The 114730-nt window shown below is 61.4% G+C and carries 107 protein-coding genes and 2 pseudogenes (2 of these 109 only partly in view); 52 read left to right on the top strand and 57 right to left on the bottom strand.

The genetic code is table 11. From position 1 onward, the window contains the following. On the top strand, nucleotides 1-163 hold the final stretch of the coding sequence (locus tag VW35_RS07385; protein WP_046142293.1) for a substrate-binding domain-containing protein. The gene continues 857 nt to the left of window position 1, outside the view; 163 of the gene's 1020 nt are visible here — the last part of the coding sequence; its start codon lies off the left edge, out of view; the stop codon is at nucleotides 161-163. A 237-nt stretch (nucleotides 164-400) separates the two neighbouring features. Here VW35_RS07385 and VW35_RS07390 read toward each other — a convergent pair whose 3' ends face one another. After that, nucleotides 401-1132: a sulfotransferase-like domain-containing protein gene (locus VW35_RS07390; RefSeq protein WP_200896869.1), complete on the bottom strand. Its 732-nt coding sequence runs from the start codon at nucleotides 1130-1132 to the stop codon at nucleotides 401-403. After that, nucleotides 1129-2058 carry an aminotransferase class IV gene (locus VW35_RS07395; RefSeq protein WP_046142294.1) on the bottom strand — a complete coding sequence of 310 codons (930 nt, stop codon included), beginning with the start codon at nucleotides 2056-2058 and terminating at the stop codon, nucleotides 1129-1131. Before VW35_RS07395 ends, VW35_RS07390 begins: the two co-directional genes overlap by 4 nt. A 477-nt stretch (nucleotides 2059-2535) precedes the next feature. Between VW35_RS07395 and VW35_RS07400 the strand changes: the two genes are divergently transcribed. The 5 genes from VW35_RS07400 (at nucleotide 2536) to sseA (ending at nucleotide 7661) form a co-directional block, all read left to right on the top strand. Then, nucleotides 2536-3645, top strand: coding sequence for an ABC transporter substrate-binding protein (locus VW35_RS07400; RefSeq protein ID WP_046142295.1), 1110 nt, complete (start codon nucleotides 2536-2538; stop codon nucleotides 3643-3645). A 246-nt stretch (nucleotides 3646-3891) separates the two neighbouring features. After that, complete coding sequence (locus tag VW35_RS07405; RefSeq protein WP_046142296.1) at nucleotides 3892-4761, top strand: ABC transporter permease; 870 nt, start codon at nucleotides 3892-3894, stop codon at nucleotides 4759-4761. Continuing rightward, nucleotides 4758-5549, top strand: coding sequence for an ABC transporter permease (locus VW35_RS07410; RefSeq protein WP_046142297.1), 792 nt, complete (start codon nucleotides 4758-4760; stop codon nucleotides 5547-5549). Before VW35_RS07405 ends, VW35_RS07410 begins: the two co-directional genes overlap by 4 nt. A 1-nt stretch (nucleotide 5550) precedes the next feature. Continuing rightward, nucleotides 5551-6540, top strand: coding sequence for an ABC transporter ATP-binding protein (locus VW35_RS07415; protein ID WP_046142298.1), 990 nt, complete (start codon nucleotides 5551-5553; stop codon nucleotides 6538-6540). A 287-nt stretch (nucleotides 6541-6827) separates the two neighbouring features. Then, nucleotides 6828-7661, top strand: a complete 834-nt coding sequence (gene sseA / locus VW35_RS07420; RefSeq protein WP_046142299.1) for a 3-mercaptopyruvate sulfurtransferase — start codon at nucleotides 6828-6830, stop codon at nucleotides 7659-7661. 36 nt (nucleotides 7662-7697) lie between these two features. Here sseA and VW35_RS07425 read toward each other — a convergent pair whose 3' ends face one another. Beyond that, the gene (locus VW35_RS07425; protein ID WP_052951564.1) at nucleotides 7698-8024 is read right to left on the bottom strand and encodes a hypothetical protein; all 327 of its coding nucleotides are present in this window, start codon (nucleotides 8022-8024) and stop codon (nucleotides 7698-7700) included. Nucleotides 8025-8252: 228 nt separating this feature from the next. Here VW35_RS07425 and VW35_RS07430 point away from each other — a divergent pair, with 228 nt between their 5' ends. Both VW35_RS07430 and VW35_RS07435 read left to right on the top strand, forming a co-directional pair. After that, nucleotides 8253-9542: an efflux RND transporter periplasmic adaptor subunit gene (locus VW35_RS07430; protein WP_052954053.1), complete on the top strand. Its 1290-nt coding sequence runs from the start codon at nucleotides 8253-8255 to the stop codon at nucleotides 9540-9542. 94 nt (nucleotides 9543-9636) lie between these two features. Next, the gene (locus VW35_RS07435) at nucleotides 9637-12750 is read left to right on the top strand and encodes an efflux RND transporter permease subunit (RefSeq protein ID WP_152662514.1); all 3114 of its coding nucleotides are present in this window, start codon (nucleotides 9637-9639) and stop codon (nucleotides 12748-12750) included. On the opposite strand, the gene VW35_RS07440 is transcribed toward VW35_RS07435, so the two are convergent. Then, on the bottom strand, nucleotides 12751-13440 hold the full coding sequence (locus VW35_RS07440) for a helix-turn-helix transcriptional regulator (RefSeq protein WP_046142301.1): 690 nt from the start codon (nucleotides 13438-13440) through the stop codon (nucleotides 12751-12753). A gap of 69 nt (nucleotides 13441-13509) precedes the next feature. Here VW35_RS07440 and VW35_RS07445 point away from each other — a divergent pair, with 69 nt between their 5' ends. Next, nucleotides 13510-13932: a VOC family protein gene (locus VW35_RS07445; RefSeq protein WP_046142302.1), complete on the top strand. Its 423-nt coding sequence runs from the start codon at nucleotides 13510-13512 to the stop codon at nucleotides 13930-13932. Between the two features lie 69 nt (nucleotides 13933-14001). Here VW35_RS07445 and mmsB read toward each other — a convergent pair whose 3' ends face one another. From mmsB to chvE, 3 genes are all read right to left on the bottom strand, one after another. Beyond that, entirely contained in the window at nucleotides 14002-15279 is a 1278-nt protein-coding gene (mmsB, locus tag VW35_RS07450; protein ID WP_046142303.1) for a multiple monosaccharide ABC transporter permease, read from the bottom strand. Further along, entirely contained in the window at nucleotides 15276-16808 is a 1533-nt protein-coding gene (gene mmsA, locus VW35_RS07455; RefSeq protein ID WP_046142304.1) for a multiple monosaccharide ABC transporter ATP-binding protein, read from the bottom strand. The genes mmsB and mmsA overlap by 4 nt, the downstream gene beginning before the upstream one ends. 112 nt (nucleotides 16809-16920) lie before the next feature. Beyond that, nucleotides 16921-17988, bottom strand: a complete 1068-nt coding sequence (chvE, locus tag VW35_RS07460; protein ID WP_046142597.1) for a multiple monosaccharide ABC transporter substrate-binding protein — start codon at nucleotides 17986-17988, stop codon at nucleotides 16921-16923. 457 nt (nucleotides 17989-18445) lie between these two features. Between chvE and VW35_RS07465 the strand changes: the two genes are divergently transcribed. The 8 genes from VW35_RS07465 (at nucleotide 18446) to VW35_RS20510 (ending at nucleotide 27464) form a co-directional block, all read left to right on the top strand. Next, entirely contained in the window at nucleotides 18446-19216 is a 771-nt protein-coding gene (locus VW35_RS07465) for a FadR/GntR family transcriptional regulator (RefSeq protein WP_052951566.1), read from the top strand. 103 nt (nucleotides 19217-19319) lie between these two features. Continuing rightward, on the top strand, nucleotides 19320-22646 hold the full coding sequence (locus VW35_RS07470; RefSeq protein WP_046142305.1) for a transglutaminase family protein: 3327 nt from the start codon (nucleotides 19320-19322) through the stop codon (nucleotides 22644-22646). A 5-nt stretch (nucleotides 22647-22651) separates the two neighbouring features. Beyond that, nucleotides 22652-25063 (top strand): circularly permuted type 2 ATP-grasp protein, encoded by a 2412-nt coding sequence (locus VW35_RS07475; protein WP_046142306.1) that lies wholly within the window; start codon nucleotides 22652-22654, stop codon nucleotides 25061-25063. Further along, nucleotides 25063-25941 (top strand): transglutaminase family protein, encoded by an 879-nt coding sequence (locus tag VW35_RS07480; RefSeq protein ID WP_046142307.1) that lies wholly within the window; start codon nucleotides 25063-25065, stop codon nucleotides 25939-25941. The genes VW35_RS07475 and VW35_RS07480 overlap by 1 nt, the downstream gene beginning before the upstream one ends. Before the next feature lie 101 nt (nucleotides 25942-26042). After that, nucleotides 26043-26210, top strand: a complete 168-nt coding sequence (locus VW35_RS21530; protein WP_161796872.1) for a hypothetical protein — start codon at nucleotides 26043-26045, stop codon at nucleotides 26208-26210. A 95-nt stretch (nucleotides 26211-26305) separates the two neighbouring features. Then, nucleotides 26306-26464, top strand: a complete 159-nt coding sequence (locus tag VW35_RS20930; protein WP_083982503.1) for a DUF3309 family protein — start codon at nucleotides 26306-26308, stop codon at nucleotides 26462-26464. Nucleotides 26465-26661: 197 nt separating this feature from the next. Next, complete coding sequence (locus tag VW35_RS07485; protein ID WP_046142308.1) at nucleotides 26662-27027, top strand: ElaB/YgaM/YqjD family protein; 366 nt, start codon at nucleotides 26662-26664, stop codon at nucleotides 27025-27027. Continuing rightward, entirely contained in the window at nucleotides 27027-27464 is a 438-nt protein-coding gene (locus VW35_RS20510; protein ID WP_052951567.1) for a hypothetical protein, read from the top strand. Before VW35_RS07485 ends, VW35_RS20510 begins: the two co-directional genes overlap by 1 nt. On the opposite strand, the gene VW35_RS07495 is transcribed toward VW35_RS20510, so the two are convergent. The 3 genes from VW35_RS07495 to VW35_RS07505 form a co-directional block, all read right to left on the bottom strand. After that, nucleotides 27461-28366 (bottom strand): diacylglycerol/lipid kinase family protein, encoded by a 906-nt coding sequence (locus VW35_RS07495; protein ID WP_046142309.1) that lies wholly within the window; start codon nucleotides 28364-28366, stop codon nucleotides 27461-27463. The two genes, VW35_RS20510 and VW35_RS07495, sit on opposite strands and share 4 nt — an antisense overlap. A 5-nt stretch (nucleotides 28367-28371) precedes the next feature. Further along, nucleotides 28372-29784 carry a sensor histidine kinase gene (locus VW35_RS07500; RefSeq protein WP_161796873.1) on the bottom strand — a complete coding sequence of 471 codons (1413 nt, stop codon included), beginning with the start codon at nucleotides 29782-29784 and terminating at the stop codon, nucleotides 28372-28374. 105 nt (nucleotides 29785-29889) lie between these two features. Further along, the gene (locus VW35_RS07505) at nucleotides 29890-30645 is read right to left on the bottom strand and encodes a Crp/Fnr family transcriptional regulator (RefSeq protein ID WP_046142310.1); all 756 of its coding nucleotides are present in this window, start codon (nucleotides 30643-30645) and stop codon (nucleotides 29890-29892) included. A 149-nt stretch (nucleotides 30646-30794) separates the two neighbouring features. On the opposite strand from VW35_RS07505, the gene VW35_RS07510 reads away from it, so the two are divergent. After that, entirely contained in the window at nucleotides 30795-31157 is a 363-nt protein-coding gene (locus VW35_RS07510; protein ID WP_046142311.1) for a response regulator, read from the top strand. A gap of 4 nt (nucleotides 31158-31161) precedes the next feature. Here VW35_RS07510 and VW35_RS07515 read toward each other — a convergent pair whose 3' ends face one another. Then, a complete protein-coding gene (locus VW35_RS07515; protein ID WP_046142312.1) occupies nucleotides 31162-31716 on the bottom strand; it encodes an RNA polymerase sigma factor in 555 nt (184 codons plus the stop codon). A gap of 4 nt (nucleotides 31717-31720) precedes the next feature. Then, nucleotides 31721-31933: a NepR family anti-sigma factor gene (locus VW35_RS07520; RefSeq protein ID WP_046142313.1), complete on the bottom strand. Its 213-nt coding sequence runs from the start codon at nucleotides 31931-31933 to the stop codon at nucleotides 31721-31723. Between the two features lie 154 nt (nucleotides 31934-32087). Between VW35_RS07520 and VW35_RS07525 the strand changes: the two genes are divergently transcribed. Both VW35_RS07525 and VW35_RS20935 read left to right on the top strand, forming a co-directional pair. Further along, nucleotides 32088-32882, top strand: coding sequence for a response regulator (locus tag VW35_RS07525; RefSeq protein WP_046142314.1), 795 nt, complete (start codon nucleotides 32088-32090; stop codon nucleotides 32880-32882). A gap of 115 nt (nucleotides 32883-32997) precedes the next feature. Beyond that, entirely contained in the window at nucleotides 32998-33162 is a 165-nt protein-coding gene (locus VW35_RS20935) for a DUF1328 domain-containing protein (protein WP_046142315.1), read from the top strand. A gap of 48 nt (nucleotides 33163-33210) precedes the next feature. Here the strand turns inward: VW35_RS20935 and VW35_RS07535 are convergent, their stop codons facing one another. Then, the gene (locus tag VW35_RS07535) at nucleotides 33211-34002 is read right to left on the bottom strand and encodes a YdcF family protein (protein ID WP_046142316.1); all 792 of its coding nucleotides are present in this window, start codon (nucleotides 34000-34002) and stop codon (nucleotides 33211-33213) included. A 189-nt stretch (nucleotides 34003-34191) separates the two neighbouring features. Here VW35_RS07535 and VW35_RS07540 point away from each other — a divergent pair, with 189 nt between their 5' ends. From VW35_RS07540 to VW35_RS07560, 5 genes are all read left to right on the top strand, one after another. Further along, the gene (locus tag VW35_RS07540; RefSeq protein WP_046142317.1) at nucleotides 34192-34989 is read left to right on the top strand and encodes an ABC transporter ATP-binding protein; all 798 of its coding nucleotides are present in this window, start codon (nucleotides 34192-34194) and stop codon (nucleotides 34987-34989) included. 62 nt (nucleotides 34990-35051) lie between these two features. Continuing rightward, nucleotides 35052-35804: a transporter substrate-binding domain-containing protein gene (locus VW35_RS07545; protein WP_046142318.1), complete on the top strand. Its 753-nt coding sequence runs from the start codon at nucleotides 35052-35054 to the stop codon at nucleotides 35802-35804. 58 nt (nucleotides 35805-35862) lie between these two features. Then, nucleotides 35863-36675 carry an ABC transporter permease subunit gene (locus tag VW35_RS07550; RefSeq protein ID WP_046142319.1) on the top strand — a complete coding sequence of 271 codons (813 nt, stop codon included), beginning with the start codon at nucleotides 35863-35865 and terminating at the stop codon, nucleotides 36673-36675. Then, complete coding sequence (locus VW35_RS07555; RefSeq protein WP_046142320.1) at nucleotides 36675-37409, top strand: ABC transporter permease subunit; 735 nt, start codon at nucleotides 36675-36677, stop codon at nucleotides 37407-37409. The genes VW35_RS07550 and VW35_RS07555 overlap by 1 nt, the downstream gene beginning before the upstream one ends. Before the next feature lie 4 nt (nucleotides 37410-37413). Continuing rightward, nucleotides 37414-38556 carry a succinylglutamate desuccinylase/aspartoacylase family protein gene (locus VW35_RS07560; RefSeq protein ID WP_046142321.1) on the top strand — a complete coding sequence of 381 codons (1143 nt, stop codon included), beginning with the start codon at nucleotides 37414-37416 and terminating at the stop codon, nucleotides 38554-38556. Here the strand turns inward: VW35_RS07560 and uxuA are convergent. The 3 genes from uxuA to VW35_RS07575 are packed head-to-tail and all read right to left on the bottom strand — an operon-like array spanning nucleotide 38553 to nucleotide 40779. Then, nucleotides 38553-39773 (bottom strand): mannonate dehydratase, encoded by a 1221-nt coding sequence (uxuA, locus tag VW35_RS07565; RefSeq protein ID WP_046142322.1) that lies wholly within the window; start codon nucleotides 39771-39773, stop codon nucleotides 38553-38555. The two genes, VW35_RS07560 and uxuA, sit on opposite strands and share 4 nt — an antisense overlap. Before the next feature lie 44 nt (nucleotides 39774-39817). Further along, complete coding sequence (locus VW35_RS07570; protein ID WP_046142323.1) at nucleotides 39818-40165, bottom strand: DUF4326 domain-containing protein; 348 nt, start codon at nucleotides 40163-40165, stop codon at nucleotides 39818-39820. After that, nucleotides 40162-40779 (bottom strand): trimeric intracellular cation channel family protein, encoded by a 618-nt coding sequence (locus tag VW35_RS07575; RefSeq protein ID WP_046142324.1) that lies wholly within the window; start codon nucleotides 40777-40779, stop codon nucleotides 40162-40164. Before VW35_RS07575 ends, VW35_RS07570 begins: the two co-directional genes overlap by 4 nt. A gap of 86 nt (nucleotides 40780-40865) precedes the next feature. On the opposite strand from VW35_RS07575, the gene VW35_RS07580 reads away from it, so the two are divergent. Beyond that, on the top strand, nucleotides 40866-41486 hold the full coding sequence (locus VW35_RS07580) for a hypothetical protein (protein WP_046142325.1): 621 nt from the start codon (nucleotides 40866-40868) through the stop codon (nucleotides 41484-41486). 86 nt (nucleotides 41487-41572) lie between these two features. Here the strand turns inward: VW35_RS07580 and VW35_RS07585 are convergent, their stop codons facing one another. The 19 genes from VW35_RS07585 to VW35_RS07675 form a co-directional block, all read right to left on the bottom strand. Beyond that, nucleotides 41573-41908, bottom strand: a complete 336-nt coding sequence (locus VW35_RS07585; RefSeq protein ID WP_046142601.1) for a cupin domain-containing protein — start codon at nucleotides 41906-41908, stop codon at nucleotides 41573-41575. Between the two features lie 4 nt (nucleotides 41909-41912). Beyond that, a complete protein-coding gene (gene kduD / locus VW35_RS07590; RefSeq protein ID WP_046142326.1) occupies nucleotides 41913-42674 on the bottom strand; it encodes a 2-dehydro-3-deoxy-D-gluconate 5-dehydrogenase KduD in 762 nt (253 codons plus the stop codon). Continuing rightward, entirely contained in the window at nucleotides 42674-43498 is an 825-nt protein-coding gene (gene kduI / locus VW35_RS07595; protein ID WP_046142327.1) for a 5-dehydro-4-deoxy-D-glucuronate isomerase, read from the bottom strand. The genes kduD and kduI overlap by 1 nt, the downstream gene beginning before the upstream one ends. Before the next feature lie 22 nt (nucleotides 43499-43520). Then, nucleotides 43521-44261: a FadR/GntR family transcriptional regulator gene (locus VW35_RS07600; RefSeq protein WP_046142328.1), complete on the bottom strand. Its 741-nt coding sequence runs from the start codon at nucleotides 44259-44261 to the stop codon at nucleotides 43521-43523. A gap of 4 nt (nucleotides 44262-44265) precedes the next feature. Beyond that, a complete protein-coding gene (locus tag VW35_RS07605; protein WP_046142329.1) occupies nucleotides 44266-45546 on the bottom strand; it encodes a TRAP transporter large permease in 1281 nt (426 codons plus the stop codon). Between the two features lie 7 nt (nucleotides 45547-45553). Next, nucleotides 45554-46081 carry a TRAP transporter small permease gene (locus VW35_RS07610; RefSeq protein WP_046142330.1) on the bottom strand — a complete coding sequence of 176 codons (528 nt, stop codon included), beginning with the start codon at nucleotides 46079-46081 and terminating at the stop codon, nucleotides 45554-45556. 54 nt (nucleotides 46082-46135) lie between these two features. Beyond that, nucleotides 46136-47116, bottom strand: a complete 981-nt coding sequence (locus tag VW35_RS07615; protein WP_046142331.1) for a TRAP transporter substrate-binding protein — start codon at nucleotides 47114-47116, stop codon at nucleotides 46136-46138. A 337-nt stretch (nucleotides 47117-47453) separates the two neighbouring features. Beyond that, nucleotides 47454-48863 (bottom strand): dihydrolipoyl dehydrogenase, encoded by a 1410-nt coding sequence (lpdA, locus tag VW35_RS07620; RefSeq protein WP_046142332.1) that lies wholly within the window; start codon nucleotides 48861-48863, stop codon nucleotides 47454-47456. A gap of 20 nt (nucleotides 48864-48883) precedes the next feature. Then, complete coding sequence (locus VW35_RS07625) at nucleotides 48884-49516, bottom strand: LysE family transporter (protein WP_046142333.1); 633 nt, start codon at nucleotides 49514-49516, stop codon at nucleotides 48884-48886. A gap of 80 nt (nucleotides 49517-49596) precedes the next feature. Continuing rightward, complete coding sequence (locus tag VW35_RS07630) at nucleotides 49597-49986, bottom strand: MAPEG family protein (protein ID WP_046142602.1); 390 nt, start codon at nucleotides 49984-49986, stop codon at nucleotides 49597-49599. Nucleotides 49987-50033: 47 nt separating this feature from the next. Continuing rightward, nucleotides 50034-50489 carry a hypothetical protein gene (locus VW35_RS07635; RefSeq protein ID WP_046142334.1) on the bottom strand — a complete coding sequence of 152 codons (456 nt, stop codon included), beginning with the start codon at nucleotides 50487-50489 and terminating at the stop codon, nucleotides 50034-50036. A 172-nt stretch (nucleotides 50490-50661) separates the two neighbouring features. Next, a complete protein-coding gene (gene odhB / locus VW35_RS07640) occupies nucleotides 50662-51936 on the bottom strand; it encodes a 2-oxoglutarate dehydrogenase complex dihydrolipoyllysine-residue succinyltransferase (RefSeq protein ID WP_046142335.1) in 1275 nt (424 codons plus the stop codon). 23 nt (nucleotides 51937-51959) lie between these two features. After that, entirely contained in the window at nucleotides 51960-54965 is a 3006-nt protein-coding gene (locus tag VW35_RS07645; protein WP_046142336.1) for a 2-oxoglutarate dehydrogenase E1 component, read from the bottom strand. Nucleotides 54966-55338: 373 nt separating this feature from the next. Further along, nucleotides 55339-56247, bottom strand: coding sequence for a succinate--CoA ligase subunit alpha (gene sucD / locus VW35_RS07650; protein WP_046142337.1), 909 nt, complete (start codon nucleotides 56245-56247; stop codon nucleotides 55339-55341). Between the two features lie 24 nt (nucleotides 56248-56271). Further along, on the bottom strand, nucleotides 56272-57471 hold the full coding sequence (gene sucC, locus VW35_RS07655) for an ADP-forming succinate--CoA ligase subunit beta (RefSeq protein ID WP_046142338.1): 1200 nt from the start codon (nucleotides 57469-57471) through the stop codon (nucleotides 56272-56274). Between the two features lie 91 nt (nucleotides 57472-57562). Further along, entirely contained in the window at nucleotides 57563-58525 is a 963-nt protein-coding gene (gene mdh, locus VW35_RS07660; protein WP_046142339.1) for a malate dehydrogenase, read from the bottom strand. A gap of 137 nt (nucleotides 58526-58662) precedes the next feature. After that, nucleotides 58663-59799 carry a cell division protein ZapE gene (gene zapE, locus VW35_RS07665; RefSeq protein WP_046142340.1) on the bottom strand — a complete coding sequence of 379 codons (1137 nt, stop codon included), beginning with the start codon at nucleotides 59797-59799 and terminating at the stop codon, nucleotides 58663-58665. Nucleotides 59800-59956: 157 nt separating this feature from the next. Continuing rightward, nucleotides 59957-60562 (bottom strand): AprI/Inh family metalloprotease inhibitor, encoded by a 606-nt coding sequence (locus VW35_RS20515; protein WP_052951570.1) that lies wholly within the window; start codon nucleotides 60560-60562, stop codon nucleotides 59957-59959. 120 nt (nucleotides 60563-60682) lie between these two features. Continuing rightward, nucleotides 60683-60916 (bottom strand): hypothetical protein, encoded by a 234-nt coding sequence (locus VW35_RS07675; RefSeq protein WP_152662517.1) that lies wholly within the window; start codon nucleotides 60914-60916, stop codon nucleotides 60683-60685. A 196-nt stretch (nucleotides 60917-61112) separates the two neighbouring features. Between VW35_RS07675 and VW35_RS07680 the strand changes: the two genes are divergently transcribed. The 5 genes and pseudogenes from VW35_RS07680 (at nucleotide 61113) to VW35_RS07695 (ending at nucleotide 66804) form a co-directional block, all read left to right on the top strand. Next, nucleotides 61113-62213 (top strand): microcin C ABC transporter permease YejB, encoded by a 1101-nt coding sequence (locus tag VW35_RS07680; RefSeq protein ID WP_046142342.1) that lies wholly within the window; start codon nucleotides 61113-61115, stop codon nucleotides 62211-62213. Further along, nucleotides 62210-63304, top strand: a complete 1095-nt coding sequence (locus VW35_RS07685) for an ABC transporter permease (protein ID WP_046142343.1) — start codon at nucleotides 62210-62212, stop codon at nucleotides 63302-63304. The genes VW35_RS07680 and VW35_RS07685 overlap by 4 nt, the downstream gene beginning before the upstream one ends. 44 nt (nucleotides 63305-63348) lie before the next feature. After that, nucleotides 63349-64065: pseudogene (locus VW35_RS22345) on the top strand (ATP-binding cassette domain-containing protein); the annotation flags it as partial. A gap of 12 nt (nucleotides 64066-64077) precedes the next feature. Next, entirely contained in the window at nucleotides 64078-64923 is an 846-nt protein-coding gene (locus VW35_RS22350) for an ATP-binding cassette domain-containing protein (RefSeq protein ID WP_483088781.1), read from the top strand. 30 nt (nucleotides 64924-64953) lie between these two features. Continuing rightward, entirely contained in the window at nucleotides 64954-66804 is a 1851-nt protein-coding gene (locus VW35_RS07695) for an extracellular solute-binding protein (protein WP_046142345.1), read from the top strand. A gap of 132 nt (nucleotides 66805-66936) precedes the next feature. On the opposite strand, the gene VW35_RS07700 is transcribed toward VW35_RS07695, so the two are convergent. From VW35_RS07700 to VW35_RS07710, 3 genes are read right to left on the bottom strand one after another with little or no spacing between them, the layout of a single operon-like run. Continuing rightward, nucleotides 66937-67539 carry an SAM-dependent methyltransferase gene (locus tag VW35_RS07700; RefSeq protein ID WP_046142346.1) on the bottom strand — a complete coding sequence of 201 codons (603 nt, stop codon included), beginning with the start codon at nucleotides 67537-67539 and terminating at the stop codon, nucleotides 66937-66939. After that, nucleotides 67539-71864 carry a translocation/assembly module TamB domain-containing protein gene (locus VW35_RS07705; protein WP_052951571.1) on the bottom strand — a complete coding sequence of 1442 codons (4326 nt, stop codon included), beginning with the start codon at nucleotides 71862-71864 and terminating at the stop codon, nucleotides 67539-67541. Before VW35_RS07705 ends, VW35_RS07700 begins: the two co-directional genes overlap by 1 nt. After that, nucleotides 71864-73714, bottom strand: coding sequence for an autotransporter assembly complex protein TamA (locus VW35_RS07710; protein ID WP_052951601.1), 1851 nt, complete (start codon nucleotides 73712-73714; stop codon nucleotides 71864-71866). The genes VW35_RS07705 and VW35_RS07710 overlap by 1 nt, the downstream gene beginning before the upstream one ends. 369 nt (nucleotides 73715-74083) lie before the next feature. Here VW35_RS07710 and VW35_RS07715 point away from each other — a divergent pair, with 369 nt between their 5' ends. Then, nucleotides 74084-74860: an SDR family NAD(P)-dependent oxidoreductase gene (locus VW35_RS07715; RefSeq protein WP_046142347.1), complete on the top strand. Its 777-nt coding sequence runs from the start codon at nucleotides 74084-74086 to the stop codon at nucleotides 74858-74860. 164 nt (nucleotides 74861-75024) lie between these two features. Here the strand turns inward: VW35_RS07715 and VW35_RS07720 are convergent, their stop codons facing one another. Next, nucleotides 75025-76062 carry an Ldh family oxidoreductase gene (locus VW35_RS07720; RefSeq protein ID WP_046142348.1) on the bottom strand — a complete coding sequence of 346 codons (1038 nt, stop codon included), beginning with the start codon at nucleotides 76060-76062 and terminating at the stop codon, nucleotides 75025-75027. Between the two features lie 266 nt (nucleotides 76063-76328). On the opposite strand from VW35_RS07720, the gene VW35_RS07725 reads away from it, so the two are divergent. The 12 genes from VW35_RS07725 to fabV all read left to right on the top strand — a co-directional run bounded on the left by VW35_RS07725 (nucleotide 76329) and on the right by fabV (nucleotide 87220). Continuing rightward, nucleotides 76329-77225 (top strand): aromatic ring-hydroxylating oxygenase subunit alpha, encoded by an 897-nt coding sequence (locus tag VW35_RS07725; RefSeq protein ID WP_046142349.1) that lies wholly within the window; start codon nucleotides 76329-76331, stop codon nucleotides 77223-77225. A gap of 110 nt (nucleotides 77226-77335) precedes the next feature. Next, nucleotides 77336-79045, top strand: coding sequence for a Rieske 2Fe-2S domain-containing protein (locus tag VW35_RS07730; protein ID WP_046142350.1), 1710 nt, complete (start codon nucleotides 77336-77338; stop codon nucleotides 79043-79045). 2 nt (nucleotides 79046-79047) lie between these two features. Further along, nucleotides 79048-79692 (top strand): glutathione S-transferase family protein, encoded by a 645-nt coding sequence (locus VW35_RS07735; RefSeq protein WP_046142351.1) that lies wholly within the window; start codon nucleotides 79048-79050, stop codon nucleotides 79690-79692. Between the two features lie 86 nt (nucleotides 79693-79778). After that, a complete protein-coding gene (locus VW35_RS07740; RefSeq protein WP_046142352.1) occupies nucleotides 79779-81683 on the top strand; it encodes an AfsR/SARP family transcriptional regulator in 1905 nt (634 codons plus the stop codon). A gap of 85 nt (nucleotides 81684-81768) precedes the next feature. Then, nucleotides 81769-81945, top strand: a complete 177-nt coding sequence (locus VW35_RS21535) for a hypothetical protein (RefSeq protein WP_161796874.1) — start codon at nucleotides 81769-81771, stop codon at nucleotides 81943-81945. A 20-nt stretch (nucleotides 81946-81965) separates the two neighbouring features. After that, nucleotides 81966-83129 (top strand): YcaO-like family protein, encoded by a 1164-nt coding sequence (locus VW35_RS07745; protein WP_052951572.1) that lies wholly within the window; start codon nucleotides 81966-81968, stop codon nucleotides 83127-83129. Beyond that, the gene (locus VW35_RS07750) at nucleotides 83080-83832 is read left to right on the top strand and encodes a TfuA-like protein (protein WP_244465843.1); all 753 of its coding nucleotides are present in this window, start codon (nucleotides 83080-83082) and stop codon (nucleotides 83830-83832) included. The genes VW35_RS07745 and VW35_RS07750 overlap by 50 nt, the downstream gene beginning before the upstream one ends. Before the next feature lie 61 nt (nucleotides 83833-83893). Continuing rightward, on the top strand, nucleotides 83894-84244 hold the full coding sequence (locus VW35_RS07755) for a LuxR C-terminal-related transcriptional regulator (protein WP_046142354.1): 351 nt from the start codon (nucleotides 83894-83896) through the stop codon (nucleotides 84242-84244). Then, nucleotides 84241-84495, top strand: a complete 255-nt coding sequence (locus VW35_RS20520; protein WP_083982511.1) for a MoaD/ThiS family protein — start codon at nucleotides 84241-84243, stop codon at nucleotides 84493-84495. Before VW35_RS07755 ends, VW35_RS20520 begins: the two co-directional genes overlap by 4 nt. 2 nt (nucleotides 84496-84497) lie before the next feature. Further along, complete coding sequence (locus tag VW35_RS07765; protein WP_046142608.1) at nucleotides 84498-85232, top strand: HesA/MoeB/ThiF family protein; 735 nt, start codon at nucleotides 84498-84500, stop codon at nucleotides 85230-85232. A gap of 125 nt (nucleotides 85233-85357) precedes the next feature. Continuing rightward, a complete protein-coding gene (locus VW35_RS07770) occupies nucleotides 85358-85951 on the top strand; it encodes a LuxR family transcriptional regulator (RefSeq protein WP_046142355.1) in 594 nt (197 codons plus the stop codon). 99 nt (nucleotides 85952-86050) lie between these two features. Further along, nucleotides 86051-87220, top strand: a complete 1170-nt coding sequence (fabV, locus tag VW35_RS07775) for an enoyl-ACP reductase FabV (RefSeq protein ID WP_046142356.1) — start codon at nucleotides 86051-86053, stop codon at nucleotides 87218-87220. A gap of 99 nt (nucleotides 87221-87319) precedes the next feature. On the opposite strand, the gene VW35_RS07780 is transcribed toward fabV, so the two are convergent. Next, nucleotides 87320-88351, bottom strand: a complete 1032-nt coding sequence (locus tag VW35_RS07780; RefSeq protein ID WP_046142357.1) for a lysine-2,3-aminomutase-like protein — start codon at nucleotides 88349-88351, stop codon at nucleotides 87320-87322. Further along, the gene (gene epmA, locus VW35_RS07785; protein WP_046142358.1) at nucleotides 88348-89406 is read right to left on the bottom strand and encodes an EF-P lysine aminoacylase EpmA; all 1059 of its coding nucleotides are present in this window, start codon (nucleotides 89404-89406) and stop codon (nucleotides 88348-88350) included. Before epmA ends, VW35_RS07780 begins: the two co-directional genes overlap by 4 nt. A gap of 126 nt (nucleotides 89407-89532) precedes the next feature. Here epmA and efp point away from each other — a divergent pair, with 126 nt between their 5' ends. Next, nucleotides 89533-90102: an elongation factor P gene (gene efp / locus VW35_RS07790; protein ID WP_046142359.1), complete on the top strand. Its 570-nt coding sequence runs from the start codon at nucleotides 89533-89535 to the stop codon at nucleotides 90100-90102. Nucleotides 90103-90242: 140 nt separating this feature from the next. Here efp and VW35_RS07795 read toward each other — a convergent pair whose 3' ends face one another. Together VW35_RS07795 and VW35_RS07800 are read right to left on the bottom strand one after the other, a co-directional pair. Further along, nucleotides 90243-90464 carry a DUF2934 domain-containing protein gene (locus VW35_RS07795; protein WP_046142360.1) on the bottom strand — a complete coding sequence of 74 codons (222 nt, stop codon included), beginning with the start codon at nucleotides 90462-90464 and terminating at the stop codon, nucleotides 90243-90245. Nucleotides 90465-90481: 17 nt separating this feature from the next. Then, nucleotides 90482-90970: a YciE/YciF ferroxidase family protein gene (locus tag VW35_RS07800; RefSeq protein WP_046142361.1), complete on the bottom strand. Its 489-nt coding sequence runs from the start codon at nucleotides 90968-90970 to the stop codon at nucleotides 90482-90484. Between the two features lie 138 nt (nucleotides 90971-91108). On the opposite strand from VW35_RS07800, the gene VW35_RS07805 reads away from it, so the two are divergent. Continuing rightward, nucleotides 91109-91819 carry a class I SAM-dependent methyltransferase gene (locus tag VW35_RS07805; protein ID WP_052951575.1) on the top strand — a complete coding sequence of 237 codons (711 nt, stop codon included), beginning with the start codon at nucleotides 91109-91111 and terminating at the stop codon, nucleotides 91817-91819. A 141-nt stretch (nucleotides 91820-91960) separates the two neighbouring features. On the opposite strand, the gene VW35_RS07810 is transcribed toward VW35_RS07805, so the two are convergent. The 13 genes from VW35_RS07810 to VW35_RS07870 all read right to left on the bottom strand — a co-directional run bounded on the left by VW35_RS07810 (nucleotide 91961) and on the right by VW35_RS07870 (nucleotide 108365). After that, nucleotides 91961-92605, bottom strand: coding sequence for a ThuA domain-containing protein (locus VW35_RS07810; RefSeq protein WP_046142362.1), 645 nt, complete (start codon nucleotides 92603-92605; stop codon nucleotides 91961-91963). Then, the gene (locus VW35_RS07815; protein ID WP_046142363.1) at nucleotides 92602-94215 is read right to left on the bottom strand and encodes an acyltransferase; all 1614 of its coding nucleotides are present in this window, start codon (nucleotides 94213-94215) and stop codon (nucleotides 92602-92604) included. The genes VW35_RS07810 and VW35_RS07815 overlap by 4 nt, the downstream gene beginning before the upstream one ends. Continuing rightward, nucleotides 94215-95225 carry a hydroxyacid dehydrogenase gene (locus tag VW35_RS07820; RefSeq protein WP_152662518.1) on the bottom strand — a complete coding sequence of 337 codons (1011 nt, stop codon included), beginning with the start codon at nucleotides 95223-95225 and terminating at the stop codon, nucleotides 94215-94217. The genes VW35_RS07815 and VW35_RS07820 overlap by 1 nt, the downstream gene beginning before the upstream one ends. Next, a complete protein-coding gene (locus VW35_RS07825; protein WP_046142365.1) occupies nucleotides 95222-97075 on the bottom strand; it encodes a DUF2264 domain-containing protein in 1854 nt (617 codons plus the stop codon). Before VW35_RS07825 ends, VW35_RS07820 begins: the two co-directional genes overlap by 4 nt. A gap of 115 nt (nucleotides 97076-97190) precedes the next feature. Then, nucleotides 97191-98285 carry an ABC transporter ATP-binding protein gene (locus VW35_RS07830; RefSeq protein WP_083982515.1) on the bottom strand — a complete coding sequence of 365 codons (1095 nt, stop codon included), beginning with the start codon at nucleotides 98283-98285 and terminating at the stop codon, nucleotides 97191-97193. Further along, nucleotides 98282-99319 carry an ABC transporter ATP-binding protein gene (locus VW35_RS07835; RefSeq protein WP_244465844.1) on the bottom strand — a complete coding sequence of 346 codons (1038 nt, stop codon included), beginning with the start codon at nucleotides 99317-99319 and terminating at the stop codon, nucleotides 98282-98284. Before VW35_RS07835 ends, VW35_RS07830 begins: the two co-directional genes overlap by 4 nt. Continuing rightward, nucleotides 99291-100433 (bottom strand): ABC transporter permease, encoded by a 1143-nt coding sequence (locus tag VW35_RS07840; RefSeq protein WP_083982570.1) that lies wholly within the window; start codon nucleotides 100431-100433, stop codon nucleotides 99291-99293. The genes VW35_RS07835 and VW35_RS07840 overlap by 29 nt, the downstream gene beginning before the upstream one ends. Then, a complete protein-coding gene (locus VW35_RS07845) occupies nucleotides 100433-101422 on the bottom strand; it encodes an ABC transporter permease (protein ID WP_046142368.1) in 990 nt (329 codons plus the stop codon). The genes VW35_RS07840 and VW35_RS07845 overlap by 1 nt, the downstream gene beginning before the upstream one ends. A 110-nt stretch (nucleotides 101423-101532) precedes the next feature. Then, on the bottom strand, nucleotides 101533-103434 hold the full coding sequence (locus VW35_RS07850) for an ABC transporter substrate-binding protein (protein ID WP_046142369.1): 1902 nt from the start codon (nucleotides 103432-103434) through the stop codon (nucleotides 101533-101535). A gap of 83 nt (nucleotides 103435-103517) precedes the next feature. Next, the gene (locus VW35_RS07855; protein ID WP_152662519.1) at nucleotides 103518-105341 is read right to left on the bottom strand and encodes a heparinase II/III domain-containing protein; all 1824 of its coding nucleotides are present in this window, start codon (nucleotides 105339-105341) and stop codon (nucleotides 103518-103520) included. 429 nt (nucleotides 105342-105770) lie between these two features. Beyond that, nucleotides 105771-106775 (bottom strand): LacI family DNA-binding transcriptional regulator, encoded by a 1005-nt coding sequence (locus VW35_RS07860; RefSeq protein ID WP_052951576.1) that lies wholly within the window; start codon nucleotides 106773-106775, stop codon nucleotides 105771-105773. A 66-nt stretch (nucleotides 106776-106841) separates the two neighbouring features. Then, on the bottom strand, nucleotides 106842-107816 hold the full coding sequence (locus VW35_RS07865; protein WP_046142372.1) for an acetylxylan esterase: 975 nt from the start codon (nucleotides 107814-107816) through the stop codon (nucleotides 106842-106844). A gap of 96 nt (nucleotides 107817-107912) precedes the next feature. Further along, nucleotides 107913-108365: a hypothetical protein gene (locus VW35_RS07870; RefSeq protein ID WP_046142373.1), complete on the bottom strand. Its 453-nt coding sequence runs from the start codon at nucleotides 108363-108365 to the stop codon at nucleotides 107913-107915. Between the two features lie 225 nt (nucleotides 108366-108590). On the opposite strand from VW35_RS07870, the gene VW35_RS07875 reads away from it, so the two are divergent. From VW35_RS07875 to VW35_RS07900, 6 genes and pseudogenes are all read left to right on the top strand, one after another. Next, a complete protein-coding gene (locus tag VW35_RS07875; RefSeq protein ID WP_046142374.1) occupies nucleotides 108591-110075 on the top strand; it encodes an ABC transporter substrate-binding protein in 1485 nt (494 codons plus the stop codon). 298 nt (nucleotides 110076-110373) lie between these two features. Further along, nucleotides 110374-111305 (top strand): annotated as a pseudogene (locus VW35_RS07880) (ABC transporter permease). After that, the gene (locus VW35_RS07885) at nucleotides 111302-112147 is read left to right on the top strand and encodes an ABC transporter permease (RefSeq protein ID WP_046142375.1); all 846 of its coding nucleotides are present in this window, start codon (nucleotides 111302-111304) and stop codon (nucleotides 112145-112147) included. Before VW35_RS07880 ends, VW35_RS07885 begins: the two are co-directional and overlap by 4 nt. Continuing rightward, nucleotides 112144-112953, top strand: coding sequence for an ATP-binding cassette domain-containing protein (locus VW35_RS07890; protein ID WP_046142376.1), 810 nt, complete (start codon nucleotides 112144-112146; stop codon nucleotides 112951-112953). The genes VW35_RS07885 and VW35_RS07890 overlap by 4 nt, the downstream gene beginning before the upstream one ends. After that, complete coding sequence (locus VW35_RS07895) at nucleotides 112950-113711, top strand: ABC transporter ATP-binding protein (protein WP_046142377.1); 762 nt, start codon at nucleotides 112950-112952, stop codon at nucleotides 113709-113711. Before VW35_RS07890 ends, VW35_RS07895 begins: the two co-directional genes overlap by 4 nt. Next, nucleotides 113708-114490 (top strand): DUF1684 domain-containing protein, encoded by a 783-nt coding sequence (locus VW35_RS07900; RefSeq protein WP_046142378.1) that lies wholly within the window; start codon nucleotides 113708-113710, stop codon nucleotides 114488-114490. The genes VW35_RS07895 and VW35_RS07900 overlap by 4 nt, the downstream gene beginning before the upstream one ends. Before the next feature lie 172 nt (nucleotides 114491-114662). Here VW35_RS07900 and VW35_RS07905 read toward each other — a convergent pair whose 3' ends face one another. After that, a protein-coding gene (locus VW35_RS07905; RefSeq protein WP_046142379.1) for a GlsB/YeaQ/YmgE family stress response membrane protein crosses the window boundary here: on the bottom strand, nucleotides 114663-114730 show its 3' end. The gene runs 184 nt beyond the window's last position; 68 of the gene's 252 nt are visible here — the last part of the coding sequence; its start codon lies off the right edge, out of view; its stop codon occupies nucleotides 114663-114665.

Genomic DNA, 114730 nt, shown 5'->3' on the forward strand with positions numbered 1-114730 from the left:
CCCCACCATGTCGACAACCCGCTCCTCTATCCGCCAGGCCGGCGCCAGGATCGCGGAACTCTTGCTCCAGCTCCTCGGCGGCAAACCCGTCAGCGAAATCCACGAACTCTGGCCCGTCGAACTCGTCCTCCGCGAGAGCTCCGGCCCCGCGCCACTGTTTTAACTTTTCTTCCCTAGAGCTGATCCGCTCGCATCAAGACCACGGCGTCATTCCCCCCGAACGCGGGAATCTCTCTTCCTCAAAGATGGATTCCCGCGTTCGCGGGAATGACGCCCTAGGCGGGAAACTATGGCTGTAGACCGCCGCGCCGCTCGCGAGCCACCAGCCGGTCCCTCCCGCTACCAGGGGGAGGCTAGGTGGGGGTCTCGACGCCACCACTGCTAACCCTGAATCAAAACCTCACGCCCCAAGCCTAAACCCCCGCATTCGCTCATAAAACGGCCGCGCCTCATCCGCGATCTTTGCCAGTTCCCCTGGTAGCACCCCGATCTCGTCCGGCGGCGAAAACCCGGTGCTGTTGTAAACCGCGTTATACCAATGTGGCCCCCAAACCCCGTCTTCCGGATGCGCACCCTTTGGCCAGCTCAGCATTGCGGGGTCCCATGAAAGCCCGATCGCCGCACAAAGCGCCTGCAGCGTCTCCTCGGGATCGCGCCTGATATCATCGCTATCGACCACGACCGGTGCCCTGCCCGTCCGCTGCGCCACGCGATCAAACAGCATCGCTTGCCCCTCGAACCCGATATCGGCAAGCGTCACGCTTTCCCGCTTCTGCGCGTAGGACGCCAGCACCCGCTCCGGCGCCCGCAGCAGGAAAATACTGGTCACCTCATCCATCCAATCGAGCGGAAACCCCTCGATCATGTGATGGCTCATATGCTTCTGATACCAAACTGATTTACCGCCCGGCACCGGCCCCAGGATATAATCGACCACCGCCTGGGGGTCCTGCGGCTGCGACGCCAGCACCTCTTCCTGCATCGGATGCACGATCCCCGTTGCCTTCAGATAGGCCGCATAAAACGGCTCATCGCTGACAAAGCTGTCCGCCCGCGAAGAAAAACTCCGCATCATCGCGGTGGAGAGATTTCGCGGCCCAGACCACATGGCAATTCGCATGACCTCGCTCATGGCCTAAAAGTCTCTGCTTCGATCAGTTCCCGATAAAGCCCGGCCAACCGCGCCGTCATTTCTCCCGGAATCGGCCCCGGCCCCTTGAGCGGATGTCCCATCTTGCGCCCATCCACCTCGCGTACCGAGGTCAGCCCCGCAAAGGTCCCGGTCACGAACGCCTCGTCTGCCCCATAGACATCGGTCAGCGAAAAATTCTTCTGCCGCACCGTGATCCCGGCGGCCTCGGCCACGCGGATAATGTTCCCGCGCGTAATCCCACCGAGGCAATAATCCCCCGTGGACGTCCACACCTCGCCCCGCCGCACGATGAAAAAGTGCGTCGAATTACACGTTGCCACAAACCCCTGCGGATCGAGCATCAGCGCCTCATCCGCCCCTGCCTTCGCCGCCTGGATGCAGGCCTGGATGCAATTGAGCTTGGAATGCGAATTGAGCTTCTGGTCCTGCATATCCGGCGCCGTGCGCCGGATCGTCGAGGTAAAGAGCGAAATACCGTCAGGCTTTGGCGACGGCGCCTTGTATTCGGGAATGATGACGATGGTCGCGTCCCCGATCGTCACCCGCGGATCCTGATAGGGCGTCGCCTTTATCCCCCGCGTCACCATCAGCCTTATATGCACGCCATCGGTCATGCCATTGGCCGCAAGACAATCGAAAATCCGCTTCACCAGTGCGTCCGGCGTCAAACCGACCGAAAAGTCGAGCGTCTTCGCCCCTTCATAAAGCCGCTCCAGATGCGCCCACAAAAACGGAATCCCGCCCTTATGGAGCCGCAACCCCTCCCAAACCCCGTCACCCAGCACGAACCCGGAATCGAACACGGACACCACCGCCTTGTCGCGCGGCATCAACTGGTCATTGACGGCAATCAGAATGGAAGCATTGCGCGGATCATCCGCGTAGGCATGAACGCCATAGGCCATAGGTTGGGCACTCTCGTTAGTCGACGCGGCGGGAAACATCGTCTGTTGCGAGACGGGAGTCGAGAGCGCTCTTGCGCCAACGGCAACCACCGGCCCGGCACCTCCCCCTCGACGGGGGAGGATGGCAGGGGGTGCGGGAGCCGCAATGCCAGAGATCGGGAGCACCCCTCCCCAACCCTCCCCGTCAAGGGAGGGTGCCGCCCAGCGTATGCCAAAGCGCCTTCCCCCCCGAAATTTTTTGACCATCTGGACGAGACTGTCACAATTGGGCAATCTCACCCTGCGGCTGGGAGGACGCGAGCAGATGGGCAGATGAGCGCAATCGATTGAACTTGCGGCCATTATCGCCCGTCAATGGCGAATCCGCACCGTCACAGACCTGTCATTGCACTGTCATCTGACCTCTCTACTCCCTCGCCCGTTCGCATCCGCTCTCCTTGTGGAGGGCCAGCGACTGCTCATTCAGGGAGACAAAGAATGACGTTCAAGTCTGCGCTGACCGCATCGGTTTCGCTTCTCACCGTGCTCAGCTTCGCGGCTCCGACTTTCGCCCAGACCGATCTCGACGCGCTTTACGAGGCCGCCAAGACCGAGGGCCAGCTTACCGTGATCGCGCTGCCCCATTCCTGGTGCAACTACGGCGGCGTGATCGAAGGCTTCAAGGCCAAGTATCCCGGCATCACCGTCAATGAACTCAACCCCGACGCGGGTTCGGCCGACGAGCTCGAAGCCGTCCGCGCCAACAAGGGCAATACCGGACCGCAGGCCCCCGACGTGCTCGATATCGGCCTCGCTTTCGGCCCGCAGGCCAAAGATGAAGGCCTCCTCCAGCCCTATAAGGTCTCTACCTGGGACGAAATCCCGGATGACGCCAAGGACGCCGATGGCTTCTGGTATGGCGATTATTATGGCGTCCTCGCCTTCGGCATCAACAAGGACATTATCACCGGTGACAACCCGGCCTCATGGGCCGACCTCATGAAGGACGAGTTCGCCAATTCTGTCGCACTGGCGGGTGATCCGCGCACCGCCAACAATGCCATCATGTCCGTATATGCCGCTGGTCTTTCCACCGGCGCCGCTCAGGACGCTGCCGCCCAGGCCGGCCTTGAATACTTCAAGGCGCTCAACGACAAGGGCAATTTCGTCCCCGTCGACGCCGAAGCTGCCGCCATCGCCCAAGGCACGACCCCGATCGCGATCAACTGGGACTACAACCTCCTCGCCGCCCGCGACAACCTCAACGGCAACCCGCCGATCGAAGTCGTCGTGCCGTCCGATGGCGTTGTCGCCGGCGTCTACGTCCAGGCCATCTCGGCCTTCGCACCCCACCCGAATGCCGCCAAACTCTGGATGGAATACCTTTATTCCGACGAAGGTCAGCTCGGCTGGCTCGCTGGCTACTGCCACCCGATCCGCTTCAATGCCCTCGCCGATGCCGGCAAGCTGCCTGAAGATCTGATGGCCAAGCTTCCCGCCGCCGAAAACTACGCCAAGGCCGTCTTCCCCTCGATCGAAGAGCAGAACGCCAACAAAGCCACCATCACCGGCGGCTGGGACTCTACCGTCGGCGCTTCGGTTCAGTAAGCTGACTGTTGTTGCTCAATCCACTGAATGTCACCCCGGCGAAGGCCGGGGCCCATCCTGAGATCTCAAGATGGATCCCGGCCTTCGCCGGGATGACAGCCAGTGATCTGGGCTGCAGTACCCCCACCCATCCTCCCCCTGATAGGGGGAGGAGCCACATCGAGACTGAGGCAACATCGCGCCGCCCACACCGCGCGGTCCCTCCCCCTCCCAGGGGGAGGCTAGGAGGGGGTAGCCCCAATCAACATGAGCGCATCTAACGCCAAACGCCGCATCCCCTGGGACAGCCTCGCCGTCTTCCCCTTTGTCCTCTTCGCGGTGATGTTCCTCTTCCTGCCGACCCTCTCCCTCCTCGGCGCCGCCTTCACCGATCGCGCCGGCAATTTCACCTTCGAAAACATCGCCGGCCTTTTCACCGATCAGATCATGGCTGCCTACTGGATTTCCATCCGCGTTTCCGGCGCCTCCGCCATTCTCGGCGCGCTCTGCGGCCTCGCCATCACCCTTGCTATCATCCGCGGCAAGCTGCCCGCCGGCCTCCGCTCCGCCGTCATGACCTTTTCCGGTGTCGCGTCAAATTTCGCCGGCGTGCCGCTTGCCTTCGCCTTTATTGCCACCCTCGGGCGCCTAGGCCTCGCAACCATCGTCATCCGCACGCTCTTCGGCTTTGATATCTACCGTCAGGGCGGCTTCAACCTATTCTCCTTTTGGGGCCTGACGCTCACCTACCTCTACTTCCAGATCCCTCTGATGATGCTGACCATCGCCCCCGCCATCGATGGCCTCAAGAAAGAGTGGAACGAGGCAGCCCAGACCCTCGGCGCCTCTACCTGGCAGTTCTGGCGTTATATCGGCTTCCCAATCCTCTGGCCCTCCGTCCTCGGCACCCTCAGCCTCCTCTTCGCCAATGCCTTCGGCGCCATCGCCACCGCCTGGGCGCTGACCGGCTCCAACCTCAACATCGTCACCGTGCTGCTTTATAATCAGATCCGCGGCGACGCCCTGCAAAACCCTGGCCTCGGCGCTGCGCTCGCCGTCGGCATGATCCTCATCACCTCGCTCGCCAACGTCATCTATCTCGCTGTCGCCGCTCGCGCCGAGAGGTGGATGAAATGAAGTCCCAAAAATTCTGGGCCTGGTTCGTCTTCGCCCTCGGCGCCGCCTATTTCATTATTCCACTGGCTGCCACGTTCGAGTTTTCCCTGCGCATGCGACGCGGCGAATATAGTTTTGACGCCTATGCATCGGTCTTTTCCGATCCGCAGTTTGCCGCAAGCTTCACCTATTCCGTGCTAGTCGGCCTCTTCACCATCGTCGTCGGCATTCTCGTTGTCGTTCCGGCTGTATATTTCGTCCGCCTGCGCATGCCCTGGCTGCGCCCATTCATGGAATTCGTCACGCTCCTGCCGCTGGTCATCCCCGCCTTGGTGCTGGTCTATGGCTATATCCGCCTCTACGGCTCGAGCTCCCTGATCCCATTTACCGGCTCCGTCCTTGGAACCGATATTCTCCTCACCTGCGCCTATGTCACCCTCGCCATGCCCTATATGTACCGGGCGGTCGACAACGGCATGCGTACCATCGACATCGGCACCTTGACCGAAGCCGCGCAGATCATGGGCGCCAACCAGCTCCAGATCATCGGCAAGATCATCCTGCCGAACATCCTCGTCGCCATCCTCTCCGGCGCCTTCCTCACCTTCGCCATCGTCATCGGCGAATTCACCATTGCGAGCCTCCTCAACCGCCCCGCCTTCGGCCCCTATCTCGTTGGCATTGGTACCAATCGGGCCTATGAACCCGCCGCGCTGGCCATCATTTCCTTTATCATCACCTGGGGCGCCATGGGCATGATCAACGTGCTCGGCCGCTTTGCCCCCCGCACTTCCGCCCGGACCGATTGACATGCCCGCCTTTCTCGAAGTCCAGAACCTCGTCAAATCATTCGGCACCAACACGGTCGTCAAAGGCGTCAATTTCGCCTTCGACAAGGGCGAGTTCATCTCGCTCCTCGGCCCCTCCGGCTGCGGCAAGACCACGATCCTCAGGATGATCGCCGGCTTCGAACGCCCCACCTCCGGCGCCATACGCGTCGATGGCGAAGACATCACGCATCTCAAGCCCAATCAGCGCAAACTCGGTATGGTCTTCCAGGCCTATGCGCTCTTTCCTAATATGACCGTCGGAGAAAACATCGCCTTTGGCCTCAAGATCGCCGGCATGCCCGCCGATCAGCGCCGCGCCCGTGTCGATGAAATGCTCAAGCTCATCGGCCTTCCCGGCTTTGAAAAGCGCTACCCCTATGAAATGTCCGGCGGCCAGCAGCAGCGCGTCGCCCTCGCCCGCGCCATCGCCCCAAAACCGCGCCTTCTCCTCCTCGACGAACCTCTCTCTGCTCTCGACGCCAAAATCCGCGTCTCCCTCCGCGAAGAAATCCGCGCCATCCAGCGCGATCTCGGCATCACCACCGTCTTCGTCACCCACGATCAGGAAGAGGCCATGTCGATTTCCGATCGCATCGTGGTCATGAACGCAGGCAATATCGAGCAGCTCGGTGCCGCCCACGATATCTACAATCGCCCCGAGACCCGCTTTGTCGCGACCTTCGTCGGTCAGCTCAACACGCTCCCCACCGGCGTCATCCCCGGGATATCCGGCGAACGCGCCATCCGCCCCGAGCTTATCTCCCTCGCCCCCCGTCCCGAAACCGACCTGACCCTTACTGGCATCATCGCCGATCTCCACTTCCTCGGCTCGGTCCAACGGCTCCGGGTCGACGTCGGCGGCACCCTGATCAATATCGACACCTTCAACAACCAGACCGCCCCCCTTCACCGAGGCGACACTGTCACCCTCCACCTTGCCCAGAAAGACCTTCTCATCCTCGGCGCATAAGGCGCCTATCCCCCACAGCCACCAGCTGTCAGCCCGGCGGACGCCGGGACCCATCCTCAGATGCTGCAATCGACAGGCCGGGACTCTTTCAGCCGCCGTCACCACCGGGCTCCTCCGGGTGGTCCACACCGCCACAAGTCGGATTGCCCGGACAAGCCGCGCAATGACGATCACCGATAAAGTCACTCAACAGCAATCGCCACCCGCATACCTCCCGCGCCGATTTACCCTTTGACCGCCGCCCGGCGCAGCGCCATTGTCGCCTCTCAGCAACGAGGAATCGCGCGATGGAAAGCCCTTTCGTTTCAACTGAATGGTTGGCCGCCCACCTCAGCGACCCTGGTATTGCCGTCGTCGACGCCAGCTGGCACATGCCCAATGCTTCGCGTAACGCCCAGGCCGAATATCTGGCCGGTCACATCCCAGGTGCGGTCTTCTTCGATATCGATGGCATAGCCGACACCTCGTCCGATCTGCCCCACATGCTTCCCGCGCCAGAGGATTTCGCCCGCATGGTCGGCGCTTTGGGCATTGGCGATGACAGCACGATCGTCATCTATGACGAGCTCGGCCTCTTCAGTGCCCCTCGTGTCTGGTGGACGTTTCGCGTTTTCGGCGCCGAAAAGGTGCATATCCTCGAAGGTGGCGGCCCGAAATGGCGCGCCGAGCGGCGTCCGCTGCAGGCAGGCCTCGTGGCCAAGCCTGCTGCGCGTTTCACTCCGAATTTCAACCAGGCGCGCGTTGCCGATTTCGATACCGTGCGGGCCCGCAGCCAGGATGAAGCCGCGCACATTCTCGACGCACGCCCTGCGCCCCGCTTTCATGCCGAAGCGCCGGAACCGCGTCCCGGCCTGCGCTCGGGTCATATTCCCAATAGCCGCAATGTTCCTGTGAGCCTGTTGTCGGAAAATGGCACGCTCAAATCGCCCGAGGCGCTCAAACAGCTCTTTGCCGAGCGCGGCGTCGATCTCGATCGGCCGATCATCACGTCCTGCGGTTCAGGCGTCACCGCGTCGACGCTCGCTCTTGCCCTCGAACAGGCCGGCGCCAAGACCGTTGCCGTCTATGACGGCTCCTGGGCCGAATGGGGTTCGCGCCCCGATGCAGAAGTCGAAAGCTGAAAGGCAGCCCGGCCTGCGCCAGGCTGCCCTATTACCTCAATCGGTGAAGTTGAACTGGCTAAGCTCGCAAACATTGTTGTTTGCCGATGTCACCTGGTCGCCATCCTCGAACACGGCGAGGAAGTCGTATTTGCAATAGCCGCTGCCGTCGTCGATATTGATGACGACGCTGTGGCCGGCCGGCAGGATGTCCTTGCCAAGGATATCTTCTTCCCACGACTTGGTGCCGGTGTTCGAAGCATAGAATTCGACGATGTCGTAGGATGAGTTGTTGTTGATCTGAACGCGCCGATCAAGCGCCGCGGCGCCGTTGACGCTCACGAGCAAATAGGCAAGCCCTAGGCCTGCCGCGATCATCTTCATGATTTCCCCCAAGAGACAAAGTGCCCCCGCTTTTGCAAGTAAATCCAAAATTGCCCGCCCGGCAAGGTGTCTGCCGCTGCGCCAGTGCAATTTTTGCTATTGTGCGGGCTCCGAACTTGTCCCCTTCAGGAAGATTGATCGAAAAGACGTTACCGCATTGTAATTTGGCCTGAAGGCGCAACCTGTTACGGTCACGGCATAATCCTGCTCGCTGATTTGAGGTTTTCGTTGATCCGGCAATTGCTTGCCTCCGCTGCCGTGCTGCTTGTCGCGGCTTTCGCCTGGCTCTATTTCGCGCCCGGCGCGCCCGAAACCCTGGCCCGCGCCGGGATCAATCTGCCATTCGGTCCGCAAGTGGCATCGGCCGAAGATGAAACGCGGTCCCCGCCCGCCGGCGCCGGCCAAGGCAGCCGCCCAGGCGCTCAGGCTCAGGGCGGTCAGCCCCCCGGCGGCAGCGGCCAGGGCGGTCGGCCTGGTGGTCAGGCCCAGGGCGGTTCACCCGCAGGCGGCGGCGCTGGCCGTCCGGGTGGCTTCGGCGGTCGCGTCACCAATGTCATCACCACTGGCGTCACCATGGCCCGGATCAATGACACGCTTTCAGCCATCGGCGAAGGGACTCCGGTCCGCTCCGTCACGGTCACGGCGCCTTCGGCTGGCGAACTGACCGAGGTGATGGTCCGCCCCGGTCAGGTTGTCGCCTCTGGCGATATCATCGCCCGCTTCGATTCTGCCGCCGAGCAAATCGAGTTCGACCGGGCAAAGCTCGCCGTCGATGACGCCCAGGCAACCCTCACCCGCACAGAAGGCCTCGCAAGCAACAATGTCGTCGCGGGCACGGCCCTCTCGGCTGCACAGCTGAGCGCGTCCAATGCCGAACTTGAACTGCGCAATGCCGAGGTCGCGCTCTCGCGCCGCACCATCACGAGCCCGATCGCTGGCACCGTCGGTCTCATCCGGGTGACGCCGGGCAATTATGTGCCTGCCCAGACGACGGTTACCTCGATCGACGATACTTCATCCATCCTCATCGATTTCTGGGTGCCCGAACGCTATGCCGGCCAGCTCACGCCCGACATGCCTGTCACCGTCAACGCCGTCGCGCTGCCCGGCCAATCCTTCACCGGCGATATCTCCGCCATCGATACCCGGATCGATCCGGCAAGCCGTACGCTTCAGGTTCAGGCCGAGATCCCCAATCCCGACGGGCTCCTCCGCGCCGGCATGAGTTTTACCGTTGCAGTCGACTTCCCCGGCGAGGAATATCCGGCGGTCAATCCGCTCGCCATCCTTTGGTCTGCCGAAGGCTCCTATGTCTGGACTTATCAGGAAGGCAAGGCCGTCCGCGTGCCGGCTGAAATTATTCAGCGCAACAGCGATGGCGTCCTCGTTCGCGCCGATCTCAAGCCGGGCGACGCCATAATCACCGAGGGCATCCTGCAGTTGAGCGAAGGCGCCAACGTCACCCTGCTCGACGGACCGGACGGCAGCGGTCAAACTGCAGAAGCTGCTAGTCCGTAAGCCACCAATCCCTCCCCCTACTGGGGGAGGCTAGTTGGGAGTTGCGCCCCAGAGCCCTACCCCATCGCACCGACCGACACTGAGGGGAACAAGAATGTCCATCGCCAGCAAGAACGAACGCGGCGGCGCTCTCGCCACCCTCTTTGTCCGCCGTCCGGTCATGGCCGTGGTGATCAATGCACTGATCATGGTCGGGGGCCTCGCCGCCCTCCTCGGCATCGAAGTGCGCGAACTCCCCCGCGTCGAAAGTCCCGTGCTCTCTGTCTCGACCAGCTTTTCTGGTGCCGCTGCCGAAACCGTTGACCGCGAAGTCACCGCCATTGTCGAGGGTGCCGTCGCCCGCGTCCAGGGCGTCACGGCGATTTCCTCGAGTTCGTCCGTCGGCCAGAGCCGCGTCACGCTCGAATTCTCCGAGAACACCAATCTCGATATCGCAACTTCAGACGTGCGCGACGCCTTGAGCCGCGTCACGCGCAGCCTGCCCGATGATGTGGAAGCGCCGACCATCTTCAAGGCCGACAGCGATGCCCAGCCGGTCATGCAGCTTGCCGTCACGTCCGATCGCCTGAGCATCGGCGAGGTCAGCGAATTGGTCGATGGCATCATCACCGAGCGGCTGGCTGCTGTTGAAGGCGTTGCCGAAGTGCAGGTCTATGGCACCCGCACCACCGCGTTCGAAGTCGATATCGACCCCGTCAAACTCGCGAGCCGCGGCCTCACCGTCGCCGATATCCGCACTGCGCTTGGCACCGTTGCATTCGATTCCCCCGCCGGCTCCATCAACGGCCCAAATCAAAACATCTCTGTCCGCGCCATTTCCGAAATCCGCGAGTCCAAGGATTTCGAAGACATCATCATCAACGGCCGCTCTCGCCTCGGCGATGTCGCGAGCGTCGTCTTCGACGCCGCCGCCAGCACATCGTCCATTCGCGCCGATGGCCGGCCCGCTATTGGCCTCGGCATCGTCCGCCAGGCGCAGTCCAACAGCGTTTCGATTTCCCACGCGGTTCATGAAGCGGTCGATAGTCTCAACCAGACCCTCCCCGAAGGCGTCACGGTAAAGATCTCGAGCGACGAAGCCATCTTCATCGAAGGCGCGCTCCATGAAGTCGAGATCGCCCTCATCGTCGCGCTCGTCGTCGTCGTCGGCATCATCTATCTCTTCCTCCTCGATTGGCGCGCCATCATCGTCCCTGCCATTTCCATGCCCATCGCGCTCCTGGGCGCCGTCGCCGGCATGTATCTGGCTGGCTTCTCGCTCAACATCATCACGCTGCTGGCGCTGGTGCTGGCGACCGGCCTCGTCGTCGACGACGCCATCGTTGTCCTCGAAAACATCATGCGCCGAAAGCACATGGGCGCTGGCCCGCGCGCCGCCGCCGTCCTCGGCACGCAGGAGGTGTTCTTTGCCGTTATCGCCACGACGCTCACCCTCGTCGCCGTTTTCGTGCCCTTGAGCTTTCTCGAAGGCCAGACCGGCCGCCTCTTCCGCGAGTTCGGCTATACCCTTGCCATTGCCGTGATGCTTTCCGGCGTCGTCGCCCTATCCATGGGCCCGATGGTCGCCTCGCGCCTCCTGCGGGACGATCACAAGGAACACACCGGCGGACCCTTCGCCGCCATCGGGCGGCTCTTTGCGAGCCTTTATCGCTTTACCCTGCGCACAGCGCTGCGCAATCCGTTGGTCGTCATCCTGGTAGCCGTCCTTTTTGCGGGCTCGGCATATTATGTCTACGGCGCCTTGCGGCAGGAAATTACCCCCTCCGAAGACCGCTCGGCCATCAACCTGCGCATCTCGGCGCCCAATACGGCCAGCCTCGATTTTGTCCGCACGCGCCTCAGCCAGGTCGAAACCATGCTGCAGCCATATGTCGAAAGCGGTGAAGTGCGCTCGGTCTTCGTCCTTTCCGGCTGGGGCAATGGTGGGTCGATCACCCTGACCCTGGCCCCTTGGGGCGAACGCGAGCGCAGCCAGCAGACGATCGCCGCCGAAATCAACCAGCTGATGACTCAGGTTCCCGGCGTCCGGGCGTCCGTCAGCCAGGGCAACAGCCTCGGCATTCGCGGCGGCGGCTCAGGGCTGCAGTTCGCCGTCGCCGGCTCGGACTACGCGGTACTCTCCGATACCGCCCAAGCCATCGCCGACGCGCTGGAGGCCGATGGCCGGTTTGGCCAGGTCTCGGTCAATTTCGACACCACCCAACCCGAACTGACCCTGACGGTCGATCGCGCCCGCGCCGATGCGCTCGGCATCGACATCAACGGCCTCGCCCCCACCATGCAGGCGATGATCGATGGTTCCGATGTCGGCTCGATCTTCATCAACGACGAGAGCTATTCGATCCGCATGCTCTCGACCACCAACCCAATCAACGATCCCAGAGATCTCGAACAACTCTTCGTGCGCACCGGCGACGGCCGCTATGTGCCGATGTCGACCATCGCCACAATTGAGGAAGCTCCCGTGCCACCCTCGCTCCGCCGCGAGCAGCAGCGCCGCTCCGTTCCCGTCACAGCCAGCCTCGAAGGTGGACTGGCGCTCGGCGATGCCTATAGCGAGCTGCTCAAGATCGCGACGCCGCTCCTTCCCCAGGGCACCTCTATCCTGCCGCTCGCCGAAGCAAAGACTATCGGCGAAGCCAATAACGCGCTTTTCCTCACCTTCGGTTTTGCGCTCGTCATCATCCTCCTCGTCCTCGCCGCCCAGTTCGAAAGTTTCTGGAGCGCCATCATCGTCATGGCCACCGTGCCCTTCGGCGTTGCCGCGGGGCTCTGGGCCATTCTCCTGACTGGCGGCAGCCTCAACATTTTTAGCCAGATCGGCCTCGTCCTCGTCGTCGGCATCATGGCCAAGAACGGCATCCTCATCGTCGAATTCGCCAACCAGCTTCGCGACCGTGGCATGTCGGTCGCCGAAGCGATCGAGGAAGCTTCCAATATCCGCCTCCGCCCGGTGCTGATGACCATGATCGCTACTATTCTGGGTGGCGTCCCTCTGGTCCTCGCGTCCGGCGCCGGCGCCGAAGCCCGCGCGGCGCTCGGCTGGGTCATGGTCGGCGGCCTCGGCTTTGCCGCCATCGCCACGCTCTACCTCACCCCCGTCGCCTACCTCCTCCTCGCCCGCTTCTCGACACCGAAGGCCGAGGAAGAGGCAAAGCTCGAACGCGAACTCGACAATCTCGAACAGGGCCCCGAGCCGGCGGAGTGATCAAGCGCTGTCTCGCGCTTCGAGCCGCGCTAGATAATCACGCAGCAACGGTACGCGTCTTGGCCTAAAACTGTCGCCGGTCACCCGAGCGGCCCGCATCCGGTCGCCCCGGAAAATCCGAAAATCCTGCCTGAAGCAGCACCAGGCCAGTACCGAAAGTGTCCTCTCCGTATAGACCAGCGCCAGCGGCCAGATCGTGCGCTCGCTCTCGGCGCCATGCTGATCGACATAGGCAATCTCGACCGCCCGCTCGCGCCATGCCGCCTCGCGCAGCGTTTCGAGATCGACGCCCACCGTCCGCGGCTCGGGTCGATAGACTAGCGACACGGCATGGAGCACCTGCTGCTCCGCCTCATCGGGCAGGGTCGCAGAGATCTTGGCGAGCGCCGAACGTGCCGCATCCGCGAGCGCCTTGTCCCCCATGCCGCGAACTTCGCTTAAGCCCAGAACCAGCGCCTCGATCTCGGCCCGCGTCAGCGTCTGTGGCGGCAGCGCAAAATCCTCGATCAGCCGATAGCCATAGCCACGCTCGCCCTCGATCCGCGCCCCGGCCGCCCGCAAGCTGTCGATATCGCGATAGAGCGAGCGCAGCGAAACGCCTGTCTCTTCTGCCAGCCGTTGCGCCGTGATCGGCGCCGGCATCACGCGCATGGCCTGCAGCAACCTCAATAGTCGATCGGATCGCGCCATGTTCAACTGCCGGAAACTGTCAGTTGGGTAGCGTTACAACAGCGTCATCACTTCAGCAAGGACGACGCCATGAGCATCACCACCACCACCCATCTCAATTTTCGCGGCCAAGCGCGCGAGGCTCTGGAGTTTTACCGGTCCATCTTCGGCGGCCAGCTCATGGTCGCCACGCACAGCCAAGCCTACCCCTCATTCCCTGCTGAGGAAGCCGACCTCGTCGCCTTCGGACAAGTCGAAAGCCCCGAAGGCTTTCGCATCATGGCTTTCGACGTCCCTGCCGCCCGCCCCTTCGATTCCGGCATCTCGCCGGTCTTCGTTTCGGTGCGCGGCTCCAACGCTGATGAAATCACGCGCTATTGGAACGCACTAAGCCAGGGCGCCACGATCATCCAGCCGCTCGCCCCATCCGGCTGGACGCCACTCTACGGTATGCTCACAGACCGTTTCGGCATCACCTGGGTCCTCGACGTCGCCCAAAGCTATGGCAGCTGAAGGCCCCGCCTGAAAACAAAAAGGGCCGCCGGGTTTCCCCGACGGCCCCAACCTCTAAAGCCCGAAAAATCAGGCCGAGCGGTTCTTGTTATAAAGATCGAAGAACACGGCTGCGAGCAGCACGACGCCCTTGATCATCTGCTGCCAATCGATGTTGACGCCCATGATCGACATGCCGTTGTTCATCACACCCATGATGAACGCGCCGATCACGGCACCGGCCACGGCGCCGACGCCGCCGAGTGCCGAAGCGCCGCCGATGAACACGGCCGCGATCACGTCGAGTTCGAGCCCCTGGCCGGCCTTCGGCGTCGCCGAATTGAGGCGAGCGGCATAGATCATGCCGGCGAGAGCGGCGAGCGCACCCATGATGGCGAAGATGTAGAACGTCGTGCGTTCGGTCTTGATGCCCGAAAGCGCGGCAGCCTTGAGGTTACCGCCGAGGGCATAGATGCGGCGGCCAAAGGTCATGCGCTTGGTGAGGAACACGAAGAACGCGATGAGGACACCCATGACGACGAGCACGTTCGGCAGGCCGCGATAAGAGGCCAGCATATAGGCAAAGAACAACACGAGCGCTGCGATGACGAGATTTTTGACGACAAACAGACTAAACGGCTCGACGTCGTAGCCACGGGCCTTGCGGCGCGCCCGGCTGCGGATGGCGAAGAACACCGTGCCGACAACGGCGAGAATGGCGATGACCATCGTCGTCGTGTGCAGGACGAGCGGCTGCACGCCTTCGCTGGCAGCCACCAGCGTCGTCGGCCCGATCACGTCGGGAATGAACCCTGCCGAAAGCAGCTGGAACTCAGCCGGGAACGGACCCACAGACTTGCCGGCGAGGATGGCGAGCGACAGGCCCTTGAAGATGAGCATGCCGGCCAGCGTCACGATGAAGCTGGGGATCTTGTGATAAGCGATGAGATAGCCTTGTGCCGCCCCGATGATGGCGCCGACGACGAGACAGATGATGCCGGCAACGATCGGATTGGCGAGGAAGGCGAATTCGGGCGGGAAGCGCCAGCCGACCATCAGCATGGCCGCAAGTGCGCCGACAAAGCCGGAAACCGAGCCCACCGAAAGGTCGATATGACCCGCCACGATCACCAGCAGCATGCCCAGCGCCATCACGATGATATAGCTGTTCTGCAGGATGATATTGGTCAGGTTCACCGGCTTGAAGAGCACGCCGGCGGTAAAATACTGGAAGAACACCATGATCAGGATGAGCGCCAGCAACAGGCCATAGTCGCGCATATTGGCCTGCAACGCGCCCAGGAAGCTCAGTTCCTTGGACTTGGCCTGATCGGCCGCGGTACCGGTCGGTGCAGTTTGAACGGTCATGATGCCTTTCCTTCAGCGCGTACGATCGAGCGCATGATCTTTTCCTGGCTCGCCTCGCTGGTGGGCATTTCGCCCACGATGCGGCCTTCATTCATAACATAGAGACGGTCGGTAATGCCGAGCAGCTCGGGCATTTCCGAAGAGATCACCAGGATGGCTTTGCCCTGTGCGGCGAGCTGGTTGATGATCGTGTAGATTTCATATTTGGCGCCGACGTCGATGCCGCGGGTGGGCTCGTCGAGGATGAGCACATCCGGGTTGGCATAGAGCCACTTGGAGAGCACGACCTTCTGCTGGTTCCCGCCCGAGAGATTACCGGTCACCTGATAGACGCTCGAAGACCGGATATTGGTCTTCTTGCGATAATCGTTGGCGACATCGAGCTCGGCGAGATCGTCGATGACACCCCAGCGCGACACCCCCGGCAGGTTGGCGATCGTCACATTGTGCTTGATGTGGTCGATGAGGTTGAGCCCGAAATGCTTGCGGTCTTCCGTGGCATAGGCAATACCCGACCGGATGGCCCGTTCGACGGTCGAGGTATCGACCTTCTTGCCGTTCATGATCACGTCGCCGGTGATCTTCTGCCCCCAGGATTTGCCGAAAAGGCTCATGGCGAATTCGGTGCGGCCCGAGCCCATGAGCCCGGCGATACCCACTACTTCACCCTTGCGCAGGGTGATGTTGATGTTCTTGATCACCTGGCGGTCGCGATGCTGGGGGTGATAGACTGACCAGTCCTTCACCTCGAGGATCGTTTCGCCGATTTTGGGCTCGCGATTGGGGTAGCGATCTTCGAGTGAACGCCCAACCATCGAGGTGATGATGCGATCCTCGGTGATCTCGTTGGTATCCATCGTTTCGATCGTGCGGCCGTCGCGGATCACGGTCACGCGGTCGGCGATACGCGAGATTTCATTGAGCTTGTGGCTGATGATGATCGAGGTGATCCCCTGCTTCTTGAATTCGAGCAGGAGGTCGAGCAGCGCCTGGCTATCCTTTTCCGAGAGCGAGGCAGTCGGCTCATCGAGAATGAGAAGCTGCACCTGCTTGGAGAGCGCCTTGGCGATCTCGACAAGCTGCTGCTTTCCGAGGCCGAGATTGGTCACGAGCGTGTCGGGGTCTTCGTTGAGACCCACCATGGCCAGGAGCTTGCGCGCGCCGTCGCGCGTCTCGTCCCAGTCGATGACGCCACCCTTGGCCTGTTCGTTGCCGAGGAAGATGTTTTCGGCGATCGAGAGCAGCGGCACCAGCGCGAGTTCCTGGTGGATGATCACGATGCCCTTCCGCTCGCTGTCGCGAATGGTGCGGAAATGCTGTTCTTCGCCATTATAGACGATCTGGCCCTCATAGGAGCCGTGGGGATAAACGCCGCTCAACACCTTCATCAGGGTGGATTTGCCGGCGCCGTTTTCGCCGCAGATGGCGTGGATTTCTCCCTCCCGAACGTCGAGATTGACGTCCGACAGCGCTTTGACGCCTGGGAAGGTCTTGGTGATGCTGCGCATCTCAAGAATGGTCTTGGTCATAGGTCGCTTTCTCGTATGCGCCCGGTCCGCTTGTCCTGGCTTGCGTCCCGCTCCCGTTTACGGGAAAGGGCCCCGCGTCACCGCGGAGCCCCTGTTCGTCAGTCTGCAGGACTTACTGCAGGTCTTCTTCCTTGATGTAGCCCGAGTCGACGACCAGTTCCTTGTAGTTGGTCGCATCGACTTCATACGGGGTCAGCAGGATCGACGGCACAACCTTGACGCCATTGTCATAGGTGGTGGTGTCGAGGCCTTCCGGCGTGCCGCCCGAAACCACGGTGTCGACGAGGTCGGCAGTGGTCTTGGCCAGTTCGCGGGTGTCCTTGTAGATGGTCGAATACTGTTCGCCGGCAATGATTGCCTTCACCGACGGAGCTTCAGCGTCCTGGCCGGTGATGATCGGCCATGCGAGGTCGCCCGAGCCATAACCAACGCCGCGGAGCGACGAGATGATGCCGCGCGACAGGCCATCATAGGGGGCGAGAACGCCGTCAACGCGCGAACCGTCCGAGTAGTTGGCCGAGAGGATATTGTCCATGCGAGCCTGGGCAACCGCACCGTCCCAACGCAGCGTACCGACTTGGTCCATGCCCATCTGGCCGGACTTGATCACGATGTCGCCCGAGTCGATCATCGGCTGCAGAACGCTCATCGCGCCGTCGTAGAAGAAGAAGGCGTTGTTGTCGTCCGGCGAGCCGCCGAAGAGTTCCACGTTCCACGGCTTGGTGTCCGCGAAGCGTTCCTTGAGGCCCTTTACGAGGCTGTTGGCCTGGAGCACACCGACCTGGAAGTTGTCGAAGGTGGTGTAGTAGTCGACATTGCCCGATTCACGGATCAGACGGTCGTAAGCGATGACCTTGATGCCGGCATCGGCAGCCTGCTGAAGCACGGCCGACAGGGTGGTGCCGTCGATCGAGGCGATCACGAGAGCCTTGACGCCCTTGGTGACCATGTTTTCGATCTGGGCGAGCTGGTTCGGGATGTCGTCTTCTGCATACTGCAGGTCGACGGTGTAGCCCTTGCCTTCGAGCGCGGTCTTGAGCTCGTTGCCGTCCGAAATCCAGCGGAGCGACGACTGCGTCGGCATGGCAATGCCGATCTGGCCCTTATCCTGGGCGTAGGCGGCGGTCGCAGCGGTGGCCAACAGGGCACCGGCGGCAAACAGCGTCGCGATTGATTTCAGAACCTTCACGTCTCGACTCCCTTAGATTTTTCGAGATGGTTGATGTGTTCGTCGTGGTCTTGTTCGATCAGGCCAATTCATTCCTGCCACCCGCGCGGCACGGGCCAGCGCCCATCGCCCATCGGGATGCCCCCACCTTGCCGGCCTGGCGCCGGCAACCGGGATGGAACTGCATGATGTCCTCCTGCTCGGGCGGCTTGGCTGCCGCCTTGGACCTTTCAAGGCCACGGGCAGGAAATTAGGATAATCAGATATGCATGTAAAGCGGGGTAGTTCTGCACACGGTTATTTTTTCGATTGTCGAAGATATAAAATTCGGCGTAGAACGCCCGCTTTCTGGCCGTTGCTGTCTTAACCATCACACGCTAACGTCCGGGAAAGTCGTGCAGGACTCTGCCCTCAACAGTCCGGAAAACCGGCAGGTAGAGTCAAAGGTATCTGATACCTTGGAGGATATGTGGTTAGTCTGGGTGGCGAGACGCGCCCCGATCACGGCAGCGCCGCGAGCGCGGTGGCCGATGATCTGGCGCAGGTGATCCTTGGAGAGTTGGCGCCGGGCCAAAGCCTGCCCAGCGAGGCGGAACTGGCGGACCGCTATTCGGTCAGCCGTCTGACTATCCGCGAAGCGGTAAAACTCCTTGCCGGCCGGGGCCTTCTGGAGCTTTCGCGGGGTCGCCGTGCGGTGGTGCGTGAGCCCGACGGATCCGCCTTCACAGACTTCCTGACATCGCTCGTCAGGGCCGACCCTAAGGGTCTTTTCGACCTTGTTGAGGTACGTTTGTCATTGGAAGTCCAATCGGCGACTTTGGCAGCCAAACGGGCCAACCGGGCCGGGGTCACCGCCATCGAAAACGCCCTCCAGGGCATGCGCGACGCGATCGGTGATTCCGCCGACTTCGCAGACGAGGCGACCGAGGCGCGCTTCCACGAATGCGACTTCGGCTTTCACGAGGCGGTGGCGCTTGCGAGCGGTAACCGTGTTTTGGGATATCTCTTCGAGGCCATGGCGATTCCCCTTCGCGAGGGTTTTTACATCAGCCAGCGCGGTCACGCCTTCCGCGGTCACACGCCTCGCGACACCATCGAGGCCCATCAGCGCGTCCTTGATTGTATCCGAGAGGGCAATGGACGGGCGGCTGCCGAGGCGATGCGCCTCCATTTGCGCGATACCGAACGCGATATCCGCATGGCCGTAACCAAAATGGCGTCGACAAGCGCTCGGAGTTAACGGACTGCTACCCGATTCACAGCCTGTTCAAGGTCGGGAAACGCCGATAAGCTCATATTCGGGAAGCTGAAATCTGTGGCCATGGAGCGAGCGACGCGTAGCAATGTCGATCAAAGCCGCAATCTATCATCTGACGCATTACCGCTATGACCGCCCTGTTTTCCTGGGTCCGCAGATCATCCGGTTGCAGCCCGCGCCCCATTCTAAAACCAAGGTTCTGAGCCACTCCCTCCGTGTCTCGCCAGATCTGCACTTCGTCAACACGCAGCAGGACCCCTATGGTAACTACTTGACGCGCTTCGTTTTTCCCGAGCCGGTCACCGAACTCAAGATCGAAGTCGACCTCGTCGCGGACATGACGGTCTATAATCCCTTCGACTTCTTCGTCGAGGAATCCGCCGAGACCTGGCCCTTCGAGTATCCCGAGGACCTGCGCGAAGACCTCTCGATCTATCGCCGCGCCGAGCCGCTTACTCCCGCTCTCTCCCGCTTCCTCGATAATCTCGATAAGCGACCGCGCAACACGGTGACCTTCATCACCGAGCTCAACGCCAGGCTGCAACAGACGATCAACTACATCGTCCGCATGGAGCCGGGCGTGTGGACACCGGAGGAGACGCTGACAAATGCCAAGGGATCCTGCCGCGATTCGAGCTGGTTGCTCGTCAACGTCTTGCGTCACCTTGGTTTTGCGGCGCGCTTCGTGTCCGGCTATCTGATCCAGCTCAAGCCCGATCTTGTCGCGCTGGATGGCCCGGCCGGAACAAGCTACGATTTCACCGACCTCCACGCCTGGTGCGAAGTCTATCTACCCGGCGCGGGGTGGATCGGCCTTGATCCGACCTCCGGGCTTTTCACGGGCGAGAGCCATGTGCCGCTCGCTGCGACGCCGCATTATCGCAACGCCGCCCCGATTTCGGGCACCGCGACCTTTGCCGAAGTCGATTTCGCCTTCGACATGAAAGTGACCCGCGTTGCCGAACACCCTCGCATCACTAAGCCGTTTTCAGACGAAAGCTGGAACCGCCTCAATGCTTTAGGCCAGAAGGTCGATTCTATCCTGAAAGCTGAAGATGTGCGGCTGACCATGGGGGGCGAGCCGACATTCGTTTCCATCGACGATTTCGAGGCCGACGAATGGAATGCCGGTGCCGTCGGCCCGACCAAGCGCCGGCTTGCCGATACGCTCATTCGTCGCCTGCGCAAGCGCTTTGCGCCAAACGGCATGCTCCACCATGGCCAGGGCAAGTGGTACCCCGGAGAAACGCTCCCGCGCTGGACTTTCTCGCTGTTCTGGCGGGTCGACGGCAAGCCCGTCTGGTCCGATGAAAACCTTATCGCCAAGGAAGGCACCGACTACGGTGTTACGGCAGCGGACGCCGAGGCGCTGACCCGCGCCATCGCCCAAAATCTCGGCATTACCAGCGAAACCATTGCGGCTGCTTACGAAGATCCGGGCGAATGGATCCTCAAGGAAGCCAAGCTTCCCGAAAATGTCGATCCCGACAATTCAAAGCTCGCCGATGCCGAAGAACGCGCGCGTATTGCCACGGTGTTCAACCGTGGCCTGTCCAATCCCACGGGCTTCGTACTGCCCGTCCAGCGGTGGAACGCCACGGCCACCGGAGCGCGATGGACCACCGAGCAATGGCGCACCCGCCGAGGCAAATTATATCTTGTCCCCGGGGATAGCGCCGCCGGCTATCGCCTGCCGCTCGGCAGTTTGCGGCATCTGTCGACCACCAGTTATCCCCATGTCGTTCCAGATGATCCGGGCATCGAGCACCCGCCATTGCCTGAGCCGGCGGAGCTGCTGGTCAGCGCGCGAAACCAGCCGACGACGGGCTTCATTCCCACGTCCGAAACCCAACAGATCAGCCCGCAGGTCGTTAACGAAATCGACGGAGCGGTACGCACGGCGTTAACGGTTGAGATGCGAGACGGGCGCCTTTGTGTCTTTCTGCCACCCGTAGCAAAGCTCGAAGATTACCTCGAACTCATCGCAGCCACCGAGGCCGGCGCCAAGTCGATTGGCAAGCCGGTCCACGTCGAAGGCTATCCGCCTCCGCACGATCCGCGTCTAAACGTCATTCGGGTCGCGCCTGATCCAGGCGTCATCGAGGTCAACATCCACCCTGCCGCGAGCTGGGACGATTGCGTCGCCACGACTGACGCCATCTATGAGGAAGCCCGCCAGAGCCGGCTTGGCGCCGACAAATTCATGATCGACGGCAAGCATACCGGTACCGGCGGGGGCAATCACGTCGTCGTCGGCGGCGCGACGCCCAATGACAGCCCGTTCCTGCGCCGACCCGATCTTCTCAAGTCGCTGATCCTCCACTGGCAGCGCCACCCGTCGATGAGCTACCTGTTCTCGGGTCTCTTCATCGGGCCGACAAGCCAGGCCCCGCGCTTCGACGAGGCACGGCACGACAGTCTTTATGAACTCGAAATCGCCATGGCCCAGGTACCGGCGCCAAACCAGGGCCAACCGCCCCTGCCCTGGCTGACCGACCGGCTCTTCCGCAATCTCTTGACGGACGTTACCGGCAACACCCACCGCTCGGAAATATGTATCGACAAGCTCTATTCCCCGGACGGCCCCACCGGCCGGCTCGGGCTCGTCGAATTCCGTGGCTTTGAAATGCCGCCCAATGCCCGCATGAGCCTTGCCCAGCAATTGCTGATCCGGGCCCTCGTCGCGCATTACTGGAAAAATCCTGCGCAGGGCGACCTCGTCCGCTGGGGTACGACGCTCCATGACCGGTTCATGCTGCCGCACTTCGTCTGGCAGGATTTCCTCGCCATGCTCGCCGAACTTGGCCGCAGCGGCTTCGACTTCGATCCTGCTTGGTTCGAAGCCCAGCTCGAGTTCCGCTTCCCCTTCTGTGGCGAAGTCGAAGTCGAAGGCGTAAAACTTGAACTCCGTCAAGCACTTGAGCCCTGGCACGTCATGGGCGAACAAGGGGCCATCGGCGGCACCGTGCGCTATGTGGATAGCTCCGTAGAACGTCTCCAGGTCAAGCTCACCGCGCCAAATCCCGAGCGCTATACCGTCACCTGCAACGAGCGCGCTACGCCGCTGACCGCTACCGGCACCATGGGCACTTCGGTCGCCGGCGTCCGCTTCAAGGCCTGGCAACCCGCCTCCGGCATGCATCCGACCATGCCGGTTCACGCGCCACTCGTTTTCGACATCTTCGATAAATGGACTGGCAAGGCCATTGGCGGCTGCGTCTATCACGTCGCTCACCCAGGCGGTCGCAACTACGAGACTTTCCCCGTCAATGGCAACGAGGCCGAGGCACGGCGGCTTGCGCGTTTCGTGCCGCACAATTATACGCCCGGCACCTATTCCTACCGCCCGGAGCGGCCGGCGGACGAATTTCCGCTCACGCTCGATCTCCGGCGACCGCCCCGGTTCACCTGAACGCCATGACCAAGCGGACCTCCGAACCCCGCAGCGCCCCGCGGCCCAGCCCGAGCATCATCTCGGATTATCACTTGCTGCCGGGCGTGCCGGACGAAATGATCGACGCCGCCGGCAAGCTGCGCCCGGGCTGGGATCGGCTCATGGGCGCCTTCGATTCGCTGGGCTCGGCCGAGCTTGCAGCCCGGTTCGAGCGCGCAGATCAGTATCTGCGCGACGCCGGCGTGTTCTATCGCAAATATGACGGCGCCGCTGGCAAGGAGCGGGCCTGGCCGCTGGCGCATATCCCTCTTCTCATCGACGAAACCGAATGGCGCACGCTGTCGCGCGGCCTCATCCAGCGCGTCGAACTGCTCGAACGCATCGTTGCGGATATTTACAGCGACAATCGCCTGGTGCAGGAAGGTCTCTTGCCGCCAGAGCTGATCGCGCAAAACAGCGAATTTCTGCGGCCGCTTGTTGGTGTTCAACCGACAAACGGGCAGTTTTTGCATTTCTGCGCCTTCGAACTTGGCCGTGGTCCTGACGGTGGCTGGTGGGTGCTCGGCGATCGCACACAGGCGCCGTCCGGCGCAGGTTTCGCACTGGAAAACCGCGTCGCTACCACACGCGCGCTGTCCGACGTCTATGGCGAGATGAACATTCATCGGCTCGCCGGCTTCTTCCGCGACTTCCGCGATCACCTCTTCGCTCAGTCGCGACCCGACGGTGGCCGGGTCGGCATCCTGACGCCGGGCCAACTCAACGAAACCTATTTCGAGCACGCCTATATCGCGCGTTACCTTGGGCTGATGCTGCTCGAAGGCGAAGATCTTGTCGTCGAGGCGGGCCGGGTTATGGTGCGTACCGTCTCCGGGCTGAAGCCGGTCAGCGTCCTCTGGCGGCGCATGGATGCCAGCTTCGTTGACCCGCTCGAACTGCGCTACGACAGCCGCATCGGCACGCCCGGCATGGTCGAGGCAGTCCGTTCCGGTTCGATCTCGATGATCAATGCACTCGGCACGGGCATTCTCGAAACTCGCGCTCTATCGGCCTTCATGCCGCGCCTCTCAAAACACCTTACCGGCGCCGGTCTCGAATTGCCCGAGATCGCCACCTGGTGGTGCGGCCAAGCCGCTGAGCGCGAATATGTGCTCGACAATTTCGACGCCCTGATGATCGGTCCGGCCTTCGCCACAACCCTGCCCTTCGACGATCTCCGCGGCACTGCGCTTGGCGGCAGCATGACATCGACGCAGAAAGCCCAGCTCAAGGACCGCATCGCCACCCATGGCCGCCATTATGTCGGCCAGGAGCCGGTGAGGCTATCGACAGCGCCGGTTTATCAGGAAGGTAAGCTCGAGCCGCGACCAATCACGCTCCGCGTTTTTGCCGCGCGCACCCAGGAAGGCTGGGGCCTGATGCCGGGCGGCTTTGCCCGCGTCGGTTCAACCCCGGACACAACGGCATTAGCCATGCAGCGCGGTGGACAGGCCGCCGACGTCTGGGTTGTTTCATCAAAGCCCGTCGAGCAGGTCTCGCTCCTGCCGCAGGAAGGCGACAAGCTGGTCCGCAATTCGGCCGGCAGCCTGCCGAGCCGCGCCGCCGACAACCTAATCTGGCTAGGCCGCTATGCCGAACGGTGCGAAGCCACGGTCCGCATTCTTCGGGCCTATAACGCCCGCCTCGCAGAACTCTCCAAGCCCGACCTGCCGATCCTGACGCACTGCGCCGAATTCTTGAAAAGCATCGATGTCGACGCATCTGAGGCCATGCCGCATGGCCTGCTGCTCTCGATCAACAGCGCCGTTCACAGCGCCGGGCAAATCCGTGACCGCTTCTCGCCCGACGGGTGGCTCGCCCTCAACGATCTGCAAAAGACCGCTCAACGCTTTGCAACGCGCATCCAGACCGGCGATGATGCGACGCGCGCCATGACGGTGCTCCTGCGCAAACTTGCAGGCTTCTCAGGCCTCGTGCATGAAAATATGTACCGCTTTGCCGGCTGGCGCTTCCTCGAGATCGGCCGTCGCCTGGAGCGCGCCATCCAGATTTCGCGCATTGCCGGCTGGCTGACCGGCGAGGATGCACCCGACGGCTCGCTCGAAATGCTGCTTGAGATCGGCGACAGCGTCATGTCCCATCGCCGCCGCTATTCGGTGACCGCAGGCACTCAAAGCGCCATCGACCTTCTCGTTCTCGACCCTCTCAACCCGCGTTCGGTTCTCTTTCAGTTGACCGAACTCCGCACCCAGCTCGAAGCCCTGCCCGGCGGCATCCGCGACGGCCAACTCTCAACGGTTGCCAAGACCGCATTGCAGCTCCAGACTGCACTCATCATCGCGGAGCCACAGGCCGTCACGCCTGAAGAGCTTGAGCGTATCGCCGGCGAGATCGGTCTTCTCGCGAGCCTTGTTGCAGGGCACTACTTCACCTGATGCTCTACGATGTTCGCCTCACCCTGACCTATGACTACGACGCGCCTGTCCACGGTGGGCGGCACCATATTCGCGTCGCACCATCGACAATGCCTGGAGTGCAGCGCGTCGTTGCTTCCTCCTTGTCTTTTTCTCCTACCCCGCATCGGGTCACGAGCTTCGTCGACTTTTTCGGCAATACGGTCAGTGACGTCACCTTCGTTGATCCGCACGAAAAGCTCGACATCCGGCTAACTGCTCGCGTCCAGGTTGAAGATCGCCGAGGCCAGGCGGATTTATCCGCAAGCCTTGAAAAGCTCGGGCTGGAGATTTCCCGCTTCTGGTCGGTTGAACCCGACAGTCCGCAGCATTTTCTGGCCGCCTCGCCACGCGTCCAGATCGTGCCGGCGATCACCGACTATGTTCAAACCGTTACGACCAAGGCAGAAACCATCTTTGGCATGGCCATGGCGCTCTGCCTCGCCATTCACAGGGATTTCGAATACGACCCCAAGGCAACCGACGTCGAGACCAAGCCGGCTGAAGCCTTCACCTTAAAGAAGGGCGTCTGCCAGGACTTCGCCCACGTCATGATCGCGGGCCTTCGTGGCCTTGGCATCCCAGCAGGCTACGTGTCCGGCTTTCTCCGCACCAATCCGCCCGCGGGCAAGGCGCGTTTGGACGGCGCCGATGCCATGCACGCCTGGGTCCGCGTCTGGTGCGGCACGCATATGGGCTGGATCGAATTTGATCCCACCAATGCCATGGTTGCGGGCGGCGATCACATCGCTATCGGTCACGGTCGAGACTACGCAGACATCTCCCCGATCGTCGGCGTTTTGCGCACCCATGGGTCCCATGAGACCCGCCAGTCGGTGGATGTAGTCCGCATCGAATAAACCGGCGGAACCAAACTCTTTTCCCTCCGTTCATAGGTCACACAGCGCCGAGCAAGGCGCATTGACCAACAGCTTCGCGACAGCGGAGCGCTGGAGGCAAGATGACACAGGCAGAAATTCGTGCGCTCGAAAATGCCGGCCGGTCCACCATGGTGTGGAGCGCTGAGGCTTATGACGGCACGACCCACTTTAGCGAAGTCATGCGCGCGCTACTCCCGGCGACGCTGATCCTTGTCGCTGCTGCGGCGCTGCTTGTGGCGCTTCTTTAACGAGTTCTGCTGGGCGTTTCCGCGCCCAGTTTCCCTGCCGGACCAGAAATGGGTCGAACATTGGCGCCGGCAACGCCGTGAGTAAGGAGGGTCTAATGGGACTCGGCACAATTCTAATTATCATTCTCATTCTGCTGTTGATCGGTGCACTGCCGAGCTGGGGTTACTCCCGCGGTTTCGGCTACTTCCCCTCAGGCATTTTGGGTGTGGTCCTGATTGTGGTGCTGATCCTGGTCCTGATGGGCCGGATTTAGTGTCACCCGTCTAGAGGCACGCCGGCCTAGCCGGTCGCCCTGTGCGTAAAGTGCCCAGCGAACCGACAGTCGCCCCCCTTTCGGTTCGCGCTTACGCCCCGATGTGCACGTCACATCGGGGCTTTCTGTTTTTCATGCGCGCGCAACCAACGTCCTTCTTGGGCGTTCTTTAGCAAGCAAAACCGGGAGTATATTACATGGCCTCGACTACCGACATGGCGCCTTCTGCCGCTCGTAAAGCTGCTGCTAGCGCCGCAGCCCGCGTCACCGAAAAAAGCCGCGAGCAGGAACTGGAAGCACAGGTTGCCCAGCTTCAGAGCGATCTCAAGTCCATTGGCGAGACGCTCAAGAAACTGACCGGCGACAAAGCAAACGAAGTGCGCGATATCGCGGAAACCGAAATCCGTCAGCTCAAGCGCCGTGGCCAGCATATGGTCGAAGAGGCGCAGGACCAAGCTGGCGAATATGAGCAGCAGCTCAAGGAAACCATCCGCGCAAAGCCGCTGACCGCTGTTGCAACTGCCTTGGGCGTAGGCTTTGTCCTCGCACTACTGACGCGCTGATGCTTGGGCTTTTGATGCCACTTGCAGGCCTTCTCGGCCTTGAGGTTGAGGGCCTCGGCCAGCGTGTAAAAACGCTGGTCATCGTCTATGCGCTGATCGCTCTATCAGCAGCGATAGGCATGGTATTCCTCATCGCGGCTGGTTACATCGCTCTTGTTGATGTGATCGGTCTGCTGCCGGCGACATTGGTCATGGCAGGCGCCTTTATTGCGCTTGCATTGCTCTTCTTTATCGGCCTGTCGATCGGCGAAAGCCGCCGTCGGCGATATATCGCCGAACGCAAACGGACGACGGACGCCAGCGCATATATCACGACTGCAGCGCTAACTGCATTGCCGTTGCTGTCCCGCTCGTCGCTTCTGGTCAAGCTGGGCATACCAGCTGCTGCCATTACGGCTTTAACCTTGCTGCGCCACAAGAAAGGCTCCGACACCTAGTCAAGCTTGGCCGGCAAAATCATCGAAAGCGCCTGCGGCAAAATTTTGAGCTCGACCCGTCGGTCGAGCTCAATCAATTCTCCGTCGATGACCGCCCGTGCATCGCCTTTCCGCTTGGGAAACTGCAGCACCATACCGCTGGTCTTGATCTCCGTAACCTGCGGGTTTGCACGCCAACGGCCGGTGAAAACGTCGATAACCAGCCTCACCAGTTCACCCGTCGTGACACTGTCCGCAAAGTAGACGCCTAGTTGCCCGGTATTGAGTCGCTCGGCGACAGGCATCGGCCCATCCTCGAGCGGGTTATTGGACACGGCGATTCCGGAAACGACACGCCTGTGACGTCCGGAGCCGTCTTCGAATTCAACCTCAAATCGCGGAGGATTGACCGCGGCCGCTGCGATAGCCCGAAGGCTTGCAAACATTTTGCCCAGTCGGCTGCCATAGGTCATACTGTCCCTTATCCGGACCAGTCGCGCGTGGATCCCGACACTGAACTGATGAACGAATGGTCTTCCATTGGCGGTAGCCAGATCGATCTTGCCGACGCGTCCTTGCGCTACGGCATGCAGCGCCTTGCTTATGTCCGATGGCACACCGAGCGCGCGCGCAAAGAGGTTCATGGTGCCGGCAGGCAGAAGCCCGAGGGTTTTGCCACGCTCATGCGCGATAGCGGCTGCCGATGAGATCGTGCCATCTCCTCCGGCCGCGATGATGGCATCGAACATGTCATCGTCTGCCAACTCTTCGATCGTTGAGAGGACGTCTTTGCCCGTCACCACTTTGCAGGTGAGCTCGTGCCCCGCCTTGGCGAAGATATCCACGGCCTCTTTGCAGAAGCTATCGATATCCATGGTGCGCAGCGTCCCGCTTTCGCGGTTCAGAATAGCGGCGATGCGCATCGAAATTACTCCACGGCGGTATTAACCGGCGTTGTTTGTGATTTGGTCAAAGCAGGCAAGGACACGATGACTCTCAACCCAGTTCCTGGGCCGCTGGTATATTGCGGCGTGCCACCAAACTGGCCCGCGAGCTGTCGGATAATAACGGACCCGAGCCCGCCTTCGCCCAACTCTCCTGAGATGCCGACGCCATTGTCGGCGACCAGCAGGGTCGGGATGCCGTCCGGGTCACGGTAAAGGGAGACCTCCACCTTACCGCGGCGACCATTGGGGAAGGCGTGCTTAAGAGCGTTGGTGACAAATTCCCCGACAAGGATACCAAGCGTCGTCGCGTCGCGTGCACTGACCTCGATCCCGTCAATCTTACCCTCGATGGATATCCGTCCCGAATCGGTTTGTGTTGTCGCGATATCTTCCAGCACAGCGCTGAGAAAATCCTGCGCGCTTGCAGACTCCATATCGTCGCCAAGCCGCAGCCGTCTATGGGCCGACGCTATCGCGTGAACCCGGAGCCGTGCCGCCTCAAGCGCAACGCGCACTTCTTCCGAGCGGGTCCGCATCAACTGCAGGGCGAGAAGCGATGACACCGTTGCAAGTGAATTGCCGATGCGGTGGCTCGTGTCCTGCAGCAGCGCCTCGACGCGCTGACGCTCGCGCTCTGCATGGGCGCGAGCCTCCTCGATAGCGCGGGTACGCTCGGCGACTTCAGCTTCCAGAGCTTCGTTCTGGTTGATCAGCCCGCGATGGCGCTGCGCCATGGCGCTAACCTGTTTTTGCGTGCGCGACATCAACGCCCAAGCAAGGCTTACGGCCGCCGCCAACGAAGCTATGATCATGGCCACAAGCCAGATGCGCGACTGATCGATAGCGTCGTTGCGTGCGACGAGCTTTTGGTTCTCTTCCGCAATAAACACTTCGAGCGTATTGCGAACTTCGCTCATCATTCGCGCGCCCATGCCGGTCTCGGTAAGGCTCTGCGCCTCTTCCTGCCGGCGCGTGGCGACCAACTCGACCGTACGCGCCATCTCGGCCATCTTGCCGGCTATGTCACCAGTAATGCTGCGCATGCGCTCAGCTTGGGTCGGGTCATCCGACGTCATTTCGAGCAACGCCGCGACATGTGCGTCGATCGTGTCGGCTGCGGCATTATAGGGCTCAAGAAACTGCGCGTCGCGAGTCAGCATGTAGCCGCGCTGGCTCGCTTCGGCCTGGCTCATGGCACTTGACAATTCGCGCGCTGTGTCACGGACTGCGTAAGTCCTCGTAATATCGTTGAGTTGTCGCTCGATCCCTTGCAGCAGCAGCAGTGACACAAAGGCTGCCGAGCAGACAAGGACAAGCGAAACCCAGATGGCAATACGTCTGACCGTACGCCGCCCGAACACCGCCGCCTGCAGGCCGGTTGATCCTTGTCCCACCGCGCTCATCCACACAGTCTTGCGACTCTCCCCTCGAGTCTGGCTGTCCATCATCGTAAGTCCATCGCTTCACATGCTGCAATGGCAGCATTGAGGCTCAATCCCTTATATTAGCGGGCGTTTGCGCTCTGCTGGCGCTTCCCAATCAGCCAATTCCTGCAATCCTTCCGGATCGATGATTTCGCAACTTCGATCCATCCAGCGGATCAGTTTCCGGTCGGCTAATTTCCGCAGTGTCTTGTTTGTGTGAACGATCGACAGGCCGAGCGTATCGGCAACATGCTGCTGGCTCAGCGGCACCTGCAATGGCGTAGTGCCGGAAATACCCACCGCCTCGGCACGGCTGTGGAGAAACGCCAGGAGATAAGCAGCCCGTTCCATTGCAGTTCGACGGCCGAGGCTCAGGATATGCTCGTCGAGCATCCGCTCTTCGCGCGCGGCGATCCAAGTAACGTCGAAGGCGAGGCCAGGATATCCCTGAAACAATTCGTCCAGACGGTCGCGCTGGAAGACGCAGAGGATCATCGGCGTCAATGCTTCAACCGAATGCTCCATTTCGCCTGTGATTGATCCTTGCAGCCCAACGAGATCGCCTGGCAAAACGTAATTGAGGATCTGCCGGCGACCATCTGGCAGGCTCTTAAAGCGAAAAGCCCAACCCGAGAGCACCGTATAAAGGTGCGGGCTCAGGCTCCCTTCAGCCAAGATGGTTGACCCCATCTCCGCAACCAGCTCGCCACGTTTGAAGCTCGAAACAAAATCGAGCTCTCGGACGGTGAAATCACGGAAGTGCGGCAAAACTCGCAGGGGACATTGTTCGCACGGGACCCTGCGACCCGTGCTGGGGAGAACGAGGCTCAAGTCTCGATCCTCTAGTGACGCTGGACCTCAACGCCCCCAGACGCAAGTCGTTCCAATCCTTGCATGTTTCGCCAGCCGAACATGTCTTAGTTAAATGACGGTCAGACCCCTCGTCCGCAAAAGCGTCCTCGCCCTAGAGAGGACCCCCCATGCTTGCTGGCCGGCCTGCCCTGATCGTCGAAGCGCACTATCTGATTGCGCTCGACATCGAGAATTTGTTGGCAGAATTCTCGCCCGGGCAGGTGACGATCGCAAAAAATGCCGCGCAGGCACGCTCAATCGAGCCAGAGTGGCGAGGCTGTGCTTTGGCCATAATCGAGGTTGAAAACGACCTGCCGGAGCAGATTGCGCTTATCGGCGAACTGATCCGTCTCGGCATTGCGGTAATTGCGGTGACGGCTGACACGGACCTGCCGCGCAGCCTTAACTGGCTCGCCGGCACGCCCGTGTTAGTAAAGCCAATGCAAACCCCTGACTTCATCAGGGCTGTCGAGACTGCTCTGAGGCGTTAGCGCCTCAGAACGAATGATTGTTTGTGGTCACCTGGGTAGAAACCGCATCCGGTCCATAGTCAGATTCGCCATGAACCTTGAGCATATCCTGCAGACGGGCACGGGCCCGGCTTACGCGGCTCTTCATCGTTCCAACGGCGCAATCGCAGATTTCTGCAGCTTCCTCGTAGGAAAACCCAGAAGCTCCGATAAGGATGATCGCTTCGCGCTGATCGTCCGGAAGCTGTGACAATGCCTTCTTGAAGTCCTCTAGATCCATCAGTCCATATTGGGACGGATGAACCGAAAGACGTTCCGTGAAGGCGCCGTCGCTGTCTTGAACTTCGCGGCCACGCTTACGCATCTGGCTATAAAACTCATTGCGGAGGATGGTGAAGAGCCAGGCCTTGATGTTGGTTCCCATCTCGAAGCTGGACTGCTTGGCCCAAGCTTTCATGACGGTATCCTGCACAAGGTCGTCTGCCTTGTCGTGCTTGCCGGTCAACGACACGGCAAACGCACGAAGACTCGGCAATGTCGCCAGCATCTCGCGCTTGAACGACGTCGATTCGGTCGCCATACGCTTATTCTCCACCCTGAGAGGTGGTCTGTTTGGACTGTGCCTGTTCGGCATTATCCAGCTTTTCGAGGAGGTCGAGCAGCTGGTCTGGCACGCCCTCCTCTTGCACGGCACCATAAAGTGCTCTCAGCCGCGAACCAATATCGGAGGTCGGCCCAAGACCGTCATCCGGCTGCAGCCGCATGCGCTGATGGTTCACAGGATTTTCCTTCTTCATACTCGACGCTCGCCCCGCGGAAATTCTACCGCTTTTCCGAGGTAGGAATTCGCCGCTACAAAAAAAGTTCCGAAAGCTTTGGAACTTTTGTTCAGACCCTCCATTTAGTCATCTCGTGGAGTCACGGACTCAAAGCGTCACTGGAGTTTCATACATGTCACTGTCCACGCGGATCGCGCCGCACCTGCCTTACCTCCGGAGGTTTTCCCGGGCGGTTACAGGGTCGCAGACGTCTGGCGATGCGTACGTCGCAGCCACGTTAGAAGCGCTGATCGCAGACATTTCGCTTTTCCCGGAAGCGTCGACCGACCGCATCGCGGTCTACAAGCTTTTTTCCGCCCTGTTTACATCTTCAGCAGTCGACGTGCCCGAGCCGGTTTCGACCTTCGCTTGGGAACAGCGGGCCGCCAAGAACCTAGCGAACCTCTCGCCCCGCCCCCGCCAGGCATTTCTGCTGGTCGCCGTCGAAGGCTTCACACATGCGCAGGCCGCCGAAGTGCTCGGCGTAAGCGACGAAGAGTTTTCCCGTCTTCTCGATGAAGCGTCCCATGAGATTTCGCGCCAGGTGGCAACCGAGATCATGATCATCGAAGACGAACCGCTGATCGCCATGGATATCGAGCAGATGGTCGAGAGCCTCGGCCATAAGGTCGTCAGCGTCGCCCGCACCCACAAGGAAGCGGTAAACCTGTTCAACCAGACCCAGCCGCGCATGATCCTTGCCGATATCCAGCTCGCCGATGGCAGCTCCGGCATTGACGCGGTTAACGACATTCTCAACACCCATTCGGTGCCAGTGATCTTCATCACCGCGTTCCCGGAGCGCCTTCTCACCGGCGAACGTCCGGAGCCAACTTTCCTCGTCACCAAGCCGTTCAATCCGGACATGGTGAAGGCCCTGATCAGCCAGGCCCTGTTCTTCGATGAGGGCTCGCGCGCTGCGGCGTGAATTCAGTCTGTCCCATGCAAACTTCAGAGCCGGCTCTGCCGGCTTTTTTCTTTGCTTCAGGAACCGCAGTCGAAACCAAGCGTTTTCTTTGCAAGACAACTACTTGGAGGCAGAAATGCTTTATTATGCTCTCGTGTTTCTTGTGATCGCTCTCATTGCAGGCGTACTCGGCTTCGGTGGCATTGCTGGCGCTTCGGCTGGTATCGCCCAAATCCTGTTCTTCCTCTTCCTTGCCTTCTTGGTCATCTCGCTGGTCATCGGTCTCTTCCGTCGAACCTAAACCAGCTTGACGACGAACAAAGGGCGACCCGCGGGTCGCCCTTTTCGTTCATGGGCCAGGCAGCAATTCGGTTGTCTTGCCTGTCCAATAATAGATCAACAATCCGATCCACTCCTTTATCCCCACGGTCGACACCAAAAGATTCTGGACCGGGTTGGCGAGATCGACACCAAAATTATCTGGACCGGGCGTTCGATAATCCGTCGGCCACGGAATGACCTCGATCCCGGCTTTCCGGAAGATGCCGACGGAGCGTGGCATGTGGAAAGCCGACGTAACGAGGATCAATCGATCGGCATCTGCGTCAAGGAAAGCCTTGGTGTTGGCGACGTTCTCGTCGGTATTGCGGGAATCCCCTTCAAGCACCAGACGACCGGCGTTAATCCCCTGCGCGAGAAAGAAGCGCTGCGCCGTGGTCGCCTCCGCCTCTCCTTCACCGCTCATCACCCCGCTCCCGCCACTGATCAGGATTTTGGCAGCTGGATATTGTCCGGCGAGCCAGAGCGTCGTCGTCAATCGATCACCCGCGTCGTTGAGTTCGGCGATCTGACGGGCGGCGCTTGGACGCCCAAGCGTCGCGCCACCCAGCATGATGATGGCATCGACCTCGCTCGGCGGATTTGTCGGAGCCTGAAACCGGTCTTCGAGCGGCTGCAGGATCAAATACCCCAGATTGGTGAAGCTCACCGTTCCGTGCACAAGGAGCCCCATGACAAGCGCGGCAACGCCAAGTCGCCTTCGCCCAATAAGCACCAAGATCAGACCAATGAGCACGATCAGGAAAACCACGCTCAGTGGCTGAGCAAGAATCCAGAAAACCTTGGACGCGATAAAGAACATGGCGAACCCTTCATGACGGCTCGTGCCTTGTGCCCGGTTTCGCCCGCAAGTCCAAGTGTGTGCGCACTTTCGCTTTTTCCCCTTGCTATCTGACCGCCATTTGCTTTTCTTGACGCCGGTCGAGGTTGCCAGCCTCAAAATAAGGCAATCGCCATTCAGGAAGCGCCCCGCTCTGGGGTTTTGGTGAGCATGCAGGAAGAAAAACCCCCCAAGGCGGGGGGATCGCCGGTCGTGGAACTGCGCGATTTGCACAAATCCTTCGGAGCGCTCGAAGTGCTCAAGGGCGTTTCCTTCACAGCCAGAGAAGGCGAGGTCATCTCGCTGATCGGCTCGTCCGGTTCCGGCAAATCGACGCTACTTCGCTGTATAAATATGCTTGAAGTGCCGGACCGGGGCGACGTGCTGATCGACGGCGAAACGATAAAATTGCGCGGCGAAGGCCAGGGCCGTCAGGTCGCCGATGAAGCCCAGATCCGCCGCATCCGCTCCGAACTCGGCATGGTATTCCAGTCGTTCAACCTCTGGGCGCATATGACCGTGCTGCAGAACGTCATGGAAGCGCCGCTCGTGGTTCAGGGCCGCCAGCGCGCCGAGGTGGAAGCCGAAGCCCGGGCCATGCTCGATAAGGTAGGCATCGGCACCAAGTGCGATGCTTACCCTTCCCAGCTTTCAGGCGGCCAGCAGCAGCGCGCCGCCATCGCGCGAGCCCTCTGCATCAATCCACGTGTCATGCTGTTCGACGAGCCGACTTCGGCGCTCGATCCCGAACTAGAGGTCGAAGTTCTGCGGGTCATCAAGGTGCTGGCCGATGAAGGCCGGTCCATGGTGCTCGTCACCCACGACATGGAGTTTGCGCGCTCCGTTTCAGATAAGGTCATATTCCTCCATCATGGCTTGATCGAAGAGCAAGGTACGCCTGGCGAAGTCTTCAGTGCGACGAAATCGGCACGCCTGAAACAGTTTCTCAACGCGGCCAGCCACGGCTAGCCGCCTTTCAAAGACCCGGACAATCGGGCCGACACGCAACGTCAAACGCAACGGAGATATCGATGAAGAAGATCATGCTGGCAGCAATTGCCGCTCTCGCCCTCGGCGGGTCGGCTATGGCGCAGGATACCGTGCGCATTGCTACCGAAGGCGCCTATGCACCCTGGAATTTTCTCGATGAAGCAGGCAAGCCTGCTGGCTTCGAGATCGATCTTGGCAACGCCATCTGCGAGCAGGCCAAGATCACCTGCGAATGGGTCATCAACGATTGGGATTCGATCATCCCAAACCTGCTCGCCGGCAACTACGATCTGATCATGGCCGGCATGTCCATCACTGAAGAGCGCCGCCAGACAATCGACTTTACCCAGAACTACTTCCCGCCTGATCCGTCCAAGTTCGCATCCGCTGCAGGCACCGAGATCGACTTTGCGGCCCTTTCCGGCAAGCGCATCGGTGTTCAGGGCGGCACCATCCAGGCAACCTATGCCGAGGAAAATTACGCTGCCGACAACACCATCGTCACCTTCACCACCGCTGACCAGGCTATGGCCGACCTTGCTGCCGGCAATCTCGATACCATCCTGGCCGACGGCGCCTATCTCGACCCCGTCGTCAACGCCTCGGGCGGCGCCATCGTCTTCGTCGGCGAAGACGTCCTAATTGGCGAAGGTATCGGCGGTGGCATCCGCAAGGACGAGCCGGAACTCAAGAAGACGCTGGACGACGCCATCACTGCCCTCAAGGCCGACGGCACGGTCGATGAACTCATTGCCAAATGGTTCGATGGCCGCGGGCCGTTCTTTGCCCAATAAGGCCTTGCCAGAGCGTGGGGCCCAGCCCCTCGCTCGCCCCTGAACTGGTACCCGCCACATGATTGACGACATCGCCTTCTGGTTCGGCTATCTGACCAATGGCAAGCATCTGACCTGGTACGCGAGCTTCCAGTTCACCATTTTCGCCGCCCTCATGGGTGGTACGCTGGCGGTGGTCTTCGGCCTCGCCGGCGCAACCATGAAGAACTCTCGGTTCTTCCCGCTTCGTCTCCTTGGCACCATTTACTCCTCGATCGTTCGCGGCGTGCCGGACGTGCTGTTTTTCCTCTTCTTTCCGCTCGCTTTCGAGCAAGGCGTCGAATGGCTCATTTCCACGCAGGTCTGCTCGCCAGCCGCAATTGCCGCACAGACCGCAGCTTGGCCACCCTGCAAGGAAGCCAACTGGTTTTTGGGCACTACGGAGTATCTGATCCTTGCCAGCGTCTCGCTTGGCCTTGTCTATGGGGCCTTTGCGAGCAACGTTATTCATGGCGCCCTGCGCTCGGTGCCCGCCGGCCAGCTTGAAGCTGCTCGCGCTTATGGCATGTCGCCGCGCCAGGTGCTTTGGCGCATCCACATTCGGCAGATGTGGGTCTATGCCCTGCCCGGCCTCTCCAATGTCTGGATGCTGATCATCAAGGCGACCTCGCTGCTCTCGCTGCTTCAGATCGCCGATATCGTGCTCTGGGCCGATCGCCTTGGTGCGCCCAATTTCCTGCCTGCCGTAGGCCTGGTGCACGAAGATTGGCGGTGGCGATATTATCTCGTGCTTTTCGTCTTTTATATTCTCGTTACCTGGCTCTCCGAGCGCGCCTTCGAAGCCATCATGCGCCGGGCTGGACGCGGCATGCTGAGCGAGGCGCGCACCTGATGCAGGGCTTTTTAAACGACCTCGCGATCATGGCGCCGGCGGTGATGTTCAACATCTACTTTGCCGCTGCCTCGATCCCCATCGGCTTCGTGCTTGCCATCTTTCTCGCGCTCGGCAAGGCTTCGCCCAATCCGGTGATCAACCGGCTGACCCGCGGCTATATCTATGCCTTTCGCGGATCGCCGCTCTTTATTCAGTTCTTCATGTTCTATTCCCTGGCGCTGTCGCTCAACATTGCGCTCTGGAAGCCGTGGGGCATATCCGGCTTCGTGCTCCACCCACTGTTCATGGGGCCGCTTGTTTTGATCCTCAACACGGCCGCCTACACCGCTGAAATCTTCTACGGCGCCCTGCGCGCCGTGCCGCGCGGAGAGGTCGAAGCCGCGCGCGCCTTTGGTATGTCGCCCAGACAGCAATTCCGCCACGTCGTCTGGCCCAATCTCATTCGTCTCGCTTGGCCCGCCTATACCAATGAAGTCGTCTTCCTCTTTCATGCCACGGCGATCGTTTATTTCGCGCTGCCTGTCATCGGCGCGCAGGCCGACCTGATGATCACAGCGAAGACCCTAGTCGAAGGCGACTATAATGCCTTCCTCCATTTTTCTGTCGCAGCGCTCTACTTTCTCACAGTCTCGCTTGTGATCTTCTTCCTCTTCGGCCTCGTCTACCGACGTCTCATCAGGCATCTGCCCACACAGCCGCGCCTGCGCTTTGCACCGAGATGGCTGAGGTGACGGCGTGAGTTTCGAGCATCATACGCTGGCCATTGCCGGCGACAGTCCTGGCCAAGAAACCACTCTTCACTGGTACTCAGCAGGCCCAGAAGACGCGCCGATCAAGGTGCATATGCAAGCAGCTCTTCACGCCGACGAGCAGCCGGGCACCATTGCCATCCATCATTTGCTGCCCAAGCTGCGCGAGGCGGATCAAGCAGGCCAGCTCCGTGCCCGCTTCTTCATTTTCCCGTCGGTCAATCCCCTCGGTCTATCGACCCGCGTTCTCCACCGACATATCGGGCGATACGATCTTGAGACCGGCGTCAATTACAACCGCCGATGGCCTGATCTTTATCCCGTGATAGCCAAAGATTTAGCGGGCAAGTTTGGTCCGGATGCAGATGCCAATATCTCAGTCATCCGCAAGGCTGTCGGCAATTGGCTCGACGCCCAACGGCCCGTCACCGCCGCCCAGAAACTTCGTCTCCACGTGATGAAATCGGCTTACGACGCCGATCTGGTGCTCGATCTGCATTGCGACGACGAAAGCCTGATGCATATCTTCACCTCGCCAGAACTGATGCCTGGACTGCAGGATCTGGCCGACAGGATGGGTGTTGCCGCTACATTGACCGCGGAAGATAGCGGTGGCGGCTCGTTCGATGAGGTTCTGCCCAGCCTCTACCGAAAGGCGCAGCAAGCCAATCCTGGCTTTCCGATCCCGATGGCGTGTGAAGCAGCAACGCTTGAGTATCGCGGTCAAGCGGATACACACGACAGTCTTGGCCGGCTGGACGCGCAGGGGCTCTTCGACTTTTTCGCCGGCCGCGGGTGGATCGAGGCGCCGGTCTCCAGCCCTGCCATCGGCGCTCCACCGCCCACGCCGTTTGAAGCGACCGAAGTGCTGCGCACCGACCGGCCGGGGCTCCTCGCCTATCGCGTGGAACTGGGCGACGTCGTGACCGCCGGCGACGTGGTCGCCGACCTGATCGCCATGGATGGACCGGAGGCTTTCTTGGCCCGCACGCCGATACGGGCCGGGACGGACGGCTTCATCCTTTCCCGCGCTTCGGCAAAATACGTTGCAGCCGGCGCGGCAGTCGCCAAGATCGTCGGCACCGAGATACTTCCTGGCCGCGCCGGTAGTTATCTCCTCGAAGACTAACGTCTGCCGAGACCAACCTCGGCATGCTCCAGCGCCATCATCACGCCGCGCAGCTCGGCCAGGCCCTTCATCCGGCCAATCGTCGGATAGCCCGGTTGCGCCCGGCGCCCGAGATCGTCGAGAATATCCTGCCCGTGATCGGGCCGCATCGGAATGATCGCGTCCTTGCGACCCTCTGCTTTGCGACGCCGTTCTTCGCGGACAATAGCGGCGATCAGCGCCACCATGTCGGTGTCGCCGGCCAGGTGTTCAGCCTCGAAGAACGAGCCGACGATATCGTCATTGTCGCGCTTCACATTCCTCAGATGCAAGAAATGAACCTTCGGCCCAAACCGCTCCATCATTCCCGGCAGGTCATTGTCCGGTCGCGCGCCAAGCGAGCCCGAGCAGAGCGTCATGCCATTGGCAGAGCTATCCACAGCGTCGAGTATATACCTGTAGTCCGCCTCGGTCGACATGATCCGCGGCAGGCCGAGCAGCGCAAACGGAGGATCATCCGGATGGCAGCAAAGGCGCAGGCCCAGTTTTTCCGCTTCCGGCACCACCTCTTCGAGAAAATCGACGAAGTGCGCGCGGAGCTGGTCACGTGTGATGCTGCCATATTCGTCGAGATGAGCCTGAACGTCTTCAAGCGACATCGATTCCGTCGAACCCGGCAGCCCCATGGTCACATTCCGGCCGAGCTGCCTCTTCTCGTCCTCGCTCATGTCGCCAAAGCGCCGCGCCGCTTCGTCGGCAATGGCATTGGTATAGTCGGCAGCAGCGCCGGGACGCTTCAGAATATGGATGTCGAAGGCGGCAAAGTCGAAAATGTCGAAGCGCATGCACGAGCCGCCATTGGGCACGGTCCACCGCAGGTCGGTTCGCGTCCAATCGAGGACTGGCATAAAATTGTAGCAGATGACTTCCATGCCGCTCTCGGCAAGATTGCGCATCGAAATCTTGTAATTGGCGATATGCTCGCGCCAATCGTTCTTCTGCTTCTTGATGTCTTCGCTGACGGGCAGGCTTTCCACCACATCCCAGGTCAGGCCCGACGGCGACCCGTCCTTACGGGTGCCAATTTCCTGGTAGCGCTTGGCGATCTCGTCCTTGGTCCAGACAACGCCATTGGGCACATGGTGTAGCGCGCTAACGACGCCAACGGCACCGACCTGGGTGATGTCATCGATCGAGCAAAGGTCCTTGGGGCCGAACCACCGCCAGGTCTGTCGCACAGTCAGAACTCCATTCTTGTATGGTAGCTCACTAGCACAAAGCACTAGCCATTCGCGAGTGCTATGAGCGTATCGACGTGGCACGGCATGCCTTGACGGCACCAACAGGCGAGGTTTTTGCCCGCGAGCGTTGTACGAATCTGCTCGAGCGATGGCCGTTGGCGATCCGCCTCGATCTCGCCGCCCAGCCATCTTGCATGCCGCGGTACGGCTTCCGCCTGCGCCCTCGCACGATCAAGACCAGTCTCAGCGGCCACGGTGTCGATGCTGAAAGGATTCCCCCATGGCCCTGGCCGCGCCACCGATTGCGCCGGAAGGCCGTTGAGTGCCTGCGAAATCGCCTGCAGGTCAAAGCCGGCACGGCGGGACAGGACGATCCGCTGCGGTGTCATTTGCGCATATTTCGGTCGAAGACGAATTTGGGCATTTCCCACTTGAGCGCGATGGCGGTGACACGCAGGGCAAAGCCGATCGCCATAGCCGGAATGGCCATGAGGTCTGCCGGCAGGCCCGCGGAGATGCCGAGAAAATAGATCACGCCCGCTACCATCGACACGGTGGCATAAAGCTCGCCCTGGAAGATCAGCGGGATATCATTGCAGAGCACATCGCGGAAAATGCCGCCGGCCGTTCCCGTGACCATGCCAGCAACGATGACGATGATCGGATGCACGCCCGCCTCGATCCCGATATTGCAGCCGATGACGGTGAAGACGGTGAGGCCCAGTGCGTCGAGCAGCAGGAACGGCCATTTAAGGCGATCCACAAGGCGTGCCAAGGGAATGGTAAGCAGTGCAGCTCCGCAGACCAGCAGCAGCACATACGGGTTCCGCACCCAAAAGAGCGGATAGTGATCAAGCATGATATCGCGCAGCGTACCGCCGCCCAGAGCCGTGACGCAGGCTATCAGGCAGACGCCGAACCAATCCATGTTGCGGCGGCCCGCCGCCAGCGCCGCCGTCATCGCTTCGGCCGTAATGGCGATATAAAACATGACGATCAGCATGGCGGTCCTGGCGCGTCCAAATCGGGTTGTCGTCGCCAAGGTACAGCAGCACCATGCTGCGTCCAGAGCCGGAAGAGACTTCTCCCATGCGTCAGCCGAAAACCGTAAAAGCTCTTGAAGACTTCGGGCGCGTGCGCCTGTCGCCAAGCTTCTTCATGCGCGATTTTCTTTATTCGGAAATCGCCGTCATCAATAGCTTTCAAAACCTTCCCGCCGATCCGGATCTCGCGATCGCGGCTGGGACACGGCTCTGCGAAGACCTGCTTGAGCCGTTGCAGGATAAATTCGGCCGCCTCTCGGTGCGCTCGTCCTATCGGTCGCCCGAGGTCAATCGCTTTGGCAACGACAATGGCTTCAACTGTGCAATCAACGAGAAAAACTTCGCTCATCACATCTGGGACAAGCGCGACAGTGCCGGCCGGATGGGCGCAACAGCGTGCATCGTCGTCAACCGCTTCATCTCATACTTTGAGCAAACCGGCGATTGGGAAGCTATGGCTTGGTGGGTGCACGATCACCTGCCCTATTCGGAGATGGAATTTTTCCCAAAGTTTGCTGCGTTCAATCTGCAGTGGCGGGAAGAACCAGTGCGAAAAATTTACAGCTATATCCCGCCAAGACGTGGGAGACTGACAGAGCCCGGCAGGCCAAACTGGTTTGGCAAACATGACGAGGCCTATGCTGCCATGCTGGAGGCATTGCATTGATGCGCCTCCGCCAACAGTGTCATTCCCCGCGAAAGCGGAAGCCTCTGTTTGGCAACGGACGCTTTCGCAGGGATGACCCCGAGACCTTAGAGAAAATCCGCCCGATGCGGCGTGAACACATCCACCAGCCGGCCCTTTTCCAGCGCGAGGACACCGTGCACCAAACCTGACGGCACGATGAAGCTGCCGCCCTGCCCGACGACTTCGGTCTTGCCGTCGATGGTTACCTCGAAGCTCCCCTCGGCGACATAGCTCACCTGAATATGCGGATGGCTATGCAGCGCGCCGACGGCGCCTTTCTCGAAGCCAAACTCGACCTGCATCATCTCAGGCGTATGGATCAGCACCCGGCGCGTATTGCCTGGCGCCAGCTCCGTCCATTCGGTCTCGTTGGGTTGGGCAAAAAACTTCTGTTCAGTCATTGGATCACCTTGCGAGCCAGCCGCCATCGACGGGGATGACGGCGCCATGCATGTAGTTGGAAGCGGGAGCGAGGAGGAAAACCGCTGCGTCGCCGATATCGGAGGGCACGCCCCAGCGTCCTGCGGGAATACGCCCGAGAATCGATGCCGAACGATCGGGGTCGCTGCGCAACGCTTCGGTATTGTTGGTCTCGATATAGCCCGGGGCAATGGCGTTAACGTTGATGCCCTTGGCTGCCCATTCGTTGGCGAGCAGGCGGGTGATGCCCAGGACGCCGCTCTTTGACGCCGTGTAACTTGCGACGCGAATGCCGCCCTGAAAGCTGAGCATCGACGCGATGTTCACAATCCGCGCCGGCTGATTGGCCGCCAAGGCTTTGCGACCTAGGGATTGGGCGAGGAAGAACATCGATTTGAGATTGATGTCCATCACCGCATCCCAGTCAGCTTCGGTGAAATCCACGGCATCGACGCGCTTGATGATGCCGGCGTTGTTGACGAGGCCGTCAAGGGGACCATGCTTTTCCCATGCTGTATCGAACATGTTCTGGGCGTCCTTGGTCGAACCAAGATCGGCGCGCACCTCGACAAAGTCCGCACCCTGACCGTGCATCAGCGAAGCCGTCTCTTCCATCGATGAGCGACCGACGCCAATCACCCGCCCGCCGGCCTTGCCTATGGAAAGGGCAATGCCCTGACCGATACCGGTATTGGCGCCTGTAACCATGATGGTCTTACCGGAAAGGCTGAATGCGCCGAGATCCATCAGCGCAGATCCTCCATCGGCACCTTCTCTGCATCGGTATAGTCGATATTGTCTCCGGCCATGGCCCAGATGAACGTATACGACCCAGTGCCGGCGCCCGCATGGATGGACCATGGCGGAGACAAGATTGCTTGCTCGTTCCGCACGATCATGTGCCGTGTCTCATCCGGCTCACCCATCAGATGCACGACGAAGGCGTCGGGCTTGAGGTCGAAATAGAGATAGGCCTCCATGCGCCGGTCGTGCACATGCGCGGGCATGGTGTTCCACACCGAGCCTGGAGCAAACTGGGTCAGCCCCACGACCAGCTGGCAGCTCTTGAGGCTGTTCGTATACTGATAGATCGAACGTTCGTTGGCCGTCTCCGCGCTGCCCATGTCAAGCCGCTTGGCGCCCGACTGCTGCAACAGCGTCGTTGGATGCGAGGCGTGCGCCGGAGCGCTCAGGAGATAGAACTTTGCGCCAGCGCCTGAGAAGCGTACGTCCTTCGAGCCCATGCCGACATAGAGCATGTCGCGCGTGCCGACAGCGTGGTCAGTCCCGTCGACGGTGATCGTGCCCGCTTCTCCAATATTGACGGCGATCAGCTCACGCCGGTCGAGGAAATTGGCAGTCCCGGTGGGCTTGATAACTTCAAGGACAAGCTCTCCCGAGGCCGGCACCGCTCCGCCCACAGCCATGCGATCGTAATGCGTATAGGTCCAACGCACCGCGCCATCTGCGAATAGATCGTCGATCAGGAAATTTTCGCGCAGTTCGGCCGTGCCCATGCCGGCGGCACTGACAGGATCGATGGCATGGCGGATGTCGAATTCGGTGCTCATAAACTACTCCGGAAACGGAAAATCAGTGGTCACTCGCCTGTTCGGCAAGGCGCTTGCGGTAGCGATCCTGGCTACGCGAAAGGTGTTCGCGCATGGCCTCGCGCGCCCGGTCCGCATCTTGGGCGGCAATAGCATTGAGGATGCGCTTGTGTTCCTCGTGAAGGCCGACCTGGTACTCATAGGTCAAGACGCTTTCGGTGCCCCAGGGCGACGCAACGTCGCAAGGAATAGTCCGGCTACCAAGCGCATCGAGCACTTCGAGGTAGAACGGGTTATTGGTGGCCGCGGCGATGGCGCGATGGAAGGCGAAATCGGTCTTGCCGGTTGGATTGCCGATTTTGAGCAATCGTCCGAACTCCGTCCAGGCTTCCTGGATTGCCGCAACCTGGCTTGCACTATGGCGCTGCGCGGCAAGGCCGGCGGATTCGATTTCGATACCCATGCGCACTTCGAGCACGTTGAGCGCTACCGAGATCTTATTGGATGTCTCTCCGCCAATTGCCGTGAAAGCACTGGTGGCATTGGCCATCACGAAGACCCCTGCCCCCTGCCGGGATTGCACCGTGCCTGCCGCGGCCAGCGCCGCGATGGCTTCGCGCACCACAGTGCGGCTCACCCCGAAATGCACCGTCAGCTCGTTTTCGGTCGGCAGCTTCGCTCCCGGCGCGAACTCGCCGGCCCCGATGCGCCTTTTGAGCGCGTCGACGACCATATCGGCGAGCTTGGGTTTTCGGGCTGGCGGGATGACTTCGATCAGCGACATGACACTACCGGAAGAGGCTCGGCAACCATAGGGATAGCGCCGGCACATAGGTGACGAGGCCAAGGACGATGAGCCCCGCCAGATAGAATGGCCAGACGCTTTTCATCGCATCCCACACGGTTATTTTCGCCACCGCAGCAGCCACGAACTGCACCGGGCCGAGCGGCGGGGTGTTAAGGCCGATCCCGAGATTGAGGATCATGATCACCCCGAAATGCACCGGATCGACACCGAAAGCGGTGACCATGGGCAGGAAAATCGGCGTCGTGATGACGATCAGCGGGCCCATGTCCATGAACGTGCCGAGCAAGAGCAACAAGACATTGATCAGCAAGAGGACCATCAGCGGATCGGTCGTCAACTGCGATATCGCTTCGGTTAGGATCGGCGCCACCTTGAGATAGGCCATGAGCCAGCCAAAGGAGGCCGCGGCGCCGATGATAAAAAGGACCATCGCCGTCGTTCGCACCGCACCGGTGACGCAATGAACGAATTCGCGGAAACTCATGGTGCGATAGACGATCAGCGTCACGAGAAACGCGTAGATCACCGCGATGCAGGAGCTCTCCGTGGCCGTGAAAATGCCGGAGCGGACGCCGCCGAAGATGATGCCGATCAACATCAGGCCGGGGATCGAAATCAGGAAATATTGGAACGCCTTGCTGAAACCTGGAAAGGGCTCCGTCGGATAGCCGCGCTTAACGGCGACGATATAGGCTGTGACCATCAGCGCTGCAGCAAGCAGCAGGCCGGGAATGACGCCGGCCGTGAAAAGGTCGGCGATCGAAATGCGCCCGCCGCCTGAGAGCGAATAGATGATCATGTTGTGGCTGGGTGGGAGCAGCAGCGCAATCAGCGCAGCCATCGAAGTGACGTTGACGGCGTAATCGGCGCCATAGCCGCGCGCCTTCATCTGCGGGATCATGATGCCGCCGACAGCGGCAGCCTCGGCCACTGCAGAGCCTGAAATGCCGCCGAAAAGCGTCGAAGCCGCGATGTTGACTTGCCCGAGACCGCCACGAACGTGGCCGACGATCGAGCCTGCAAATCGGATTATGCGAGCAGCAATGCCGCCACGCATCATCAGATCACCGGCGAAAATGAAGAACGGAATGGCCATCAGCGTAAAGGCCGAGACGCCGGAATTGAGCTGCTGGAAGACGACGATGGCCGGCCGACCGATATAGACGACGGTGGCAAAGCTCGCGATGCCGAGGCAAAAGGCGATCGGCGTGCCGACCAGCATAAGCAGCGTGAAGACGCCGAAGAGAATCCAGTATTCCATGTTGTCCTCAGTCCGCCGTCATCGTGGCATCGGCCTCGACGTCATCGACATTCACGCCAGCCGCGCGCAGCAGAATGCGCTCGAGCGAGAAGAGACACATGAGGAAGCCAGAGAGGACAATCGGAAGATAGGTAAAGGTCTGCGGCAGGCCGATGACGGGGACGCGCACGCCCCATCCGCGCAGGGCCAGTTCGCCACCGTAAAACACCATGCCCGCGGCAAAAGCGAAAACGGCCAGATCGCTGATCGCCCGCAGCCAAGGCTTTGCACCCGCGGGCAGGAAGTAGAGCAGCACGTCAAAGCCCATGTGGAAGTTTTCCTTCACACCGACGGCGGCGCCGAGGAAAATGAACCAGCTCATGATCATGATCGAAGCAGCTTCAGTCCAGGGCGGCGACGAATTGACGATGAAGCGCATATAGACCTGATAGGCGACGATCATCGTCATGGCAACGAGGCCGATGCCCGCGATCCAGAGGGCCAGATTGGATAGCGCACCGAGCGCGGTGCTGACCTTCAAGAGCCGGTCTTTCATGGACAAATCCCCCGCGAAGCTGGGCCGACCCATCAGGGCCGGCCCTCTTTCACATCAGCCTTCGGTCGCCTGGATTCGGGCAACCAGGTCCTGCAGCTTCGGGTCGGTGACGTACTTGTCGTAGACCGGCTTCATCGCTTCGATGAAGGGAGCCTTGTCGACCGTGTTGATGGTCGCGCCAAGCGCCTCGACGGCAGCCTTGGATTCAACTTCCTTCTTGGCCCAGAGATCACGCTGGATGGCGACCGACTCCTTGGCCGCTTCGCGGAAGAGAGCCTGGTCCTCTGGCGTCAGACCGTCCCACACGACCTTGGAGATGACGAGAACTTCCGGAACCATCAGGTGTTCGTCGAGCGAATAATACTTGGCGACTTCCGCGTGGCCGGCAGTGTCATAGCTCGGATAGTTGTTTTCAGCGCCTTCGATCACGCCGGTCTGGATGGCAGAGTACACTTCGCCATAGGGCATCGGCGTAGCATTGGCGCCAAGGGCACCGACCATGTCGACGAAGATGTCCGACTGCATAACGCGGAACTTTAGGCCCGCCATATCCTCAGGCGACGTGATCGGCTTTTCGCTGTTATAGAACGAGCGAGCGCCACCATCGTAGAAGGCGAGAGCAACGACATCGACAGCATCAAACGCTGCAAGGATTTCCTCGCCGATCGGACCGTCGAGCACGTTGTGGAAGTGGTCGGCTGAGCGGAAGATATAGGGCAGCTGGGTGACGGTGGCTTCTGGCACTTGAGTGCCGAAGGCGCCGATCGAAATGCGGTTCATGTCGATCACGCCGAACTGGGTCTGTTCGATCGTGTCGGCTTCCTGACCGAGCTGGGCGGAGTGGAACACTTCCACCGAATAGCGGCCATCGGTCTTTTCGCTCAGCAGTTCGCCGAATTTTTTCACCGCTTCGACAGTCGGATAACCATCGGGATGCGTATCGGAAGAGCGCAGCACCGTCTGGGCGCTGGCGGCCGAAACCATAAGCGAAGTCGCGACGACGGCCGCAGCCGCCATCCTTGGCAAATGAAACATTGGTGTCCTCCCAAATATCAAGCACGGCAGCGCCCTCCGCACTGCACATGCACGACCGGACTTGCCGATCGGAGACAGCCGAGCCATCCTCAGGCCCGCGTCCTGCCTAACTGGTATGGAAGCCAAAAGTACAAGTCAACATACAATCTGCGCAAATTTGTATGATGACTTCCATTACAAGAGAAAAGCGCCGCGATTTGCGACGCTTCTTTTTTCGTCCACAATCGAGCCTGCTCGTTGCTATCCGGCTTGTCCGGGTAGTCCATGCGGCGGTGAGATGGATTGCCGGGACAAGCCTGGCAATTACGGCTCGTTGGCTATCTGCGCGTATGTGCGACTAGATGTGGATCGCACCATCGCCCAGGGCCAGGGCCGCCTCGCGCACCGCTTCCGACAGCGTCGGGTGGGCATGCGTCGTCCGTGCCAGGTCTTCGGCAGCGCCGGAGAATTCCATCAGAGTCACCAGCTCATGGATCATCTCGCCGGCATTCTTGCCCACGATATGGGCGCCAAGGACGCGGTCGGTCTCGACATCGGCGAGAATCTTCACAAAGCCCTGCGTCGCCAGCATCGCCTTGGCGCGGCCATTGGCAGTGAAGGGGAACTTGCCGATCTTGTAGTTGACGCCATCGGCCTTGAGCTCGTCTTCGGTCTTGCCGACGGAAGCGACTTCTGGATTGGTGTAAACGACCGAAGGGATAGCGGCGTAGTTCACATGGCCCGCCTGCCCGGCCAGGATTTCAGCAATGGCGATACCCTCGTCCTCGGCCTTGTGGGCGAGCATCGGACCGGCAATGACGTCGCCGATGGAGTAGATGCCGTCGACCGAGGTCTTGAAATGCGCATCGACGCGCACGCGTCCGCGCTCGTCGAGGGCGACGCCGGCGGCTTCAAGGCCGAGGCCTTCGGTGAAGGGCTTACGGCCGACAGCGACCAGCGCCACGTCGAAATCGAGCACTTCGACTTCACCGCCTTTGGCTGGTTCGACGCGAACCTTGAGCGAACCATCGTCCTGCTTGTCGATGCCTGCAACTTTGCTCGAGAGCTTAAACTCGATGTTCTGCTTCTGCAGCATGCGCTGGAACTGGCGCGCGACTTCGCTGTCCATGCCAGGCAGGATGCGGTCGAGATATTCGACCACGGTGACCTTGGCGCCTAGACGCGACCAGACGGAACCGAGTTCGAGGCCGATGACACCAGCACCAATGACCAGCAGGCGTTCAGGCACCTTATCGAGCGTCAGTGCACCGGTCGAGGTGACAACGGTCTTCTCGTCGATCTCGATACCAGGGAGATTGGCTGAAACCGAACCGGTGGCGATGACGATATTGGTTGTGGCAATCTCGGTTGCGGGGCCGGACTGCGGGGTCACCAGTACCTTGCCGGCAGCAGGGATCGAGCCCGTGCCGCGGTAAACGGTGATCTTGTTCTTTTTAAAGAGATAGTCGACGCCGCCGACATTGGACGCGACCACGTCCGCCTTATGGTTCATCATCTGCGGCAGGTTGAGCACCGGCGCCGGGATGTCGATGCCGAGGTTCTTGAAGCCGTGGCCGGCTTCTTCGAACAGCTCAGAGGCATGTAGCAGAGCCTTGGAGGGGATACAGCCGATATTGAGACAGGTGCCGCCCAAGGTCGCCCACTTCTCGACCACGGCCACCTTGAGCCCGAGCTGGGCGGCGCGAATGGCGCCCACATAGCCGCCGGGGCCGGAGCCGATCACTACGAGGTCGAATTGGTCTGCCATGGTTCTCTTAGCCTCAGAAATTAGCGCTGCTGTGCCAACGCGACGCGTACAGCCAACGCCAGAAATGTAATGCCGGTAACCCGATTAAACCACCGGCCGACTCGGAAAAAGCCCTGTCTCACCGAAGGGGTCGTAAAGAAAACCGACACCAATGCGAACCAGGCAAAAAGCATAAGGCTCATGCTAAGCACGTAGATAACTTTTATTTCGCCCGGCGTGTGAATGGAAACAAGCGACGTAAAGAGCGCCAGAAAGAACAGCACGGCCTTGGGATTGAGCAAGTTGGTCAGAAAGCCCAGCGCAAAGGCGGCCATGTCGCCGCGCTTGGCCCCGAGAGCATCGAGCTCGGTCGGCGGTTGGGGCGGCGGGCTGCGAAGAGCGGCGATCGCCAGCCAGACGAGATAGGCCGCGCCCAACCATTTGAGGATGTTGAAGAACAGCAGCGACTGGCCGACGATGACGCCGACGCCAAGCAGGGTATAGGTGCCATGAACGAGGATCGAAGTGGCAATCCCGGCAGAGGTGAAAAGCGCGGCGCGGCGATCATGCGCCACCGACTGGCGCAGCACCATGGCAAAATCGGCGCCAGGAATAACGGCATTGATGCCAAAGGCCAACATGAGGCCGGCAAATTCAAACCAGGGGAAGGTCATGGTTTCACCGCGAACTAAGCGGCAAACCGTTACACCACTGGCTCACGGGCGGCAATGCGCCGCCCGGCAAGGCCCCTGCCCTAAAAGGCAACGCCGATAAAAAGCATGATGAGTCCGATCATTGATACGGTCCAAACGCCGGAACGGACAAAAGGCACGTCGATGAAGTAGGCGGGGATATAGACCCAACGTGCCCAGAACCAGATCTGGGCGCCCCATTGCGTCAAACCGTCCGAGCGCCCGGCAATTTCGGTCGCGACCGTCAGCGCGATGAAAATGCCATAGGTTTCAAGGAAGTTGCGCAGGGCACGGTTGCCGCGGCCGGCCCATTTGTTGGGTGGCCGTTCATCGTCGCGCTGCGAGCCGGCATGCAGCAATCCATAATCGAGCCGATATGCCGTCGACTGGACGAGCACATAGGCAAAGGCGAGCGCAGCGCTCCAAATCAGCAGGGTCAGTTCGATGCTCATGAAATCCTCCAGCACGCGCTAGAGCAACGCACGAAATCCGTTCTGGATCAGGAAGCTGCCGAGATTTGCTGGGCGCGGCGCAGCGGATCGGGCAATTGCTGGTCGATATCGAGCGCCCCGGATTCGACCTGTTCGAGGAAGGCGCGGCAGAAGCTGTCCTTGCTCTCGGCCTGGTTATAGGCGGTCATGATCTGCGAGCCGCCATAGGTCTCTGCCGCCTTGCGTTGCCCTTCCGAGCCGCCGCCGAGCATGGCAATCACGCGATCGGCGAGATCGAGAAAGCCAATATTGCGCAGATACCAGTTGTCCGCGGCAGTCTTGTAGGCGCCATCGAGCCCGGTGGTTTCGTAGCAATGGGTGGTCATCACATCGACAATGGCCTGCGAGCCGTGGAAGGCCATGAGCTCGCCGACGAGCTGCTCATTGCTGGCAGAATCGTCTTGTGCGAGGGCGGGGATAACCGGAAGCAAAAGGACAGCGATCAGGGTCAGACAAAAACGCAACCCGCATCTCCGAGGCGTGTGACAGTTCAACGACTACGCTATGCATAGGGCCCTCTCCTGCTAACAGTACGTTAACATCGAGCCCATCCGACAACACGGTTTGGTTAGCACAACAAAAAGGCCCGCCTGAGCGGGCCTTTCGCATGACGTATCGGACAAACCGATCGCTCTACTAGAGATCGAGCACCAAACGCTCGGGCGCTTCGAGGCTTTCCTTGACGCGAACGAGGAAGGTGACCGCTTCCTTGCCATCGACGATCCGGTGGTCATAGGAGAGGGCAAGATACATCATCGGGCGGATGACGATCTGGCCGCCGACGACGACCGGGCGCTCCTGGATCTTGTGCATGCCAAGAATACCAGACTGCGGCGCGTTGAGGATAGGCGTCGACATCAGCGAGCCATAAACACCACCATTGGAGATGGTGAAGGTGCCGCCCTGCATGTCGGCCATCGAGAGCGCGCCATCGCGGGCCTTCTTGCCGAGATTGCCGATTTCCTTTTCGATCTCGGCAATCGACATCTGGTCGGCATTGCGGACAACCGGGACGACGAGGCCCTTGTCGGTGCCAACCGCGACGCCGATATGGGCGTACTGCTTGTAGATCAGGTCGTCGCCATCGATCTCGGCATTGACGGCCGGGATTTCCTTGAGCGCATGAACCACGGCCTTGGTGAAGAAGCCCATGAAGCCGAGCTTGACGCCATGCTTCTTCTCAAAGAGTTCCTTGTAAGAATTGCGCAGGTCCATGACCGGCTTCATGTCCACTTCGTTGAACGTCGTGAGCATGGCAGCGGTGTTCTGCGCGTCCTTGAGGCGGCGCGCGATGGTCTGGCGGAGACGGGTCATCTTGACGCGTTCTTCGCGCTCGGCGTCGCCGGCAGGGGTCGGAGCACGGGGCGCGGGCGCCGGCGCCTTGGCTTCGGCTGGCTTTGCCGCAGGCGCTGCCGGAGCAGGCGTTGCAACGCGCGAGAGCGCTGCCAAAACGTCTTCCTTGAGCACCTGGCCTGCTTTGCCCGAGCCGCCGATGCCATTGGCATCAAGGCCATTCTCGTTGATCAGCTTCTGCGCCGAAGGGGCCGGAGCGCGGTCGGTTGCAGCCGGCTTGATCGGCTCAGGACCGGCAGCATTGGCCGCCGGCACTTCGGTCTTGGCCGGAGCCGGCGCAGCGGCGGCAGGAGCAGCGGCCGGCGCAGAAGCACCTGCCCCTGCAGCCGCGATCGCGCCAAGCAGAGCGCCGACATCGACGGTATCGCCGGGATTGGCGGCAATGGCTTCCAGCACGCCAGCCGAAGGGGCCGGCACTTCGATGGTCACCTTATCGGTTTCGAGTTCAACCAGGGGCTCATCGGCGTTGACGGTATCGCCAACCTTCTTGAACCACTGGCCGATGGTCGCTTCAGTGACGCTTTCGCCCAGCGTCGGCACACGGATTTCTGTCGACATAGTGTGATCCTTTTATCTTGTGCTTACTTGGCAAACGCTTCGTCGAGGAATTCCTGGAGCTGTGCCAGGTGGGTCCGCATCAGGCCGGTTGCCGGCGATGCGGCAGCCTTGCGGCCGACATAGCGGACGCGCTGATATTCACGGCCAATCTGGTCGAACACCCATTCCACATAGGGTTGGATGAAGGTCCATGCGCCCATATTGCGCGGCTCTTCCTGGCACCAGACGATCTCGGCATTGGGGAAGCGGCTCAGCTCGTCCACCAGCGCCTTGGCCGGGAACGGATAGAGCTGCTCGACGCGGAGCAGATAGACATCGTCGATGCCCTTCTTCTCGCGGTCTTCCAGAAGATCGTAATAGACCTTGCCGGTGCAAAGCACGACGCGACGGATCTTTTCGTCGGGCGCGAGCTTGATCGTGGTCTTGGGCAGGCCCGGCGCCTCGGCATCGTCCCAGAGAAGACGGTGGAAGACGCTGTCCGGGCCAAGTTCGACGAGACCCGAGACAGCGCGCTTGTGGCGCAGGAGGCTCTTGGGCGTCATCAGGATCAGCGGCTTGCGGAAGTCGCGCTTGAGCTGCCGGCGCAGGATATGGAAGTAGTTGGCCGGCGTCGTGCAGTTGGCCACCTGCATGTTGTCTTCGGCGCAAAGCTGCAGGAAGCGCTCGGGACGTGCGGAAGAATGCTCCGGCCCCTGCCCTTCATAGCCATGCGGCAAGAGCATCACGAGGCCCGACATGCGGAACCACTTGCGCTCACCCGAGGAGATGAACTGGTCGATGACGACCTGCGCACCATTCACGAAGTCGCCGAACTGAGCTTCCCAAAGGGTCAGCGCCTTGGGCTCGGCCAGCGAATAGCCGTATTCGAAACCAAGGACGGCTTCTTCGGAAAGCATCGAATTGATGACTTCATAACGCGCCTGGTTTTCGGGATCGAGATTGTTGAGCGGGGTAAAGGTCTTGTTCTCAACCTGCTGGTCGTTGAGCACAGAATGGCGCTGGCTGAACGTGCCACGCTCGACATCCTGGCCCGAAAGACGAACCGGATTTCCTTCGGTGACAAGAGTACCGAAAGCCAGGGCTTCGGCCGTTGCCCAGTCGATGCCCTCGCCAGACTCGATCGCGCCGAGGCGATTGTCGAGGAAGCGCTTGACCGTGCGGTGAACATTGAAATCCGCCGGAACCTTGGTCAGCTTGGTGCCGATCTCGATAAGCCGCTCGAGCGGAACGCCGGTTTCGCCGCGGCGAGCGCCATCGTCCTGGGCAGGCTTGAAATTCTTCCAGGCCCCGTCGAGCCAGTCGGCCTTGTTCGGACGATAATCCTGGCCGGCTTCAAACTCGGCTTCGAGCTTGGCGCGCCAGTCAGCCTTGGCCTTCTCGACATCGTCAGCGCTCAGAACGCCCTCGGCGATCAGCTTTTCGGCATAAAGCTCCAGCGTCGTCTTGTGGCTCCGGATTTTGGAGTACATGAGCGGCTGGGTGAAGCTCGGTTCATCGCCTTCGTTGTGGCCGAAGCGACGATAGCAGAACATGTCGATGACGACAGGTTTGCCGAACTTCTGGCGGTATTCCACCGCGACCTTGGCGGCGAAGACGACGGCTTCCGGATCATCGCCATTCACATGGAGAACCGGGGCCTCGATCATCTTGGCGACGTCGGTCGGATAGGGCGAGGAACGCGAATACATCGGCGCGGTGGTGAAGCCGATCTGGTTGTTGATGACCAGATGGATCGAACCGCCGGTACGATGGCCCTTGAGCCCCGAAAGGCCAAGGCATTCGGCAATGACGCCCTGGCCGGCAAAGGCCGCATCGCCGTGGATGAGAAGCGGCAGGACCATGGAGCGGTCCGGCTTGCCATCGGTGGCGATGTTGATCAGCTTGCCGTTGGGCGAAATGTGCTGATCCTGCTTGGCGCGCGACTTGCCGAGCACGACGGGATCGACGATCTCGAGATGGCTCGGGTTGGCCGTCAGCGACAGGTGGACGCGATTGCCGTCGAATTCGCGGTCGGAAGACGCACCGAGGTGGTACTTTACGTCGCCCGAGCCTTCGACGTCATCGGGATAGAAGGCGCCGCCCTTGAATTCGTGGAAGAGAGCGCGGTGCGGCTTTTGCAGTACCTGGGTGAGGACGTTAAGACGGCCGCGATGGGCCATGCCGAGAACGACGTCCTTGATGCCGAGGGCGCCGCCGCGCTTGAGGATCTGCTCGAGCGCCGGAATGGCGGCTTCGCCACCGTCAAGGCCGAAGCGCTTGGTGCCGGTATACTTGACGTCGAGGAACTTTTCGAAGCCTTCCGCCTCAATCAGCTTGTTGAGGATCGCCTTCTTGCCTTCGGCAGTGAAGGTGATTTCTTTATCCGGTCCTTCGATGCGTTCCTGAATCCACTGCTTGGCTTCAGGATCCGAGATATGCATGAACTCGATGCCGACCGTGCCGCAATAGGTGCGCTGCAGGATCGCCAGCATTTCGGGGATGGTGGCGTATTCGAGCCCGAGATAGTTATCGATAAAGATCTTGCGGCTGAAATCCGCTTCGGTAAAGCCATAGCTGCGCGGATCGAGCTCCGGCGCTGGCTCGTCGGCCTTCATCTTGAGCGGATCGAGATCGGCGTGCAGATGACCGCGCATGCGGTAGGCACGGATCATCATGATGGCGCGGATCGAATCGCGCGTCGCCTGCAGCACATCGGCGGTGCTCGGCGCGGGCTTGCCTTCGGCAGCGGCCTTCTTGGCGGTGGCTTTTTCCGCCTTGAGAGCGACTTCACCCCAATTGCCATCGAAGGCAGCGACGAGGTCGCCGCTCGGCGCCTGCGGCCAGTCCTTGCGCCCCCAACTCGCGCCCTCTGCGTTCTTCTCGGCGATGCCATCACTGTCATCGAGCCGGGAGAAGAAGCTGGACCATGTCGTGTCGACACTGCCGGGGTCCGTCTTGTAGCGGGAATAGAGTTGTTCGATGTAGTCGGCGTTCCCCCCATAGAGGAACGAGGTCAGTAAGAACGCGTCGTTCTTTTCCTGTCGTGTCATCGCTTTTTGCGCAGGACCTTGCGTCCTGTCATCCTTCTCAACAAACCGGCGGAGAGCCGGTTCTCACTGCGGCCACCCAAAGTTGGGGAATATTGACCGCTTTTCCTTTGTATCTTGTTAAGACTTGCGGCGCCCTGAGCAGGCGCCGCGGCTCACACTACAATTTTCGTCGCCTGCCAGCAGGCTTAACACCGAACCGTGACCGAAGCGCGACCGACATTGGTCGCAGATGGGCATTTCGGTGGGTAGAAAGCCCCCACCTAACCCCCCCCCTGGTAGGGGAGGGATCAATCGAGATCCTGACTAAATCGCGCCAAACCCACCGCATTGTCCCTCCCCCTATCAGGGGGAGGCTGGGTGGGGAGTGACGTACTCAGCCCTTGAGCACTTCCGCCAAGGTCTTGCCGATACGGGCAGGCGATGACGAAACGCGAATCCCTGCGGCTTCCATGGCTGCGATCTTTTCTTCCGCGCCACCCTTACCGCCCGAAATTACGGCGCCAGCATGGCCCATGGTACGGCCCTTGGGCGCCGTGCGGCCGGCGATGAAACCAGCCATTGGCTTCTTGCGGCCGCGCTTGGCTTCGTCGATCAGGAACTGCGCAGCTTCTTCTTCGGCCGAACCGCCGATTTCGCCGATCATGATGATCGACTTGGTGGCTTCGTCGGCGAGGAACATTTCGAGGACGTCGATGAATTCGGTGCCCTTGACCGGATCGCCGCCGATGCCCACGGCCGTCGTCTGGCCGAGACCTTCATTGGTGGTCTGGAACACTGCTTCATAGGTAAGCGTGCCCGAACGCGAAACAATACCGACCGAACCCTTGGAGAAAATCGAGCCCGGCATGATGCCGATCTTGCATTCTTCCGGGGTCAGGACGCCGGGGCAGTTCGGCCCGATGAGGCGCGACTTGGATTTTTCGAGCTTTGCCTTGACGCGGACCATGTCCATGACCGGCACGCCTTCGGTGATGCAGACGATGAGCGGGATTTCCGCGTCGATCGCTTCTTCGATGGCGGCAGCAGCGCCCGGAGGCGGCACATAGATGACCGAGGCATTGGCGCCGGTCTTTTCCTTGCCTTCGGCAACGGAGGCGAAGACCGGGAGCTGGGCCGTGGCGTCGAGCGAAGAAGTCCAGGTTTCGCCTGCCTTCTTCGGGTTCACGCCGCCGACCATCTTGGTGCCATAGTAGGCAAGCGCCTGTTCGGTGTGGAAGGTACCGGTCTTGCCGGTGAGGCCCTGCACGAGAACCTTGGTGTCTTTGTTGACGAGAATAGACATTGGTTTTTCTCTTCTAGAGGGCGCTCAGGCGGCTTTGCCGACGGCGGCAACGATCTTCTGGGCGGCGTCGTCGAGGTCATCGGCGGAAATCACGTCGAGGCCCGAATTGTCGAGAATGGCCTTGCCTTCCTTGACATTGGTGCCTTCGAGGCGAACCACCAGCGGAACCTTCAGGCCGACTTCCTTGACCGCGGCGATCACGCCTTCGGCAATGACGTCGCAGCGCATGATGCCACCGAAGATGTTGACGAGAATGCCCTTCACCGCCGGATCGGCCGTGATGATCTTGAAGGCCGCGGTGACCTTTTCCTTGGAAGCGCCGCCACCGACATCGAGGAAGTTGGCCGGCTCGGCGCCATAGAGCTTGATGATATCCATGGTGGACATGGCAAGCCCTGCGCCATTGACCATGCAGCCGATATTGCCGTCGAGGGCGACATAGGCGAGATCATACTTGGACGCTTCGATTTCCTTGGCGTCTTCTTCGGTCAGGTCGCGAAGCGGCTTGAGCTCTTCGTGACGGAAGGCGGCGTTGTTGTCGAACGAGACCTTGGCGTCGAGAACGCGCAACCGACCGTTTTCCATAACGATCAAAGGGTTCACTTCGAGAAGGCTCATGTCCTTCTCGGTGAAGGCCTTGTAAAGGATCGGGAACAGCGACTTGGCGTCGTCGGCGGCAGCGCCGTCGAGCTTGAGCGCGTCGTTGATCTTGGCAACGTCGGCATCGGTGACGCCCGCTGCCGGATCGATGGCGACGGTGATGATCTTTTCAGGCGTGTGTTCGGCAACGGCTTCGATATCCATGCCGCCTTCGGTCGAGACGACGAAGGACACTTTCGAGGTCGCGCGATCGACCAGCAGCGAGCAATAGAGCTCGCGGGCGATATCGGCGCCGTCTTCGATATAGAGGCGGTTGACCTGCTTGCCGGCCTCGCCGGTCTGCTTGGTCACGAGCGTGTGGCCCAGCATTTCCTTGGCATTGGCCACCACGTCCTCGACGGACTTGGCAAGGCGCACGCCGCCCTTGGCGTCCGGGGAGAGTTCCTTGAACTTGCCCTTGCCGCGGCCGCCGGCATGAATCTGGCTCTTGACCACATAGAGCGGCCCCGGCAGCGACTTGGCTGCAGCTTCAGCTTCGTCGGCCGAGAAAATGGCGACGCCTTCAGCGACGGGCGCGCCATATTCCTTCAGCAGCGCCTTGGCCTGATGTTCATGGATGTTCATTGATTTCCCCTTGGATGGGCAGAAGGTAACCGGACAATTCTAGAGACCGGAAAGGGAGAAGCCGCCGGCGGGGCCAGCGGCTTGTCTGTCGTCACGCCAGCTTGGGCGCGATTTTCTTACAGGCTTCGATGAGGCCTTCGACGGCCTCCACCGACTTGTCGAAGGCCTTTTGTTCGGCCGAGTTGAGCGCGATCTCAACGACCTTCTCGACGCCGCCGGCGCCGATCAGCGTCGGGACGCCGACATAGGTATCCTTGACGCCATATTCGCCGGACAGGAACGCGGCGGAAGGCAGGATGCGCTTCTTGTCCTTGAGGTAGCTTTCGGCCATGGCGATGGCGGAAGCAGCCGGAGCATAAAAGGCCGAACCGGTCTTGAGGAGCGAAACGATCTCGGCGCCGCCATCACGGGTGCGCTGGATGATTTCGTCGAGGCGTTCCTTGCTGAGCCAGCCCATCTTGACGATGTCGGTCAAGGGAATGCCGGCAACGGTGGAATAGCGCGCAAGCGGCACCATGGTGTCGCCGTGTCCGCCGAGCACGAAGGCATTGACGTCTTCGACCGAAACCTTGAGTTCATCGGCGATGAAGTGAATGAAGCGCGAGGAGTCGAGCACGCCGGCCATGCCGATGACCTTGTTGGTCGGCAGGCCTGAGAACTTCTGCAGCGCCCATACCATGGCATCGAGCGGGTTGGTGATGCAGATGACGAAGGCGTTCGGCGCATATTTGGCAATGCCGGCGCCGACCTGTTCCATCACCTTGAGGTTGATTTCGAGAAGGTCGTCGCGGCTCATGCCGGGCTTGCGCGGCACGCCGGCGGTGACGATGACGACGTCTGCGCCTTCGATGTCCTTGTATTCGGACGTGCCCTTCATGACGGCATCGAAGCCCTGGGCCGGAGCCGACTGGGCGATATCGAGAGCCTTGCCCTGCGGCACGCCGTCGACCACGTCGAACAGCACGACGTCACCCAGTTCTTTCTGGGCCGCCAAAAGGGCCAGCGTTCCGCCGATCTGTCCCGCACCGATTAGGGCAATCTTCTTGCGCGCCATAAGTTCTCATCCCGGACTGCGTTGAATTGGCGCTGGTTTAACCCTGTCGGGCAAACCGGGCAAGTGAACCCTTCGTCGTAAGCTGCAAATCAGCCTTGCTGATGGGCGAAGGGGGAATGCCCGTTGGGCAAGTAGGATCAGGCATGTGCCTCGAGAGGAACTGCATCGCGCAGCCCCTTGGCCAGATACTCTTCCGACTGCATTTCATTAAGCCTTGAAATGGTTCGCTGAAATTCGAATGCCGTCTTGTCGTCGGTGGCCAGTTGATCGAGGGGTGCCTCGAAGCTTGCGGCAAGCTTGACGCCACGATCATAGAGGCTGTCGATGAGCAGGATGAACCGCTTGGCGGCATCCGAGCGCGTCCGGTCCATCTGCTTGATGCCATCGATCATCAGCGAATCGAACTGGTGCGCGATGCGGACGAAATCGCGCGTGCCGAGGGGCTTTTCACAAAGGTCGGCGAAATTGAAGCGCGCCGCGCCCATCGATTGGAGCGGCACCGGGATCTGCCGGCCGATGCTGTCGACGACGCCTGGCTGCCCCGGCTCGCCACCCGTGATTCTGAGCCAGAGCCGATCCATGACAGCGCGCACCTGAGGTCCTGTGCCAAAGGCATAGACCTGCTGGCCGGCAAATTTGAGCCGCCGATAATCCTGCGCCGCATGGAGCACCACGACTTCGGTCTCTTCCTTGAGCCGGGCGATGAAGGGCAAGAACAACTGGCGGTTGAGCCCATCCTTATAAAGCTCGTCCGGCAAGACATTGGAGGTGGCGACCAGCGTCACTCCGCCGGCAAAGAGCTTTTCGAACAATCGATCGAGCAGCATGGCATTGGTGATGTCATGGACATGGAATTCATCAAGACAGAGAACCCGCAGCCCGGATTTGAGAAGGGGCCGCGTGACAGCCTCGACCGGATCGGCATCGTCCCCCCTGCCCCGCGCGCTCTTGCGGAAGGCGGAGATGCCGGCATGCACCTCGTCCATGAACTCATGGAAATGCACCCGTTGCTTTTCGCGAATGGGCAAGGCCCCGAAGAACAGGTCCATCATCATGGTCTTGCCGCGGCCGACCTCGCCGACGAGATATAGTCCCCGCACCGGCTTCGGCTTTGGAAACAAGCTGAAGAGGCCCTTGGGCCTGGCCGCTGTCAGGTCGGCAATGATCCGATCGAAATGCGCCGTCGCCTCGACCTGCGCCGGATCGCTCGTCAGCGCCCCCCGGACGACGAGGTCGAGATAAGCCGAGCGGACGGGAGTTTGATCAGGAGGCATCGGGAGTTCCGGGACAACTCACTCACGGTGTCATTCCTGCGCAAGAAGGAACCTCCGTTCAAAACAGAGGCCCCCGCTTTCGCGGGGGTGACAATGCGCGCGTGAGGTGCGCGTAGAGGACACGAAAGGGCCGGTCACTGAGGACCGGCCCATATGCTTAGCGCGACATCGAGATCGCCTGGCCGCCGCCCATGGTGCCGATATAGCGGCCACCCGAGGGAGCGAGGAAGGCGGCGATATTGCCGTTATCATCATAAAGCTGGAGCTGGCTGCCAACCTGCTGCCAACCGGTGACCGAGGCAATCTGGGTCACGGTGCAGCCCGGCGCCGAAGCGCGATAATAGTTCGTGCCGGTCTTGGCAGTCATGGGGAGATTGAGCTGGCACGTGGTCGCGCCGGCCGTCACGGTCCAGACGCCTTCCGGACCTGCCGAGAAACCGGCAGTCGGCGCGCCGACATTGACGATGGAGCTGTTGGTGCCAAGGCCCGGCGCGGTCGTCGTGGCAGTTGCCGTGGTCATGGCCGGAGCGCCGCCGAGGACCGGGGTGCCGGAAAGGCCGGGCGCCGGCGTGCCTGTAGCGCCGATCGCCGGAAGCGTGCCCTGCTGCACACTCGAAGACTGGACCGGGGCCAGCTGCTGTGGCGGACGCACGACGTTGAGATTGGCGGTATTTGACTGACTGGTCGTGGAACAGGCGGCCAGCGCCAGTGCCGAGAGACCCAATCCGAATGCGGTGGTGGCTCCGCGCATCCAAACCTTCATTGGTGACTCCTGCCCGAAGGCTTAATGGAAGTTAACTCTTTAGGCGGCTTATTAACGCAAGCCCGCCAAGGGTTCAACGCCCGTCCCGCTGATAATACCTCGACTGTGTTCGTGGCTATTTTAGGTATCGGTGCGATTCATGTCCTTCAACAACTCCCCGACCAGAAGTGTTGCATCGGCAACCTCGGATTCCGGAACATCGATTCCCTCACCCTCTGGACCGAAGAGATTGGGCACCCCCGGCAGTCCGCCGTCGCCCGGCTCGAGCGGATGAAAGCCATGGGCTCTGAGCGCCACGCGGACAATTCGCGCTACATTGGCGTCGCGCACCTGCGCAATCGTCTCGAATTTCATGCCCACTCCTTTGACCTGCGACCCACTATCCCCAGCCAAATACACAGAATAAGTCAATTCTGAAGCCTGGGGCGCAAGTGCGATTGCCAAACCGTCACACAAATGTTGGATTCGGCCAAACCCCGTCACCGCAAGGTGATTTGCCCAAATCCAAGCCGGGGTCACACAAAAGGGCGTAGCCAGCCTCGGAGCCGCGATGGGCGCGTATATCATCCGCCGACTACTGCTGATGATTCCAACCATCTTCGGCATTATGGCCGTCTCTTTCGTGATCACCCAGTTTGCCCCGGGCGGACCAGTCGAACAGGCCCTGGCCAATATTTCCGGACAGAATGTCGATCTCGCCGAGCGCGTGACCGGTGGCGGGGAAGAGACGCTTTCCCAACCATCTGGCGATTCTCAACAGTCCGGCGGCACGTATCGCGGGCGGCAGGGGCTTTCACCCGAACTCGTCAGCCGCATCGAGCAGCAGTTCGGCTTCGACAAGCCCCCGCTTGAGCGCTTCTTTTCCATGATCTGGAATTACCTGCGCTTCGATTTCGGCGAGAGCTACTATCGCGACATTTCTGTCATCGATCTCGTTCTCGAAAAAATGCCGGTCTCGATCTCGCTCGGGCTCTGGATGACGCTCATCGCCTACGGCATCTCGATCCCCCTCGGTATCGCCAAGGCACGGCGTGACGGCTCCCGGTTCGACGTCTGGACCTCGACTGTGGTCATCGTCGGCTATGCGGTTCCCGGCTTTCTCGTGGCTATCGCGCTTGTCGTGCTCTTTGCCGGGGGCAGTTTCTGGCAGATTTTCCCGTTGCGCGGGCTCACCTCGCCCGGCTTTGCCAGCTTCCCGCTCTGGCGCCAGATCCTCGATTATTTCTGGCATCTGGTGCTGCCGATCACCGCCATGGGTCTTGGCGCTTTTGCTACCGCGACGCTGCTGACGAAGAACTCCTTTCTCGATGAAATCTCCAAGCAATATGTCGTCACTGCCCGCGCCAAGGGGCTGACGGAAAACCGCGTGCTCTACGGCCACGTCTTCCGCAATGCCATGATGCTGATCATCGCCAGCTTCCCCGGCGCCTTCATCGGCGCCTTTTTCGGCGGCTCGCTGCTCATCGAAACCATCTTCTCGCTCGATGGCCTCGGGCTCCTCGGCTTTGAATCGATCGCCACACGCGACTATCCGGTGGTTTTCGCCACGCTCTATATCTTCTCGCTCCTGGGGCTCGTCATCGGGCTGATTTCCGACCTTGCCTATATGTGGGTGGACCCGCGGCTCGACTTTGAAAGCCGCGACATATGAGCATGTCGCCGCTCAACCAGCGCCGCCTCGCCAATTTCCGCGCCAATCGGCGCGGCTGGTGGTCGCTCTGGATCTTTCTCGCGCTGTTCCTGCTGACGCTCGGCGCAGAACTCATCACCAACGATCGGCCGATCATCGTCTCCTATAAGGGCGAACTGCTGGTTCCTGCCTTTGTGACCTATCCCGAAGCAAAATTCGGCGGCTTTCTCGCGACGACGGACTATCGCCAACCGTTCATTGCCGATGAAATCGCTGCCAATGGATGGTCGATCTGGCCCCCGGTGCGCTTCAGCCACGACACCGTCGATGGCTACCTCCCCTCTTCCGGCACCAATCCGCCAAGCTGGATGCAGAGCTGGGATCAGTTCTGCTCGCGCTACCCGCAGGGCACCGCCGATCCTAATTGTCAACTCGGCAATTATCATTGGCTCGGCACCGACGACCGCGGCCGCGACGTGCTCGCGCGCCTCGTTTACGGCTTCCGCATTTCGGTCCTCTTCGGCCTGACACTGACCGTCTTCTCCTCGATCATCGGCGTCTTCGCTGGCGCCGTTCAGGGCTATTTCGGCGGCTGGATCGATCTCATCGCCCAGCGTGTCATCGAAATCTGGACCTCAGTCCCTTCGGTTTACCTGCTCCTGATCATTTCGAGCGTCATCGCCCCCAGCTTCTGGGTGCTGCTCGGCATCCTGCTGCTCTTCTCGTGGGTGGCGCTGGTCGGCATCGTCCGCGCCGAATTCCTGCGCGCCCGCAATTTCGAATATGTCAACGCGGCCCGCGCCCTTGGCGTCTCCAATGCCGTGATCATGTGGCGCCATCTCCTCCCCAACGCTATGGTCGCGACACTCACCTTCATGCCCTTCATTCTTTCGGGCTCGGTGACGACGCTGACCTCGCTCGACTTCCTTGGTTTCGGCCTCCCCATCGGCTCGCCCTCGCTCGGCGAACTGCTGGCCCAGGGCAAACGCAACCTCCAGGCCCCCTGGCTCGGGCTGACGGGCTTTTTCACCATCGCCATCATGATGACGCTGCTCGTCTTCATCGGCGAAGCCGTCCGCGACGCCTTCGATCCGCGAAAGACGTTCAAATGACGGCGCCCCTCCTTTCCGTCCGCGATCTCACCATCCGTTTCGGCGCCTTTGAGGCGGCGAAGACGGTCAGTTTTGATATCGCGCCGGGGGAAACTATGGCGCTGGTCGGGGAAAGCGGATCGGGCAAGTCGGTGACGGCGCTCTCCGTGCTCAAGCTGCTGCCGGCGTCTGCCCGCATCGAAGGGTTCATTGCTCTCGGCGCCCAGGACCTCACCAAGTCGACTGACGCTCAACTGCGCCAAGTGCGTGGCAACGATGTCGGGATGATCTTCCAGGAGCCGATGAGTTCGCTCAATCCGGTCCACACCATCGGCAAGCAGATCGGCGAAGTGCTGGCGGTGCATCAGGGTCTGCGCAAGACCGCGGCGCGCAAGCGCACGATCGAACTTCTCACTGAAGTCGGCATCCCGAGCCCTCAAAGCCGGCTCGACGATTATCCACATCAGCTCTCGGGCGGCCAGCGCCAGCGCGTCATGATCGCCATGGCGCTTGCCAACAATCCGAAGCTCCTCATTGCCGACGAGCCGACGACGGCACTCGACGTCACCGTACAGGCGCAGATCCTGACACTCTTGAAGAAGCTGCAGGCGCAGCACGGCATGGCGATGCTCTTCATCACCCATGACCTAACGATCGTGCGCAAGATCGCCGATCGGGTTTGTGTGATGACGGGCGGGGAGATCGTTGAAACCGGCCCGGTCGCCGAGATTTTCATCAAGCCGCAGCATCCTTACACGAGGAAGCTCCTCGCCGCCGCGCCCAAGGGCGCTCCGGTGCTTGCCAAGAGCGGCGCGCCTAAGCTGGTCGAGACCAAGGACTTGAAGGTGTGGTTCCCGATCAAGCGCGGGCTCCTGCGCAAAACGGTCGGGCATATTCGCGCCGTCGATGGCGTCGATGTCGCGATCCATCGCGGCGAAACGCTCGGCGTCGTCGGCGAAAGCGGCTCGGGCAAATCCTCGCTCGGCTATGCACTCCTCCGGCTCATTCCTTCGAAGGGCCGGATCGTGATGTTGGGGCAGGACATATCGGGCCGAACGGCCAAGGCCATGCGGCCGATGCGACGGCATATGCAGATCGTTTTCCAGGACCCTTTCGGCTCGCTGAGCCCGCGCATGTCGGTCGGCGAAATCGTCGAAGAGGGTCTAAAGGTCCATATGCCGAAACTCTCCGTAGCTGACCGCGAGGCGCGCGTCGTGGCGGTGCTTGGCGAAGTCGGGCTCGATCCGGCCTCGGCGAACCGCTATCCGCACGAATTTTCCGGCGGCCAGCGCCAGCGCATTGCAATCGCCCGCGCCCTTGTGCTCGAGCCCGACTTTCTCGTGCTCGACGAGCCGACCTCGGCGCTCGACATCTCGATCCAGGCGCAGGTCATCGATCTTCTCCGCGATGTGCAGCGCCGGCGCGACCTCACGTATCTCTTCATCAGCCATGACCTGCGCGTCGTAAAGGCGCTCGCCCATTCGCTGGTCGTCATGCGCAACGGCAAGATCGTCGAGGCGGGACCTGCCGCCGCCATCTTCGCCCGCCCGCATGATCCCTATACGCGCCAGTTGCTGGCTGCCGCCTTCGACATCGAAACCACCGCCGACGGGTTGTCCCCCGCCGATCAAAGCGACTAACCTCGTTGCAAACAGGGAGGAGCACGCCCCATGAAGCTCTCGACACTGCTCACCGCCGGACTTCTCGCCATCGGGCTTGCCGGCGCTGCCCACGCCCAGACCCCCACGGGCATCTGGGTGCATGCCGATAGTCTCACAGACACGCCCAAATATGGCGAGGGCTTTGCCCACTTCGATTATGTCAATGCCGATGCGCCCAAGGGCGGCACGGTGCGCCTCGGCGATCGTGGCGGCTTTGATACTTTCAACCCCATCCTGCCAAAGGGCGAAATCGCAAGCGGAGTGGGGCTCATCTACGAAACCCTGCTGACGCCGTCGCTCGATGAGGTGAACACCTCCTATGGGCTTCTCGCCGAAGCCATGAAGGTTGCCGACGATTATGGCGCGGTGACCTTCCGCATGGACCCCGATGCCGAATGGCACGATGGCGAGCCGGTGACGGCCGAGGACGTCGTCTGGTCCTTCGAAAGGTCGATCGAACTGAGCCCCGTTTATGCCCAATATTATGCCAACATCACCAAGGCCGAAGTGACCGCGCCCGGCGAAGTAACCTTCACCTTCGACATGACCGGTAATCGCGAACTGCCCCATATCCTGGGCCAGCTCATGGTCATGCCGCAGCACTGGTGGGAGGGCACCGACGCCAAGGGCAATAAGCGCAGCCTGGGTGAATCGACGCTGGAGCCGCCGCTCGGCTCCGGCCCCTATGAGATCGCAAGCTTCGAAGCCGGCCGCTCGATCACATATAAACGCGTCGAGAACTATTGGGCAAAGGACCATCCGACCCAGATCGGCGCGAACAATTTCAATGAAATCCGCTACGAATATTTCCTCGACGAAGCCGTCTGGTTCGAGGCCTTCAAGGGCGACCAGTTCGACTTCTGGAACGAATATACTGCCCGCCGCTGGGCCACCGGCTTCGATTTTCCCGCTGTTGCCGACGGCCGGGTGATCAAGGAGGAATTCCCGCAGGATTATAACGGCCGCGGGGAAATGGTCGGTTTTGTCCCGAACCTGCGCCGCGAAAAGTTCCAGGACCAACGCGTGCGCGAGGCGCTGAACTTCGCCTTCGATTTCGAAGAGCTCAACAACACGATCTTCTATAACCAGTATGAGCGCATCAACTCATACTTCTTCGGCCTGCCCTTTGCCGCCAAGGGCGAGCCGCAGGGCGAGGTCGTCGACATCCTCGACAGCGTGCGCGACGACGTGCCCCAAGCCGCGTTCGGGCCGATCCCGGTCAATCCGGTCAGCGGCGATCCGACCAAGCTGCGTGAAAACCTGCGCCAGGCGCTGACCCTTCTCACGCAGGCGGGCTACACGCTCAACGGTTCGCAACTGGTCGATGCCAATGGCCAGCAGCTCTCATTCGAAATCCTGATGCACCAGCCGACGCTCGAAGCCATTGCCGCCAATTTCCAAAAGAATCTGGCGCTGATCGGTGTCCGCGTCGACATCCGCATGGTCGACACGCCCCAATATATCAACCGGCTGCGCAGCTTCGACTATGACATGATCTATGGAGGCTGGACCCAGTCCTATTCGCCAGGCAACGAACAGCGCTTCTTCTTCGGTTCCTCGAGCGCCACTGAAGAGGGCTCGCGCAACTATGCAGGCATAGCCGATCCTGCCATCGATGCGCTGATCGACAAGCTTGTCGCCACTGGAGACCGAGACACCCAGCTCGCCGTAACCGAAGCCCTCGACCGCGTGCTGCTCTCGCACCACTATGTGGTGCCGGGATATGCGCTACGCTACTCACGCACCGCACGTTGGGACCGTTTCAGCCATCCAGAGACACTGCCAGAATTTGCCAATGGCTTTCCCACCATCTGGTGGTGGGATGCCGAAAAAGCCGCAAAGACGGGCGGCGCGAGCTGATAAAGGCAGGGGCTACTTCAGACGCCTCAGCGTTCGTCACCACCCGGCTTATCCGGGTGGTCCATTTCTCAGCGATCTGGATTGCCCGTACAAGCCGGGCGATGACGACGGAATGATATCGGGGTCTACCCGTTATGCGGGGTTGCGCGCCACAAGATCGACAAGCGAAGACATGCCGACATGGCGCGAACCCTCGGCAATTTCGCTGTCGTGCTCGCGCAGGTGCAAAATGTCCATGCCAGCGAATTTCTCGGCCAGCAGCGCCTTGGTATAAAGGTTCTCGATCTGGCTCGGCCCACCGGTCTTGTACTCAAGCTGGCGGACACCGTACCCTTCGATGATGAGCAGGCCGCCTGGCTTCAGCGTCTTCCGGAGGCCCGCAAAGATTTCGTCGCGCAGTGCCGGCCCGGCGAACTGGAAAAAAATGCCAACCACGACATCGAACTGCATGGACGGCCAGTCAAAGGCCGAGATGTCTTGAAGCTTCGTTTCGAGCGAAACCCCGCGCTTTTGGGAAAGCCGCTTGGCCTTTTCCTGCCCAACGGGGGAAGCATCGAGCGAGAGCACATCGAGCCCCTGCTCGGCCAGCCAGACGCCGTTGCGACCTTCGCCATCAGCAATCGCCAGGGCCTTGCCCGCTGAAGGCAAGAGCGGCTTTTGCGCCGCCAGAAAGGCGTTGGGTTCTTCCCCGAAGAGATAGTCGGGCGTGCTGTAGCGCTCGTCCCAATAGCTCATCAATAGTCCTGTTCGTAAAACACACCGACGCTTGAATTGCCGTCCTGCCCCGCCGCGCCGCGCACGACGAGACCGTCAGTGACATCGAGGTTTATCGTCACCTTTGATTGCCCGTTCGCGCCGGCGGTCACGCCGAGATAAACGTTGTCCTGGAGGTAGGTGCCGGCCTGCACCCCGACATTGCCCTGGGCATCGGTGACGACATCGAGATCGGCGAGACCTGCTGCACCGCGCAGATCGTTGACGAGTCCCCCGCCCCCACCGCCGACGAGTTCAGCTGCCGCTCCGGCAAGCTGGGCCAGCTGCAGCGGGCTCAATTCGCCCATCGAGCGCTTGAAGATCAGACGGCTCAAGACTTCGTCCTGCGGCAAAACCGGGTTGGAACTGAAGCTGACGTCCGGCGCCGAAGCGCGGCCCGAAATGGTTACGAATACCGTGATGTTCTCGCCCTCGGTCCGGGCCAGGAAATAGAGCTGCGGATCGAGATCGCCGACCAGCGTCACCGTACCGGTCTCGAAGTCGAGCCGCTGGCCGAGCACCGAGAGGCGCCCGCGCTCGAGCGAGAAGGCGCCGACCGGCTGGATATTGTTGATCGGCCCGGCAAGCCGCACCGAGCCGCCCACTTCCGCATCGAGCCCGCGGCCACGGATGAAGATCTGGTTCGGGGCATTGACCGTCACGTCGAGCAGGAGCCCGGGCGAACGCGTTTGCGGGATCGGCGCACCGCCTGAATCGATCTTGGCGCGTTGCAGCGTCTGACTGACGGCGGGCGGGGTATTGATATGTTCGACATCGATCAGTTGCGCGCCACCACCGAGCCCTTCTGGCACGGTGATATTGGCATTTTCGATATTGAGCGTGCCGCCGAGCAAGGGCGTGCCGAGGATATTGCCGGTCAGCGTCAACCCACCCGAGACCGTCGCGACGAAAATTTCGCCATCCGAATAGCGCGCAGAGTTGAGCGCCACGTTGAGATCGGCCGGGAACTGCCCGGTAAGCCCGATGGTGCCTGAGGCCGTCACCGACCCACCGCTCGAAAGGGATGCCGAAAGGCTTTCGATCCGCGCCTGGGTACCGGCAAGGCTGGCCCGGCCGGTGATACCGGCGAGGCGCAGGTTGAGTTCGGGATCGACATAGCCTGCGCCATTCACCGACACCGTACCGCCAAACTGCGGGGCTGCGAGACTTCCAGAAACCTGCGCGTCAAAATTGGCCGTGCCCGACAATTGCCCGCCCCGATCGGCAACGAAGCGATTGGCAAGCGCGAGTGGCGCCGAACCATTGAGCGTCAGGGACAGACCACCGCCCGTAAGCGGCACGCGACCCGAGCCGGCAACAGAGAGACCGCCCGCGCCATTGGCTGCCAGACGATCGAGCGCTACCGCGCCGCCGGCAAAGCTGCCCGACGCCGAAACCGCCACTGGTGCAATACCGAAAGGTTGGATCGCTGCCGCATTGATGCCGGCGCCCCGCGCCTCAAAGCGCACTTGCGGGTCACTCGCCGAGCCCGAAATCGTGGCGCGTCCATCAAGCGTACCCGCCAGCCCAAGGCTTGGCACGATGGTATTGGCGATCGAGAGCGGCAGGCTAGCAATGTCGACGACCATATCGAGGTCATTGCCGGCCGTGCCCGTCGCCGTGATGCTGCCGCTACCGACATCAAAGCGCAGCGCGTCGAGGGCGACGCTGTTGCCGCGAACGACGAGCGCTGCCGGATTGGACAGCCGAGCCGCAATCGCCCCCTGGGTCAGGTTTGCCCGATCAAGCGCGACGCGATAGCCACCATCGACCGGGGATAAAGCACCGGCAAGATCGACACGCGTGCCCGTACCGAGCGCGGCTTCGCCGTCAAAGTTCGTCGTATCGCCGCTCTGGCTGGCGCGGGCGTTGAGCGAGGTAACGGTTGTGCCAGCAGCAACGATGTCACTGGCCGAAACGGTGCCGTTCGCTGCCGGCACGCCGAAGAGATCGCTGACCGTGCCCGCGATCTCGGCTCGCCCCACGGCGATGTCGTTGATGCGCAGGTCGGTGGAATTTGCAGTGAGGCCAACCTGCTGCGTGCCATCGACCGGCGTCAGCTCGAGCGCGGCATTGAGGCTGCCGGAAGCCTCCGTCAGCGCCAAAGCTGCGGCAAGCGAGATATCCGGAGCGACGACATCCAGGCGACCCGTCAGCAATTGCGTTTCGACGGCGCGGTTAACCGAGCCGAAAATCCGCGTGCCGGCGATTTCGAAACTGAGATCATTGAGCGCCTGCTGCACTTGATCGACAGCGATCTGCGATCCGAGCGTGGCCCGATAACCGTCCAGCATCGCCTCGCCATCGACGCTGCCGGTGACGCGACCGGACAGGACGTCGAGATCGAGCCCCAGGCGCGCATCGCGCAGGCCCCGGCCGGCGAGGGTGCCACTGGCGACATTGGCATCGAGCGCCAGCACCACCGGCGCCTCGGCGCTCGTCGATTTGGCCGTGCCGCGCACAGTGAGTGCACCGGATGCTTCAGGGGTAAGGAGGCCAAGATCGCTGAGATTGAGCGCGACGGCAAAATTCGCTTCTGCCGTGCCGTAAACGCCATCGGCGCTGAACTGCACCTGCGGATTGGTGATGGCGAAATCGTCAGCGACGATCCCCGCCTCGGTGCGAGCGAGGCGCCCGGACAGCGCCACATCACCGGCCAGCAAGGCATCGGCCGTCGTATCGTCGATCGTCAGATTGGTGCCCGAGCCATCGAACGTAAGGTCGAAGCCGCCGCCGATAAAGGCCAGCGTGCCTTCGGCGTCGAGCGACAGCCGACCTGTCAATTCGCGTCCGGCAAGACCGGAAAACGGCGCGATATTGTCCGTCTGAAGCCCAATGCGGCCGCGGAAACCCGAGGCATCGACATTCCCGGAAAGGCCTGCGGTCAGCGCCTCGCCGACAACACGCAACTGCGCCAATTCGATCGTTTGGCCGGCGCTCCAGAGACCGGCAAGACCTATGCCCACCGAATCGCCGAGCGCTGCCATCACAGCCTTGTCGCCCGAAATGCCCGAAATCGACCCGTCGCCGTTGAAGGTGACCATGCGGGTCGCGGGATCGGAAAGGTTGCTGGCAACACCCGTCAGCGCCATTCCAACATCGGTCGCTGCGAAATCGGCGGTCGCCAAGTCCTTGATGCCGAGATTGGCGTGCCAATCCTCCGAACTGCCTTCGCCGAAATCCACCGTAAGCTGCGCCGAGCGCACCTGCGGATTGCCGCCCGCCGGCAGCGTGACCAGCCCACCTGCCGGATCGGCGATGCTGGCCGTCAAGTCGAGGCGCGACAGGAAATTATCCGGCGTCGTCGCCGCGCTGGCTTCGAGCGCAAGCTGGCCGCCGGTCAGCGTCAGATTGGTCAGATCGACGCCGCCAGCACTCCGCACCAGAGCATCGGCCGAGAGACGGGTATCCGCGCCGAAAAACGGGCGGTACTGCTCGGCAACGAGGGTCGAAAGCGGCCCGCCGACATCGGCGTTAAAGGCCAAGCCGTCCGCCGTCTGGGTCAGGGTCGATCCGCCCGAAAGCACGGTCTGCCCATTGGCGAGAAGATTAAGATCGGCGCGCAGGTCCGCTACCGGCCCCTTCCCGGCCAGCGTCAGCTGCATGGCCGGGCGCCCCTCGATGCTGAGGAGATTGGCGAGCACGCCGTTTTCCGGCTCATTGAGGTCGAGGTTGAGATCGATCTCATTGCTGGCTTGCGTATAGGTGACGTCGAGATCGAGCGTACCGCCGGGCCCGTCAAGCCGTACGATATCGAGCGTCGTATCGAGATTGCCGCCTTCGAGCTTGAGATTACCGGCAAGCGAGATTTCCGAGCCCAGCCCGAAGACGCTTTCGCCGAACGTCACTTTGGGAATGGAAAGCTCACCGAGCTCGATCGCGACTGGAAATTCGGGCACCGAAAAGCTACCCGCTTCCGGCGGCGGCAGATCGACGCCTTCGGCGGGAATGGCGTTGCGGATATATTCGATGGAATCCGCCTTCAGCGAATTGACCTGCAGCCGGCCGGTGAACAGGGCCGCCTGGCTCCAGTTGAGGCTCGCATTATTGACCCGCAGCCAGACGCCTTGTTGGTCGGAAATGGTGATCTCGCGGATCGACACGTCCGACCCCAGCGCACCATCGATATTGGAAAGGCTGATTTGCCGCTCGGGCGTCGACAGCCGGTCCTGAACGAAACTGGTGAGCCAGTCCTTCTGCTCCTCTTCGGACCCATCCTGCGCCAAAAGGGTCGCGGGAATAGCCGTCATCGGCACCAGGATGAGGCCGACAAAGGCAAGCCGGCGATGCGTGCGAGACCAAGCCATCAGAATGCCTGCCCAATGCCGGCATAGATGGCATAATCAGGGTCGCCTGCCCGTTTGTTGAGCGGAATGGCCAGATCGAGCCGCAGCGGCCCGAGCCCGGTATAATAGCGCGCGCCGATACCGGCGCCGAGCCGCAGGTCTTCAAGGCCCGGGAATTTATCCGCCGCCACATAGCCGCCATCGATGAAGCCGACGACACCGATGCTCTCGGTCACCTTGGCGCGTGCTTCAAGCGAGCCTTCGAGCAGATAGCGACCACCGGTGACCTGACCATTGCCATTGTCCACGCCGATCGACTTGTAGCCATAGCCGCGAACAGAACCACCGCCGCCGGCAAAGAACAGTTTGTCGGGCGGAATTTCATTGAGGCCGGGCCCAAGCAGCGCGCCCGCCTTGATGCGGCCGGCAAGCACGAACTGATCGTCTTGGGAAAAGCCGAAATAAGTCCGTGCTTCGGCCGTCAGGCGCAGGCCCATCTTGCCGAAGGAGAAGTCGTAATAAGGTTCCGCCATGCCCGAGGCATAAATTCCTTCGGTCGGATCAACCGTGCTGTCGCGTCCGTCAAATGTCGCTCCGGCATAAACACCGAGCGTCGAGAAGTCGCGGGTCCCAAAAACGTCGTCGAAGCGCGCGCGTTTGTAGCTCGCTCCGCCCTCGAGCGTCAGCTGGTCGGAAAGGTAATGGGTCAGGCCAACGCGGCCGATGGCCGAGGTTTCGGTATAGGTGGGATAGATCGTCCGCTCGGCCGAAATAGCGGCGACGAGATCGGTGTCGGGGGTCAGGAAGCCGGGCTTGGTGAAAGTACCGCCGAAGAAATAGTCGAATTGCGCCGTATCGACAGGCCAGGCGATGCTCGCCACGCGCGCATCGAGCCGCAGCCGCTCGGCTTGCCCGAAAAGATTGCGCCAGAGGTGATAGCCTTCGAGGCCGAGCCCGTCGACGGTTGAGAAACTGGCGCCGGCCCCGAAGCGCCGGCCTGGCAGTTCTTCGACAATCAACTGATAGGGCAAGAGGCCGTCGGCGCCGATATCCTGCGCCGCCTGGAACCGCGCCGCGCGAAACACTTCAAGCCGGTCGAGCCGCTTCTGTGCCCGCTCGATGTCATCAGGATCATATTCCTGGCCGACGGCAAGCCCGGTCTGCTGGCGGACGAATTCGGGATTCATCCGATCCGCACCAGTCACCGTGATATCGCCGAAAGCGGCTAGGCGACCGGGATTAACGGTAATGGTAACATCGACCGTTTGGCGCGCATGGTCGGCGATGACCTCGCGATTGACCACTTCCGCCTTGGCGTAGCCTTGCTGCTGCCAGGCCTGTACCGCAAGTTGCTCGGCGGCAATAATCACCGAGGAGCGCGCGATCTGTCCCGCGCCATAGCCCCGCATGACCGGCAGCTCGACTTCATCGCCGGGATCACTGGTCAACGGCGCCTGATTGACGATGGCGACATTGTTGAAGGTGAAGAGCGGTCCAGCACTTACCGCGATCGTGACATCGACCGGATCTGGTAAATTGACGTCGGGCGCGAGGTTGGCCGCTTCGACGCCACCGATACGAATGCTGACGGCCGCGCCATAATGGCCCTCATTATAGAGTGCCGCGACGATGCGCCGATAATCGCCCCGCGCCTTGGCGATGAGCCCGGCCGCACCGGAAGCTGGTTCCGATTCGTCGGCGATGAGCGAAGAGGCATTGCGCGCCGCAGTTTCCACCGCACCGGTTTCGCTCGAAGAAAAGGTAACGGTATAGGGTTGGGGATCGGCGATGACGGACTCCTCGGTCTCGTCCTCGAAGAACTTCATGCCAAAGATTTCAAAACCATAGGCCGGCCCGACCGCTGCGGACAACGTGGCCGCGGCGATGCACAAGGCGCCAATACTCAATACCCAACGCGCGCTTTGCAGTGAACCAGTTCCCGACCGTTACGCTTCAACCAATAGGCGGAAGCTGAGAATAAAGGGGCGGCAGGAAAGATTGGGTTAACCCTCCGCCGCATGCCCAAGGGGCGATGCGTTCACGGCGACTTTAGTGCCGCATTGCGACGCGGGGCAAGCGCCGGGCACGAATTTGGTGGTGCGAAAGGCGGATGCGTGGCCGATCGGCAACGCTATCAATCAGCGGTCGCCGCTATGCGATGCCCCTCGTCTGTTGACGCCAGCACGTCCGCCGGTCCACCCTGCACCCCTCCCCTTCGACCATTCCTCCAGGACCGAAAAATGTACCAGCTGCTCGATCCCAGCCGCTTTGTCGTCTTCATCACCGGCGCCACCTCCGGCTTCGGCGAGGCCGCAGCCCGCCGCTATGTTGCCGCCGGCGGCAAGGTGATCGCAACCGGCCGGCGCGAGGATCGACTGAAAAAGCTGCAGGCCGAACTCGGCCCCGACAATTGCCACGTCATCGCCCTCGACGTGCAGGATCGCGCCGCCATGGAAAAGGCGATCGCCGAACTTCCTGCGCCTTTCGATGCGGTCAACATCGTCCTTGCCAATGCCGGTCTCGCCCTTGGCCTGCAGCCAGCGGCCGAAGCCAATCTCGATGATTGGCAGACCATGATCGACACCAATGTCTCGGGCCTCGTCTACACAGTCCGTCTGCTGCTGCCGGGTCTTATCGCCCGCGGCGGCGGCCATGTCGTGACCCTCGGCTCGGTGGCCGGCGAATATGCCTATCCCGGCGGCTCGGTCTATGGCGCGACCAAGGCTTTCGTTAAGCAGTTCGCGCTCAACCTGCGCTCAGACCTCCAGGGCAAGAAGGTTCGCGTCACCAATATCGAACCGGGCCTGACCGAAACCGAATTTTCACTCGTCCGCTTCAAGGGTGACGAGAGCAAGGCCTCTGCGCCCTATTCCAAGACCCAGGCCATGAATGCCGACGACATTGCCGAAAGCATCTTTTGGGCAACGACTCTGCCGGCGCACGTCAATGTCAACAAGATCGAACTGATGGCAACAACGCAGGCGATCGGGGCCTTTGATATTTACCGGGAAGATTGAGCTTCCTCTGTATTTTCCACAAGCTCGATGCCCACTTTCCCCCTTGATGGGGGAGGCCGGGAGGGGCTGACGGGAGCCACCCAAACATTGGGCGGAGAGACGTGACCACCCCCTCCTAGCCTCCCCCATCAAGGGGGAGGTATCGCGCCGGTGGCTCACCAATATCACGCCAGTCCCAAAAACCGCACTGTATCCGGATCGAGCGGTATCCCCTCTGCCCTCCGCTTATCCATCTCCGCCCATTCCCGATCCCCCGGCGCCATCACGCGCCCACCTTCGCGCACCGGCGATCCGCGGAGGCTCTCGAGATACCTCCCGATGGCGCGCAAAAATACGTCGCGCCCAGCGAACTTGTCCGGATCGATGACCAAAACGAAATGCCCCATATTACGGGGTGTCGAAATATCGTCCCCGCCATACATCGGGATGAAATCACCATCGAGCGTCGTCCCGGTCAGTAGCGCTGAAAACAGCGTCGCCACCCCTGCCAGCGCCGCGCCCTTGTAGCCATAATCCACCCCGCCAAGCGGCAGCAGCATGTCCGCCTCATGCGGATCGGTCGTCGGTTGCCCATCCGGCGTTGCCGCGACGCCTTCCGGCAAGTCCTTGTCCAGTGAGCGATGCAGCAGGACGCGGTTGAGCGGAATGGACGACGTCGCCATGTCGAGCAGCCACGGCCTGCCCTCCGGCACCGGCGCGGCGAAGGCCAGCGGGTTAGTGCCGTGGAATTTTTGCGCCCCATCGAACAGGGCCACCATGGAATCGGTATTGGTGGTGGCAAAGGTGACAAACCCCTCCTCCGCACCTGCCAGTGCGTAGGCGCCCGCCGCCCCGAAATGCGAGGAATGCTGGATGCCGACAGCCCCGACACCAGCCTCGCGCGCCAAGTCGATCCCAACCTCGACCGCCTTATAGGCCGCATAGTGCCCGAGCCCATCATCGGCATGGATCAGCGCGCTCCCCGCCCCGCGCTTGGCGACCTTCAACTGCGGATTCTTGTTGAGCCGCCCACCGCCCAGCATCTTGCAATAGTGTCCGGTCAACCTGACGCCATGGCTATCGACGCCGACCAGCGAGGCATGGAGCATCGCCTTGACAGCAGCTGCCCGTGACGCTTCGCTTGCGCCAGCCTCGGCCAACCGCAGATCGACTTGGCTTCGAACTAGGTCTTGAGCAAAGCGCGGCGAAATATCATCAGTCATTGGTCTCTCCCTCACCCCGTTTTAGTCACCGCATCCAAGACACGAAAGCCGAAACGTCCCCTATCGTCATCGCCCCACTTGTTCGGGCAATCCACATCTCCGCGCGAACCGGGATATCGCATGGATCACCGGGACAGGCCCGGTGATGACGCAGGCGGGGAATACGATGGGGCTGCCCAATCCTTAACCGCCCATCCCTCTCCGCACTTTTTCTTGGCACGTCGACCCGAGGTCGCTATTCTCGCCCCAACCTCGAAAGCACGCCCATGCCCAAAGCCCCAGACCCCATCACCCGCGATCTCTGGCACGTCGTTGCCGCCACCGACGAGCTCAAGATCGGCCTCATCGAAACGACGCTCCTCCTCGATCGCCGCCTCGCCATGACGCGCGGGCTCGATGGCGAGCCGGTTGTCTGGTTCGCGACTGACGAGGAAAACGGCGATGATATTGACGCCGACAGCGTGCTCGATCGTCTGCCCGTCAAAACCGCCTATGGCTATACCTGGACCTGCCTCGGCACGCCGTCGGCTGAACTCTTCCCGATCCCTGAATTCGCCGAAGCTGACCGCGTGAATATGAGCTGCGGCTCCATAGGCATTCACGTTTCCGCCCCCCGCGCCGTCGAAAATTTCCTCGACATGGGCCACTTCCCATACGTCCACACCGACATCCTCGGCTCCGAGCCGCACACCGAGGTCAAGGAATACGACGTCGAAGTCTCCGAAGAGCGCGACGAAGTGCTGGCCACCAAGTGCAAATTCATGCAGCCGCGCGCAGCCAAATCGGCGACCCAGGCCATGGAAGTCGAATACGTCTATCGCGTGCCGCATCCCTTCTGCTCGGTGCTCTATAAATCCTGCCCCGAGGACGAAAGCCGCCGCGATGTCATCGGCATTTTCCTCCAGCCCATGACCGAGGAAACCTGCCGCGCGCATCTTCTCCAATCGATGATCGATTCGACCTCGACCATCACCGACCTGCGCCGCTTCCAGCAGACCATCTTTGGCCAGGACAAGCCGATCCTCGAAAATCAATACCCCAAGAAACTGCCGCTCGACCCGCGCGCCGAAACGCCGATCCGCGCCGATAAGTCGGCTATCGCCTATCGCCGCTGGCTGAGCCAGAAGGGCATTACCTACGGCGTAATCCCGCAGGCGAGCTGATCGCCAAACGACGGCGAGCAAAAAACGAAACACCCCGTACGCCAGGGTGGCAATCGTGACCAATAATTTCGATCGTGGCGCGATCCTCAAACTTTTGGATCTGATCGACAATGCCCCTCAGTCTATCCGACCCCACCTGGTATCCCATCGCCTCGAGCGAGGACCTGCCCTTCCGCCATGTCTATCATGGCCAGTTGCTGGGCCGCGAATTGGCCGTCTGGCGGGCTGACGATGGCAATGTCAACGCCTGGGAAAACCGCTGTCTTCATCGCGGCGTGCGTCTCTCCATCGGCATCAACGAGGGCCAGGAGCTGAAATGCCAGTATCACGGCTGGCGCTATGCCAACCGCTCGGCCGGCTGCACCTATATTCCGGCCCACCCGGCAGATGCCCCCGCCCGCCGCATCGAAAACCGTAAATATCCCGTCCGAGAAGCTTTTGGGCTCGTCTGGTCCGCCGCGAACGACGACCAACGCTTCGCCCCCTTCCCCGGCGCCGAGGGCCACGATTGGTTCGCGCTGCGCCCCGTGCCAGTCAATGCCACGCCCGAAGACGTCCTCGCCGGCCTCTCCCGCCTCGCGCCCGACGATCAGTCCGTCGAATTCATCCCCGGCCGCGCCGTCACGCTCGGCAGCGCCCGTTTCTTCGTCCAGCCCGTCGACGCTGCCCGCTCGGTGATCCGCGGCATACTGCCGGAAAAGCCGGCCGACGAGATCGCGACCCTGCGCTACTATAACGAGCAACTGACCAAGCTGCGCGACAGCCTCGAACGCGCCGCGGCGAAAAAGCCCGCGCCCGAGCCGCTGCAGCCGGTCTTTGAAAAAGTCTCGGTCGAACTCTCGACCATGCCCGACATTGCCGTGCCGCGCGGCAATACCTTCCCGGTCGTCGTCAAACGCAAGTGGCAGTCCGCCGATGGCGTCATCGGCTTCGAACTCGCCGACCGCGATGGCAAGCATCTGCCGACCTTCCAGCCCGGCGCCCATATCGATGTGCACCTGCCCAATGGCCTCGTGCGCCAATATTCGCTGACCAACGGTCCCGGCGACCTGATGCGCTACACCATCGGCGTCAAGGCCGAGAGCGCGTCCAAGGGCGGCTCAAAAGTCCTGGTCGAAACCGTCCGCGAGGGCGACGTGCTTGCCATATCCGAGCCGCGCAACAATTTCCCGCTCCGCCGCGACGCCACCCGCACCGTGCTCATCGCCGCCGGCATAGGCATCACGCCGCTCCTTTCCATGGCGCGTTTCCTCGACAAGTCGAGCCTCAACTACGAGCTGCACTATTTCGCCCGCGCCAGCCAAACCATGGCCTTTTCGAGCGAACTCGATGTGCTCCACGGCCGCGTCGACCGCCACATCGGCTTCACGCGCGAAGCCATCAAGGCCAAGGTCGCCGAGGTGCTCGGGCCTTACCAGTTCGCCAACCACGTCTATATCTGCGGCCCCGGCGCCATGCTCGAAATGGTGCAGGCAACCGCAGCCGCGCTCGGCTGGCCCGATGACGCCGTGCATTTTGAATATTTCCAGAACGACAAGGTCATCGACGCCTCCTCGGCCTTCGATGTCGAGCTCGCCCGCTCAGCCCTAACGCTCCACGTCCCGGCCGGGCGCACGATCCTGCAAACCATGCGCGAGGCTGGCCTGACCGTCCCGTCGTCCTGCGAGCAAGGCGCCTGCGGCACCTGCCTCACCGGCGTCATCGAGGGCGAGGTCGATCACCAGGACGTCTATCTCAACAAGACCGAGAAAGCCTCGAACACCTGCATGATGACCTGCGTCAGCCGCGCGAAGTCTGGCCGCCTGGTTCTGGATATCTGATAATGACCATAACGCTTTACGACTTCGAGCTCTCGGGCAACTGCTACAAGCTGCGGTTGCTGATGAACATTCTCAACGTGCCCTATGCGATTCATCCGGTTGATTTTTTCCCCGGTCGTGAACACAAGGCCGACTGGTTCCTGCGCCTCAATCCCTTCGGCCAACTGCCGGTGCTGAAAGACGACGATCTTGTCCTGTCGGACTCCGGCGCGATCCTCGCTTACCTCGCCAAGAAGTACGACACATCGGGCCAATGGTTTCCCGATGATCCGGCTGTCACCGCCGAAATCCTCCGCTGGCATGCGGTTGCCGATGACATCAGCGCGACCTCTTCGGCGGCGCGCCTCGCGCTCGGCTACAGCTATCCCTTCGATATCGAGAAAAGCCAAAAGGGCGCACATCGCATCTTCCGCATTCTCGACGAACATCTCTGGTTCGGCGAAAAAGCCGGCCGCGACTGGCTCTGCGCACCGGCCCATCCGACTACGGCCGACATCGCCTGCTTCCCCTATGTCATGCTATCGGAAGAAGGCGGCATCTCCCGCCAGGATTATCCGGCCCTCCGCCGCTGGACCGACCGCGTCCGCCGCATACCGGGGTTCATGGTGATGTCGGGAATTTTTCCAGCAGGCCCCGCCAAGACCTGAGCCGGCAATTATGCCGGATGATCGACACAGGTAGTTAAACATTATACTATGTTAATGTTTTCGGCCCCGTTCTGGATTTTTGATTAATGTTGAGGCTGTTCGGTCAGGTTATTCTGGACCTTGACCCAACCATTGCCAGACCACCCATCAAGGCCTTTGCTCTGTTGGCGATGCTCGCTCTGGCCCCGAAGGGGTCGCTGGAGCGGGCAACGGTAGCCACAAATCTTTGGGATGGCGACAAGGCCAGCGCGCTCGGCAATCTGCGTGTCCTACTGACAGGCCTCAAGAAATACGAAGCGCCCGACATGCGTCTGCTGCGCTGGGATGCCCGCCGTATCTGGCGCGATGCCACCTGTCTGCCGTCCGACGTCGACGCTTTTCTCGGTCTCGGCGAGGTCGAAAAGGCGCCGCAGCTCAAGACGATACAAAGTCTTTATCGCGGCGATTTGCTAGAGGGGGCAGAAATTCGAGGTGGCGAAGGCTTTGAGGCCTGGCTCGCCCATGCGCGCGCGGAAATTGGCGCGAGATATCGCGATCTGGTCCTCCGGGCTCAGGCAGCTTCCGATCCCGCCGAAGCGCGCGCCGCCTTGCTCCGCCTCTCCCGCCAGTTTCCGTTCGACGAGCAGGTCGAGCGCGCGCTCTTGATGCGGACCGCCCAGAGCGATGGTCCGGCCGCGGTCTCCCACGAGTTCGAAGAGTTCTCCAGCCGTCTCATGAGCGAGCTCGACGTGACCCCGCAGCTCGAAACCCGGGCTCTGGTCATGCAGCTTCTCGGCAAACCGGTGGGAGCCGAAGCCTGGCGCCCAATAATCGACGAACTGCCCGTGCCGCAGAGCAGCCTGCCGCGCGTCCTGGTCCTTGCGCCCGAGGAAAACCGTCCGTCCGCGTTCAATGCCGCCCTGCCGCCGCTCATCGACGACATCACCATCGGCCTTTGCAAGCAGCGCACCTTCCAGGTGTTTGCGCCCCATACGGCCCGGCAATTGGCCAAGGGGTTCGGCTCCGCCAATCTGGCGGCCTATGGCACCGATTATGTCTTTGCCGCCCGTATTCTCTCATCCGATGGCGATGCCTTCCGACTTGGCGTCAGCCTTACCCGGCTCAGCACCCATCAGGTGCTCTTCGGCGACGATTTCCGCCTTTCGGCCACGTCCATGTCGCGTGGCTATAGCGACATCGTCGCCGCCATCGTCCGCGGCGTCAGCGGTTCGATCGAAACGAGTGAACTCAAAACGTTTCGGCGCACCGGCAATGCCTCGGCCTATGTCCACTATCTGCTGGGGCTCGAACACCTAAATACGCTCGATCTGCCGACCGTGCGCAAGGCGCGCAAGTCCTTCCGCCGCGCCGCCGAACTCGATGCCAATTTTGCCCCGGCCCTCGCTATGATGTCGCGCACGCTTTCTCTCGAATGGCTGTTGCTTGGCCGGCAAGAGGCAGACCTCCTCGATCAGGCCTGGGATTTCGGCGAGCAGGCTGTCGCCATCGATCCGCTTGAGCCGAGCGGCCTTCGCGAACTGGGCAATGTCGCTGTCTATCGCCACGATCTCGACGAAGGGCTTGATCACCTGACAGCGGCGCTCAATCGGGCCCCGCACCACGCCGACCTGCTACAGAATTACGCCGATACGCTGGTCCACAATTCTGAAGCGGCAAAGGCGAAGCCATTCATCCGCTCGGCGCTTGAGCTCAATCCGCTCCCGCCGGACGAATATTACTGGATCGCTGCCACTGTCGAATTCTTCGTCGACAATTATGACGAAGCGCTGCAGCTGCTCTGGAAGATGAAGAACCCCGATCCCGCAGCGCGCTTCGTGGCCGCCGTTGCCGCCAAGGCCGGCGATGCCGAGACCGCCCGGATCTATCGCAACAAGCTCTTGCAGCGTCAGCCCGAGTTCAGGCTCGACCAATGGCGCAAGCTCATGCCGCTTCGGAACGAAGCCGACCGGGAAAAATATCTCGATGCCATGCGCCTTGCGGGCTTTACCTAGTAGTAGTTTCCTTGCGGTGATTACGTTCGCCAAATCCGGCCGCTAGCGCGACCCTCTCCATGTTCCCTTAAACCTGGAGAGTGCCATGAACTTCGTCGTTTCCCCCAGCTCAGACGGCTCGACCGTCACCGTCCGCAATCCTGCCACCGGCAAGTCGGAAGTCGTGCAGCTCAAGCAGCGCGCCCGCCGCCACACCACGGTCAATGTGACCCCGGCTGCCGCGCCCGCCGCTTGCATCTTCTGCTCGCTCGTCGCTGCCTGATCGCGAGAGGGGCGCCTGCCGTGCTGACTTCTGATCACCTCGATCGGGTTGCTCCCCTGCAGGCGACCCTCGCCGCCGTCAAGGCAAAGTTCCCCGAGCTTGGCATCACCCGCCTCGCCAGGCAGACCGATCTCGATATCATCGGCATCCCCTGCTGGGCTGCCTTCCGCCCGGCGGCCAATGCGCTGGCGGTAAACCAGGGCAAGGGCCTCTCCGACGACGCCGCCAAGGTTTCTGCAGCGATGGAAGCGGCCGAATTCGCCATCGCCGAGCATCCAAGGGTCGCCACCATCCGCGCCAGCGCCGCCGATCTCGAGCTTGAGGGCCCCGACTGGTTCAATCCGTCCCGTTCGCTGCCGCTCGGTGCGCCGCTCGCTATCGATCAGGCGATCGAGTGGGTTTCGGGCAGCGCCCTCTTCGAGCGGCGCGAAACGCTTGTGCCACTCGATCTCGTCCGTCTCGGCCACGCCACCGACCTTCCCGGAATTTGTCAATCGACCAATGGCCTTGCGTCCGGCAATACGCCCGCGGAAGCCATTTTCCACGGGCTGTGCGAGTTGATCGAGCGCGACGCCGAAACGCATTGGTCGATCCTGCCACAGGCCGAGCGGATGGCCCTCTGCTTTGACCCATCCGTGTTGAACGATCCTGTCGTTGACGATCTCTGCGCCCGCTTTGCCGCTGCCGGCGTCCCGCTGCGGCTCTTCGACCTGACGACCGATATTGCCGTACCGACCTTCATGGCGCTGGCTGGCGACGGCCGTGGCTCGCGCCTCGAACTCATGGCCGGTTATGGCACCCATCCTTCGCCCGTCCGCGCGGCGGTCAAGGCGATCACCGAAGTTGCCCAAGGGCGGGTCACGGTCATTGCCTCGGCCCGCGACGATATCGCGCTTCAAGATTATGCCGATCGCGCGGATCCAGGCTTGAGTGAACTGGCAATGGCCGATCCCGTCCATCACCCCCAAAGCGGTACCTACTTGTCCGCGTCCGTCGATGGCCTCCTCAACCATATCGGCCAAGCGCTTCTCGATGCTGGCATCGATGATGTCACCAGCGTTTCGTTGGGCTCCGACGACCTCGGCTTTAGCGTCGTCCGCGTCCTCTGCGATGACCTCGAAGATCGCGGCCCCAATGCCCACTGGCGCCCCGGCCACCGCGCTCTTCACGCGCTGGGCTTTTGAGATGAAAGTCGTGTTCGTTGGCCCTACGCTGCCGGATCCGCCGCAGATAGACGATATCGTGTTTCGTCCTCCCGCAAAGCTCGGCGACATCCGTCGCGCCGTCGACGATGGCGCCACCGCCATCGGTCTCATCGATGGCGTCTACGAACAGGCCGCTGCCGTCTGGCACAAGGAAATCCTTTTCGCCCTCGATCAAGGCGTTCGCGTCCTTGGCGCCGCCTCCATGGGCGCGCTGCGGGCCGCCGAATGCGCCCCTTTCGGCATGGAGCCGATCGGGACCATCGCCCTCGCCTATTGCAGCGGTGCACTTGACGACGACGCCGCCGTCGCGCTCGTCCACGCCCCTGCCGAGTTCGGCTCCCAGGCTTTGACCGAGCCATTGGTCGACGTCTGGGCGACAATCGACAACCTCCGCACGCTCGCCATCGTCGCCGAAAGCGAAGCCGGCCGGCTCAAGGCCCGCGCTGCATCGATCGGCTTTCGCTTGCGCACCATCGACGCGATCTTCGCGGGCCATGAGAATGCCAAGCAACTCACCGAAGCCTATTTAACGCACCGGATATACGCCAAACGCCGCGATGCCCTGGAGCTACTTTCCGCAATTTCTTTCGCCAAATCAAACACATACCGCGCATCATCCCAGGCACAGGGCGATACCGTACTTTGGGCCCAGGGCCGGCCGCGGCAAGCGTTTAACGTTTGATTAACGCTGAAATTGGTTGCTTTCCACAGTCCCTGAACCGTGGAAAACAACGGAGATTTCGATGCACGGCGATGCCGACATCACCGGACCTAACGCCTGGAAAAGCAACTTCGCCCGCTCGGGTCTGCAGCTTCTCACCCCGGCCGAAACCCAGGTCCTCGCTCAGATTCTGAGTGGCCAGAGTAACAAGGAAGCTGCCCTCAAGCTCAAGGTCAGCCCCCGCACCATCGAACTGCACCGCGCCCGCATCTACAGCAAGCTCGGCGTTCATTCGGCGCTCGAACTCTTTCAAACCCTCTTTGATTGCTTCCCCTCGAGCGATCTCGTCGAGCGCTTCTCCGGCGCCGGCAATGCAAAAATCGAGATATTTCATGCCGAAAGCCATGCCGAGCCCATCCGGGAGCGCGCATGATGAAGGTGCGGTATGTGGGCACCATCGCCCAGCGGATCGGCCGCAGCGAAGATACTGTGTCCCCCGCTGACAGCGTCGTCTCGGGCCAGGATCTGATCGCCTGGCTCCGTGAAACCGACGACGGGCTCAACTTCGCTTTCGGCCTCCGGAAGAACCTGATGCTCGCCGTCGACGGCGTCGTGCGCCCCATTTCCAGCGATATCCGTGCTGCCAGCCAGGTGGCGATAATCGATCCCATCTCGGGAGGATGACCATGCCCGATGCCATTACCCCCGAGGAGCGCCGCCGCTATGCCCGCCAGATGATGCTCCGCGGCATCGGCACCGAGGGTCAGCAAAAGCTCAAATCAGCCCGCGTCGTCGTCGTTGGAGCGGGCGGGCTCGGCAGTCCGGTGCTACAATATCTCGTGGGCGCCGGCATCGGCCATATCACCCTGATCGATCCTGACACCGTCTCGGAATCCAATCTCCATCGCCAGGTCATTCACGCCAGTACCGCCATCGGCCAAGCCAAGGTCGAGAGTGCCAAGACCTTTGCTGCCGGCCTCAATCGCTGGACAGAGATCGAACCCATTCAGGCTCTCGCCAGCGCTGCAACGCTCCGGCCTTGTCTGCAAGACGCCGACCTGCTGCTTGATTGCACCGACAATGTCGAAAGCCGGCGCGCCTGCGTCGCGGCTTCGGCCGGGGTCTGCCCTTTGATCATCGGCGCTGCCATCGCCTTCGATGGCTTCGTCACCGTGGTTCCCGCCGATGCCGATGGCAAGGCCGTGCTCGACGCGCTTTATCCAGGCGAGCCGGAGCCTGGCGACACCTGCGAAATGCTCGGCGTCCTCGGCCCCATCGTCGGGGTCATCGGTGCCGTCATGGCCACCGAAGCCATAAAGCTTCTCGCCGGCTTCGGCACGTCCCTTGCCGGCCGGGCGCTTTTCTTCGGCGCCCAAAACTCTTCATTCATGGAATTGGAGCTGCTGCCGCGCGCAGCATAGGACATCACATGAGCAAGACCGCCCTGACCGCTCCACCCGCCCACCTGCGGTTCATTCCACGCAACGCGCCCGCTTCTGCCCCGTTTAACACATCGGCGCGTCGCATTCTGAAAGGAGATCGCAGCATGTCCGACGTCGACTGGACGAATGACAGGCGCGTCGTGCGCGAGATCGCCGAGCATGCCCCGTTCATGATCTGGCTGACCGATCATCGTGGCCGGTGCTTCTATCTCAATCCCGCCTGGGTCGAATTCACCGGCCAGCCCGAAGAAGAAGGCCTTGGCGAAGGCTGGACCGAAATGCTTCATCCCGACGACCGCAAGGACGTCTATGATGCGTTCTTTCACGCCTGGACGCACAAGCGCCCCTATCAGGTGGAATATCGCCTGCGCGTCGCCGGCAATGGCTATCGCTGGGTCGCATCGAGCGCCCGGCCGCTCTTCAACGAAGATGGCGGCTGCGATGGCTATGTAGGCACCGTCTACGCCACGGCGGTGCGCGATACGCACCACACCGAGGCGATCAGGCTCAGCCCCCGCGAAATCGAGGTGCTCCAGCTCGCCGCCATCGGCAAGACCAGCGACGAGATCGCCATCATCCTCGCCATCAGCTCGCGCACCGTCGAAGCCCATATCAACAGTGCCATGATCAAGACCAATTCGGTCAACAAGGTCCAGACCGTGGTTTCCGCCATCAAAACCGGTCAGATCATCGTCTGACACGCACACGAACCCCAGCAGCTGGGGGATTTCCTCCCCCGGCGCTAGCACTCCTCGGCCAATCGGGCTATTGGCTGGTGAAATCGAGGAGAAAATCCCATGATTATCGAGCCCAAGATCCGCGGCTTCATCTGCACCACCGCCCACCCAACTGGCTGCGCCACCAATGTGCAGCGCCAGATCGATCATGTCGTGATCAAGGGGCCGATCCCATCCGACCGCAAGCGTGTGCTGGTGCTCGGCTGCTCGACGGGCTATGGCCTCGCCTCACGTATCGTCACCACCTTTGGCTCGGGCGCCGACACGGTCGGCGTGTCCTTCGAGCGTGAACCAGGCGAAGCCAAGCCCGCCTCCGCCGGCTGGTATAATAACCGTGCTTTCGAAAACCGCGCCCGCGCTGCCGGCGCCAAGGCCGTGACCATCGAAGGCGACGCCTTCTCCGACGCCGTCAAGGCCGAGACCATCGAAGCCATCAAGTCGACGCTCGGCCAGGTCGACCTCATCGTCTACTCCCTCGCCTCACCGGTCCGCACCGATCCCAAGGACGGCGTCACCTATCGCTCGGCCATCAAGCCCTATGGCTCCGCGGTCACTTCGAAGACGCTCAACACCGGCACCGGGGAAGTCTCCGAAATCTCCGTCGAGCCTGCGTCGGAAGAAGAGGCCCAGGCAACCGTCAAGGTCATGGGTGGCGAAGATTGGGAACTCTGGATCAAGGCCCTGTCCGAAGCCGGCGTCCTTGCCGACGACTTTACGACCTTGAACTACACCTATCTCGGCTCCGAACTGACCTGGCCGATCTACCACAAGGGTACGCTCGGCAAGGCCAAGGGCGATCTCGATCGCGCCGCCGCCGCCATCCGCGCCGCCCATGGCGATAATTCGGCCCACGTCGTCGCGCTCAAGGCTGTCGTCACCCAGGCGAGCTCCGCCATTCCCGTCGTGCCGCTCTATGGCACGTTGCTCATCAAGGTAGAAGACGAAATGGGTTTGAGCGAAGGCCCGATCCAGCAGATCGACCGCCTCTTCCGCGACAAGCTCCAGGGCGTGATCGTCCTCGACGACGCCAGCCGCGTCCGCGTCGACGATTGGGAATTGTCCAATGCCATGCAGGCCGAACTCAAGAAGCGCTGGGCCGTGCTCAACACGGAAAACCTCGCCGACCTCGCCGACCTGCCAAAATACCGCGAAGAGTTTTTGAAGCTCTTCGGCTTCAGCGTCGGCGGCGTCGATTATTCCAAAGACGTCGATCCGCGCGTCGTCGAATAGGGTTTGATCTCCCCACCATCGTCACCACCCGGCCCGTCCGGGTGGTCCATGCCTCCGCAAGCTGAATTGCCCGGACAAGCCTGGCAATGACGGCGCGTACTATTCCGGCGGATAAGCGTGCTCGCCGCCCCGCCAGTCCCGCACCGTAAAACACCCATCGCCGCCCGAAACCTTCGCGGCTCCGATATCGGTCTTACCGTGCCCACCGGGGATGTCGAGCACATAGGTCGGCTGGCAGAGCCCAGAAATCCGCCCACGCAAAGCCGCGACCAGCGCCTGCCCTTCCTCGATGCCAATCCGGAAATGGCTCGTCCCCGGCGCCAGATCGGGATGGTGCAGATAATAAGGCTTGATCCGGTTCTCGACGAACCCGCGCATCAGCGCCGCCAGCGTTTCGACATCGTCGTTCACCCCGCGCAGCAGCACCGACTGGCTGAGCAGCGCCACGCCACCATCGAACAGCTTCTTGAACGCCTGCCGCGCTGCGGGTGAAAATTCTCGCGGGTGATTGGCATGCACCGCGAGATAAGTCGTCTTCCCGCTCGACATCAGCGCCTCGACCATCGCCTCATCGATCCGCTCCGGCTCCACCACAGGCACGCGGGTATGAAAGCGCACGATTTTCACATGCTCGATCTTCGCCAACCGCTCCATCAGCCCCGCCAGCCGCCGGGGCGACAACACCAGCGGATCGCCGCCCGTGAGGATCACTTCCCAGATTTCTTCGTGAGCGGCGATATAGTCCATCGCGGCATCGAGTTCCGGCCCGGTCAGCGTCCCCAACCCCTGTGGCCCTACCATCTCGCGGCGGAAACAAAACCGGCAATAGACTGGGCAAACATGCACAGCTTTCAGCAGCACCCGGTCCGGGTAGCGATGGACGATCCCTTCGACGGGCGAATGCGAGAGATCGCCGATTGGGTCAGCGCGCTCTTCCGGCTTGGTCAGCAGTTCAGCTTCAGTCGGCACGAACTGGCGGGCGATCGGATCTTCTGGATCAGCGCGGTCAATGAGGTCCAACACGGCCGGCGTAATGCCGATGGCATAGCGCTCGGCCACCACATCGAGCGTCCCGATATCTTGCACCAGTCCCGCATCGACCAAGGCTTTGGCTGATTTGACAAACGTCATTCCGCGACCGGCGCCCAGAGCACCGCCTCGATCCGCTGCGCACCTGTGGCCAACATGATCAGCCGATCGAACCCCAGCGCCACCCCACTCGCCTCCGGCATCAATTCGAGCGCCGCCAGAAAATCCTCGTCGACCGGATAGCGCTCGCCATAAATCCGCGCCTTCTCCTCCATCTCGGCGGCAAACCGCACGCGCTGCTCGGCGGCATCAGTCAGCTCGCCAAACCCGTTGGCGAGCTCCACGCCACAGGCATAAACCTCGAACCGCTCCGACACCCGCCGATCGCCCGGCACGCGCCGCGCCAGCGCTGCTTCGCAGGCCGGATAGCGATCGAGCACCGTGACCCGCCCATTGCCCAATCGCGGCTCGACCTTTTCAACAAGGATCCGGCTGAACAAATAACTCCAGCTCCGATCCTCCGGCACCTCTAGCCCCGCCGAAAACATCTGCGCCGCCAGCGCTCCGCCATCGGGCACGCCATCATCGTCCATGGTCGCTAGGAGATCGATCCCCGCATGCGCCCGAAACGCGTCGGCAACACTCACCCGCTCCGCCTCCGCCCGCGGATCGCAAACCCGGCCGCGAAATTCGAACTGCCTGATCCCCGTCACTTCGGCCGAAAGCGCGATGATCTCCAGCGTATCGCCAATAATGACATCATAGGCCTCACCGGCGCGGTACCACTCAAGCATGGTGAACTCAGGATGATGCAGTGCCGAGCGCTCGCGATTGCGCCACACATGCTGCAGGCTCGCAATCCGCGTTTCGCCAGCGGCGAGCAGTTTCTTCATGGTGAATTCGGGCGAGGTGTGGAGATACATCGCCTGCCCCTCGCCATCGTTTCCGATCATCGTGGTTCCAAAGGCATGAAGATGCGTTTCATTGCCCGGCGAGCGCTGCAGCCCCGGCGGATCGACCAGCAAAAAATCCCGTTCTGCAAACCAGCTCCGCACCCGCGCGTCGAACCGGCTACGCGCCAAAAGCGCCGGCCGCCGGTCGGCATGGCGTTCGGGCGCCCACCAGGGCGAGGACAATGGTGCGATGGAAGCGGTCATGCGGTTTCTTGCCGTCCGGACTGGCGAAAGGGCGCGGAATAGGGTATCGGGCGCTCGACAACAGTTTTGGGCGCCTCAGGCAGTCTTGCCTCTATTACGCGCCAACGACACGAACAAGGAAGAAAAATGGTCAAGGTCATCGCCTCGTCCCTGCGCAAAGGCCATGTGGTCGAGCAGGACGGCAACTTGCATGTGGTGCTCACCGCCGAAAACGTCCATCCCGGCAAGGGCAATTCGGTGACCAACGTCACCATGCGCCGCATCTCCGATGGCGTGAAGGTTCTGGGCCGCTGGCGCACCGTTGAAATGGTCGAAAAGGCCGACGTCGATGACCGCGTCTATGACTATCTATATTCGGACGGTGAAGGTAACCACTTCATGGAGCCCGAAACCTACGAACAGCTCGTCGTTCCGGACGACGTCATCGGCGACCAGAAAGCCTACCTTTCGGACGGCATGAAGGTTCACCTCATGACCCACGAAGGCATCGCCCTCTCGATGGAATTGCCGCAGCGCATGACCTTCGAAATCGTCGAGACCGAGCCGGTCGTGAAGGGCCAGACGGCGTCTTCGTCCTACAAGCCCGCCGTCCTCAACAACGGCCTCCGCGTCATGGTCCCGCCCCACATCGACGCCGGTACCCGCATCGTCATCCTCACGGAAGACAATTCCTACGTGGAACGCGCGAAGGACTGAGCTGCGGCGGCGCGCCGCGCCGCCAAAACTCCCCGGTGGGGAGTTTTGAGCAGCTCAGGCCCGGATAGCTATGCTCGCAGGGCCCCAGCGCTACAAAGTGCGCAGAGCACACAAAAAAACGGGCCCGTTCGGGCCCGCTTTCATTTCCCCTCGATTTCCTTTCCGGCCTCGTGCCAGAAAAGCTCCGAGCTATCTGCCGGCGTGCCTTCGGCCAGCCAGCGGTCATAGGCGAGCTCGCGCTGATGCATTTCCTTGGCGCGCAGCCAATACTCCATTGCCCGGCCTTCAGGGGCTCCGTCCTGTTGCCACAGGAAGTAGGCCGTCTGGCGCACCCTTTCGGCCATGGCAGTGTTTTTTTGCATCGGCGACCCCGTGTGGGTTAAGCGGCTTTCTGATTGACCGAAGCGAGCGCTACCTGGCTCAGCTTCTTGTCAGTCGCTTCTTCTTCCTTGAGCGTTTCAGAAAGAAGCTGGGCGATATCGTTGTGGCCGAGCTGCTTGGCCCAGGTCACGAGCGTGCCATAGCGCGCGATTTCGTAGTGTTCGACGGCTTGGGCAGCAGCGACGAGACCAGCGTCGAGCGCCGTCGCGCCCTTATATTCGTCCATGATTTCCTTGCCTTCATCGAGAATGCCAAGGATCGCATCGCAGGTCTTGCCGCGGGCCGGCTTGCCGAGGATATCGAACACCTGCTGCAGGCGCTCAACCTGGCCTTCGGTTTCCTGATGGTGCTGCTCGAACCCAGCCTTCAGCTCGGGGGAAGAAGCTGCCTTTGCCATCTTCGGGAGCGCTTTGAGAATCTGCCGCTCAGCGTAATAGATGTCCTTGAGTGTATCGAGGAACAGATCGTCGAGTTGCTTGTCAGCCATTTGCTCGTCTCCAGTAATTTGCTTGAGATGACGCTGCCCCTGCAACGGGCCTCCCCTCCCATGGTTCCGCGGCAATTTTCACGATCTGGTCCGGCAGGCTGCATCGCGCGTAGACTGGAAACGAGGAGATTCGATCCGATGCCGACATCGCTCTATCCCGCCGATTTTTACTCTGATCGGCGGAGCCATACCGCCCATGCCGCGAGCCGCATTTTTGGCACGCTACCGGGCGGCTTGAAGCGCTCGTCCGTCGCCGATATTGGTTGCGGCACAGGCACGTTCCTCGCGGCATCAGGCGCCGATCTGAAGGTCGGCATCGAAGGCGATTGGGTCCGGCCCGAGATGCTAGATGATCCAACCATCGATTTCCGCCCGCACAACCTCGAACAGCCGTTTTCCGGGCCAAAAGTCGATCTCGTGCTATCCCTCGAAGTCGCCGAGCATCTCGCGCCAAGCCGGGCCGAAAGCTTCATTGCCGACCTCGTCGCCATGGCCCCAGCCGTGCTCTTTTCCGCTGCCATCCCCGGCCAGGGCGGCGTCGGTCATGTCAATGAGCAGTGGCCAAGCTATTGGGCCGGCCTTTTTGCCGCCCATAACCTGCAACCCTATGACATCATCCGCGACCAGATCTGGACCGACGACGCGATCCCAGCTTGGTATCGGCAGAACGTCATTCTCTGGCTCGACCGGACAACGAGCGATTCACTTGGATTAACCCCAACGCCGGCCGAATTGCTCGATCGGGTTCATCCCGCCTTCTGGGCCCGGGCCAATCGCGAGCTGAAATATGCCAATGCGTTGCCCGAGTCGGAAGTATTGCGTCGCCAGGCCGAGCAGGAGCAGCAATAGCCCCTTCTAGACAGGCAACTCTTAGCCACCGTCACCACCCGGCTTGACCGGGTGGTCCATGCCGCAGCCAAATGGATTGCCCGGACAAGCAATGACGAGCTTGGGAATATCCTGCGATAAAATCGTGGAGCGACGAAGTCCCTAGCGCGCCGCCCAGACCAATCCCCGCTTCAGGATCGTCCTCACCTGCGGAATCTCCAGTTCATCCGCCGTATGCCCCAATGACGAATAAAACACCCGCCCCTGATCATGCACGGTCGTAAATACGACCGGCATTACCACATCCTTGCGCCAGGGATGAAACTCGCCTGAAAACCGCGTCGTCGCCAACACCTCAACCGCCGGATCATAGTTGAGGTAATACTGCTCCGAGGTGTGCTCAAAACTCTCGATCCCAGCCATGATCGGATGATCGCTCCGCGTCACGTCGACCGTGTAGGTGATGATATTGCCCGGATGCTGCACCCAATAGCAGCTCGCCGCATAACGAAACGGCACGCTAGCGCGAAACGTCGTCGCCAGCCCCATGTGATAGCCGGCAAGTCCCGTCCCCGCCCGGATCGCCGCGATCAGATTGTTCATCTTATCCGGCGCCAGCGTCCCGTCGGTAATGACAGGCACAACGAGATCGTTGCTGCCGACATCCTCAGCGCCAAGCGCGTCGTAGTCCGCCGTCACCGTGACGGCAAAACCCTCCTCCTCAAGCAATTGCCGCACGACATGGGCACCGCGCTCCGGCGTATGCAGCTCCATTCCGCCCCATACGACGAGCGCTTTTTTGGTCATAGCCCTAACCCCACCGCTTCCGTCCGGTGCACACCCCGCGGTACGAACGCGAACGCATCCTCAAGCCCCAAGAGTTTGGCCGACAGATGCACCACCGACAGCCACATTTCCGTCCCCTGCAGCCCCGGCTCCTGCCCATCGGCAAAGGCAAAGCCCCTGCCATCGATCCAGCGCTCACCCGCCCGCGCAATGACCGAGCGCGCAATTCTCTCCGCCTCCGCCCGCCGATGATCGGTCTGGCAGAGACACAACAACAGCGGATGGACGGTATCGAGCAGGTTACATGCCGTATAAGTCCGCCCCGAAAACCCGCCATAGTTGCGATAGTTGAGCAGCACCGAGTCGATCGCTGCCTCCGGCCGCGGCACGGCAACACCGAACTGCGCATAGGTCCCGCGCGTCAGCCGGTAAAACCCGTTGACCGGCTGCAGAAGCCCCTCATCCGCCGTCGGCGAACCCCAAAGCCCCGAGCCGCGATCCTGCTTCATCGCGAGCCAGCCAAACAGCGTCTCGCGCGTCGTCCCAGTGGTGAAATATCGTGCATTGAAATAGAGCGCCGTGCCGATCGCATCGACTGCCGCCCCCGCGCCCCAGGCCCGCTCGCGCCAGGTCAGCCCCTCGAGCCACAGCCGCAGCTCCGTCGCCGGAATCTCCACCGCCTCCACCCGATGGAGCGGCTGCCCACCCAGCACTTCGATCGCGTAACCGGTCGAGAGCACATTATAAAGCGCCAGCCCATCGTCGCGCATGGCAACGCCCGACTTCGGCGGCTGAAACGGATCGGGAAACAGCCCCGTCGCCGGATCCTGCACCGCCTGCAGCCGCGCCAGCGTCCCCGCCACATCGAGCCCCGGCGGCACTTCCCCAAACGCGGCCGCAATCTCGATTGCATCGCAGAGGTGCCGATTGCTCTTCCGCGCCGTGTTATCATTCTCGCGCGATACGTAATCCGCGCCATCAAAATTCTCGGCCAGCACATCGCGCCATTGCCTCGCCGCCTTATTACCCAGCGCCTCAAGCTGTTTTCGCGTCTCGTCCCGCCGCCCCTTGCCTCGAAACCGCAAAACCTTGGCCGGCACGCCACCAACGATGGCCATCTCCGGCACATCCTTACTGACCACCGCCCCCGCCGCAATCACCGCCCCGCGCCCGATGGTAACGCCATCGACAATCACCGCATTGGCCCCGACCCACACATCGTCCCCGATGGTGATCCCCAGGCTCTCGTGCTTTTGGAGATAGATCGGTACCTCGGGATCGTCATAGCCATGGTTGAACCCGATCAGCGACGCATGGCTCGCAATCCGCACTCCATCCCCGCAGCGCACCCTCCCCGAAATCATCGCATAGGGATTGACTGTACAATGCGCACCGAATTCGACGTCGCCACGCACCAGCGCATGCCCGCCGATCCAGCTCTGCTCGCCGAGCACCAGCCGCGTTGTATAAATTGCAGCATCAGCCGCCACATAGGCACTTGGCGAAAAGCTTGCCCCAGCCCGCGCCGCCAACTCCGCCTGCCGCGCGCGGTGTTCGGCGCTGTCGATGTCCTCCGGCGTACGGTCCCAGGTCAGATATTGGAGGCGCGCGTGGTGCCAGCGATCCTCCATCACGCTAGCCTCTCCAACAATTCCGGCCGCACCTCATAGAGCATCGGCTCCCCCCGCACGAACCGCTCGATCTCCTCCACGGCCATCAGGCCCAGCCGCAGCCTTTCCGTCCCGATCGCCCCAGCCACATGCGGCGTCAAAAACACATTGGGCAGGCTGAACAGCGGCGAGTCCGCCGGCGGAATTTCCGGATCGGTCACATCGATCACCCCAACTATCCGCCCCGTCTGCAGCTCCGCCACCAGCGCCGCCTCATCGACCAGCGCCCCGCGCGCCGTATTGATGAACGTTGCCCCATCCTGCATGAGCTTGAGCTGCCGCGCCCCGATCATCCCCCGCGTCGAGGGCAAGGACGGCGCATGGATCGACACGACATCCGACCGCGCCATCAACACATCGAGCTCCACCAGCTCGACCCCGGCCAGATCCGGATCGCCCGCCTGCACGAAGGGATCATAAAGCAGCACCGAAAAATCGAAGCTGCGGAGGAATTCGATTACCTTCCGGCCAATCCGCGACGCCCCGACGATGCCCACCGTGCGGCGGAAATTCCCGATCGCGGTATCCCCCAGCGCATAGCTCGAACGGCGCGTCGGGTCCTGCCGATAAAGATCGCGCAGCGTAAAAATGTGCTTGGCCGAAAAGAGAATGGAGGCCAGCGTGAACTCGGCCACCGGTACCGCATTGGCCTCGGCCGAATGCGTCACGCGAATGCCCGCAGCATAGGCCGAAGCATCAATCGTATACTTCACCGTTCCCGCCGCATGTGCGATCAGCCGCAGGTTCGGCGCCGCCCGCAACACCTCCGGGCTGATCATCGGACAGCCCCATCCGGTCACGAGAATTTCCGTCTCGCCTAGCAGCCGCCGCGCCTCTGGGTCAGAGAACCCATCGACCGGCGTTCGCCGCAGCAGGTCGCAGCTTTCCGCCAGCCGATCGAGGCTCGCTTCGTCAAACACATGCCGTGTCTTGTCCGCCGCCATGGCAAAGAGAAGTTTGGGAGGCATCAGAACCGCTCCGGCACCAATATGGCGCTGACATCAACGCCCTCGCGGGCAAACAAGGCTTCGAGTTCGGCGATATTGGGCGCCGCCGGTACGGCATCGAGGGCCGCCTCGGCGTCCAGCCCCGTCGGCAGCGCCATCGCCGCCGTCACCAGCACAGTCGTGCCCGCCGGAATGTCACCATGCAGCTGCGGCACGATAGCCTTCGAAAAGATCAGATTGCTATTGGGCAAAGTCCGGAACGCCCGCCCGTCGCGTCCGCCCGCCAGGCAGACGATGGCGCTGACATCGGTCTTGCTCTTGGCAACACCCCGGCCCTTCTCGTCGATATAGGTGTCCGCATTGAACTCGGCCCGGTCAATGGCAAAGCCGCCTTCGGTCCCATGCAGCGCCCGTGGCGTCGTGATCCGATGCACGCGGATATGCCAGGGATTGGCCGGAACGAGCCAGGTTTCCACCGTTACGTCGCTCCACGGCTTCCACACCGCATGGAGTTTGTCGCCCGCGATCTGCGCCACCTCATTGGTCTCGCGCACCCGATAGTGACGCCCGTCATCGCTCAACGCCAGCGCCCCATCAAACGCGCCGGAGTGATAGGCCCGCTCATCCACCTCGACCGAAAACCCATAGCGGCTCGAATAAACGAACTTGGCATATTTCTCGGCGCCATGCCGCATCTGCCAGTTCTGCTGCCCGCTCGACAGCGCTACGACATTGCCTGGCGTGTGAAAGCTCACCATGCCCGGATGTTTTAGCGGCACCGGCGCATCATCGAAATCCGCCTCGACCTCCTCCGCCGTCCAGAATGGATGATCGGCCGGCAGCGCCAGCGGCAAGAACGCCTTCAGCGCCCAATAGGGCGAGCCCGCCGAATTATAGCTCTCCGACATGAAGAGGTTCGGATAGCCATAGCCGATCGACAGCACGCCATTGCCATGCGCAATCGGCAACTTGCTCCACCACCTGAGGTGCCGCAGGAAGTGCCCTTTGATGACGCCCCAGGGCATCGCCTCGACATCGGCAAAAGCCAGTGCACCCCAGAACCCGCCACAGGCAAAGCGATAGGTCAGCGAGCGCCCGAAAACGAGCGTCCCGCCATCCTCGTCGAACCAGTGCTGGATGTCCTGGGCAAACTCCCGCGCCCGCTGTTTGTAGTCTGCCACCCGCTTGTCGTCGCCCTTCGCGAGTTTTGCGTAAATCAGCCCATAAAAGTGCATGGCGAAGGGAATGTAGTGGTCGATCCGCCGGACATTGCCGTCGCGATACCAGCCACCATCGAGATAAAAGCCCTCAAGCTCTTCAAGGTACTTCTCGGTATAGGACCGGTCGAATTCGACCCTGCATTCCTCAAGCCCGAGATCGACCAGGATGCGGAAGAATTTCCAGTTATTGTCGGCATAGTCGAAGGTGCGCGCGTGCTTGAGATAGGCCGCCAGATTATCCTTGGCCTTCTGCGGCAGCGGCTCCCAAACCAGATGCGGCAGCATTTTCAGCGTAAAACCGATCGCCGCCAGCTCCACCTGCCGCTGATCCGTCCCGTTCACCGTGCCCCAATATTCGGCGTGCTCCGGGTCGGTGCCATTGGCGAGGCCCTGCCGGTAAATCTCCCAGTGATCGAACTCCGCTCCGCCCGCCGCGAGCGGCGTCAGCCCCCAAAGCGGCCGCGCAAAGCCTTCGAGATCAGCCGCCGCCCGATCGAAATGCGCCCCAGCCCCATCGAGCCGAACCCGCGCCCCGCCTTCGGAAAAATAGGGCAGCAACGGCTGAAACAGATCGCGCAGCCCCTTCTCGACATCGTCCCGCGTCTTGAGCGGATTTCCAAAAAGCGGATTGGCCGTGGCCGGATCATAAGTCATTTGTTCGAAAATTCCTGTTGTCTTTCGGACGCTCCGTCATGGACCACCCGGACAAGCCGGGTGGTGACCATCGGGGATGTGTCAGCAATTTTGAGCAAGCCTCTCCCCTCCATCGTCATTGCCCGGCCACCCTCGGACTTGATCCGAGGGCCGGCAATCCACCGGCATCCACCAATGTTGGGGCCGGCACAAACCCCGGCGCGTCATAAGCGCCCTTCAATTCGAGTATTTCGGCAAAGTGGCAGGCGGCCTCCTGGGCCGTCCCACGGATCGGCCGCAGCACGGGCTTTTCCGTCCGGCACCTGTCCTCGGCATATTTGCAGCGTGTGTGAAACGGGCACCCCTTGGGCCGATTGCCGAGATACGGGATTTCGCCCTTGAGTTCCTTGTTCCGCCCCTTGCGCCGCGTCGGGTCGGCAATCGGCAGGGCCTCGAGCAGCATCTCGGTGTAGGGGTGTCGCGGCCGCTCGAAGAGCATTTCGGTCGGCGCATTCTCGACCACATGGCCAAGATACATCACCACCACCCGGTCAGCGATATAGTTCACCACCCCGAGGTCATGGCTGATGAAAATGTAGGTGAGCCCGAACTCTTCCTTGAGATCATCGAGCAGGTTCAACACCTGCGCCTGGATCGACACATCGAGCGCCGACACCGCCTCGTCGGCGATCACCAGTTTCGGATCGAGCACCAGCGCCCGGGCGATGCCGATACGCTGCCGCTGCCCACCGGAAAAGGCATGCGGATAACGACCCACCGCATCGGCCGGAATGCCGACCTTGGCGAGCGTCGAAATCACCCGATCCTCAAGCTCCCGCCCCTTGCAGATCTTGTGCACCCGCAGTGGCTCGGCGACGATGTCGAACACCCGCATATTGGGGTTCAGCGAACTCATCGGGTCCTGGAAGATCATGCGGATATCGCGCCGATAGGGCTTGATCGCCTTCTTGTCGAGCGAGGTCAGCTCAACCTTCTCCCCACCAGCCTTATGATAATAAACATGCCCGTCGCTCACCGGCTGCGCCTTGATGATGCAGCGCCCAAGCGTGGTCTTGCCGCAGCCGCTCTCCCCGACGATGGCCAGCGTTTCGCCAGCCTCCACCGTCAGATTGATATCGTTGAGCGCCACCAATTCGCGCCCTTCCTTGAAGAGGCCGCCCCCTAGGGTAAAAACCTTGGACAGATGTTCGACGGAAAGCAGCGTCGTCATGCGAGCGCCTCCTCTTTCGTATGCGTGAGGAGATGGCACCGCGCGACATGACCCTCGCTCACCGGCGTCCGTTCGGGCCGGATGGTGGGGCAAGGCGCGAACGCATGCGGGCAGCGACTGGTGAACGCGCAACCCACCGGCCGGTCCTTTGGCGATGGCACCGTGCCTTTGATCGGGGTCAGCCGCGTCCGCTCCGATTTCCGCTGCAACCGCGGCACCGAACTCATCAGCGCCTGGGTGTAAGGATGCTTCGGCGCCTTGAAGACCTCGAAGACATCCCCCTGCTCCACCACATCGCCCAGATACATCACCGCGATGTCGTCGGCGACCTCCGCCACCACCCCAAGGTCATGGGTGATGAACAGCATCGCCATGCCGAAATCGTCCTGCAACTGCCGAAGGAGATCGAGAATCTGTGCCTGCGTCGTCACATCGAGCGCCGTCGTCGGCTCGTCTGCGATAAGAAGTTTTGGCGTACAGGCGAGCGCCATGGCGATCATCGCGCGCTGCCTGAGACCACCCGACAACTCAAATGGATAAGCATTCGCCCGCTCGCGCGCACCCGGAATACCTACCTGATCCAGCAGCGAAACCGTCCGCTCGCGCGCCTGCTTCTGCGTCAGCCGCTCATGCAGCACGATGATTTCGTCGATCTGGTTGCCGATCGTATGGACCGGCGACAGCGAGCTCATCGGCTCCTGAAAAATCATCGAAATCTGCGCGCCCCGGATCGCGCGCATGGCGAGGCTATCAGGCTTCAATCGCACGACATCCACCGCCCCGCCCTCGGCCTCATAAACGATCTCGCCAGTCCGAATGTCGGCATTCTTGTCGAGCAGCCGCAAAACCGCCCGCGCCGTCACGGACTTCCCGCAGCCGCTCTCGCCCACAAGAGCGAGCGTCTTGCCAGGCGTGAGCGTGAGATCCACCTGCCGCACGGCCTCGATGTCCGGCTCGTCGGGGGAGGTGAAGACGATGGACATGTCATTGATAGAAAGAAGAGGTTTACCTGCCATGGGGATCAGCGGCGTCACGTAGGCCGTCTCCGAAAAAGTTGAGGGCAAGAATGACGATGACGACGCAGATGCCTGGAGCGAGAAGCCACGGCGCTGTCGCCAGCGTCCGGATATTCTGCGCATCCTGCAGCAGCGTGCCCCAGCTCACGATCGGCGCCTGCAGCCCCAACCCGAGGAACGACAGTGCCGTTTCCGCAAGGATCATTCCCGGGATAGCCAGCGTCGCGGCTGCGATGATGTGGCTCGTAAAACTCGGCACCATATGCCGCGTCACGATGCGCCAGTCGCTCGCCCCATCGAGCTGCGCCGCAGTGACGAAATCCTCGGTGCGCAAGGACAGGAACCGCCCGCGCACCACGCGCGCCAACTCGGTCCACCCGATCAAACTGAGAATGAGGGTAATGGCGAAATAGGTCTGGAGCGCACTCCAATCCTTGGGCATTGCCGCCGCCAGTCCCAGCCACAGCGGAATGGTCGGCATCGAGCGGATAAATTCGACGACGCGCATCACCGCGCTATCGAACCAGCCGCCATAATATCCGGCAAACCCGCCGATCACGATGCCGAAGAAGAGGCTCATGGTCACGCCGACCAGCCCGATCGAGAGCGAGATGCGGGTGCCGTGGATGACCCGGCTCAGCATATCGCGCCCCAACCGATCGGCACCAAGGATGTAGAATGGGTCGCGCGGGTTCTCGAGCCCCATCAGCTTGACCGACATGGGAATGATGCCAGCGAGCATGTATGGCTTGCTCTCGGCAAAGAACCGCACGGGAATGCGCGTTTCTTCGTCGATCACGAAGGTCCGCCGCAGCGCCACCGGGTCGATCTCGGTCTTGTACCCATTTACATAGGGCCCGAATTCCCAGCCGCCGTCCTCGTTGACCGCAAAGAAATGGATCCCCTGCGGCGGCGCATAAGTATAGCGGGCGCTGTAGGCCCCGGGATCGGTCGGTGCCAAAAACTCGGCGAGCAGCGTCACGAGGTAAAAAATCACCACGACCCAAAGGCTCACCAGCGCCAGCTTGTGCCGCTTGAAGCGGCGCCACATCAGCCCCAACTGGCTCTCGCGCCGGGCGCGGGCCTTGGGCAGATCGGCATGAATGGTCGGCTGTATCGTATCCACGGCCATCATTTGCCCCCGTAACGAATGCGCGGATCGATCAGCGCAAGGAGAATGTCGGAAATCACAGTGCCGATGACAGTGAGCACGCTGAGGAGCAGAATGATCGCACCCGCGAGATACATGTCCTGCGTCGTCAGCGAGCGCAGCAGCATCGGCCCGGCCGTCGGCAGGTTGAGCACCACCGACACGATCACCGATCCCGAAACCAGCGCCGGCAAGAGCCAGCCGATGGTCGACACCAGCGGGTTCATCGCCAGCCGCACCGGATATTTGAGGATCACCCGCCATTCCGGCAGTCCCTTGGCCCGCGCGGTCACGACATAAGGTTTCTTCAGTTCATCGAGCAGATTCGCCCGCAAAATGCGGATTAGCTCCGCCGTTCCCGCCATCGACAGAACCAGGATCGGCGCCCAGGCGTGGCTCAAGAAATCCCAGATGCGCGGCAGGCTCCAGCGGGCGTTTTCAAAGCCCGGCGAAAATAGCCCGCCCAGCGTCACCCCGAACCAAGTATAGGCGAGGTACATGAGGATCAGCGCGAAGAAGAAGTTCGGCACGGCAAGCCCGATAAAGCCGCCAACGGTCGCGAGATAATCGCCCAGCGAATATTTCCGCACCGCCGCATAGATGCCGATCGGCAGCGCGATCAGCCACATGGTGATCACCGCCATGCCTTCGAGCAGCATCGAATTGCCGAGGCGCCCCCAGATCAATTCCGTCACCGGCCGTTTCCATTCAAAGCTCTGGCCGAAATTGCCGGTCAGGATGCCGCCGATCCACTTGAAATATTGGACATAAAACGGCTCGCCGAGCCCATACTGCGACCTGAGATTGGCGATAACGCGCGGGTCGACCTGCTCGCCGGTTGACGACAGCGAGGCGATATAGGTCGTCAGATAATCGCCCGGCGGCAATTGGATAATGGCGAATGCCACAATGGAGATAGCGAACAGCGTCAGGATCATGGCGATCAGGCGCCGGATGATGAACTGAACCATGGAAAGGGCCTTCCGCAGCGCTCCGGCGTTGCCGGAGACGAGTGGGGATTAGACCCCTCGCGGCTAGGGAGAACCGCGAGGGGGTGCAGCGGGTTGGAGGACAGCCCCGCTTATTCGAAGTACCAGGTCACCGGATCCATCGGCGCAGGGGTTGGGAACAGCCAGGCATTGAACATGCTCTCGGGCGCGTTCTTGAGGTTGTTCCGGATGATCGAATACGAGTTGGGCATGAGGCTCACGCCGATCACCGGGAACTGCTCCTTGGTGATCGCCAGCACCTGGCGGAACAGCTCGCCGCGCTTGGCAGGGTCCGCCTCGGCCTTTACCTGATCATAAAGCGCCATCTGTTCCTTGGCCCAGTCGATCGGTTCTTCGGCTATTTCAGGCCGCGTGCCGTTGTACCACTGCACCCATTTGTAGGCCCAAACGCTCTCATCGCTGAACGGGAAGTAGTAGCGCGGATCCTGCAGCGCCTCGATGCCGCCGTCACCAGCCCAGATCTGCGCATCATATTCGTTGCCGGGCCGCTTTTCATAGAACAGCGTGCGATCGATATTGTTGAGCTCGAGCTCGATGCCGACAGCCTGGAACTGCAGCTGCATGATTTCGAGAATATCGATCCATTCGGGCCGCAGCGCGGAAATGACGTCGACTGTGATCTTGGCCGGCTCGCCGTTGCTCATCAGGCGAATGCCATCGCCGTTCATTTCCGTGAGACCGGCCGCATCGAGATGCTGCGCGGCCAGCTCAGGGTCGAACTCGGTATATTGCTTGGCCAGCTCCTCGTCATAAAACTCGGATTCCGGGCGAGGCGCGACCTGGAACGGTTCGCCCTGGCCCGTAAAGACCACGTCGATGATTTCCTGCCGGTCGATCGCATGCGAAAGGCCGATGCGGAAATCCTTGTTCTGGTAGAGCTCGCGTTTCACCGGATCGTCGTGGTTCATGTTGAGCTGCAAGACGAGCGTATTGGACGAAGACGGGATCACTTCGCCGAGGTGATAGTCACCCTGCTCCTGCCCATCGAAGAACAGCGGCTTGTTGATGACCGTTGCGATATGACGTTCCTGGAAATCGATCTCGCCATTGAGCGCCAGAAGCGTCAGCTCTTCGATGCTTTCCGAAACACGCATATCGATATTGTCGATATAGGGGAGCTGGTTCCCCTCGCTGTCGGTCTTCCAAAAGTAGGGATTGCGCTTCCAGGTCAACCGCGCCGCATTGGCGTTGAGCGGCTGGTCGATGACCCAGCCATAAAGCACCGGCAGGTCAGGATTGGCAAAACGGATCGTCTCGAAACCCCATGCGCAACGGTCCTGAAGATAGAGCGCCCAGTTGGTGAAGCCCGCCGCCTGCGCATCGGCATCGGCGTTTTCGTTGTATTTGGGGTAGAACTGCCCACAGTATTTCTTCTGCAGTGACGTGATGTGCAGGCCATCGGTCCCGGCAATGGTCTCAAGGAACATGCCATTGGGCTTTTCGAAGGTGAACTTGAAGGTCAGCTCGTCGATGACTTCCAGCGTCATCGGGTTGGTCGTGCTGTCGATCCAGCTGCCCGCGGCATAGTCCGGGTCCTTATAGATCTCAACCGTGAAGGCGATGTCTTCGGTGGTGAAGGGCGTTCCATCCGACCACTTCACGCCATCGCGCAGCTTAAACGTATATTCCTTGGCGTCCGGGCTGACTTCCCAGCTTTCGGCCAGGTTCGGGAGAACGGTCTTCCACTCATGGTCGAAGCGGACGAGCCCTTCATAGGCCACCGTCTTGACGATGATGCCGTTGTCGCCGCCGCCGCGCATGCCCATGCGCCAGGTGCCGCCATATTTGCCGACGCTCTCGCCATCGACCACTAGCGGATTGCTCGGCAGCCGCTCGGCCACTGGCGGCAGTTCGCCGCTCTCCACCGCCGCATCGAGCATGGGCGATTGCTGCTGCGCCCAGACTGGGCCAGCGGCGGCGAGCATGGCCGATATGGCCACCGCGCCCGTCAAACCAAGATAGGTCTTCCTCATACGATCCCTCCCTTTTCCGGCGCTTTGACCGGAGATGATTTCGGCTGCCCCATCCTCCTGGGATCAGCCACAAGAACTCCCGCTCAGGTGAGCGGCGAGATGTCGAGCACGACGCGTCCCTCCCGGCTCCTCTGCCGGGGCGTGAACACGATGCGGGTCAGATCGACCGCTGGCTGATATTGTTTTTCCTGGGTCTTGCGGACATCGAAGGCCACTTCGAGCGCGCCGGCATCAAAGTCGATGCGCACACCTGCCCCCGCCTCGCCGACGTGTAGGGCGTCACCCTCGGCACGCGCCGAAAGCGGCGTCACCAATACGGACTGAAATTCACCTTCGGTGCTCTTGAATGCATAGCGATCCTCAAGCCGAACCGCTCCGCCCGGCACATCGCGTTTCAGCGCTACCGTGCGTTGCAACTGCGCAAGATCAGCCTCAGCCGGATAGGCCGCAGCCATCTCCAGCACCAGCCGATCCTCGGCAGCATTATGCACATGATCGACCACTTCGGCCGCATGCGCTCTGCCCTCGGCCTGCGCATGTCCATTCACCACCGGCACCGAATGCCCCAGCGAAGACGCGAATATGTTCTGGTAGCGATCAGGCCCGAAAAAGGCCTTCGAATAGCGCCCGCGTCCTGGATCGGTCAGCACCACTTTGCCACCCGAAACCACCATGAACGACCCGACATCGTTCTGGTTATGCATCTCATCATTATGCCCGCCCTTGGCGGCCAGCCGCAGCGACTTTAATTCATTGGGATCGAGCCGGCTGATCATCCAGCCCATCTCGTCATACCAATCATGCAGACCCAACCGGGCCGGCTCCGCCTTTGCCAGTGGCCAGGCATATTGCCGAAGCGGCCAGATGAACTGGTTGAACACCGACACGCCAAAGTCATTTTTCATACCGAGGCCCAACAGCCCCGGCAGATCCAACTGCTTGGCCAGCAGCGACAGCAAACCCGGATGAAAACTCGGATTGTGATCCGAGTCCGAAAAGCTCACCCAGACACCTTCGGTCAGCATGGTCCGCAGCGGAAACTGCGCGATATCCCGGATGAAATTGCCTTCCAGCAGGTCGAGCGCCCCGCCCGTCCGCGCATGCAGCAGATGCGCGAGCACGGCATAATTGCCGAACCCATAGGTCCAGTAATCGGGTCCCTCGGACGAGCCACCCTCGCGGTCGAACGTCTCGAGATAATCGGCAAGGCTATGGAGCCCCCGCATCACGATCTCGGCCAGCCGGCCCATATCCGTTTCGAGATAAAGCGCCGCGCCGACCGCCCCGGCGACACAGACCGCCGTCCAGTTATTGACCTGCTTCTGCGGCGTCGAATGCAGCCACCAATGATCGTTCCGATTGAGGAACGGCCCGACCACGCGCCGCTCGATCTCGACCCGCACCCGATCCCGCAGATTGGCTGACAATTGCTCACCAACGAGGTAATCGATCTCGGCCAGATCCAGCGCCGTCATCGCCGCTGCCAGATCGAGCGTCGGATGGTCGAACCGATCCAACGCCCGCGCATGCGCCGGCCAGGCCCAATTGGTCTCTTCGAGCCGCGCCCAAAGCACATTCTCGATGGCGGCGGCAAATCTACCTTCGCCCGTCAACCACTCGGCCAGGACGAGTCGATAGAGCATGCTTCGACGCGCCCGCTGCGCATCCTCATAGCCCTCGCGGCGGCCGGTCTCGGCAAATTCGTGATAAAGCCGCGCCGGAAGCGCCGGCACGTCGGCAACAGCATCCGCCTCCGCCTCAGTCACCAAGTGAGCCAGAACATCGGCACCCAGCTGGTCCTTCAGCACCAGCCATTCCGCCGAACCTGTAAGCGGAAACGGCGCAAACTCGGGCGCGTTTTCCAGCACCTCTCGAACCTGCCGTACATTCCACCGCCGAAGATCCACCAATTCCCCCTCACGTCGCGCTCAACGCTAACGGAATGCTACCCCTTTTTGGGGAAGCCGCTGCCTGAACATACGCAAACCTATGCACAATATTGCGCAAACTCAAGCTTTTTGCGCAATTCATGCAAGTTTCGCAATTTTGTGGGAATTGCGTCGAGAATGGAAAAGGATAGGACGTTTTAGAGCCAAACGAACCGGACGCTTTTCAACATAGGAGGAAAAAATGTTGACCTGATGGTGAGGAAAAGGACCTCAACCTCGTCCCTCGCGGCGAGCTAAGCGCAGTCGCTGAAAAGCAGAATGCCCACCCATCGTCACCACCGGGCTTGACCCGGTGGTCAATGCGAAGGCGGGTTGGATTGCCGGGACAAGCCCGGCAATGGCGACGCCGGGATCAAATGGCGTCATTCTGGCAATGGATACTCACGCTCACCCCAGGGGATGCACCGTCTCGCCCTCGACCAGCGTCAGGCCAACCTCAAGGTGCTGCACCGCCCGCTCACCCTCGAGCTGCTGTGCCAAAAGCCGGATCACCCCACGCCCGATCGCCTCGCGATCGACCCGTACCGTGCTCAGCCGCGGATTGGCCATTCCGGCAATCGGCAGGTCATCAAAACCCATCATGGAAAACGTCTTGGGCATGGGCGAATCCTGCCCCAGCAGCGCGTCTACCATCGAGACGGCCACCCCATCATTCCAGCAGAACACGGCCGTTACATCGTATTTGCCGGCAAGCAGGTTTGCGAGCAGTTCGCTGCTCGAATGCTCGTTGGAGATGACAATGGTCGCTTCGGCGTCAGGCACAGCCGCCATGGCTGCTTCGAAGCCTCGGCGGCGCTGCATGATGGTGTGGCGATGCCGATATGTGTAGTGCAGGATCCGGCGATGTCCGGCATCGAGCAGGTGTTTGGTCGCCATGTACGCGCCGAAGAAGTTGGCTGGCGACACCGAACTCAGCCGCATCGTCGGGTCGACGCCATTGGCGAGAACCAGACTGATATCGGCGTCGATCACCCACTGCGTCAGCGCCTCGTCCGGATCGATCCCCGCCAGAACGAGTCCGTTCGCGCCGGTCTTGGCCATATGCCGCTGGATAAAATCCAGCGTCACGGTCTCCTCGTTGACGAGCCGCACATCGAGCACGATGCCCTGCTCCGCTGCCTGGGCCCGCATGCCCTCGACGATGCCATGATAAAAGCTCGTCAGATTGCCCATAGCGCCGTTGAGCGGCACCATGGCGACGGCGCGCTTGTCGAGGCTCGCCACCGCCGGCACATGCTTGCTCTTGTACCCGATCATCCGAGCGACGCGTTGCACGTCCCGCCGCACCGCGTCGCTGATACCGATTTCATTGGCCAACGCCCGCGACACGGTCGACACGGATACGCCGAGCTTTTCGGCGATATCGGCTTGGTTCGCGCGCTTGCTGGCCATTAAAAGACCCTCCTCACTCAACTACGCAATATTTGCGTTTCTTGAGTAAAGCAAGTTTTTCTCATTTCAGGCCATTCCGAACCGTTTTCCGAGCCATTTCATCTGCTCGCGATCCTGGAATGGCCCACCACCTTCGTGGTTGTTAAACTCATATTCCACAATGGTTTTATCGCTGCCGGCAAAGGCCTGATAGGCGCCGTAGACTGTCGACGGCGGACAGATATCGTCCATCAGCGCTACCGAGAACAAAGCAGCCGCATTGCTCTGCCGCGCGAAGTTGACACCATCGAAATAGCGCAGCGTTTCAAAGACTTGAGCAGACTTATCCCTGTGCTGAGCTAGGAAGCGTACAATCTCCAAATAAGGATCGCGTCCCGCAGTCCGCACCGCACGGGGGTAATCGCAAAGGAACGGAACATCCGGCATGACGGCCTTCACCCTTCTATCGATGCCCGCGACGGCCAGCGCAATGCCGCCACCCTGGCTGCCACCGCAAACCGCGACGCGTTCGGCGTCGACGAAATCCTGGTCGAGCAGCATGTCGACGGCGCGCACGCCATCGGTGAACAGGCGACGATAATAGTAGTCGTTCTTGTCGAGCACGCCCTTAGTCATGACGCCCGGGATCGACGGCGTCGTACCAACCGGGTCGGACGTCGCGCCCATGCTCCATCCGCTGCCCTGCCCTCTCGTATCCATGCGGAAATAGGCGTAGCCCGAAGCCGCCCAATGCAGCAGTTCGTGGGGAAAGCTGCGCCCACCGCCATAGCCGATGAACTGCACGACGAGCGGCAACTTGCCCTCACGCGCCTTGGGTAACAGCAACCAACCCTTGACCGGCTGCCCGTCGAACCCCGGAAAGGTCACATCAAAGGCCTCAATCAGTTTGAGGCTCGTTTCAGCCGGCACCATCTCGACCTTGCCGCCCGCCGCACGCGATTGGGCCAGCGTGTCCGACCAGAAACTGGCAAAATCGCCAGGCATTTCAACGCTGCTGCGATAGGCGCCGAGCGCGGGATGAGTGAGATCTGGAAAGGGCACGGTGCAAAATCCTGGTATGGAAGTTTGCCCCAACCTGCACCCACGGCGGTCAAAAGACCAGCTGTCGCCACGATTTCACACAGCTAAGCGAAGACGCTAAGCGCCGTAGCGCGCAATGGTAAGTCGATGAAACTGCAGGTTTTTGGCGTTCGGCCATAGGAGCGGATCATCAGCCAAAAACAACTCTGCCCCTGGCTTCACCGCATCTTCTAATTCAGCCGGTAACTCACCCGACTGGGCGACCAGCACCGTGCCGTCCTCTGCGACGCTCACCACGCCAGTCGAAAAAAGTTGCGCGATCCGCGATTCGAGCACCAGCACGTTGCCGATCTCCAATTCGCCGCCGAATTCACGCGGATGGATCAGCACCACCTCGAGCTTTTCAAGCAGATTCTTATCTTGGGGATCGAAGCCCAAGCCACTGATTGCGCAGCGATATCCGTAGCTCTGCAAAGCGAAGCGATAGAAGGCGACGCGCATGTCGGTCGCGGCATCGAACCGCGCCATGGGCTGTTCCCCAAAACCGCGCTGGTCGTCTTCTTCGATCATCACTGCCCCGACAAAACAGTGCAATCTTAGGGAGATTTTACAATAGTGGAAACCCTGAGCGCAGCTGTCGTGACGCCTAAGTGAAATGGCGTTTTGTTTCGCACCGTTCCGAGAGTAGAAAATACCTCATCGACGGAACCCTCGGCACAAGATTGTCGACTGCGCAGATAGAGATATTTCGGGCCACGCCCTAATCTGCCCGCCAGCCCTTTTTCGGAGCGTCTCATGACCACCAAAACCCTCCTCGTCGCCGCTCTTTTGGCTGGCGTCACCCTGCCCGCCGCAGCCTTTGCGCAGGAATACAATGCCGATGCCACCATTCGCATCGGCTCGCTCTACGAGCCCCAGAACCTCGACAACACCGCCGGCGCCGGCCAGGGCATCAACGAAGCTTTTAATGGCAATGTCTACGAAGCCCTGTTCGAGCTGACCGATGCCGGCTCCGTCGAACCCAAGCTCGTCGACAGCTATGAAACGAGCGAAGACGGCCTGACCTACACCTTCAAGCTCAAGCCCGGCGTCACCTTCCATTCCGGCGATCCGCTGACCGCAGCCGATGTGAAATATTCCATCGAGCGCGTCACCGCCGAGGCTTCGAAGAGCTCGCGCAAGAAGAGCCTTTCGACCATCACCGGCATCGAAACGCCCGACGACCAGACGGTCGTGATCACCCTCTCGGCGCGCTCGATCTCGCTGCCCTACAATCTCTCCTATGTTTGGATCGTCAACGACGCCGCTACCGATATCACCGCCACCGAAGACGGCACCGGCCCCTATACGCTCGGCGAATGGCGCCGCGGTTCGGCCCTCGCGCTCGAGCGCAACGACGCCTATTGGGGCGATGCCCCGACCAATGGCGAAGTGATCTACACCTATTTCACCGACGCCACCGCGCTCAATAACGCGCTGCTCACCAACGCCGTCGACATCATCACCTCGGTCCAGAGCCCGGATTCGCTTGCCCAGTTCCAGGGCAATTCGGCCTACACGGTCACCGAAGGCGCCTCCACAACCAAGGAAATCCTGGCTTACAACGACCGCGTCGCCCCCTTCGACAACGTTAAGGTCCGCAAGGCGCTCGCGCGCGCTACCGATAAGGCCCGCCTCCTCAACTCCATCTGGGGCGAATATGGCACACTGATCGGCTCCTTCGTGCCGCCGACCGACCCATGGTATGTCGATCTCACCAGCGTCGATGCCTACGACGTCGAAAGCGCCAAGGCCCTCCTTGCCGAAGCCGGCTATCCCGATGGCTTTGAATTCACCCTCGACACCCCGGACTACGATCCCCATCCGATCGTCGCGCAGTTCCTGCAGTCCGAATATGCCAAGATCGGCGTCAAGGTGAATATCAACATCATCACCGCCAATGAATGGTACACCAAGGTCTACCAGGCCCACGATTTCCAGGCGACTCTGCAGGAACACGTCAACCACCGCGACATCGTCTTCTACGGCAACCCGGACTTCTACTGGGGCTACAACAACCCCGACGTCGTCAAGCTGATCGCTGACTCCGAATCCGCCGCCACCGAAGCCGAACAGACCGAAAAACTGACCGAAGCCAACAAGCTGATTGCTGAAGACGCGGCCAGCAACTGGCTCTACCTCTACCCCCAGATCGTCGTCTCCGCCGCCAACGTCACCGGCTACCCCGTCAACGGCCTGAACTCTCAGTTCTTCGCCTACGACATTCAGAAGGCTGAGTGATTTCTCACCCACAGGTTGTCACCCAGGCGAAAGCCGGGGCCCATCCTGAGATCTCAAGATGGATACCCGCCTGCGCGGGGATGACACCGAGTGTATGGTAAGCGACGCAGCCGAGACAAACTCGAAAAATCCCTCCCCCTCCCAGGGGGAGGCTAGGTGGGGGTCACTCACCATTCCCATCAAACACTTCCCACCGGCCCAACAGCCGGTGGCTTTGCTTTCCCGCCCCCGCTAATATTGCGCCCGATACCGCGCAAGGAATCTCCCCATTCTCGTCTACCTCCTCCGCCGCACGCTGATCCTTCTCGCTTCGCTCTTCGTCGCAGCGGTGGTTCTCTTCGTGCTCCTGCGCCTTCTTCCCGGCGATCCCGCCAATGCCCTTCTCGGCGTCGGCGCCACCGAGCAGCAGATCGCCGCCGCGCGCGCCCAGGTCGGCTCCGATCAGCCTCTCGCCGTGCAATTCGTCAGCTTCCTTGGCAATATCGCCCGGCTCGATCTCGGCACCTCCTTTGTCAGCCGTGCCTCGGTGCTGGAAGAAATCGGCAACCGCATGTCGGTCACCCTGCCGCTGACTTTCCTGGGCTTCTTGATCGCGCTGATCCTCGCCGTCCCCTTGGGCATCCTCGCCGCCGTCCGCTCCGAAAAATGGTACGGGACGGCCATCTCGGTCATCTCTCAGCTCGGCATCGCCATCCCCGTCTTCTGGGTGGGCATCCTGCTGGTCACACTCTTTTCCATCAATTTGCGCTGGCTCCCCTCCGGCGGCTTCCCCCTCAAGGGCTGGGCCAATTTCGACGAAGCCATCACCGGCATGATCTTGCCCGCCCTCACCATCGGCCTCGTCATGGGCGCCTCGCTCCTCCGTTATGTCCGCGCCGCGACGCTCGACGTGCTCGGCAGCGATACCTGCGCACCGCCCGCGCCCTCGGTGCCAGTTTCCCCGAAGCGCTGATCCGCCATGGCCTCCGCAACGGCGCTGTGCCGGTGATTTCCATTCTCGGCATCGAACTCGCCAGCACCTTCCTCGGCGCCGTTGTCATCGAGCGCGTTTTCTCGCTGCCAGGCCTCGGCTCCATGCTGCTCCTCGCCATCCAGCAGCGCGATTATCCCAATGTGCAGGGCGTCCTTTTCATCTCGACGCTCCTTGTCCTCCTCATAGGCTTTGCCGCCGACATCGCCCAGCGCCTGATCGATCCGCGCCTCCGCTCAACCGGGAGCGCCCGCGCATGACAACCGAAATCGTCGCCGCCCCCCAGCGCCAGCGTCGCCCGCTCATCCTCTGGGCCGGCCTTATTCTCGTCGGACTCCACGTCTTCGCCGGCCTCCTGAGCCTCGTCTGGCTGCCCTATGACCCGACCGCCATGGCCGGCGGTCGTCTCGAAGGCCCTAGCTTTCTCCACTGGGTTGGCACCGATAGGCTCGGCCGCGATCTCTTCACCCAGATGATGATCGGCAGCCGCATCGCCCTCACCGTCGGCCTCGGCGCCGTCGCAATTGGCGCCGCCATCGGCGTCACCCTCGGCATTCTGGCCGCCTTCGCCACGCGCTGGCTCGACGACGCCCTCGCCGCCACGCTCGATATCCTCATCGCCTTCCCGACGCTCCTCATCGCCATGCTGGTCGTTGCCGCCAGCGACACAGCCAATCTATGGTCGGCTATCATCGCGCTTGGCATCGCGCTCTCAGCCATCGTCGCGCGCCTTACCCGCATTCTCGCCAAGCGCGTGCTGGTGATGGACTACATCACCGCCGCCCGGACCTCGGGCAGTAGCTGGCCGAAAATCGTCGCCATCCATATTCTCCCCAATATCTGGCCGACCCTCGCGGTCAATTTCGCCCTGCAATTCGGCCTCGCCGTCATTGCCGAAGCGTCTCTCTCCTATCTCGGCCTTGGCGCGCCGCCGCCCAACGCCTCCTGGGGCCGCATCCTGCAAGAGGCACAGGGCACGGTCTATACCGCCCCCCTCGGCGCCATCGCCCCCGGCATAGCCCTTGTCTCCCTCGCCATCGGCGTCAATCTCCTCGCCGACGGCCTCCGCGACGCCATCGACCCCACGAGGCGCTCCCGGTGACCTCTCTCCTCACGCTCAAAAATCTTTCCGTCTCGACCGGCGGCAAAACGCTGATCCACGGCCTCTCCTTCTCCCTCGAAAAGGGCGAGCGACTTGGCCTCATCGGCGAATCGGGCTCCGGTAAGTCCCTTACCGCCCTCGCCGCCACCGGCCTCCTCCCCGCCGGCCTCCGCGCCAGCGGCTCCGCCATCCTTGCCGGGACCGAGGTCATCGGCGCCCCCGAGCGCCAGCTCAACACGCTCCGCGGCACCGCCGCCGCCATCGTTTTCCAGGAACCGCTGACCGCGCTCGACCCACTCATGCGCGTCGGCAAACAGGTCGCCGAACCCCTCGCCCGCCGCGCCAAGCGCGACGGCCAGCCGCTCCATAGCGAAGCCCTCGATCAAGCCGTCCTCGCGCTTCTCACCGAAGTCGCCCTGCCCGATCCGCCGCGCATCGCCCGCGCTTATCCCCACGAACTTTCGGGCGGCCAGCGCCAGCGCATCGCCATCGCCATGGCCCTCGCCTGCAAGCCAGACCTCTTGATTGCCGACGAGCCCACCACCGCACTCGACGTGACCACCCAGGCCGAAATCCTCGCGCTGATCGACCGCCTCGTGCGTGAGCGCAACATGGCGCTCCTCTTCATCAGCCACGACCTCCCCGTCGTCGCCAACACCGTCAGCCGCGTCGTCGTCCTCCGCCAGGGCGAGGCCGTCGAAGCGGGCAGCGTCGCCAACGTTTTCGGCAATCCACAGCACGATTACACCAAAAGCCTTCTGGCCGCCGCGCGCAGTTTCGATCGGGCCTTGGAGGGCACGCCATGACCCTCATCCAGGTCCAGAACGTCGATTTCGGCTATAGCGCCAATCGACAAATCCTGAGCGACATCAACCTCGATATCGCCCCCGGCGACACCGTTGGCCTCGTCGGCGAAAGCGGCTCGGGCAAGACCACGCTCCTCCGCCTCCTCCTCGGCCTCGCCCGCCCGGATCGCGGCAGCATCACCTTTGATGGCCAAACCCTCGACACCGGCAACCGCGCCTTTATGCGCCAATTCCGGCGCCAGGCGCAGATCGTCTTCCAGGATCCCTATTCTTCCCTCGATCCGCGCCAAACCATCTTTTCGATCATCGCCGAGCCGCTCCGCTCTCTGAAGATCGACGGCGACCACCGCCAGATGGTCGCAGACGCCCTGGAAGCCGTTGGCCTCGATCGCGACGCCGCCACCCGCTATTCGCATCAGTTCTCGGGCGGCCAGCGCCAGCGCATTGCCATCGCCCGCGCCATCGTCGCCCGTCCGCGCTTTCTCCTCGCCGATGAAGCGGTCAGCGCACTTGATCTCACCACACGCACTCGCATCGTCGATCTCCTCGCCCGTCTCAGCGCCGAGATGACCCTGCTTTTCGTTTCCCACGATATCGGCGTCGTCGCAGCCCTCTGCCGCCGCATCGTCATCATCGAAAAAGGCCGGATCGTCGAACACGGCGAGACCGCCGAAATCCTTAAGAACCCTCAGCACCCCTATACGCAGCGTCTGCTTGCCAGTGTGCCGCGCCTCACCGTCAACGAGATTTCATCATGACCGACTACGCAACCGAATATGCCGAGTGGCAGGCAAAGCGCCTCGCCGCCCTCAAAGCCCCGAACGGCTGGCTCAACATCATCGCCCGCGTCTGGCTCGCCGAAGGCACCGTCGCCGTCGGCAGCGCCGCCGACAATGACATCATCCTCTCGTCCGGCCCCTCGCATATCGGCAGCCTCACGCAGGACGCCGATGGCCAGGTGACTTACACGCCCGAAGACGGCGCCCCGCAGGTTCTCGAACTCTCCAAATACAATCCGCCCCGCTTCACCGCTGGCAATCTCCTCCTTGAGGTAACAACCCTCAACGGCGAAAACGCCCTCCGCGTCCGCGACACCACGTCGGACGCCCCAGAAAAGCTGCAGCCGCTCGAATACTTTCCGCTCGACCCTACCTGGCGCATCGTCGCCGATTGGGTAGAGCTCGAAACCGCCAAGGGCCTGACCATCGACACCTCCAAGTCGATCCCCACCGATGTCGAAGCAACCCACAAAGCCGTCTTCACCCGCGATGGCGTCACATATGAACTGCTCGCCACCCATGGCACGCCGGAAGCGCCCCAATTCGTCATTCGCGACCAGACGTCCAAGGATTCGACCTACGCCGCCTGCCGCTTCGTCTTCGGCGAAGACGTGACGGACAAGACTATCGTCCTCGACTTCAACAAGGCGATAAATCCGCCCTGCGCCTTCACCGAGCACGCCGTCTGCCCCCTGCCGCCCGCCGAAAACGTCCTCCCCATCCGCATCGAGGCCGGCGAAAAGCGGCTGCACGACTAACCCCTGGTAGCCTCCCCCTGGTAGGGAGAGGGATCTGCGGTGGCTCGCGGGCAACGCAACAAACTCGATACGCCCCCCCTATCAGGGAGAGGTTGGGTGGGGTTCGAGATGGCACAGGTAACAAAAAAAGGCCGGCATCCCTGCCGACCTTTCCAAAAACTTTCTCGCGGTTCTAGCGCCTTATCGCGCGCACCAAGGCAATAAGAATACACGCACCGACGAGCCCCGCGATCAGGTAGC

Source organism: Devosia soli, from assembly GCF_000970455.1.
GTDB classification, from domain to species: Bacteria; Pseudomonadota; Alphaproteobacteria; order Rhizobiales; family Devosiaceae; genus Devosia; species Devosia soli.

Bases quoted from the DNA above. Each gene is read 5' to 3' on its own strand.
- VW35_RS07680 (WP_046142342.1), top strand. From the start codon at position 61,113: ATGGGCGCGTATATCATCCGCCGACTACTGCTGATGATTCCAACCATC.
- VW35_RS07535 (WP_046142316.1), bottom strand. From the start codon at position 34,002: ATGTTCTTTATCGCGTCCAAGGTTTTCTGGATTCTTGCTCAGCCACTG.
- VW35_RS07440 (WP_046142301.1), bottom strand. From the start codon at position 13,440: ATGGCGCGATCCGATCGACTATTGAGGTTGCTGCAGGCCATGCGCGTG.
- VW35_RS07525 (WP_046142314.1), top strand. From the start codon at position 32,088: ATGTCACTGTCCACGCGGATCGCGCCGCACCTGCCTTACCTCCGGAGG.
- VW35_RS07795 (WP_046142360.1), bottom strand. From the start codon at position 90,464: ATGCAAAAAAACACTGCCATGGCCGAAAGGGTGCGCCAGACGGCCTAC.
- VW35_RS07685 (WP_046142343.1), top strand. From the start codon at position 62,210: ATGAGCATGTCGCCGCTCAACCAGCGCCGCCTCGCCAATTTCCGCGCC.
- VW35_RS07615 (WP_046142331.1), bottom strand. From the start codon at position 47,116: ATGTTTCATTTGCCAAGGATGGCGGCTGCGGCCGTCGTCGCGACTTCG.
- VW35_RS07580 (WP_046142325.1), top strand. From the start codon at position 40,866: ATGCGTCAGCCGAAAACCGTAAAAGCTCTTGAAGACTTCGGGCGCGTG.
- efp (WP_046142359.1), top strand. From the start codon at position 89,533: ATGGTCAAGGTCATCGCCTCGTCCCTGCGCAAAGGCCATGTGGTCGAG.
- VW35_RS20510 (WP_052951567.1), top strand. From the start codon at position 27,027: ATGCTTGGGCTTTTGATGCCACTTGCAGGCCTTCTCGGCCTTGAGGTT.
- VW35_RS07495 (WP_046142309.1), bottom strand. From the start codon at position 28,366: ATGCGCATCGCCGCTATTCTGAACCGCGAAAGCGGGACGCTGCGCACC.
- VW35_RS07885 (WP_046142375.1), top strand. From the start codon at position 111,302: ATGACAACCGAAATCGTCGCCGCCCCCCAGCGCCAGCGTCGCCCGCTC.
- VW35_RS07630 (WP_046142602.1), bottom strand. From the start codon at position 49,986: ATGAGCATCGAACTGACCCTGCTGATTTGGAGCGCTGCGCTCGCCTTT.
- VW35_RS07800 (WP_046142361.1), bottom strand. From the start codon at position 90,970: ATGGCTGACAAGCAACTCGACGATCTGTTCCTCGATACACTCAAGGAC.
- VW35_RS07575 (WP_046142324.1), bottom strand. From the start codon at position 40,779: ATGCTGATCGTCATGTTTTATATCGCCATTACGGCCGAAGCGATGACG.
- VW35_RS07550 (WP_046142319.1), top strand. From the start codon at position 35,863: ATGATTGACGACATCGCCTTCTGGTTCGGCTATCTGACCAATGGCAAG.
- sseA (WP_046142299.1), top strand. From the start codon at position 6,828: ATGGAAAGCCCTTTCGTTTCAACTGAATGGTTGGCCGCCCACCTCAGC.
- VW35_RS07475 (WP_046142306.1), top strand. From the start codon at position 22,652: ATGACCAAGCGGACCTCCGAACCCCGCAGCGCCCCGCGGCCCAGCCCG.
- VW35_RS20520 (WP_083982511.1), top strand. From the start codon at position 84,241: ATGATGAAGGTGCGGTATGTGGGCACCATCGCCCAGCGGATCGGCCGC.
- VW35_RS07600 (WP_046142328.1), bottom strand. From the start codon at position 44,261: ATGTCGCTGATCGAAGTCATCCCGCCAGCCCGAAAACCCAAGCTCGCC.
- VW35_RS07540 (WP_046142317.1), top strand. From the start codon at position 34,192: ATGCAGGAAGAAAAACCCCCCAAGGCGGGGGGATCGCCGGTCGTGGAA.
- VW35_RS07740 (WP_046142352.1), top strand. From the start codon at position 79,779: ATGTTGAGGCTGTTCGGTCAGGTTATTCTGGACCTTGACCCAACCATT.
- VW35_RS07400 (WP_046142295.1), top strand. From the start codon at position 2,536: ATGACGTTCAAGTCTGCGCTGACCGCATCGGTTTCGCTTCTCACCGTG.
- VW35_RS07485 (WP_046142308.1), top strand. From the start codon at position 26,662: ATGGCCTCGACTACCGACATGGCGCCTTCTGCCGCTCGTAAAGCTGCT.
- VW35_RS07515 (WP_046142312.1), bottom strand. From the start codon at position 31,716: ATGGCGACCGAATCGACGTCGTTCAAGCGCGAGATGCTGGCGACATTG.
- VW35_RS07645 (WP_046142336.1), bottom strand. From the start codon at position 54,965: ATGACACGACAGGAAAAGAACGACGCGTTCTTACTGACCTCGTTCCTC.
- VW35_RS07810 (WP_046142362.1), bottom strand. From the start codon at position 92,605: ATGACCAAAAAAGCGCTCGTCGTATGGGGCGGAATGGAGCTGCATACG.
- VW35_RS07605 (WP_046142329.1), bottom strand. From the start codon at position 45,546: ATGGAATACTGGATTCTCTTCGGCGTCTTCACGCTGCTTATGCTGGTC.
- zapE (WP_046142340.1), bottom strand. From the start codon at position 59,799: ATGCCTCCTGATCAAACTCCCGTCCGCTCGGCTTATCTCGACCTCGTC.
- VW35_RS07780 (WP_046142357.1), bottom strand. From the start codon at position 88,351: ATGACGTTTGTCAAATCAGCCAAAGCCTTGGTCGATGCGGGACTGGTG.
- VW35_RS07870 (WP_046142373.1), bottom strand. From the start codon at position 108,365: ATGATCGAAGAAGACGACCAGCGCGGTTTTGGGGAACAGCCCATGGCG.
- VW35_RS07695 (WP_046142345.1), top strand. From the start codon at position 64,954: ATGAAGCTCTCGACACTGCTCACCGCCGGACTTCTCGCCATCGGGCTT.
- VW35_RS07610 (WP_046142330.1), bottom strand. From the start codon at position 46,081: ATGAAAGACCGGCTCTTGAAGGTCAGCACCGCGCTCGGTGCGCTATCC.
- fabV (WP_046142356.1), top strand. From the start codon at position 86,051: ATGATTATCGAGCCCAAGATCCGCGGCTTCATCTGCACCACCGCCCAC.
- sucC (WP_046142338.1), bottom strand. From the start codon at position 57,471: ATGAACATCCATGAACATCAGGCCAAGGCGCTGCTGAAGGAATATGGC.
- VW35_RS07395 (WP_046142294.1), bottom strand. From the start codon at position 2,058: ATGGCCTATGGCGTTCATGCCTACGCGGATGATCCGCGCAATGCTTCC.
- VW35_RS07900 (WP_046142378.1), top strand. From the start codon at position 113,708: ATGACCGACTACGCAACCGAATATGCCGAGTGGCAGGCAAAGCGCCTC.
- VW35_RS07570 (WP_046142323.1), bottom strand. From the start codon at position 40,165: ATGACACCGCAGCGGATCGTCCTGTCCCGCCGTGCCGGCTTTGACCTG.
- VW35_RS07405 (WP_046142296.1), top strand. From the start codon at position 3,892: ATGAGCGCATCTAACGCCAAACGCCGCATCCCCTGGGACAGCCTCGCC.
- VW35_RS07725 (WP_046142349.1), top strand. From the start codon at position 76,329: ATGCCCAAAGCCCCAGACCCCATCACCCGCGATCTCTGGCACGTCGTT.
- VW35_RS07755 (WP_046142354.1), top strand. From the start codon at position 83,894: ATGCACGGCGATGCCGACATCACCGGACCTAACGCCTGGAAAAGCAAC.
- lpdA (WP_046142332.1), bottom strand. From the start codon at position 48,863: ATGGCAGACCAATTCGACCTCGTAGTGATCGGCTCCGGCCCCGGCGGC.
- odhB (WP_046142335.1), bottom strand. From the start codon at position 51,936: ATGTCGACAGAAATCCGTGTGCCGACGCTGGGCGAAAGCGTCACTGAA.
- epmA (WP_046142358.1), bottom strand. From the start codon at position 89,406: ATGACCGCTTCCATCGCACCATTGTCCTCGCCCTGGTGGGCGCCCGAA.
- mmsB (WP_046142303.1), bottom strand. From the start codon at position 15,279: ATGACCGTTCAAACTGCACCGACCGGTACCGCGGCCGATCAGGCCAAG.
- VW35_RS07555 (WP_046142320.1), top strand. From the start codon at position 36,675: ATGCAGGGCTTTTTAAACGACCTCGCGATCATGGCGCCGGCGGTGATG.
- VW35_RS07510 (WP_046142311.1), top strand. From the start codon at position 30,795: ATGCTTGCTGGCCGGCCTGCCCTGATCGTCGAAGCGCACTATCTGATT.
- VW35_RS20930 (WP_083982503.1), top strand. From the start codon at position 26,306: ATGGGACTCGGCACAATTCTAATTATCATTCTCATTCTGCTGTTGATC.
- VW35_RS21535 (WP_161796874.1), top strand. From the start codon at position 81,769: ATGAACTTCGTCGTTTCCCCCAGCTCAGACGGCTCGACCGTCACCGTC.
- VW35_RS07875 (WP_046142374.1), top strand. From the start codon at position 108,591: ATGACCACCAAAACCCTCCTCGTCGCCGCTCTTTTGGCTGGCGTCACC.
- VW35_RS07765 (WP_046142608.1), top strand. From the start codon at position 84,498: ATGCCCGATGCCATTACCCCCGAGGAGCGCCGCCGCTATGCCCGCCAG.
- VW35_RS07470 (WP_046142305.1), top strand. From the start codon at position 19,320: ATGTCGATCAAAGCCGCAATCTATCATCTGACGCATTACCGCTATGAC.
- VW35_RS07480 (WP_046142307.1), top strand. From the start codon at position 25,063: ATGCTCTACGATGTTCGCCTCACCCTGACCTATGACTACGACGCGCCT.
- VW35_RS07625 (WP_046142333.1), bottom strand. From the start codon at position 49,516: ATGACCTTCCCCTGGTTTGAATTTGCCGGCCTCATGTTGGCCTTTGGC.
- VW35_RS07715 (WP_046142347.1), top strand. From the start codon at position 74,084: ATGTACCAGCTGCTCGATCCCAGCCGCTTTGTCGTCTTCATCACCGGC.
- mdh (WP_046142339.1), bottom strand. From the start codon at position 58,525: ATGGCGCGCAAGAAGATTGCCCTAATCGGTGCGGGACAGATCGGCGGA.
- VW35_RS07730 (WP_046142350.1), top strand. From the start codon at position 77,336: ATGCCCCTCAGTCTATCCGACCCCACCTGGTATCCCATCGCCTCGAGC.
- VW35_RS07390 (WP_200896869.1), bottom strand. From the start codon at position 1,132: ATGAGCGAGGTCATGCGAATTGCCATGTGGTCTGGGCCGCGAAATCTC.
- VW35_RS07860 (WP_052951576.1), bottom strand. From the start codon at position 106,775: ATGGCCAGCAAGCGCGCGAACCAAGCCGATATCGCCGAAAAGCTCGGC.
- VW35_RS07805 (WP_052951575.1), top strand. From the start codon at position 91,109: ATGCCGACATCGCTCTATCCCGCCGATTTTTACTCTGATCGGCGGAGC.
- VW35_RS07770 (WP_046142355.1), top strand. From the start codon at position 85,358: ATGTCCGACGTCGACTGGACGAATGACAGGCGCGTCGTGCGCGAGATC.
- VW35_RS20515 (WP_052951570.1), bottom strand. From the start codon at position 60,562: ATGAAGGTTTGGATGCGCGGAGCCACCACCGCATTCGGATTGGGTCTC.
- VW35_RS07410 (WP_046142297.1), top strand. From the start codon at position 4,758: ATGAAGTCCCAAAAATTCTGGGCCTGGTTCGTCTTCGCCCTCGGCGCC.
- VW35_RS07720 (WP_046142348.1), bottom strand. From the start codon at position 76,062: ATGACTGATGATATTTCGCCGCGCTTTGCTCAAGACCTAGTTCGAAGC.
- VW35_RS21530 (WP_161796872.1), top strand. From the start codon at position 26,043: ATGACACAGGCAGAAATTCGTGCGCTCGAAAATGCCGGCCGGTCCACC.
- VW35_RS07845 (WP_046142368.1), bottom strand. From the start codon at position 101,422: ATGGTTCAGTTCATCATCCGGCGCCTGATCGCCATGATCCTGACGCTG.
- sucD (WP_046142337.1), bottom strand. From the start codon at position 56,247: ATGTCTATTCTCGTCAACAAAGACACCAAGGTTCTCGTGCAGGGCCTC.
- kduD (WP_046142326.1), bottom strand. From the start codon at position 42,674: ATGGATCTCGGCGCATTCAGCCTTTCCGGTAAGACCATCATGGTTACA.
- VW35_RS07735 (WP_046142351.1), top strand. From the start codon at position 79,048: ATGACCATAACGCTTTACGACTTCGAGCTCTCGGGCAACTGCTACAAG.
- VW35_RS07815 (WP_046142363.1), bottom strand. From the start codon at position 94,215: ATGGAGGATCGCTGGCACCACGCGCGCCTCCAATATCTGACCTGGGAC.
- VW35_RS07850 (WP_046142369.1), bottom strand. From the start codon at position 103,434: ATGAGGAAGACCTATCTTGGTTTGACGGGCGCGGTGGCCATATCGGCC.
- VW35_RS07700 (WP_046142346.1), bottom strand. From the start codon at position 67,539: ATGAGCTATTGGGACGAGCGCTACAGCACGCCCGACTATCTCTTCGGG.
- VW35_RS07750 (WP_244465843.1), top strand. From the start codon at position 83,080: ATGCCCACTGGCGCCCCGGCCACCGCGCTCTTCACGCGCTGGGCTTTT.
- VW35_RS07705 (WP_052951571.1), bottom strand. From the start codon at position 71,864: ATGGCTTGGTCTCGCACGCATCGCCGGCTTGCCTTTGTCGGCCTCATC.
- VW35_RS07415 (WP_046142298.1), top strand. From the start codon at position 5,551: ATGCCCGCCTTTCTCGAAGTCCAGAACCTCGTCAAATCATTCGGCACC.
- VW35_RS07435 (WP_152662514.1), top strand. From the start codon at position 9,637: ATGTCCATCGCCAGCAAGAACGAACGCGGCGGCGCTCTCGCCACCCTC.
- VW35_RS07895 (WP_046142377.1), top strand. From the start codon at position 112,950: ATGACCCTCATCCAGGTCCAGAACGTCGATTTCGGCTATAGCGCCAAT.
- VW35_RS07825 (WP_046142365.1), bottom strand. From the start codon at position 97,075: ATGACTTATGATCCGGCCACGGCCAATCCGCTTTTTGGAAATCCGCTC.
- VW35_RS20935 (WP_046142315.1), top strand. From the start codon at position 32,998: ATGCTTTATTATGCTCTCGTGTTTCTTGTGATCGCTCTCATTGCAGGC.
- VW35_RS07675 (WP_152662517.1), bottom strand. From the start codon at position 60,916: ATGAAATTCGAGACGATTGCGCAGGTGCGCGACGCCAATGTAGCGCGA.
- VW35_RS07520 (WP_046142313.1), bottom strand. From the start codon at position 31,933: ATGAAGAAGGAAAATCCTGTGAACCATCAGCGCATGCGGCTGCAGCCG.
- VW35_RS07840 (WP_083982570.1), bottom strand. From the start codon at position 100,433: ATGGCCGTGGATACGATACAGCCGACCATTCATGCCGATCTGCCCAAG.
- VW35_RS07585 (WP_046142601.1), bottom strand. From the start codon at position 41,908: ATGACTGAACAGAAGTTTTTTGCCCAACCCAACGAGACCGAATGGACG.
- VW35_RS07830 (WP_083982515.1), bottom strand. From the start codon at position 98,285: ATGACGACGCTGCTTTCCGTCGAACATCTGTCCAAGGTTTTTACCCTA.
- VW35_RS07445 (WP_046142302.1), top strand. From the start codon at position 13,510: ATGAGCATCACCACCACCACCCATCTCAATTTTCGCGGCCAAGCGCGC.
- mmsA (WP_046142304.1), bottom strand. From the start codon at position 16,808: ATGACCAAGACCATTCTTGAGATGCGCAGCATCACCAAGACCTTCCCA.
- kduI (WP_046142327.1), bottom strand. From the start codon at position 43,498: ATGAGCACCGAATTCGACATCCGCCATGCCATCGATCCTGTCAGTGCC.
- VW35_RS07545 (WP_046142318.1), top strand. From the start codon at position 35,052: ATGAAGAAGATCATGCTGGCAGCAATTGCCGCTCTCGCCCTCGGCGGG.
- VW35_RS07425 (WP_052951564.1), bottom strand. From the start codon at position 8,024: ATGAAGATGATCGCGGCAGGCCTAGGGCTTGCCTATTTGCTCGTGAGC.